At 38.8% G+C, this 115,343-nt stretch carries 89 protein-coding genes, 2 tRNA genes, 1 other RNA gene and 1 pseudogene (1 of these 93 running past the window's edge); 52 read left to right on the top strand and 41 right to left on the bottom strand.

Translation table 11 applies throughout. The features are described 5' to 3' along the window. Together PVV64_RS01280 and PVV64_RS01285 are read right to left on the bottom strand one after the other, a co-directional pair. Positions 1-2,667, bottom strand: a 2,667-nt coding sequence (locus tag PVV64_RS01280; protein ID WP_273759282.1) for an autotransporter outer membrane beta-barrel domain-containing protein, incomplete at its 3' end; no start/stop codon positions are given. Between the two features lie 734 nt (positions 2,668-3,401). Continuing rightward, positions 3,402-3,478: transfer RNA gene (locus tag PVV64_RS01285), tRNA-Met, on the bottom strand. Between the two features lie 167 nt (positions 3,479-3,645). On the opposite strand from PVV64_RS01285, the gene PVV64_RS01290 reads away from it, so the two are divergent. Then, positions 3,646-4,602, top strand: a complete 957-nt coding sequence (locus PVV64_RS01290) for a Gfo/Idh/MocA family protein (RefSeq protein ID WP_273759283.1) — start codon at positions 3,646-3,648, stop codon at positions 4,600-4,602. Between the two features lie 49 nt (positions 4,603-4,651). Further along, positions 4,652-5,770 (top strand): DegT/DnrJ/EryC1/StrS aminotransferase family protein, encoded by a 1,119-nt coding sequence (locus tag PVV64_RS01295; RefSeq protein WP_273759284.1) that lies wholly within the window; start codon positions 4,652-4,654, stop codon positions 5,768-5,770. 235 nt (positions 5,771-6,005) lie between these two features. On the opposite strand, the gene PVV64_RS01300 is transcribed toward PVV64_RS01295, so the two are convergent. Together PVV64_RS01300 and PVV64_RS01305 are read right to left on the bottom strand one after the other, a co-directional pair. After that, entirely contained in the window at positions 6,006-6,656 is a 651-nt protein-coding gene (locus tag PVV64_RS01300; protein ID WP_273759285.1) for a hypothetical protein, read from the bottom strand. Between the two features lie 25 nt (positions 6,657-6,681). Further along, positions 6,682-7,278, bottom strand: a complete 597-nt coding sequence (locus tag PVV64_RS01305; RefSeq protein ID WP_273759286.1) for a DUF1134 domain-containing protein — start codon at positions 7,276-7,278, stop codon at positions 6,682-6,684. 216 nt (positions 7,279-7,494) lie between these two features. On the opposite strand from PVV64_RS01305, the gene chpT reads away from it, so the two are divergent. Next, the gene (gene chpT, locus PVV64_RS01310) at positions 7,495-8,133 is read left to right on the top strand and encodes a histidine phosphotransferase ChpT (protein WP_273759287.1); all 639 of its coding nucleotides are present in this window, start codon (positions 7,495-7,497) and stop codon (positions 8,131-8,133) included. A gap of 225 nt (positions 8,134-8,358) precedes the next feature. On the opposite strand, the gene ctrA is transcribed toward chpT, so the two are convergent. Continuing rightward, entirely contained in the window at positions 8,359-9,060 is a 702-nt protein-coding gene (ctrA, locus tag PVV64_RS01315; protein ID WP_273719772.1) for a response regulator transcription factor CtrA, read from the bottom strand. A gap of 566 nt (positions 9,061-9,626) precedes the next feature. Here ctrA and PVV64_RS01320 point away from each other — a divergent pair. Further along, positions 9,627-10,013: a flagellar export protein FliJ gene (locus PVV64_RS01320; RefSeq protein ID WP_273759288.1), complete on the top strand. Its 387-nt coding sequence runs from the start codon at positions 9,627-9,629 to the stop codon at positions 10,011-10,013. A gap of 129 nt (positions 10,014-10,142) precedes the next feature. Here PVV64_RS01320 and PVV64_RS01325 read toward each other — a convergent pair whose 3' ends face one another. Then, positions 10,143-10,418, bottom strand: coding sequence for a DUF1153 domain-containing protein (locus tag PVV64_RS01325; RefSeq protein ID WP_273719775.1), 276 nt, complete (start codon positions 10,416-10,418; stop codon positions 10,143-10,145). 365 nt (positions 10,419-10,783) lie between these two features. Here PVV64_RS01325 and mnmA point away from each other — a divergent pair, with 365 nt between their 5' ends. Further along, positions 10,784-12,013: a tRNA 2-thiouridine(34) synthase MnmA gene (mnmA, locus tag PVV64_RS01330; RefSeq protein ID WP_273759289.1), complete on the top strand. Its 1,230-nt coding sequence runs from the start codon at positions 10,784-10,786 to the stop codon at positions 12,011-12,013. Positions 12,014-12,060: 47 nt separating this feature from the next. Here the strand turns inward: mnmA and PVV64_RS01335 are convergent, their stop codons facing one another. After that, positions 12,061-12,876, bottom strand: a complete 816-nt coding sequence (locus PVV64_RS01335) for an RNA methyltransferase (RefSeq protein ID WP_273759290.1) — start codon at positions 12,874-12,876, stop codon at positions 12,061-12,063. A 789-nt stretch (positions 12,877-13,665) separates the two neighbouring features. Here PVV64_RS01335 and PVV64_RS01340 point away from each other — a divergent pair. Continuing rightward, positions 13,666-14,574, top strand: a complete 909-nt coding sequence (locus tag PVV64_RS01340) for a cation diffusion facilitator family transporter (RefSeq protein ID WP_273759440.1) — start codon at positions 13,666-13,668, stop codon at positions 14,572-14,574. A gap of 346 nt (positions 14,575-14,920) precedes the next feature. Here PVV64_RS01340 and PVV64_RS01345 read toward each other — a convergent pair whose 3' ends face one another. The 5 genes from PVV64_RS01345 to PVV64_RS01365 all read right to left on the bottom strand — a co-directional run bounded on the left by PVV64_RS01345 (position 14,921) and on the right by PVV64_RS01365 (position 22,939). Then, positions 14,921-15,817, bottom strand: coding sequence for a metallophosphoesterase (locus tag PVV64_RS01345; RefSeq protein WP_273759291.1), 897 nt, complete (start codon positions 15,815-15,817; stop codon positions 14,921-14,923). Positions 15,818-16,108: 291 nt separating this feature from the next. Beyond that, complete coding sequence (locus PVV64_RS01350) at positions 16,109-18,205, bottom strand: glutamine amidotransferase (RefSeq protein ID WP_273759292.1); 2,097 nt, start codon at positions 18,203-18,205, stop codon at positions 16,109-16,111. Next, a complete protein-coding gene (locus PVV64_RS01355; protein WP_273759293.1) occupies positions 18,202-20,997 on the bottom strand; it encodes a DUF4159 domain-containing protein in 2,796 nt (931 codons plus the stop codon). Before PVV64_RS01355 ends, PVV64_RS01350 begins: the two co-directional genes overlap by 4 nt. Continuing rightward, a complete protein-coding gene (locus tag PVV64_RS01360) occupies positions 20,994-21,905 on the bottom strand; it encodes a DUF58 domain-containing protein (RefSeq protein WP_273759294.1) in 912 nt (303 codons plus the stop codon). The genes PVV64_RS01355 and PVV64_RS01360 overlap by 4 nt, the downstream gene beginning before the upstream one ends. Before the next feature lie 2 nt (positions 21,906-21,907). After that, positions 21,908-22,939, bottom strand: coding sequence for a MoxR family ATPase (locus PVV64_RS01365; protein WP_273759295.1), 1,032 nt, complete (start codon positions 22,937-22,939; stop codon positions 21,908-21,910). 242 nt (positions 22,940-23,181) lie between these two features. On the opposite strand from PVV64_RS01365, the gene PVV64_RS01370 reads away from it, so the two are divergent. After that, entirely contained in the window at positions 23,182-24,435 is a 1,254-nt protein-coding gene (locus PVV64_RS01370; protein WP_273759296.1) for a CCA tRNA nucleotidyltransferase, read from the top strand. Positions 24,436-24,907: 472 nt separating this feature from the next. Here PVV64_RS01370 and PVV64_RS01375 read toward each other — a convergent pair whose 3' ends face one another. Continuing rightward, entirely contained in the window at positions 24,908-25,381 is a 474-nt protein-coding gene (locus PVV64_RS01375) for a tRNA (cytidine(34)-2'-O)-methyltransferase (RefSeq protein ID WP_273759297.1), read from the bottom strand. 45 nt (positions 25,382-25,426) lie between these two features. Between PVV64_RS01375 and PVV64_RS01380 the strand changes: the two genes are divergently transcribed. The 5 genes from PVV64_RS01380 (at position 25,427) to PVV64_RS01400 (ending at position 29,224) form a co-directional block, all read left to right on the top strand. Continuing rightward, positions 25,427-25,618, top strand: coding sequence for a hypothetical protein (locus PVV64_RS01380; RefSeq protein WP_273759298.1), 192 nt, complete (start codon positions 25,427-25,429; stop codon positions 25,616-25,618). A 368-nt stretch (positions 25,619-25,986) separates the two neighbouring features. After that, the gene (petA, locus tag PVV64_RS01385) at positions 25,987-26,535 is read left to right on the top strand and encodes a ubiquinol-cytochrome c reductase iron-sulfur subunit (RefSeq protein ID WP_273759299.1); all 549 of its coding nucleotides are present in this window, start codon (positions 25,987-25,989) and stop codon (positions 26,533-26,535) included. A 4-nt stretch (positions 26,536-26,539) separates the two neighbouring features. Continuing rightward, the gene (locus PVV64_RS01390) at positions 26,540-27,796 is read left to right on the top strand and encodes a cytochrome b N-terminal domain-containing protein (RefSeq protein ID WP_273759300.1); all 1,257 of its coding nucleotides are present in this window, start codon (positions 26,540-26,542) and stop codon (positions 27,794-27,796) included. Next, positions 27,790-28,665, top strand: a complete 876-nt coding sequence (locus tag PVV64_RS01395) for a cytochrome c1 (protein WP_273759301.1) — start codon at positions 27,790-27,792, stop codon at positions 28,663-28,665. Before PVV64_RS01390 ends, PVV64_RS01395 begins: the two co-directional genes overlap by 7 nt. 118 nt (positions 28,666-28,783) lie before the next feature. Then, positions 28,784-29,224 (top strand): PRC-barrel domain-containing protein, encoded by a 441-nt coding sequence (locus PVV64_RS01400; protein ID WP_273759303.1) that lies wholly within the window; start codon positions 28,784-28,786, stop codon positions 29,222-29,224. Positions 29,225-29,650: 426 nt separating this feature from the next. Here the strand turns inward: PVV64_RS01400 and ychF are convergent, their stop codons facing one another. Then, positions 29,651-30,754: a redox-regulated ATPase YchF gene (gene ychF, locus PVV64_RS01405; protein ID WP_273759305.1), complete on the bottom strand. Its 1,104-nt coding sequence runs from the start codon at positions 30,752-30,754 to the stop codon at positions 29,651-29,653. 262 nt (positions 30,755-31,016) lie between these two features. On the opposite strand from ychF, the gene PVV64_RS01410 reads away from it, so the two are divergent. Continuing rightward, positions 31,017-31,757, top strand: coding sequence for a L,D-transpeptidase (locus PVV64_RS01410; RefSeq protein WP_273759307.1), 741 nt, complete (start codon positions 31,017-31,019; stop codon positions 31,755-31,757). A gap of 329 nt (positions 31,758-32,086) precedes the next feature. On the opposite strand, the gene pth is transcribed toward PVV64_RS01410, so the two are convergent. Then, complete coding sequence (pth, locus tag PVV64_RS01415) at positions 32,087-32,668, bottom strand: aminoacyl-tRNA hydrolase (RefSeq protein WP_273759308.1); 582 nt, start codon at positions 32,666-32,668, stop codon at positions 32,087-32,089. Between the two features lie 92 nt (positions 32,669-32,760). After that, a complete protein-coding gene (locus PVV64_RS01420; RefSeq protein ID WP_273759309.1) occupies positions 32,761-33,387 on the bottom strand; it encodes a 50S ribosomal protein L25/general stress protein Ctc in 627 nt (208 codons plus the stop codon). Between the two features lie 280 nt (positions 33,388-33,667). Between PVV64_RS01420 and PVV64_RS01425 the strand changes: the two genes are divergently transcribed. After that, a complete protein-coding gene (locus PVV64_RS01425) occupies positions 33,668-35,167 on the top strand; it encodes an ATP-binding protein (RefSeq protein ID WP_273759310.1) in 1,500 nt (499 codons plus the stop codon). Here PVV64_RS01425 and PVV64_RS01430 read toward each other — a convergent pair. The 4 genes from PVV64_RS01430 to lgt all read right to left on the bottom strand — a co-directional run bounded on the left by PVV64_RS01430 (position 35,164) and on the right by lgt (position 39,362). Next, positions 35,164-36,096, bottom strand: coding sequence for a ribose-phosphate pyrophosphokinase (locus PVV64_RS01430; RefSeq protein WP_273719795.1), 933 nt, complete (start codon positions 36,094-36,096; stop codon positions 35,164-35,166). The two genes, PVV64_RS01425 and PVV64_RS01430, sit on opposite strands and share 4 nt — an antisense overlap. Positions 36,097-36,564: 468 nt before the next feature. Beyond that, the gene (gene pgeF / locus PVV64_RS01435; protein WP_273759311.1) at positions 36,565-37,350 is read right to left on the bottom strand and encodes a peptidoglycan editing factor PgeF; all 786 of its coding nucleotides are present in this window, start codon (positions 37,348-37,350) and stop codon (positions 36,565-36,567) included. 79 nt (positions 37,351-37,429) lie between these two features. Beyond that, a complete protein-coding gene (locus PVV64_RS01440; protein ID WP_273759312.1) occupies positions 37,430-38,509 on the bottom strand; it encodes a class I SAM-dependent methyltransferase in 1,080 nt (359 codons plus the stop codon). Then, on the bottom strand, positions 38,484-39,362 hold the full coding sequence (lgt, locus tag PVV64_RS01445) for a prolipoprotein diacylglyceryl transferase (protein ID WP_273759313.1): 879 nt from the start codon (positions 39,360-39,362) through the stop codon (positions 38,484-38,486). Before lgt ends, PVV64_RS01440 begins: the two co-directional genes overlap by 26 nt. A gap of 246 nt (positions 39,363-39,608) precedes the next feature. Here lgt and PVV64_RS01450 point away from each other — a divergent pair, with 246 nt between their 5' ends. Further along, positions 39,609-39,866 (top strand): accessory factor UbiK family protein, encoded by a 258-nt coding sequence (locus PVV64_RS01450; RefSeq protein WP_273759314.1) that lies wholly within the window; start codon positions 39,609-39,611, stop codon positions 39,864-39,866. Positions 39,867-40,236: 370 nt separating this feature from the next. Continuing rightward, positions 40,237-40,737, top strand: a complete 501-nt coding sequence (locus PVV64_RS01455) for a YbjN domain-containing protein (RefSeq protein ID WP_273759315.1) — start codon at positions 40,237-40,239, stop codon at positions 40,735-40,737. Positions 40,738-40,786: 49 nt separating this feature from the next. Here the strand turns inward: PVV64_RS01455 and PVV64_RS01460 are convergent, their stop codons facing one another. Both PVV64_RS01460 and PVV64_RS01465 read right to left on the bottom strand, forming a co-directional pair. Continuing rightward, entirely contained in the window at positions 40,787-42,127 is a 1,341-nt protein-coding gene (locus tag PVV64_RS01460) for an ATP-binding protein (protein WP_273759316.1), read from the bottom strand. A 1-nt stretch (position 42,128) separates the two neighbouring features. Continuing rightward, positions 42,129-42,839, bottom strand: a complete 711-nt coding sequence (locus PVV64_RS01465) for a response regulator (RefSeq protein ID WP_273759317.1) — start codon at positions 42,837-42,839, stop codon at positions 42,129-42,131. Between the two features lie 144 nt (positions 42,840-42,983). Between PVV64_RS01465 and PVV64_RS01470 the strand changes: the two genes are divergently transcribed. After that, a complete protein-coding gene (locus PVV64_RS01470) occupies positions 42,984-43,634 on the top strand; it encodes an MBL fold metallo-hydrolase (protein WP_273759318.1) in 651 nt (216 codons plus the stop codon). A 65-nt stretch (positions 43,635-43,699) separates the two neighbouring features. Here the strand turns inward: PVV64_RS01470 and PVV64_RS01475 are convergent, their stop codons facing one another. From PVV64_RS01475 to PVV64_RS01485, 3 genes are all read right to left on the bottom strand, one after another. Continuing rightward, on the bottom strand, positions 43,700-44,434 hold the full coding sequence (locus PVV64_RS01475) for a BA14K family protein (protein WP_273759319.1): 735 nt from the start codon (positions 44,432-44,434) through the stop codon (positions 43,700-43,702). A gap of 713 nt (positions 44,435-45,147) precedes the next feature. After that, the gene (uvrB, locus tag PVV64_RS01480; RefSeq protein ID WP_273759320.1) at positions 45,148-47,457 is read right to left on the bottom strand and encodes an excinuclease ABC subunit UvrB; all 2,310 of its coding nucleotides are present in this window, start codon (positions 47,455-47,457) and stop codon (positions 45,148-45,150) included. A 259-nt stretch (positions 47,458-47,716) separates the two neighbouring features. Further along, on the bottom strand, positions 47,717-48,031 hold the full coding sequence (locus PVV64_RS01485; RefSeq protein ID WP_273759321.1) for an SH3 domain-containing protein: 315 nt from the start codon (positions 48,029-48,031) through the stop codon (positions 47,717-47,719). A 322-nt stretch (positions 48,032-48,353) separates the two neighbouring features. Between PVV64_RS01485 and greA the strand changes: the two genes are divergently transcribed. Both greA and PVV64_RS01495 read left to right on the top strand, forming a co-directional pair. After that, complete coding sequence (gene greA / locus PVV64_RS01490) at positions 48,354-48,827, top strand: transcription elongation factor GreA (protein ID WP_208440456.1); 474 nt, start codon at positions 48,354-48,356, stop codon at positions 48,825-48,827. 6 nt (positions 48,828-48,833) lie between these two features. Continuing rightward, positions 48,834-49,892 (top strand): annotated as a pseudogene (locus PVV64_RS01495) (glycosyltransferase family 4 protein). Between the two features lie 1,154 nt (positions 49,893-51,046). Here the strand turns inward: PVV64_RS01495 and PVV64_RS01505 are convergent. Next, positions 51,047-52,441 (bottom strand): TrkH family potassium uptake protein, encoded by a 1,395-nt coding sequence (locus tag PVV64_RS01505; RefSeq protein WP_273759322.1) that lies wholly within the window; start codon positions 52,439-52,441, stop codon positions 51,047-51,049. Positions 52,442-52,751: 310 nt separating this feature from the next. On the opposite strand from PVV64_RS01505, the gene trxB reads away from it, so the two are divergent. Next, complete coding sequence (gene trxB / locus PVV64_RS01510; protein ID WP_273759323.1) at positions 52,752-53,705, top strand: thioredoxin-disulfide reductase; 954 nt, start codon at positions 52,752-52,754, stop codon at positions 53,703-53,705. A 36-nt stretch (positions 53,706-53,741) separates the two neighbouring features. Continuing rightward, positions 53,742-54,647, top strand: a complete 906-nt coding sequence (locus tag PVV64_RS01515) for a LysR family transcriptional regulator (protein WP_273759324.1) — start codon at positions 53,742-53,744, stop codon at positions 54,645-54,647. 760 nt (positions 54,648-55,407) lie between these two features. Here the strand turns inward: PVV64_RS01515 and PVV64_RS01520 are convergent. The 9 genes from PVV64_RS01520 to PVV64_RS01560 all read right to left on the bottom strand — a co-directional run bounded on the left by PVV64_RS01520 (position 55,408) and on the right by PVV64_RS01560 (position 71,510). Beyond that, positions 55,408-56,610: a pyridoxal phosphate-dependent aminotransferase gene (locus PVV64_RS01520; protein WP_273759325.1), complete on the bottom strand. Its 1,203-nt coding sequence runs from the start codon at positions 56,608-56,610 to the stop codon at positions 55,408-55,410. 1,148 nt (positions 56,611-57,758) lie between these two features. After that, the gene (locus PVV64_RS01525) at positions 57,759-57,968 is read right to left on the bottom strand and encodes a cold-shock protein (RefSeq protein WP_005864850.1); all 210 of its coding nucleotides are present in this window, start codon (positions 57,966-57,968) and stop codon (positions 57,759-57,761) included. Between the two features lie 624 nt (positions 57,969-58,592). Then, entirely contained in the window at positions 58,593-62,078 is a 3,486-nt protein-coding gene (gene carB / locus PVV64_RS01530; protein WP_273759326.1) for a carbamoyl-phosphate synthase large subunit, read from the bottom strand. Between the two features lie 595 nt (positions 62,079-62,673). After that, positions 62,674-63,525, bottom strand: a complete 852-nt coding sequence (locus PVV64_RS01535; RefSeq protein ID WP_273759327.1) for a DUF1460 domain-containing protein — start codon at positions 63,523-63,525, stop codon at positions 62,674-62,676. A gap of 289 nt (positions 63,526-63,814) precedes the next feature. Beyond that, the gene (gene carA, locus PVV64_RS01540; protein WP_273759328.1) at positions 63,815-65,011 is read right to left on the bottom strand and encodes a glutamine-hydrolyzing carbamoyl-phosphate synthase small subunit; all 1,197 of its coding nucleotides are present in this window, start codon (positions 65,009-65,011) and stop codon (positions 63,815-63,817) included. Between the two features lie 1,289 nt (positions 65,012-66,300). Beyond that, on the bottom strand, positions 66,301-66,816 hold the full coding sequence (gene ubiC / locus PVV64_RS01545; RefSeq protein WP_273759329.1) for a chorismate lyase: 516 nt from the start codon (positions 66,814-66,816) through the stop codon (positions 66,301-66,303). A gap of 817 nt (positions 66,817-67,633) precedes the next feature. After that, positions 67,634-67,885, bottom strand: coding sequence for a GlsB/YeaQ/YmgE family stress response membrane protein (locus tag PVV64_RS01550; RefSeq protein WP_273759331.1), 252 nt, complete (start codon positions 67,883-67,885; stop codon positions 67,634-67,636). 640 nt (positions 67,886-68,525) lie between these two features. Then, positions 68,526-70,223 carry a Na/Pi cotransporter family protein gene (locus PVV64_RS01555; RefSeq protein WP_273759332.1) on the bottom strand — a complete coding sequence of 566 codons (1,698 nt, stop codon included), beginning with the start codon at positions 70,221-70,223 and terminating at the stop codon, positions 68,526-68,528. Positions 70,224-70,292: 69 nt separating this feature from the next. Continuing rightward, positions 70,293-71,510: a mechanosensitive ion channel family protein gene (locus PVV64_RS01560; protein WP_273759333.1), complete on the bottom strand. Its 1,218-nt coding sequence runs from the start codon at positions 71,508-71,510 to the stop codon at positions 70,293-70,295. Positions 71,511-71,641: 131 nt separating this feature from the next. Between PVV64_RS01560 and dnaG the strand changes: the two genes are divergently transcribed. The 3 genes from dnaG (at position 71,642) to PVV64_RS01575 (ending at position 76,965) form a co-directional block, all read left to right on the top strand. Then, positions 71,642-73,579 (top strand): DNA primase, encoded by a 1,938-nt coding sequence (dnaG, locus tag PVV64_RS01565; protein ID WP_273759334.1) that lies wholly within the window; start codon positions 71,642-71,644, stop codon positions 73,577-73,579. Between the two features lie 349 nt (positions 73,580-73,928). Beyond that, positions 73,929-75,938, top strand: coding sequence for an RNA polymerase sigma factor RpoD (gene rpoD, locus PVV64_RS01570; RefSeq protein WP_273759441.1), 2,010 nt, complete (start codon positions 73,929-73,931; stop codon positions 75,936-75,938). Positions 75,939-76,503: 565 nt separating this feature from the next. Further along, positions 76,504-76,965, top strand: coding sequence for a YcgN family cysteine cluster protein (locus PVV64_RS01575; RefSeq protein WP_273759335.1), 462 nt, complete (start codon positions 76,504-76,506; stop codon positions 76,963-76,965). Positions 76,966-77,003: 38 nt separating this feature from the next. Here PVV64_RS01575 and PVV64_RS01580 read toward each other — a convergent pair whose 3' ends face one another. After that, a complete protein-coding gene (locus PVV64_RS01580; protein WP_273759336.1) occupies positions 77,004-77,741 on the bottom strand; it encodes an SIMPL domain-containing protein in 738 nt (245 codons plus the stop codon). Positions 77,742-77,910: 169 nt separating this feature from the next. Here PVV64_RS01580 and PVV64_RS01585 point away from each other — a divergent pair. Beyond that, positions 77,911-77,987 (top strand) — tRNA-Ile (locus PVV64_RS01585). Positions 77,988-79,075: 1,088 nt separating this feature from the next. Next, positions 79,076-79,258 (top strand): hypothetical protein, encoded by a 183-nt coding sequence (locus PVV64_RS01590; RefSeq protein ID WP_273759337.1) that lies wholly within the window; start codon positions 79,076-79,078, stop codon positions 79,256-79,258. Here the strand turns inward: PVV64_RS01590 and PVV64_RS01595 are convergent. After that, positions 79,182-79,496 carry a helix-turn-helix domain-containing protein gene (locus PVV64_RS01595; RefSeq protein WP_273759338.1) on the bottom strand — a complete coding sequence of 105 codons (315 nt, stop codon included), beginning with the start codon at positions 79,494-79,496 and terminating at the stop codon, positions 79,182-79,184. The two genes, PVV64_RS01590 and PVV64_RS01595, sit on opposite strands and share 77 nt — an antisense overlap. A gap of 1,333 nt (positions 79,497-80,829) precedes the next feature. Between PVV64_RS01595 and PVV64_RS01600 the strand changes: the two genes are divergently transcribed. Next, a complete protein-coding gene (locus tag PVV64_RS01600) occupies positions 80,830-81,144 on the top strand; it encodes a hypothetical protein (protein WP_273759339.1) in 315 nt (104 codons plus the stop codon). A 697-nt stretch (positions 81,145-81,841) separates the two neighbouring features. Here the strand turns inward: PVV64_RS01600 and PVV64_RS01605 are convergent. Next, the gene (locus PVV64_RS01605) at positions 81,842-82,021 is read right to left on the bottom strand and encodes a DUF1508 domain-containing protein (protein WP_273759340.1); all 180 of its coding nucleotides are present in this window, start codon (positions 82,019-82,021) and stop codon (positions 81,842-81,844) included. Positions 82,022-82,434: 413 nt separating this feature from the next. Next, positions 82,435-82,974, bottom strand: a complete 540-nt coding sequence (locus tag PVV64_RS01610) for a helix-turn-helix transcriptional regulator (RefSeq protein ID WP_273759341.1) — start codon at positions 82,972-82,974, stop codon at positions 82,435-82,437. 345 nt (positions 82,975-83,319) lie between these two features. Here PVV64_RS01610 and PVV64_RS01615 point away from each other — a divergent pair, with 345 nt between their 5' ends. Then, positions 83,320-84,363 carry a DUF475 domain-containing protein gene (locus PVV64_RS01615; RefSeq protein ID WP_273759342.1) on the top strand — a complete coding sequence of 348 codons (1,044 nt, stop codon included), beginning with the start codon at positions 83,320-83,322 and terminating at the stop codon, positions 84,361-84,363. 53 nt (positions 84,364-84,416) lie between these two features. On the opposite strand, the gene pncA is transcribed toward PVV64_RS01615, so the two are convergent. Then, positions 84,417-85,025, bottom strand: coding sequence for a bifunctional nicotinamidase/pyrazinamidase (gene pncA, locus PVV64_RS01620; protein ID WP_273759343.1), 609 nt, complete (start codon positions 85,023-85,025; stop codon positions 84,417-84,419). Between the two features lie 48 nt (positions 85,026-85,073). Then, a complete protein-coding gene (locus PVV64_RS01625; RefSeq protein WP_273759344.1) occupies positions 85,074-85,610 on the bottom strand; it encodes a hypothetical protein in 537 nt (178 codons plus the stop codon). A gap of 161 nt (positions 85,611-85,771) precedes the next feature. On the opposite strand from PVV64_RS01625, the gene ettA reads away from it, so the two are divergent. From ettA to ligA, 24 genes are all read left to right on the top strand, one after another. Then, a complete protein-coding gene (gene ettA, locus PVV64_RS01630; RefSeq protein WP_273759345.1) occupies positions 85,772-87,421 on the top strand; it encodes an energy-dependent translational throttle protein EttA in 1,650 nt (549 codons plus the stop codon). Between the two features lie 425 nt (positions 87,422-87,846). After that, positions 87,847-88,785, top strand: a complete 939-nt coding sequence (locus PVV64_RS01635; protein WP_273759346.1) for a methyltransferase domain-containing protein — start codon at positions 87,847-87,849, stop codon at positions 88,783-88,785. 1,552 nt (positions 88,786-90,337) lie between these two features. After that, complete coding sequence (locus tag PVV64_RS01640; protein ID WP_273759347.1) at positions 90,338-90,712, top strand: hypothetical protein; 375 nt, start codon at positions 90,338-90,340, stop codon at positions 90,710-90,712. An 837-nt stretch (positions 90,713-91,549) separates the two neighbouring features. Further along, positions 91,550-92,059 (top strand): lytic transglycosylase domain-containing protein, encoded by a 510-nt coding sequence (locus PVV64_RS01645; RefSeq protein ID WP_273759348.1) that lies wholly within the window; start codon positions 91,550-91,552, stop codon positions 92,057-92,059. Between the two features lie 86 nt (positions 92,060-92,145). Further along, positions 92,146-92,536: RNase P RNA component class A (gene rnpB, locus PVV64_RS01650), an RNA gene on the top strand. 281 nt (positions 92,537-92,817) lie between these two features. Continuing rightward, entirely contained in the window at positions 92,818-93,816 is a 999-nt protein-coding gene (gene rsmH, locus PVV64_RS01655; protein WP_273759349.1) for a 16S rRNA (cytosine(1402)-N(4))-methyltransferase RsmH, read from the top strand. Continuing rightward, positions 93,813-94,217, top strand: coding sequence for a hypothetical protein (locus tag PVV64_RS01660; RefSeq protein WP_273759350.1), 405 nt, complete (start codon positions 93,813-93,815; stop codon positions 94,215-94,217). The genes rsmH and PVV64_RS01660 overlap by 4 nt, the downstream gene beginning before the upstream one ends. After that, entirely contained in the window at positions 94,217-95,962 is a 1,746-nt protein-coding gene (locus tag PVV64_RS01665; RefSeq protein ID WP_273759351.1) for a penicillin-binding protein 2, read from the top strand. Before PVV64_RS01660 ends, PVV64_RS01665 begins: the two co-directional genes overlap by 1 nt. A gap of 23 nt (positions 95,963-95,985) precedes the next feature. After that, positions 95,986-97,437 (top strand): UDP-N-acetylmuramoyl-L-alanyl-D-glutamate--2,6-diaminopimelate ligase, encoded by a 1,452-nt coding sequence (locus PVV64_RS01670; RefSeq protein WP_273759352.1) that lies wholly within the window; start codon positions 95,986-95,988, stop codon positions 97,435-97,437. Further along, a complete protein-coding gene (locus tag PVV64_RS01675) occupies positions 97,434-98,864 on the top strand; it encodes a UDP-N-acetylmuramoylalanyl-D-glutamyl-2,6-diaminopimelate--D-alanyl-D-alanine ligase (protein ID WP_273759354.1) in 1,431 nt (476 codons plus the stop codon). Before PVV64_RS01670 ends, PVV64_RS01675 begins: the two co-directional genes overlap by 4 nt. A gap of 12 nt (positions 98,865-98,876) precedes the next feature. Further along, positions 98,877-99,947: a phospho-N-acetylmuramoyl-pentapeptide-transferase gene (gene mraY, locus PVV64_RS01680; protein WP_273759355.1), complete on the top strand. Its 1,071-nt coding sequence runs from the start codon at positions 98,877-98,879 to the stop codon at positions 99,945-99,947. Positions 99,948-99,951: 4 nt separating this feature from the next. Further along, complete coding sequence (murD, locus tag PVV64_RS01685; RefSeq protein ID WP_273759356.1) at positions 99,952-101,352, top strand: UDP-N-acetylmuramoyl-L-alanine--D-glutamate ligase; 1,401 nt, start codon at positions 99,952-99,954, stop codon at positions 101,350-101,352. Between the two features lie 132 nt (positions 101,353-101,484). Beyond that, positions 101,485-102,639: an FtsW/RodA/SpoVE family cell cycle protein gene (locus PVV64_RS01690; RefSeq protein ID WP_273759442.1), complete on the top strand. Its 1,155-nt coding sequence runs from the start codon at positions 101,485-101,487 to the stop codon at positions 102,637-102,639. Next, entirely contained in the window at positions 102,632-103,768 is a 1,137-nt protein-coding gene (gene murG / locus PVV64_RS01695; protein ID WP_273759357.1) for an undecaprenyldiphospho-muramoylpentapeptide beta-N-acetylglucosaminyltransferase, read from the top strand. The genes PVV64_RS01690 and murG overlap by 8 nt, the downstream gene beginning before the upstream one ends. Further along, a complete protein-coding gene (murC, locus tag PVV64_RS01700) occupies positions 103,752-105,179 on the top strand; it encodes a UDP-N-acetylmuramate--L-alanine ligase (RefSeq protein ID WP_273759358.1) in 1,428 nt (475 codons plus the stop codon). The genes murG and murC overlap by 17 nt, the downstream gene beginning before the upstream one ends. Continuing rightward, positions 105,157-106,134 carry a UDP-N-acetylmuramate dehydrogenase gene (murB, locus tag PVV64_RS01705; protein WP_273759443.1) on the top strand — a complete coding sequence of 326 codons (978 nt, stop codon included), beginning with the start codon at positions 105,157-105,159 and terminating at the stop codon, positions 106,132-106,134. Before murC ends, murB begins: the two co-directional genes overlap by 23 nt. 241 nt (positions 106,135-106,375) lie before the next feature. Further along, positions 106,376-107,296 carry a D-alanine--D-alanine ligase gene (locus PVV64_RS01710; protein WP_273759359.1) on the top strand — a complete coding sequence of 307 codons (921 nt, stop codon included), beginning with the start codon at positions 106,376-106,378 and terminating at the stop codon, positions 107,294-107,296. Continuing rightward, a complete protein-coding gene (locus PVV64_RS01715; protein ID WP_273759360.1) occupies positions 107,284-108,195 on the top strand; it encodes a cell division protein FtsQ/DivIB in 912 nt (303 codons plus the stop codon). Before PVV64_RS01710 ends, PVV64_RS01715 begins: the two co-directional genes overlap by 13 nt. Further along, positions 108,192-109,493 (top strand): cell division protein FtsA, encoded by a 1,302-nt coding sequence (ftsA, locus tag PVV64_RS01720; protein ID WP_273759361.1) that lies wholly within the window; start codon positions 108,192-108,194, stop codon positions 109,491-109,493. The genes PVV64_RS01715 and ftsA overlap by 4 nt, the downstream gene beginning before the upstream one ends. 70 nt (positions 109,494-109,563) lie before the next feature. Continuing rightward, entirely contained in the window at positions 109,564-111,333 is a 1,770-nt protein-coding gene (ftsZ, locus tag PVV64_RS01725) for a cell division protein FtsZ (RefSeq protein ID WP_273759363.1), read from the top strand. Between the two features lie 222 nt (positions 111,334-111,555). Then, positions 111,556-112,428, top strand: a complete 873-nt coding sequence (lpxC, locus tag PVV64_RS01730; protein ID WP_273759364.1) for a UDP-3-O-acyl-N-acetylglucosamine deacetylase — start codon at positions 111,556-111,558, stop codon at positions 112,426-112,428. 169 nt (positions 112,429-112,597) lie between these two features. Continuing rightward, positions 112,598-113,491: an outer membrane protein assembly factor BamD gene (locus PVV64_RS01735; protein WP_273759365.1), complete on the top strand. Its 894-nt coding sequence runs from the start codon at positions 112,598-112,600 to the stop codon at positions 113,489-113,491. Positions 113,492-113,497: 6 nt separating this feature from the next. Continuing rightward, positions 113,498-115,159 (top strand): DNA repair protein RecN, encoded by a 1,662-nt coding sequence (recN, locus tag PVV64_RS01740; RefSeq protein WP_273759366.1) that lies wholly within the window; start codon positions 113,498-113,500, stop codon positions 115,157-115,159. Between the two features lie 125 nt (positions 115,160-115,284). Next, positions 115,285-115,343: the beginning of an NAD-dependent DNA ligase LigA gene (ligA, locus tag PVV64_RS01745; RefSeq protein WP_273759368.1), read on the top strand. Its footprint extends 2,092 nt past the window's final position; only the first 59 of its 2,151 coding nucleotides appear in the window; the start codon lies at positions 115,285-115,287; its stop codon lies off the right edge, out of view.

Raw genomic sequence — 115,343 nt, forward strand, 5'->3', positions numbered from 1 at the left:
GCCTCCTTGTAGAGCGGCATAGCGCAGATGTGCACCACTATAACCATATTGGCGAGGAGCGTTTTCAGAGGAGAAGTTTCCTGTCCCACCATAGGTGTATAAGAAGAAACCACTCTGTTTTTCTTGTCGTTTACCTAAGCCAGATGTTCTGATATTGGCTAACAGCGCATTCTGTTTTGCCATATCAGTTAAGCCTGTATAGAAGAGGGCATTTGGCATGAGCAAATAGCTTGCCATTTGAGGTACGACGGCGTGCACATTTTGCTCAGGATTAGGGGTGGAACCAGAACCACCGGGGTTAGAGCCAGGGTTATCTGGGTTAGAGTTAATAAATTCAGGTTGTAGACGAAAATCCCAGAAATTTTCATTTTTTTCATCCAACAGGTTTTGCGCCATATTGGCTTTGCCATGTCTTGAATTTGGTCCATAGGCACGTAGGGTATATTTATTTGGTGACCCATTTCTTGTGGTATAACCATTGATTAGTTTGAAAGAATCTTCTTCGGCTTTTCCAGAAACTTGAATAAGGGAAAGTCCTCGTACATTGGCAGAAGCAGTAGTGTTTTCTTTCACATTATTCTTTCCTGAACGTTTCGTGACATAAATTGATGTTTTGCCTGATACATCACCATTGATTAAAAGCCGATCGGTGTTTTGCTCAAAGATTGGCTTACCATCACTCCACAAAGTATTGAAAGAAATCTGTGCATTGCCTGAGGCATTATAAATTGCTGAGGTGTCTGGTTTTCCTGATCCTATATGCAATGTGTGGTAATAACCATCTTCTGTTGGCTCTTTGAAAATAACAGAGCTGTTTTCGAGATCTAGCACAGAAATATCAGAGCGTGACCTTTGTGCGATATCTAGGAGTTTGCCATTTTTATCTTTTTCTTGTGTGCTGGTCTTTAAGAACCATTGTGTACCATTTTTCAGGTTAAAGCGTACATTTCTCTCTTTTGTAATGTTTGCTCTGCCTTCTAAAGAGGAATGATCTGCATTTAATGTGAAGCTGCCATTGGGTATTGCTTTTGCATTTATAGCTTCCAAAAACTCTTTATCTCCCCAAGTACCGTTGCCTAATAAAACATCCGCATGGATTTCTGAATTTATGAGATTGGCTGTACCAATTGATAGATTGGCAATATTTGTAATGGTATGATCACTGAAAGTTCCAATGAGAATTCCAGTGCCATTATCGACATGAATTTTTGTATTGATTAAATTAATCTCAGCGTTTTGATAATCTTTAAGATCATTTTTTTCATTTGAAATAGTATAAAGAATGGAGGCGAGCTGCAAACCACCGATTTTCCCTGTTGCAGAAACATTTGTGACATCAATATGCCCGCCGTTTGCAGTGTATAAGGCAGCTTCTTTTGCGTTTATTGATCCTCCCATCATGGTGATTTTAGATTGTGGATCGCTTGCATATAATCCACCACCATTAGATGAGGTAATGTGGGCTTCATCTTTGATATCAATGATGCTGCCAGATTCAGCAGACATCCCTACGGTGTTTGCAGAAACGGATCCTCCTAATATTGTTACTTGAGAATGATCATGAGTAGTTATGCCTTGATCTACTTGAGTAATGGTTACATTTTTCAAAGAGAGTTTGCTTTTTTTGATGACATTTACTCCAGAGGATGGTGTTTCATCATCTTTAAGACTTGATATCATCACATCTTCTAGTTTATTTTCGTCATTGTTACTCTCAATATATTGAGCTCCTATGAGAGAAGCTGTAATGGAGCCTCCAGTCATCTTGACCGTGCTACCCTCATGTGTTTCAATTCCATTTAAAACATCTTTAATTGTTGTGTCATGCAGTTCAATTACACTCTCCTTATTTTCTGAGAAAGCACCGGTTCCTGTATGATCTATTGATGTTATAACAACATCTGTAACATCAATATGACCGCCGTTTTGTGCATGCAATGAGCCTAGAGCATACCCGCTTACTGTTCCTCCCGTCATGGTGATTTTTGATTGTGGCCCATCGGAATGTAATCCGCTATAAAGAGATGAGGTAATTTTCGCGTTATCTTTTATATCAATGATACTGCCTTGCTTAGCAGATATTCCATCAAGCTTTCCATTAAATTCCCCTCCCAATATTGTTATCTGAGAATGATCATCTGCTTCTAGAGCACTGAAAGCATGAATGGTTACTCCTTTTAAGGTAAGATTGCTGTTCTCAGTAACTATTCCTAAATATGTTTCTAGGTCATCCTTTGCATTTGTTATGAGTACATTCTCTAGCGTATTTTCTTTGTTCTTACTGTTCAAGAAATGGGCACCAGTGCTGGAAGTTATAATAGAACCTCCAACCATTTTGATTGTGCCGCCATCCTTTGCTTCAAGACCGAAGCTCATTTCAGAATCTTTGTTTTCAATGGTTGAATCATTGAGTAATTCAATTGCACTGTTAGCACCTTCAGCTGTCACAGCATATTCCATGGTACCTATGTTTGAATGTGTTACCGATAAGTGCTTACCGATGATTTTACTGCCGTTTATTGCACGAAGTCCACCATAGGTTTTTTCAGATTCTGTTACTGTTTTTCCATCAGAAACTTCAAGATTCTCAGCATGTGCATGGATTTGCATATTAAATAGCACGATTGCTATTGTCGCCATAGATAATAGAAGAGATTTTTTATACACGAATACTCTCCTTTTAAAGTCCCCAATATTTACTTCCCCGCATTTTTAAAAGGAAGAAAAGAAAATAGATATTGCTTTTCTTTTAGTAATGCACGAACTCTGATATTTATTTTGCTTTTACTTCAAAAGTAAAGTTAAATTTATATTTAAATATGCAATATTTAAGTTTAATTTAATAATGTATTTTAATTAATTGTAATTTTTTATAAGTAATTTCAATCTTAAGTATAATATTATGAGCAATGATTAACGCTTTCAGAAGATTTTTCATTGATGATAAATATTATTGGATGTCAGTTTTAGTTTTTATGACAAAGAGAAGATTCTCAAAAGGGGAGGTACTATTAAAATAGCGGTGTCTGTACTGTTGTATATGCGCTAAGGATAGGTATATTGTGTTATTGCAGAATTCATGAAGAAATAAATTTTTGTAGTATAGTTTCTTATGTTTTTTCCTAAGTGAGAGAAGGAGATATGCGCTAGAAATATGTGATCAACCATTGTCTTTCTCTTTATGGTTGGCAATGGAGATAGCGTTTAATAAGATCTTGAAAGAAAAAATGAAGAAAAGGTTTTTGAAGTCTTTTGAAAAGTGAATTGGTATAAAATTTGCTTATCAGCTACTTTCACTAAAGTTTTCACTTTATACAAAATCCTACTGAAGCTGAATGATAAAAGGTATTCCTAAGCGATATACTCTAAAAAATACTCTTTGATTGATCTTGAAAAGAAAATGGTAGCGGAGGAGGGATTTGAACCCCCGACACAAGGATTATGATTCCTCTGCTCTAACCTACTGAGCTACTCCGCCACATAAAAATACAATTACGTGATTTTATCTTTTGCGGATATAAGAGGTAGAAGAGTGAGATGTCAAGCATCGTTTTTAAGCTTTTCTCTTGTCATTCTATTTTATCATCGATATGGAGTACTAGGAAAATATAATTTTTATATGATGAGGTGAGGGAAGGCATAAAAATGGCGCCACGTGTAGCGGTTTTAGGATGCGGTCATTGGGGTGGGAATCATATACGAACACTCCAAAGTCTTGGGGCTTTAACAGCAGTTTCTGATGTTGATAATGCTCGTGCTGCAAATTTTGCAAATATATATGGCGTTGATGTTATCGCGCCTGATGATCTTTTTACTTATAGAGATGTTGACGCGTTGGTTTTGGCACTCCCTCCGCAGCTGCATACGGAAAATGTTTTGCGTGCTGTAAAAAATGGTAAAGATGTTTTGGTTGAAAAACCAATAGCTTTGAATATTATTGATGCTGAACGCCAAGTAAAAATTGCTCGTCAATACGAACGGATTTTTATGGTGGGCCATATTTTAAGGTTTCATCCTGCTTTTGAAAAAATGTGTGAATTGCTGAAAAGCGGAGAACTGGGGGAGGTGCGTTATATTTATTCTCATCGGTTAGGCTTTGGAAAATTTCATACACAAAGTGATGCCCTATGGGATCTTGCTCCTCATGATCTCTCAATGATTTTGGCTGTCACGGGATGTGAACCTTCTGAAGTTCGCGGTGAGGGAGGCGCTATTATTGAACAGTGTGCTGATTTTGCTCATATTCATATGGTTTTTCCAAATGGTATCCGTAGCCATCTTTTTACTTCACGCTTGAGTTCGTATCGTGAAAGGCGTTTAACGGTTGTGGGTACAAAGGCTATGCTTGTTTTTGATGATATGGAACCATGGAGCCGTAAATTGGCATTGCACCGTTTTGCTGTTTGGAAAGAGAATCAAGAGTGGGCTTTTAGCACTGATGAGGTGAACTATATTGATGTGTGTGAAGGTTTGCCGCTTACTTGTGAATTACAGCATTTCCTTCATTGTATTGAAACGCGTCAAGTCCCTCGCACAAATGGTGATGATGCTCTTGCTGTTTTACGGATTTTAACTGCTGCTCATGTCAACTATCAGAGATAAAAGAGATAAGTAGCGCTTTTGCATTCTTGTGATGATCAATGGAGTTAGTATGCAATTTATCGACCTTGGAGCGCAGCGTGCGCGTATTGAAGACAAAATTAATTCTGCAATTGCGCATGTGATCGCCAGTGGTAAATATATTTTGGGACCAAAAGTGACAGAATTTGAAGAGCGATTGGCCGATTATCTTGGTGTTAAACATGTGATTGCTTGTGCCAATGGAACAGATGCATTGAAGATGCCTCTTATGGCTAGAAATATTGGTCCAGGTGATGCTGTCTTTTGTCCTAGTTTCACGTTTTCTGCAACCGCTGAAGTTGTCGCTTTGGTGGGAGCTGAACCTGTTTTTGTTGATGTTTTGCCTGATACATTCAATATTGATGTTGGAAAACTTTGTGAAGCAATCGAAATGATTAAAAAAGAGGGGCGCCTTAAACCAAAGGCGACTATTGCTGTTGATTTGTTTGGCCTTCCTGCCGATTACGCGCAAATTGCTCACGTGGCGGCAAAAGAAAATCTGTTTGTGATTGAAGATGCCGCACAATCAATGGGGGGACGAAGCGGTAATATTATGTGCGGGGCTTTTGGTGATGTGGCTGCCACAAGTTTTTACCCTGCAAAACCATTGGGTTGTTATGGCGATGGAGGTGCTATGATGACCAATGATGATCATTTGGCAGAACTTCTACGTTCGATCCTTTTTCATGGTAAAGGCAAAACGCAATATGACAATGTGCGTATCGGTATGAATTCACGTCTAGACACGATCCAAGCTGCAATTTTATTAGAGAAGTTTGTTATCTTTGAAGAAGAGATGGAAAAGCGTGTGGCGATTGCTCAATATTATTCCGATCATTTAAGAGATATTGTGACAGTTCCAGAAGCGGGCGAGAATGTTCGTTGTGCCTATGCACAATATACCCTTAAAGTAAAAAACCGTGACGAATTAAAAAACTATTTACAGAAGAATTCTATTCCGACAATGGTTTATTACAAAACTCCTTTGCATCAACAGCCCGCTTATAAGCATTTTCCTTATGTAAAAGGTTCTCTTGAGGTTTCTGAGGCTTTGGGGGATCATGTTTTAAGTTTACCCATGCATCCTTATTTAACGCGAAATGATCAGGATATGATTATTCAGACAATAAAGGATTTTTATCATGCTTGAGAGAATATCTTTCTCTCTAAAGTTCTTTAAAATAGTGGGTTTTATTTTGCTGATCTCTTGGAGATATTTTTTAAACAAAGCCAAATGAGCAGTTGACTGTTAACTGTGTCTCTTATCCTATAAAGAGAGATTTTATGCTTTTTTTATCTCAAGATGATAAGAGCAATATTTATGCTATAAAGATAGGGTTAGCATTATCAATCCAGAAGTTTATTTGAGTTATTTTGAAGGTAACTTATGTAGAGGTGTTTTTTTTAGTGCAGGTTATTTTTTTGCGAATGCGCGATGCGAGATCGTTTGTGTTTTTGGAATTTTTAATCAATGCGCTGATGGGGGATGTAGCTCCTTCCTGTAGCGCTATTTCAGCGGCTAATGTTGCTGCTAATTCTTTTGTTTCTTCACGCAGTGCATTTAAGAGTTGCTGGTTTTGCGTGGTATTGAGCGCATTGATTTGAATTTTTTGTAAACGTTGTTGATAATGTGCGATTTTTTCATGCATAGTTTTCATTTCCCTTATGAAACTATTGGTTGGGACAAGATTTTGTTTGGTTGTGATCGCTTCCTTTGAGGAGGAAGATCTGTTTTGTGTGGGCAAACATGATCGATAAAGTTGTTCTGTTGTTTGGCTAAGTTGTATTTTTTGTTGCGCATATTTTTTTTGCAAAAATTCATATTTTTGTTCATTGCGCGCAAGTTCCACAGCGTGTTGTGCACAGAGAAAATCATAGTTTGCTTGTACTTCAGTGAGTGATAACGGAATTTGTGCAGAAACACTCTTCTGCGCAAAATGAACAGCTTTACGCCAAATAAGAGGGGCCAAAAGCACCAATAACCACGCCGTGGAAGAAACTCCAAGAATAAAAAAAAGAAGCGATTGAATAAGCATAAATCCCCTTTTTACAACACTCCGTTTAAAATGGATTCCATGTTGGTTTGGGTGTTAATTTTAAATATCCTACATTGATGCCAAGGCGTGCACCAATACCTGTCCGAACGGGAACGAGTAAGACATTGTGGCGTTTTAGGACATGAAAACCAACACCTGCAATTAAATAGGCCGAACCTGAAATACCACCATAGCGTCCCCATAAATTATTTATATGATTCAGATCGTAAACTAAGATCATGAGACGAGAACCTTGGCCACCAAAATCCCATCCGACAGAAGGACCTTGCCAAAAAACTTTATGTTGACCGTAGAGTTTTGTAAAAAGTCTTCCCTCACCATAGGTTAGTCCAGCAAAAAAGGCGCCAGAAGCTTCTTCCCCTAAAATGTAGGCATTGGGATAACCGTATTGTGAAAAGATATTTTGAATTGCTGCTGCTATACCGCTTGTTGTTTTTCCAAAAAAAATATGACCAGAATCAATAATTTCTTGCAGAGAATAATGAGGTTCATGTTGTTCTATTGGTTTGACTTGTGCATTTGCAGTGGTGATGATGATGAATAAAAGGAAGATGAGAGATACAATGTTTTTGTACCAGCGTATTAAAAAAGAGAGGGCCATAGAGTTTTTCCCTTTTGTTGGTTACAAACAAGGAGATCATATTAGGATTTTCATTCTATTCAAATAAAAAATAAAAGGTAAGGTTATTTAAATTCTTGAATTTGTTTCTAAAAAAATTAGCGTGATTGTTTAATTTTTCTATATGTATGCATTGGATGTTAAGAGTTTTGCTTTAAAAACACGCTTGTTTTTAAATTTTTGGAGTTCACAATCATTATGACATTAGCTGTTTCTTTGAAGCCTATGGATCTTGCTGCTTTGCTTTGTAGCCGTCTTTGCCATGATTTGATCTCACCTGTTGGTGCTATTCAAAATGCGATGGAGCTTTATGATGAGGGAGGAGCTGAAGAAGATGCTTTGCAATTGGTGCGTTGGTCAGTTGCGAGTGCTTCTGCGCGTCTACAATTTGCACGGTTGGCTTTTGGTTTTGCAGGTGCAAGTGGGGGACAAATAGATACACGTACCGCTGAGCAAGTGGCTCAACAATATATGAAGGAAGAAAAAGCAATTTTAAAATGGCAAATTCCTGCTCTGCTTTTACCCAAAAATGAAGTTAAACTTTTGCTTAATTTGTTATTGATTGCAAATGCAACGGTTTCTCGTGAGGGAGAAATTGTTGTTATGATTATGCAAGAGGAAAGTAAACGTTCTTTTCGCTTTGAGATTTGCGGTAAAAATCTCCGTATTCCTCCTCATTTTATTGCATTGTATAATGGAGAAATTCAGGAAGAGCTTATCGATGCTCATGTGATTCAATTTTATTACACAGTCCTACTTGCTGAAATGACAGATATGAAAATAAAGATCAATGAAACTGAGGGGTGTTTTGTTTTGGAAAGTGTGAAGAGTCTTTGAATAAGATAGAAATATTTAAGCCGTATTTAGAAAAGATGGCTTAGAATATATTCGTGAGCGATGAGAGTATATTTGGAACTGGGAGGGTTGAGGGTCCTAAAGCTTTCAGTATTCTCTCTGAGGAGATTTTTATATGCGAGCCCTTATGTTATGACAGAGAAAAAATCTCGGGAAAAAATCTCGGCCCGCTACACTCCGAGATTTTACAATGTGCATTTTCACTGTTTAAGCGGTTTTACGTACGTTTTCTTCAACGGGATCACGTAACACATAACCACGTCCCCAAACCGTATCAATGTAATTTACGTGAGAAGAAACAGCTTCTAATTTTTTCCGCAGTTTACAGATAAAAACATCGATAATTTTAAGCTCTGGTTCATCCATTCCACCATAGAGATGATTGAGAAACATTTCTTTGGTGAGTGTTGTACCTTTGCGCAGAGAGAGAAGTTCTAGCATTTGATACTCTTTTCCTGTTAAATGAACAGGACGCCCAGAAACTTCGACGGTTTTTGCATCAAGGTTAACAGTGAGATCGCCGGTCACAATAACTGATTGCGCATGCCCTTTCGAACGGCGAACAACCGCATGAATACGCGCAATAAGCTCATCCTTATGGAAGGGTTTTGTCATATAATCATCTGCACCAAAGCCAAAACCACGCACCTTATCTTCAATGGCATTCATACCAGAAAGAATGAGGACAGGGGTTTTTATTTTTGCTAATCTGAGGGTCCGCAGGACATCATAGCCTGACATATCAGGCAGATTGAGATCAAGCAAAATGATATCATAATCATAAAGCTTTCCTAAATCGACACCTTCTTCACCTAGATCAGTGATATAAACATTAAAATTTGCTGACTTGAGCATGAGCTCAATGCTCTGTGTCATTGCTTTATCATCTTCAATTAATAATACGCGCATTTTAATCCCTCACTTTGCTCTTTACGAATCAGAAAGAGCACTTTGCATTTTATCAGCAGGTAAAACTACCATTGATAAAAATAACTTATGAAACCAAACACTTAACAATAAAGCGTTTATGAATATTTCAGTAGTACGCGTAACAATCACCACTGAATTCCCCACTATCCATGATAGTGGTTAACAAAATCTTTTTATTTTTAAAAGAGGTTACAAAATTATTTTAGAGAAATAGCATATTTTTGAACTGAATGAAAAAATAAAATGATTTTTCCACGGAAAACTGACTTTAAGAAAATCTTATAAGGGACTACTTTAATTACTTTTTTAAAATTTCGATTTTTGTTTACTGAGCTTTAAATTTCTTTGTTCTATAGTGAAAGAGAAAAGTGAAGAAATGGTTATTTCTTTAAAAAAAATATTGTGTTCGTTAAGGGCTTTAAGGAAAGGCAGGAATTGTCGTTTTAAATTTGAAAATGGACTGTTTTTATCAAAAGTCTAACTAACAGTGTATATTAAGAGTGCGAATAGGAATTTTGAGTTGGCGTAATCAAGGAGTAGTGAGTATGAAGCCACGGGAAAGTATAGTGCGGTTGAGGATGTTTCAAGTGCGTGGGAAGCGTCGTGAAATTGCACAGCTTGAGATGATGATTGCAGAATTTGAGCGAATGGTATTGGAATTAGAAGCGCAAATTATTAACGAAGAACGTAAATCTGGCAACAATGATGTTCACCATTTTGCTTATTCTGCTTTTGCTCGCGCAGCGCGGCAGAGACGCGATAATCTTGTAAATTCGATTCGTGATTTGCAATTGCAGAAAACAAATGCCGAAATGATTCTTCATGAAATCAATGGAGAGCTACAGCGTGCACAGCTTCTTGAGGTACGGGAAAAGAAAGCCTTCACGCATGATGAGGATGTTTTAAGGCGCTCTAACTCAATGACGGGCTGATAAAAACGATCGTTTTAAAATTAATATTTTGCGATGTTTATATATATTGAGACGCGAAAAAACAGCCAAACTTGTAAAAGTTTGGCTGTTTCTCTTTTAAGCTGTTATCGAATCATTCATCTCAGGCGATTAGTGCCTGTAATGTTGGATTTTGGTGGTTCGTAATCCAGCTAAACCGTGTTCATCGATTAAACTTTGCCATGAAAGAAATTCTTCTACGGTCAAAGTATAACGTTGACACGCCTCATCAAGACTTAATAATCCACCTCTGACAGCCGCAACGACTTCAGCTTTGCGACGGATTACCCACCGCCTTGTAGTTTTGGGCGGTAGATCAGCAATGGTAAGCGGACTTCCATCTGGTCCAATAACATATTTCATTTGTGTTTTTATCAGGTTGGTCATTCTATCCTCTACCTTTAGTCAAGGATTTGATTCGTTTGTAAAACATGAAATTTAAAAAAGAGCTAAACGCGTTGAAAAAAAATTAATAAAGGTAGCAAGACAATAAAAAATGCTTCAAAGTGAAGCGCGAAAAATAATTTTTTGTAATATTTCTATCGGATTTTTTGGGAGAAGAGAAAAGATTTTTATTGCGCCTTATTTTCATCACTCTTTTTTTGTTTGCAGCCGCTTTTAAGAAAGTGATCCTATTGGTTGTGGAAAGAATAAAAAAACAATATAAAAGGGCAGTGAATAGCATAAAAGCAATGAATAGCGCATATTAGGGCATTAGTATATGGATGTCCATTAAAATAGAGAATGAATACATGTTTTTGAACAGTCTTGATTTACCAGGACGGCCTGAGAATTCCCGTATTGTTGTAGCAATGTCGGGTGGGGTTGATTCATCGGTTGTGGCAGGCCTTTTGAAAAAGGAAGGCTATGATGTCATTGGGATTACCTTGCAACTTTATGATCATGGTGCTGCAACACATCGGGTGGGGGCATGCTGTGCTGGACAAGATATCGAAGATGCGCGCCGCGTAGCAGAGACATTGGGGATACCTCATTATGTTCTTGATTATGAAAAGCGCTTTCGTGAGGCTGTTATTGATCCTTTTGCAGAAAGTTATGCACATGGTGAGACTCCTGTGCCGTGTGTGGCGTGCAATCAGACTGTTAAATTTGCTGATTTGTTGGCAACGGCGCGTCAATTAGGTGCGGATGCTTTGGCAACGGGTCATTATATTCGTTCGCGTTCCCATGGTGCGCATCGGGCACTTTTTCGTCCTCTCGATAATGATCGCGATCAGAGCTACTTCCTCTTTGCAACAACACAAGAGCAGATTGATTATTTGCGTTTTCCACTAGGAGATCTTCCCAAAGCACGGGTTCGTGAAATGGCGGCAGAAATGGGGTTTGTTGTTGCCAATAAGCATGATAGTCAGGATATTTGTTTTGTTCCGCAGGGAAAATATTCTGATGTTATCACAAAATTGCGTCCAGAGGCGGCTAATCCTGGAGTTATTGTGCATATTGATGGACAGGTTTTAGGAAAACATGCGGGAATTGTTCATTATACCGTTGGTCAACGCCGTGGTATTGGTGTTGCAACGGGTGAGGCGCTTTATGTGGTTTATCTCGATGTAGAAAATGCGCGGGTTATTGTTGGTCCACGTGAAATGTTGGAAACACATAAGCTCTTTTTGCGTGATGTGAATTGGCTTGGGGATGAGTCGTTAGATAATTTTCCTTCCGATGGTGTTGAGGTGGCTGTAAAAGTTCGTTCAACCCGTCCTCCGCATCTTGCGCGCTTGCATTATCAAGAAGGTATTTTTTCCGTTGACTTGTTGGAACGTGAGAATGCTGTGGCACCAGGACAAGCTTGTGTTCTCTATGATGGGAACAGTAATGAAGCACGTGTGCTTGGAGGAGGGTTTGTAATCCGTTCAGAACGTGCTGCAGATACTGAAATGATGTTGAAACGCCTTTTGTGCAATCTGGAAACAAAAACGGCTGTTAATTCAGACTTTAAAACAACAGCGTCTTATAAATAAAAAGAATATACTCGTGGAATGTTTTACAATTTATAGTGATATTGCTTTTAGGAGAGTTTCGCAAAATCGCTGAAATGGGCAAGTGCAATACCCGTTGCTGTGGCGACATTAAGGCTGTCAAAACCGTGAGCCATGGGAATGCGTAAAGTTTCTGATTTTTGTAGGATATGGGTTGGTAAGCCGTTGCCTTCTGTTCCCAAAATAAGAGCTGTCTTTTTGGTTGGTTTTACTTGCTTTAGAGTGCGTTGGGCAGAGGGGGAAAGCGCATAGAGATGAAAATTTGCAGCATTTAGCGTTGCCATAATGTCATGAATATCCGTGCCTTGCGTATAGGGTACTTTGAGAGCTGCTCCAGTAGAAACTCTGATGGATTTGCGGTAGAGTGGATCGCATGATGTTTTATCAATAATAATACCATGACTGGCAAAGGCAGCTGCATTGCGAAAAATGGCTCCCATATTATCGTGATTAGAGATACCACATAAAACCAGAATCAAAGCTTTAGGCGGAAGACCTTGTAAAAAATCTTGTAATGATGGGAGTGTCTTGCGTTTACCTATACCAAGTACACCACGATGAACATGAAAGCCGGTAATATCATCCATGATTTTTTGATGGACACAATAAATGGGGCATGTTGGCTGCGTTTTTTCTAAAAGAGGCATAAGTCCAGGAAGGCGTTCACTCACTATAAGCAGTGAGAGAGTAGAAAACTCTTTGGAAGCTAGCAATGCTGATAATATGACTTTACCTTCAGCTATAAATTGATGTCGTCGTCCAACAAGATCTTTTTCACGGATGTTATGATAGTCTCTCAGACGCGGATCATCAGTTTCATGAATTGTTGTGATATTTAAATGCATAGAGAGGATTTAATGTGCTTTTTTTTCAATTGCTAGATGTTTAATATTTGCTTTTTTAAAAGAGAGGGATAAAAAAAGGCCATTATTTTAAAACTTATAATAGAATCATGTTGACAAAATACAACCATAGGTATAATGTCAGAATACCGAGTGCGGTACAATGTAGTTGTTTTCGTATCGGGTGCAGGGTTTTAGGTCCCCGCTATTTCCTAAGCTCTGCATGCCCTTAATCTCTAAGGGAAAAGAATCTGGGTCCCCAATGCTCAGATTCTTTTTTGGGGGGGGGCGTTCTCTTTTTTCGTTCCTGAAGATCGTTTTTGAATTTTTTAGCAGTCATATTTTTTTGCTCCAGTTGAGCTATGAGGTTGCATTAGAAGGTGACGCGATCTTTCTTACTGTGTGCAATGCTGCTGATATATTATGTGTGGTTTTTGGCTCATAGAACAATTGATAAAGAGTGCATAAGAGTGATACGTTTGAGAAAAAACAGGCGCGTTTTCAATGATAGATCTATCAAGTTACTTAAAAGTTTATGAGATGATCAGATAATGTTTTTGATTTTTCTCAAAGGAGATTTTTATTTCTTGTGGGAGTTTCTGCGTTACTTTATTTATGATGTTATATTGTGTAACAGCTTTGGTATTGAAATGACTATGGTGCGCTGCGAGATTCGTTTATCTTGTAGAATTTCTATGAAGTTGCAGGAGTAATGGTAGCATATCAAGAATGTCACAGGGATTAGAGTTTAAAATGCTCTTCCTTATTTTGTAAAGAAGAATGGGCGTGGTGATGGGTGCCAAAATCAATATACAAAACTTAACCCTATACTCTATCTTCGTTGCATGTATCGTTTTCGCTTTGAAATATTGGGCATATCACATCACCGGTTCGGTTGCGCTTTATTCGGATGCATTGGAATCAATCGTCAATATACTTGCATCATTGGCGGCGTGGTGGGCGGTTAAAGTGAGTATGAAGCCGGCTGATCACGATCATCCTTTTGGACACCATAAGGCAGAATATTTTTCTGCGATTCTGGAAGGAATTCTTATCATTATTGCAGCAATTATTATCTTGAGAGAAGCATGGATGGCTCTTTCAACCGTAAAATTATTGCAAAAGCCGGGAATATGGCTCGTTATTCATGTTGTGGCAAGTATTATAAATTGCATGTGGGGTTGGATTCTCATCCATCAGGGAAAAATGCATCGTTCACCGGCTCTTAAAGCTGATGGAATGCATTTCATCACAGATGTTTTTACCTCACTTGCCATTTTAATTGGTTTAGTTGCTGGTTTTTTCAGTGGATGGGGTGTTTTGGACCCAATTTTAGCGATCATTGTTGCCGTTAATATTCTTTTGCAAGGCTGGAAGGTTATTAACAGTGCTGTTCAGGGATTAATGGATGTTGGCGTTGAATTGAATGAGACTATGCGGATTCGTGAGCTTATTTCTGCAAATGCACAGGGTGCACTTGAAGTTCATGATTTGCTTACCCGTGTTGCTGGTAGAGTGACTTTTATAGAGTTTCATTTGGTTGTACCGGCAGCCATGTCGGTAGGAGAAGCACATCGGATTTGCGATAAAATTGAAGGTGTTCTTCAAGAAGAATTTGATAATGTGCGTATTTCTATTCATGTTGAGCCTGAGGAAGAGGCTAAGTTGCCTCCAGGTACAACGGTTGTTCCTTTTCTCTAAAAAGATTTTTCCAATTCTCTATCGTAACATATAGTATTATGTTTTAAGGGAGAATATAAGATATATTTCTATATCCATGGTGTTTTTCTGTAACTGATTTTTTAGCATTGGCTAGATAAAAATAAGGTTGAAGTAAAATTATTAATGACAAGGCTTATCCGACAAAATGGTGGGGTGGAAGCATATAAGTCGTTGGCAGATAAAACTATTTGAGAGAGGACAATCTGCCCTTTATTTTATGGTTAAGAATTTTTGTTTTGCTAAACGGGAAAGAGAATAAATTATTTAACCAAAAAATGTTGTTATTGTTTGCTTGTTTTTACAATTTTTAAGGCTTACAAAATTTTTAAAGATTTATTGTTTCAGTACAGGCGATTTCATTTTTTTGATTGAGAAGGCTGTAGCGTTGCAATTGGCAGCGCCATTGATGATTTTCGGTATCAATGGCAAATAAATTGAATCCTGCAGGTGGTTTTTTATCACCAAAAGCTTGTGATGCAGAGGAAACACCAACAATAGAAATTTTTCCTGTTGTTCCTTGAATGGTCTTCAATGTGGGAAGATGGGTATGGCCATGAAGAACGAGTTCACAGCCGTGATTTCTGATCACATTTAGAAAACGTTCAATACCCCATAATTTCTTATGCCAAAAGGTTGCGTGATGAAAGGGGGGATGATGGATGATGACAACACGAAAAAGCTTGCGCGTTGCAGCTTCATGTAAAAGTTGAGATAAAGCTTGTGCTTGCCTTTTGCCAAAATAACCAAAAGCTTGAAAAGGTGGTGTTGCAATGGCTGAGGAAGCACTTATGATAGCGATATTCTTGCGAGTGCGCATATAAGGAAAAGCTTCTTTTTGAGGGATATCACCTTCGATCCAAGGTTTAAAAAGATTACAAGCTTTTTGGAATGCTCCACGGACATAGGCATCATGATTGCCAAATGTTAAGGAAATATTTTGAGGCTCTCCTTGGTTTAGTAACCAATGACGCGCTTGTTCAAATTCTTTATCAAGAGCAAGATTAACAAGATCACCAGAGATGACAAGATGGTCAGGGTTTGTCTTTTTCAAGCTGTCCATTAAAATTTCTAGGACATTTGTTTCCATTTGGTTCTTACGCTTTTTTTGCCAATTCAGATAGCCCGTTAGACGCTTTCCACAGAGTTCAAAGAGAGAAGGTTGTGGTAAAGGTGCAAGATGCACATCTGATATATGAGCAAGATAAAACATAGACGTTAGCATAGCGTTGGAAATGATTTAGGCAATACAATAGGAAAAAAAAGAGGGGAGGACAAGCTGGTGCATTTTCGAGGTAAAAAAGCTTTGTAAAATGAAAAAACAATTTCTCAAAAAGAGGAAGAAAAGTTTTTGAGAAAGCTATGCTTCATTGTTTTTTACATAATAAAAGATGATTTGAATTCTCAAGGTTTTTAAATGACTCGAGATCATAAGCTGTTTAAGAGTAACAAATAAGTGAATGCTGTGATAAGAATCAGAGGCATTATAAAATTATAACAGGAATTTTTGGACTTTTTAACGGCTTTCACGATACCACATGCTGTTTAACAGGATAAGACAGATAAGCAGTGCAAAGAAACCAGAAAAGATCGACAAATGGAAACTGTTGATTAAACGAGTCTCTGTTGCTTCTTTTAAAACAATTGAATGAGAAGGAGGAGGTGCTATACCGGTTTGTGATTGAATCAGTTTGATAGGAGGAAGATGAATATCTGCTTTTTCTTTGTCGTGTAAACGTGCGGTGTATCCGCCAGTATGTTTAGTGATGGGGGCGAGTTTTTCTGTTGTTGAAATGACATCAAGTGCTTCGAGATTATCCAGTACAGTTACAGAAGAAAGAGTTGTTAAGCCCCCGTTTTTAATGGTAAAAACTCCTGTTTCATCAATATCCATCGTTGCGGTAAAGACCCCTTCTTGCTCTTTTGTAAGGGTTATATTTTCTTTTTTTCCAGAGGGAAAAGTTATTTCGGCTGGCTCTGGATGATCTTTGAGTGTTTGGCGGCGGATAGTTAAGCGATGATGGTTGCTGGTAGCAGTTAATTTTTCTTCTTCAAGTTCGGGCTCTTTCATAAGCCAATGGGCAATTCGGCGATAGAGAGCGGCATAGGGTCCTCCACCTTCGAAACCTCTTGCCCAGAGCCAACTCTCATCAGAAAGCAACATGCCCACACGTCCCTGACCAACATGGGAAAGAAGTAAAAGAGGTTGTTCATCTGCTCCTTGCATTAGAGCAATGCCTTTGTGTGTGTTTTGAATGGCAATTTGTCGTAGCCAGCGTCCCCATTGAGAGGTTGGAAAGTTAAGTGTTGCAAGATCTCTTGTGACAGGATGGCGTTCACCTTCTTTGGTTAACTTTGGGCGAAAAGGTTTTTCAAGAATAGTACCATTGGGTAATGCGGGGAGGATGCTTATTAAAGGTGTTTTCGCAAGCGAGTTTTGTTGCGTAAACTCAGGTCCTGTTACCATCAGCAACGCACCGCCCTGTTGTACATATTGTGCGATATAATCATAATAGATTAACGGGAGAACACTAGAGTGTTGATAGCCATCAAGAATGATGAGATCAAAATTATTGATCTCTTCAACAAAGAGCTTTTTGGTAGGAAAAACAACAAGTGATAATTGGCTTAAGGGTGTATTATCTGCTTTGTTTGGAGGACGTAAAATGGTAAAATGAACAAGATCAATATTGGAGTCTCCTTTTAAAAGATCACGCCATGTTCTCTCACCATTATAAGGTGCACCGGAAATAAGAAGGACACGCAAATTTTCTCTAATTCCTTCAATAATCGCTATGGCGCGGTTGTTTTCAGAGCTTAATTCGTCTTTGTATGCCTCCGTGGTAACTTGGATGATATTTTTTTCAGCATGGGGAAGAGTTATTTCCGTTTGAAAAATATTGCCAGGGGTCACAGAATAATGACCAACTTCTTGTCCATTGACGCTTACAGTAATATCTGCTTGCTTTGGAAGAGATTGTTGGGTTTGTCCCTTATCTTCTACTAAGATAGAGAGCATTTGTGGTTTATTGACAAGGGCAAAGCGAGGAGGAGAAATAATTTTGACTTGGCGGTCAAATTCACTGGATCTTCCTGTTATGAGGGCATTGAGTGGCGCTTGATGGTGAAGATCTGTAATATCAGGAATGTCATGGACTTGTCCATCGGTGATAAAAATTGTTCCTGCATAACGAGATGGTGGGATATTAGATATGGCCTGTGTTAAAGCATGAAACAAATTTGTTGAGGGGGCATATTGGTTATCAGCAAGTTTTCCAGCTTCAATAAAGCGTGGTTCAAATTGCGGGTAATGTGCCAATGCTTTTGTAAGTTGTTTGCGTGCTTCATCAGTGTCGTTTGTACGTGTGCCAAATGTTTGGCTTTTACTGCGATCAATGACAATGCCTATCGTATTTTTTAGTGGTTCGCGTTGCTCTTTTATGATCATGGGATTGAGCAAAGTAAGAAGGAGCACGATCAATGTTATAAGGCGTAATAAAGAGCCTTGACGCTGTTGAATGAGGCCAATAATGACCAAAAGGGTGGATATTCCTCCTAAGAAGAGAATCCAAGAGAGAGGCAAAAAAGGCTGAAAAGTAAAGAATGGGTTCATTGCCTTCTTTCCCTTTTAAAACGTTCTAAAAGAGCTGGAACATGCACTTGATCTGCTTTATAGTTTCCTGTCAGCACATAGAGAACTATATTTAATCCTGCACGAAAAGCCCAGAGACGTTGCATCGGATCATTGGGAACAAGTGGATATTTCCACATGCCTTTTTCGTCTAGTGCCCAAGCACCAGCAAAGTTATTTCCAGTAATCAGGAGAGAACTGACATTGTCACCCAAGCCAAGGGAATTTGCGTTTTTTTGATTGGTTGATGATGATGTTTCAACCCACAAAGGTGAACCACGGTAGAGACCTGGAAAGTCTGGCATAATATAAAAAGAACGAGTAATCACATGATCCGTTGATGCTGGTTCAATGGCTGGGATGTTTAATCCCTTTAAAATGGTTCTTAATTTTTGTGTGGCTGGAGTGGCGGTGTCTTCAAGAGTAAGGCTGGTGGTTATTTGATCGCGTGTGTCAAATAAAATTGTGCCTCCATGTTTCATAAATCGATTTATTTTTTCAAGACTCTTTTGTGTTGGGAGAGGACTGTTGGCATCAAGGGGCCAATAAATGAGAGGATAGAAGGCAAGTTCATCTTTCTCAAGATCAATTGCTACCACAGAGCTTGGTGCGAGCATTGTTCGTTCTGCGATGAATCGACTTAAGGCTTCTAGACCACTTTTACTCGTTGCATCAATTTCATGATTATTTGTGATAATGTAAGCAAGATGTGTTGCTCCTGCTGCTTGTACTATGCTTTCTGTGTTTTGTGCATGAACGGTTGGAGCCTGTGAAAAGAAGATCATAAAACCTATTGCGAAGGGGAGAAAAAGCAACATATTACTTCGTCTGTTGAGAAAAAAAGTACCTCCTATCCATAAAGTTAAAAAATTATCTAAGGCGAAGAGTAATATGGCTAATGCTAAAAGTGGGCCAATAAGATGTCTTTCTTTTATGTCGTAAGATAAAAGATTTTTGCTTAAAGAAGGTGGTGGAGATTGTTTTACCAAGTGTGATGAAGGATTTAATACATTGAGTGCGTAAAAATTATTTTTGACGCCATAGAGTCCGGGGGGAGTACGATAGGAAGGAAGAGGGGGATATTTGGCATTAAGAACCAATGGAACAACATGAGAGGGGGGCGTTTGTACTTGTCCATCAGCAGTGATTGTCCGCCACGGATTTTGTATGGTTGTTTGTGTTGTTCTGTGTTTTGTGTTTGTTTCTGCATAGGCACTCAATGTGATCAATTTTTGCAACATTTGTGCAAAAAAGCCAGAAAGAGGAAGATTGGACCATGTCGGAACAGGGGCAATGTGGATAAGAATGAGTGTTCCTTTACCACGTTCTGACGCCGTAATAAGGGGTGTTCCATCAGAAAGAGCAAGCCATGTTTTGTCAAAAAGATCGGGGCTTGGTTCTGCTAGGATTTGGCGTGAGACCGTAATATCTTCTGGAAAGGGAAGATCAGAGAACAGACTATTTTTTGCAAATGGCGCAAGTTTTTGCGGTTTCGTCCAAGACATAATACTACCAAGCAAACGTTTGCCAGGACGTAAAGTTACTGGCAGGAGGCTATCATAGTGTTCTGCGCTACTCAGATTTTCTCCCGCAAAGCGGATAAGTGTTCCTCCTTTATTGACGAAGTCAGACAGCTTTTTTTCAGCCTCTTTTGACATGTTTATAATATCACCCATAATAAAAACAGAAGGATTTTGTCTCAGTAAGTGATCAATCTCCGTTGAAAGTTCTCTCCCACCAGCTGTTATAAGCTGTGTATGACCTTGGAGTGCTTTAATAATATAGTAAAATGGAGAGAGTAAAGGTTGTGCCATTTCATTGGTATTTGGTGAGAGCAGAGCAATACGGCTCACTCTCTTATGGTTGTCCACGAGGAAGGTCGCAGCAGCATGGGATTGGTGGCTCACTTTTATCCAAGCAATGTCATTGCGCAGTTCAAGTGGTAAACTAAAAGGAACAAGCGTTGTGGTTTTTCCCTCAAGAAAGTTTGCCTTAAATTGGCCAAGCAATTGATTGTTTGAATCGTAAAATTCTAATGTGGTGGGAGTTTCACCGTGTGTCGTTGCACGGATAATGCGTGCGACCATGTTTCCGTTGTCATTTTCTATGGCCGTTATGCCAAATAAATCGGAAATATCGGCTAAATACCATAAGAGTGTTTCAGGTTTTAATTGTTCAATAAGAGCAAAAGTTTGATCGTCTTCCCTTGTTTGTAATCCATCACTAAAGTAAGCAATATCGAGGGGTTTTTCTTTGTTTATTGCAATCAGTTTTTGTAATGCATGGACACGATTGACGGGCCAAGGGCGGGGTTGCAAATGCATTAAATGTTGTTTTACGACTTTTGCAGGAAGGGGACCTCTATTGGAGTCACCATTTTCAGCGGTGGCAAGAAAATAAATGTCTTTTTGCTGTTTTTCTGCTTGTGCAAGGAGATTTTGAGCAAGAGAGATGCGTTTTTTCCATTCTTTTGCAGAGGCCCATCCATTATCGATAATGAGAGCAAGGGGCTGTGATTTTGAGAGTATAATTGGCTTTTGATGCCAAATAGGGCGCGCTAAAGCGATGATAATCAGAGCGGCTATGGTTAGTCGTAGTAACAATAACCACCAAGGTGTGTGGTTCGCCGTTTTCTGCTGATTAATTGGTTTTGGAAGAAAACGTAACGGAGGAAAGAGTTCTTTACGCGGTGAGGGAGGTGTTATGCGTAATAACCACCAAATGATTGGCAGGGATAAAAGTCCAAGTAACAGCAGGGGAGCAGCAAAACTCAAAGCGTCCTCCTGATATGAGAGGGAGAGTTCTCCATTTGATTTGCGAGATGCAAAATAGTTTGTGTGAAGGGTTTGTTTGTTGTACTTACGTGATAGGTCCACCCTTGGCGTGAGCAGAAATTTGCTAATTCTTGTCGTCTTGCTTGATACAGTTTGCGATAGTTTTCACGAAGATTTTCTGCTTTTCCAAAAGTATGCTTTTCTTTTGTTTCGGGATCAAAAAATTCCGTACAACCTCTATAGGGAAAATTTTCCTCTGCGGGATCAGCGACTTCAATGAAATGTGCCGTAACCTGTTTTGTAGATAAAGTGCTTAAATGTTGAATGATCTCTTCAGGATGATCGAGAAAGTCACTTATTATGATGGCGTGGGAAAAACGCGTAATCGTTGAAAAATCTGGCAATGAACTTTCATTTTGATGATTTGTCAAAGTAAGTGCTATGCGTTCTATGACATTGGAAGCTATGGTTGGGGGCATGAGATTGGGGATCGCAATATGTTCGCCACTTTGTGCAAGAAGTAATGCTAATGCAAGGGTCAGAATGATGGCATAATCCCCTTTAGAGATTTTAGAAAGGCGCGAACAATAATGCATAGATGCACTTTGATCAGGCCAAAGCCAAACCGTTTGTGTCATTTGCCATTCGTGTTCACGTAGGTAAGTATGTTCATCACGTGCTGAGCGACGCCAGTCAATGCGTGTAATGGATTCCCCTTCAACATAAGGGCGAAATTGCCAAAAATTTTCTCCCTGACCGCGCCTGCGTTGTCCATGCCATCCCGTCATCAGTGTATTGGCGATCCGCTGTGCCTGTAGAAGAAAAGACGGCATCTTTGCCATATCTTCATGCAGTTTGCTAGCAAGTGACATGGGAGAGGTTTTGGAAACTTTTTTGCCAATGGCCATTTCTAAAGAGCGTCTTTCACGAGATTGTTGATAATATCTTTTACGGTTATATCTTCGGCACGTGCAGAAAAATTGAGTGCCATGCGGTGTTGTAATACGGGATAGGCTAGTGCTTTAACATCATCAAGTGAGGGAGCTAAACGCCCATAATAGAGTGCTCGGGCGCGTACACAAAGAGAAAGTGCCTGTGATGCGCGTGGACCAGGTCCCCACGTAACATAAGTATTTGCAAGGTTGTTATCTTTATGAGGGCGAGCTGAACGAACGATCTTTAAAATGGCTTCTATAACATTTTCTGAAATTGGCATTTTCCGAACGATCTTTTGAATTTTTTGCAGTTTTTGCGTTGACAAAATCGGTTTTACATGCTGATTTTTCTCTCTTGTTGTTTCTAAAATAATACGCCGTTCTGTCATAAGATCAGGATAGTCAATATCAATTTGCATCAAAAAGCGGTCTAGTTGTGCTTCAGGAAGCGGGTAAGTTCCTTCCTGTTCGAGAGGATTTTGGGTTGCAAGAACATGAAAAGGTTGTGGCAAATCATAACGCTGACCTGCAACGGTGACATGATATTCTTGCATGGCTTGTAAAAGAGCCGATTGCGTGCGTGGAGAGGCTCGATTAATTTCATCAGCCATAAGAAGTTGAGTGAAAATAGGTCCTTGAAGGTAGCGGAAAGAACGTTTCCCACTCTTATCGGAATCCATAATTTCAGAGCCTATAATATCCGATGGCATGAGATCAGGGGTGAATTGGATGCGTTTTTCATCAAGCCCTAATACTGTTGCCAAAGTTGCAACAAGACGCGTTTTCGCCAATCCTGGAGCACCGACAAGAAGAGCATGTCCACCAGCAAAAATAGTGATTAAAGCATATTCAATCACATGATTTTGCCCAAAAATAACTTTGTCAATTTCTTGTTGTAGAATATCCAATTCTTTGTGCGCGGTATCAATATCATCAATAACCTCTTGGGCTTCATTGTTGATATTGGCCTTTTTCATAGAACTGGATGATGTATCACGTTGACTCATGTTTCTTCCTTAAGACATTTTTAGCAAAATCGATAATTTTCTCTGCATGATAATGAATATTTTATGATTTGTAGCAGAAAATGCGAAGAAAAGAAGGGTAATATGTTGTTTTTTTATCTTCGTACATATGCAGAGTGACCTCTTTGAAACACACAAACGTGTTGTATAAGCGATCTATGCGAAATAGTATTCTCATGAAAAGATCTGTTTAAAAGAAGACAATTTTTTGAAAGGTTAAAGGGGTGAATATCAGACAAGATTTCAAACAGGTTGGATGGTTACAACATCATGATCTCCAAACACTTCTTCGCATTTTATCTTTGGATGGTGAAGAGGCACGTATTGTGGGGGGGGCAGTGCGCAATCAGCTGTTAGGGCAACCTATTTGTGATATTGATATTGCTACAACTTGTTTGCCGCAGCAGATTATAACACGCGTAGAAAAAGCAGGGTTTAAAGCTGTTCCTACAGGTGTTGCGTTTGGTACAGTGACGGTGGTTTCTCAGTCATGTTCCTATGAGGTAACAACGCTTCGCTCTGATATTGAAACAGATGGTCGTCATGCGAAAGTGGCATTCGGTCGTGATTGGAAAAAAGATGCGGAACGGCGAGATTTTACCATTAACGCGCTTTATTGTGATGCTGCTGGTCGCCTTTATGATGATGTGGGAGGCTTGAATGATATTGCCAGCCAGACAGTGCGCTTTATCGGCGTTGCAGAAAATCGTATTCGCGAAGATTATTTACGTATTTTGCGTTTTTTTCGCTTTTTTGCTTGGTATGGTATGGGGCGACCCGATGTGGAAGGCTTGAAGGCATGTGTTCGTTTGAAAGATGGTTTGCATAAGCTTTCATCGGAGCGTATTTGGGGAGAAATGAAAAAACTGCTCGCTGCTTTAGATCCAACACGTGCTCTTTTATGGATGCGTCAAAGTGGTATTTTGACACGTCTTTTTCCTGAAACAGAAAAGTGGGGCATTGATGCAATTCACCCATTGGTGAAAACAGAACAGGCTCTTGGTTGGAAAGTTGATCCCTTATTACGGCTAGAAAGTCTGCTTCCTCCTGATCCTGTGCGTGTTCATGAAATGGCACAGCGTTTGCGTCTATCTCATAAGGAAACAACGCGGTTAAAAGAATGGGCAGCATTAGAGATGATTGCCCAAAACTGTTCAGAGTTTTTTTTACAAAAACTGCTTTATTTACATGGTCAGCAGCCGGTTTTAGATCAGTTGTCTTTGTCTATTGCTTCATCCTATGTTGATGCTTCGGAAAAAAGCGAAGCTTTACAAAAAGCAGAAGATTATGTCAGGCTTTATCAGCTTGCTCAAAGGTGGCAGATTCCCACTTTTCCTGTGAACGGCAAGGATTTGATCCAGAAAGGTTTTTCTAAAGGTGTCCTTTTAGGAAAAAAGCTCAAAGAGCTTGAAATGATATGGATTGAAAGCGGATTTCTTATGGATCGTAATGCATTATTAGAAAAAATTAATTTATAACATTCATTTTTAAAAATATCCTTTTATTTTTTCTTTTATAATAACTTTGTTATTGATAGCAAAAATGATATGAGGGAGTGTTATTATCGTTTATAAAATATTATCAAGATAGTGATATAAGACGCCTTCATTATGCATTAAAAATACAGTTTTGTTTACTGTTCAGTGGATAGCTAAGTCCTCTCACAGGCGCGATCATTCTTATGACAGATCAGTGCAGATAAGATGCTTTGTTCTTTAGGAGAAAGAGATCGAATGCTCTTCTTAATCATTTGGTTTGATAAATATGATTTATAAAGGTGTTTTTTAACTTATTCCAGAAGCATATTGAAAAATATAAGATTTTACTGGCACTGTAAGATTCTAGAAAGATGGCGTGCTTTTACTTGTTTGATAATCGTTGATCTTGTGTAGAGCATTACTATTTCATCAATATATTGAATCACTTATGGAGGTTTTTGTATTTTCTTTATTAAGTTTTTTCCTTTTCATAATAACCAATTTGGCGAAGTGCTTCTCCTGTTGTTATGGCCACACTTACTGCCAGATTTAAAGAGCGCGCGTGTGGTTGCATGGGAATTTTTAATGTGCAATCAGCGGATTCATGAACATAATCAGGAACGCCTGCCGATTCACGACCAAATAGTAAAACATCATTTTTTTGATAGTTTATCTGTGTGTAGCATGTTTCTGCTTTTGTGCTCAAAAGCAAAAGACGACGCTTAAAGTGTCTCATGGTGTTGACGAAATGTTGCCAATCAATATGGCGTTCCAGCGAGGCATATTCGAGATAATCTAACCCTGCGCGCTTAAGATTGCGATCGGATAGGTTAAAGCCGGCTGGTTCAATGATATGAACGCGTAAACCAAAACAGGCACTAAGGCGCAAAATTGTTCCAGTATTACCAGCAATATCAGGTTGAAAAAGCGCAATATGAAGTGTCATGTTTTATGTAATAGGATTTTTTCTTCGCATTTGTAAAGAAGCTCTATGGCTTCTGCAAAAAATATTATTGCAAAGCAGGTGGTTTTTGGGTTTGGCGGTTATTTTTGGGATTTTAAGGCGGGTGTATCCAACTTTATGATGAGAGGAAGCAAGAATAAACTGAGAGAGAGGATCATTGTTCAAAAAGTTTCAAGGCAATTGTTGTTCTTTATGAGAGCAGATTTTGCTGTTAAGTGAATTGTTGAGGCACTGAAATGGTGGAAGTTAATAAATGAGAGGCTGTACAATAAGTGGGAATGCGAGAGCAGAGACTATGTGGTTGATGATCTTTTCTTGAAGTTGCATTGAAGCGATGAACTGAGAAACTTCAGTATGGGAATATAAGTCGTAGGAGAGATAAATGTGTAGTGAAGAGAGAAGGTAACAGAGAGGAACTATGATTTGTTACCATTGACTTGAGGGAGAAAAGATAAGAAGAAAACAAATTCCACAAATGATAAGAAGTCTTTTCTGAGATGTGTTTTTATGGTTTAAAGAACTGAGAATTGTATCATAAGGGCGGGGATGGGAGAAACTGTTTTAGGGAGTACTCTTTAGTTAAGATAATGAGTGAGCAGACGAGGCGGGATTTCCTGTTTTTATTAACAGGTGTTACAGGAGCAGTTGGGATAGGTGCTGTTATGTGGCCTTTTATCCGTCAGTTGCGTCCAGATGAAGCTGTTTTAGCCTCTTCTTCTATTGAGGTTGACCTTTCTGGTATTGAAGAGGGCATGTCGGTGACGGTTCAATGGCGTGGGCAGCCTGTTGTTATTCGTAACCGAACTGCAAAAGAAATTGCTGAGGCGCGTGCTACCAAATTGAGTCTTCTCAGAGATCGTCAGGCACGCAATCCTAATCTTGAAGGTGGAGAGGAAGCAACGGATTTAGCCCGTTCAGCAGGTGAGGGGCGTGAGAATTGGCTTATTCTCATTAATCTTTGTACGCATCTTGGTTGTGTAACACTTGGCCAATCGGGGCGATTTGGCGGGTGGTTATGTCCTTGTCATGGGTCTGTTTATGATACAGCTGGAAGAGTGCGATCAGGCCCTGCTAACTATAATCTTGCTATCCCACCTTATCGATTTCTTTCTGATACTTTACTGAAAATAGGATAAAGTGATGGCAAAATTTCCTCCCTATTTTCCTAAAACTGCTCTTGCTCGTTGGTTTGATAAGCGTTTGCCTTTCCCTCGCTTTTTTTACAATGCATTTGTTATTTTTCCTGTACCGCGTAATCTTAATTATTTTTATACCTTCGGCGGTATTTTGACCGTTATGCTTTTATCACAGCTTTTGACGGGGCTTGTATTATCGATGCATTATGTACCAGATGTTCATTTGGCTTTTGAAACGGGTGAACGCTTTAGGCGGGAAGGGCAGTTTGGTTGGCTTTTTCGTCCATGGCATAGTGTTGGATCATCGTTCTTTTTTATTGCTGTTTATATCCATGTAGCACGTGGGCTTTATTATGGTTCTTATAAAAATATGCGCGAAATGGTTTGGGTTACGGGCATGTTTATCTATATCACTATGATGGCAATAGCATTTTTTGGTTATGTTCTGGTTTGGGGGATGATGTCTGTTTCTGCTGCTTCAGTGGTTGCTGGCTTTTTCAAAGTCATTCCTTTGGTAGGAACGTGGTTGCATGAGACATTGCTTGGTGGTTATAGCGTGGGACAGGCGGCATTGAATCGCTTTTATGTGCTCCATTATCTTTTGTCCTTTGTGTTACTTTTTTTAGTAGGGCTTCATATTTTTGCAATTCACCAAGTTGGACAGGGTAATCCGACCGGTCTTGTAGTACAATCGGATGAGGAAACTGTTCCTTTTGCACCCTATGCGCTTATCAAAGATATTTTTGCTATTACTGTTTTTCTGATCTTTTTTGCTTGGTTTTTGTTTTATATGCCTGATTATATGGGACAGGCTGAAAATTATGATGTTGCTGACCCTTTAAAGGCGCCTCTTCGTGTGGTACCAGAGTGGTATTTTTTGCCTTTTTATGCTATACTGCGTGCCATAACTTTTAATATTGGAGCTCTTTCATCAACTTTTTTGGGGATTATTCTCTTAACAAGTTCGGTTTTTGTATTAATTTTTGTTCCATGGTTAGATCGCTCTCCAATATGTTCTGCAAGATATCGTCCTATTTATAAAATTTTCTTTTGGGGTTTCATTGCTGATGTTGTCTTTCTTGGCTATCTAGGTTCAAGAGAAATCAGCGAAAGCATCATTCTGTGGACACAATTGGCGACCGCTTATTATTTTATATTCTTTCTAATTGTTTTGCCGATCCTCCCTCTTTTTGAAAAGGGGTGTCCTCTTCCTTCTTCCATTACTGAAGATATGAAAAAGAAAAAAAATAAACTATGGTAAATGCTTTTATCAGATTGATTGTTGTTGCTGTGATAGGCTTTTCTTTTCACAGTTTCGCTGGTACTGTTTCTGATAAAGAGGAGGGATTTGTTTCTTTCCCTTTACATACTCCTAAAAGACAGAAATGGAGTTTTTCAGGACCATTTGGCGTTTATGATCAAGCACAATTGCGGCGTGGATTAAAGGTTTATAAGCAGGTTTGTGCCAGTTGCCATGGGTTAAAATATGTCGCTTTTCGCGATTTAAAGGCTCTAGGCTATGATCAAGAACAGATTAAAGCTTTTGCGGGGCAGTATCAGGTGAGCGATGGTCCTAATAGAGAAGGAAAGTTTTTTAAGCGCGCTGGGGTTATAACAGATCATTTTCCTTCTCCCTTTGCTTATGAAGCAAAAGCAAGGGGGATTCTTCATGGCGCTTATCCTCCGGATTTATCACTGATGGCACGTGCGCGCGCCGTATCTTTGCCGTTTTCGACTTTGATTACTGATATGTTAACGCATTATAATACTGCTGGTCCAGATTATATTACAGCTCTTTTAACAGGATATCAGGAGGCTCCAGAAAAGACAGAAATTGCTGATGGCTCTTGGTATAATCCCTATTTTATTGCCGGTAATTTTTTAGCTATGGCTCCTCCGTTGAGTAATGGTGTTGTTTCTTATGAAGATGGAACTCCAGAAACTGTTGAACATTATGCGCGGGATGTTTCTGCTTTTTTGATGTGGGCTGCTGATCCTCATATGGAAATTCGTAAAAAAACCGGTTTTCGTGTTATTTTATTTTTAATTATTTTTGGGGGGCTTGTTTATATTTTAAAAACTCGTATTTGGCGTGATTTAGAAGAAAAACGGGAGAAAACGAAAAACTGAAAAGAAAAAATATTAGAATTACTAGTCTTAAAAGAGCATAAAGAGTTGAGGGAACAAATCTGATTATGATGCATTGACACTTTATAAAGTAAAAGCAAAGTAAAACGGAGATGTTAAAATGAAAAAAATTGCCTATACTGCTCTTATATCTGCTTTAATGGTTTCTGGTACTTGGGCGCAGTCTTTTGAAGTGCCTTCTCAATCTGAAATGATTTCGTCGATGGGTACTGTACAGGTGGGATCAGATATGTCTGTGCGTTATGTTACACCTTTAGCAACGGATTTTGTTGCTTCGAGTCTTATTGGTGCAGATGTATACAATATAGAAAATGAAAATATTGGTGAAGTCAAAGATATTATTTTGCGTGAAAATAACATTGCAGGGTTTGTTATTGCTGTTGGTGGGTTCCTTGGTATAGGGGAGAGTTATGTGGTCGTTTCTCCAGAAACAATCCAGATGACAAATGATTATGGTAAGTGGAAACTTATCACGAATGCAACAAAGGATTCTTTAAAGGAAGCTCCAACATTTAAATACGAAGGACGTTGGGCACGCTAATTTCATATTTCCATTCTCTACGGTTAGAACAGTTGCTGTCCTAATAGATGATGGCACTGTTTTTTACAGATCGTTTGTCGGGAAGAAAAATTTTAAGCAAAAAGTTATTGCCGTTTCTTAAAGAAATCAGGGGCAAATTGAGATTAAAGCTTAATGATTGTGACGGTGCAGGAAACGAATGCTTTTAATTTTATTTGGAAGAAAAGGACTTCGGAGGTTTAGGACAGCTAAAAATACCTCAAATCGGATAGTTCATTCTTCATACCTTAGAGAAACTATAAGAGAGGGAGGGAAATGAAAAGCTTATCCCTCTCTTTATTTGCCCATTCATCACTTTAAAAAGATTCATAAAACGACGTATTGTTGACCATAAAAGGTTGTTGTTATTTCTTTCGTAGATGTCAAATATTGAGATGAAGCGAATATTTAAGTATTATGTTTAAACAACATAATATCGCCGTCTTGTACAATGTATTCTTTACCTTCATCGCGGGCTTTCCCTGCTTCTTTTGCACTGTTTTCTCCTCCTAAAGCAATATAATCTTCGTAGCTGATGGTTTGAGCGCGGATAAAGCCACGTTCAAAATCTGAGTGGATGACCCCCGCTGCTTGGGGTGCTTTTGTGCCACGTGTGATTGTCCACGCTCGTGTTTCCTTAGGACCACAGGTGAAATAAGTAATGAGGTCAAGCAAAGAGTAACCAGCACGAATGAGGCGGTTTAGGCTTGGTTCAAAGAGCCCTAGGGCATTCAGATATTCTGAAGCCTCTGCATCATTGAGTTGGGTAATTTCAGCTTCAATGGAAGCAGAAATGATAATGCTTTGAGCACTTTGTTCTGTTGCCATTTTTTCGACCGTTTTGGTGAAGCTATTTCCATGAGCGGCATCATTTTCACTTACATTGCATACATAAAGTACGGGTTTGGAAGTGAGAAGATTTAAATTCTCAAGGATGCGGTTTTCCTCGGCAGAGGTATCTTGGCGTAATAACCGGACAGGGTTGCCTTTTTGCAGTAAACTTAATGCTGCTTCCATCATGGGAAGAGTTGTGAGAGCTTCTTTATCTTTTCCAGTTGCACGTTTACGAATTTGTATAATTCGTCTCTCAAGACTTTCAAGATCTGCGAGCATAAGTTCTGTTTCAACGGTTGTGGCATCAGAAACGGGATCAATGCGTCCTTCTACATGGGTAATATCTTCATCTTGGAAACAGCGTAAAACGTGAATAATAGCATCGACTTCACGGATATTGGCTAAAAATTTATTGCCCAAACCTTCTCCTTTTGAAGCGCCACGTACAAGCCCAGCAATATCAACAAAACTGATGCGTGTGGGAATGATTTCTTTTGAACCAGCAATGGCGGCAATTTTTTCCATCCGCAAATCTGGAACAGCAACTTCACCAGTATTAGGTTCAATGGTACAAAAAGGATAATTGGCAGCTTGTGCTGTGGCTGTTTTTGTGAGTGCATTAAAAAGAGTAGATTTCCCAACATTAGGCAATCCCACAATACCGCATTTAAAACCCATGAGTTTGTCTTCTTTTCTGTTGATTTTATGATTAAGATAACGCTTATTTAGTGTTTTTATAGCATATTTTGAGAAGAGTTATAGTCTCTTGTTGCTGTAGATAAGGAAAAAGTCTATGTTGAAAAAACAATTTGTTTTTTTCAACATATTGAAAAACTTTTTCCTTTAATGGGTAAGAGAATTTTGAATTAACGTTAACAATGTGCTAAGTTTTTCATAGTATGCATGTCGACATGAAGAATGAATTGGAGAAAATAGAAGAGTGTTATCGCGTCGTGCCTTTTTAATTGCAGCACCTTTGGCTTTGGTTGGATGTGCTACGCACAAGTCAAATGTGTCGTTTCGTTCTCCTCAACAAATGAGGTACATTCCAGCAGAAATGCAGGCCTTGTATGGTCCTGTAACGAATGAGCCTTACTTATTGCCCGCTGTTGATCTTGCAACAATTGATCCCAAATTTTGGCGTCAAAGGGTCATTTATTATACTTCTTATCCCCCTGGGACACTGGTTATAGATACGCAGGAGTGTTTCCTTTACCTTATTGGTGAAAATGGAAGAGCTTTGCGTTACGGTATTGGAGTTGGAAAAGAGGGCTTAGCATTTGAAGGTGAAGGCGTTGTACAGCGTAAGCGCCGATGGCCAAATTGGACTCCTACGATGGCAATGATGGCTAGGGAACCAGAACGCTATGGTCATTTGGGGCAAGGAATGCCACCAGGACCGGATAATCCATTGGGGGCACGAGCACTTTATCTTTATAAAAATGGGCAGGATACATTGTTCCGCATTCATGGTTCCCACGAATCGTGGTCAATTGGCCATGCTATTTCAAGTGGATGTATTCGCTTGCTTAATCAAGATATTATTGACCTTTATGATCGTGTTCCTGTTGGTTCGCGCGTGGTGGTGTTGCAAAATAATGAGAGACCAAAAGTTTACAGTCAGCAATCCGCAGCTGTCGATCCACTACAGTCAACCATTAATCCGAGTGAATTTTTTTAAGTTTAAAGAATACAAGCCATTTTAATCAATAGGTGGCTTAATCTTTAATGGGGGGCCTTTTTGTGCATCTGTTGTGGTATCGTAAAACAATAAGAGTGCTTTTATAGTTTAAAGCTCACAATCAAGCGTGTATGCTTACTACAGCCTCTTTTTCACACAAGTGAATTTTTGAGAAGATATTTCACTCGCTTCATTTGATAATGTGGGGCGTACTGTTTGCTCTTTTTCTTTTCAAACAGGGGAGACTGCATATAAGAATGATACAAAGCGACTGATTTACAAGGTGATTTTACAAGGCGATATTGGCTTTTATGTCTTAGAGAGAGCTCTTATTGCAGGCTTTTATTTCTCATTATTTGTGCAATCTCATTGATAAAGAGAGATTTATCATCTTTTATGAGGAAGCTGATATTTTTTGCAATTGCCTCTAAGAGAGGAGATAGCCATTCTTGGTCCGATTTTGTGAAATCTCCTAGAACATATTGGTGGACAAGCTCTTTAGAATGAGGGCGTCCAATTCCTAAGCGTACACGGTAATAGTCAAGGCCGCAATGGGCATCAATAGACTTTATACCGTTATGTCCATTATTTCCTCCACCGATTTTAACACGGATCTCCCCTGGTCGTAAATCTAACTCATCATAGATGATGATCAAATTTTTCAAATCAACTTTATAAAACCTTAAAGCTTCACCAATAGCTTGGCCGGAAAGATTCATGAAAGTTTGAGGCTTTAGGAGAAAAGTCTTTTCACCGTTTATGAGACCATTGGTGATTTCAGCTTGAAATTTTTTTGACCATGGAGAAAAAGACAAGGATTGGTAAATCGCATCAATGGCCATGAAACCAATATTATGGCGATTATTTTGGTATTGTAAACCAGGATTTCCAAGACCAGCGATAAGCCACATGTATACCTTCAGTAAAGTGTGAGAGGTTTGTAAATGTCTCTATAGATTAGGGCAGGGGTTAAGGCGGGAAAATTCCCGCCTTGTAAAATTTATCAACTCTTTGCGTTGTCTTCACCATTTTCTTGTTCAGAAGTTTCATCACTAACATCCATGCCAGCAGGAGCTGCGATGGTTGCAATGGTGAAGTCTCGATCTTGAATGACGGGGGTAACGTCTTTTGGGAGTTGCACCGCTGAAATATGGATAGAATCACCAATAGAATAGCTGGAAAGGTCTATCTCAATTGCTTCGGGGATAGCATTTGCTGGAGCAGTACATTCAATTTCGTGACGCACAATATTGAGAACACCTCCTCTTTTAAGCCCAGGAGCTGTATCTTCATTGAGGAAGTGTACAGGGATATTCACTTCCACAACGGATTTCGCTGAAATACGAAGGAAGTCCACATGGAGCGGAAAATCACGCACAGGGTCTAATTGGTAATCTTTGGGGAGAACGGTAATTTTTTCTTTGCCGATTGCAATTGTTGCAACGGTAGTACGAAAACCACCAGCGTGAATTTTATAGAAAATTTCTTTATAGGGTACGCAGATTGCCAAAGGTGGTTGTTTTTCACCATAAATGACAGCAGGAATGAGACCGTTACGGCGAAGTTCACGGGAGGACCCCTTACCAACCCGCTCGCGTATTTCGGCCTTAAGAGTATAGCTTTTGCTCATAATTTAAGTCCTTTTACATGATTGGAGATCCATCAAAAACCAACAACAGTTTTCGTATGAATATGAAGATATGCGCTAGTCAACAGCGATTGCTCCATTCTGCGTTGCCTCCAAGGGTGTCTACGCAGAAGTTTGTTCTATAATTCAAACTCTACACAGATGCAAGAGTTGTGGGAAAAATCGATGATTTCTACCGTTAGAAAAAAGGAAATGTTACAAGCATGGTTTATTTGGAGAAAATGAAGAGCCGATATATTCAAAAGTAAATACTGGAGATGTTATGAAAGTTGAAATCGCCTTGGGTGAGACAGCGGAATGTAATGCTTTGCGTAAATCCGCACCAGCATGTATTGATTTGGAAGAATTATTGGCGACACGTCTTTTGGTACAAGGCAATTCTGGTTCAGGGAAATCACATCTTTTGCGACGCCTTCTTGAACAAAGTGCTGCATGGGTGCAACATTGTGTGATTGATCCAGAGGGCGATTTTGTCACTTTGGCAGATAAATTTGGCCATGTTGTTGTTGAAGCACAGCGCAGCGAATTGGAATTGACGCGTATTGCTCATCGCATTCGCCAACATCGGGTTTCGGTTGTGTTCAACCTTGAAGGCTTGGATACGGAACAACAGATGCGCGCTGTAGGTGCTTTCCTTGGTGCATTGTTTGATGTGGAGCGTAATTATTGGTATCCTATGCTTGTTGTTGTTGATGAAGCACAAGTGTTTGCTCCAGCAGCAGCGGGAGAAGTTTCTGATGAAGCACGTAAAATTTCTCTTAGTGCTATGACAAATCTTATGTGTCGAGGGCGCAAACGTGGCCTTGCGGGTGTTATTGCGACACAGCGTTTGGCTAAGCTTGCTAAAAATGTTGCAGCTGAGGCATCAAATTTTTTAATGGGACGAACTTTCTTAGATATTGATATGGTGCGTGCTGCTGATCTTTTGGGAATGGAACGCCGTCAAGCAGAAATGTTTAGAGATCTTGAGCGAGGGCACTTTATCGCTTTAGGACCTGCTTTATCACGACGTTCTTTACGGATTATCATTGGTTCCGTTGAAACATTGGCACGTTCTTCTAGTCCAAAATTAATGCCACTTCCAACAGAGCGAATGGATGCAAAAGAACTTGTTTTTACTGCTTCGCCAGAGGAAATTTTAATTCCCTTTAGACAATCACGAGAACCAGCGCGTGAAAAATCAATTCATGAAATGTTAGAAGAGGCTGTGCATAAAAAACAAGAATTGTTGGAAGAAAACCCGAGCTTATTTCCTGAACTTTCTGTTGTGGAGCGAGAGAGTCAGATAGAAGGTGTTATTCGGGAAATTCTTGATGACCCTGAGGCATTCTATCGTTCTACAGCCCTACTTTATCAAGATTTCTTGGTTCGTTGCCGTATTCATGGTCTTTCAGGAGATCCTTTAAATCTTTCGCAATTTCGGCGCAAATTGGCTGTTGCCCAAGCTTATGTTGACGAACAAACTGCTGTTAGTGAAAGCTGGAAACGCCTTTTGCAACTATCGGAAAGTTTAGAAGATGATGTTCAAGGTGTTTTTTTGCATGTGGCACAGGCTGCTTTGAGCCGAAAACCCTGTCCATCAGATGCATTTTTAGCACGCCTTTATGGAACCCATTCTTTAAGTCGTGCACGTCGTCTCTTAAGTTATTTTGAAGAACGCGGTTTTATTGTTATCCATACGCATTTTAACGGTCAACGCATTATCGCTTTTCCTGAGTTTGGTGTGGAAACAGCACCAGCTGATCCCAAAGCCCCCCTTTAACCAAATAGGCTTGAGACAGATTGTTCTGCAGCTGTTCTTGCAATTGCTTCGCCAATCAGATCCGCAATTGGTAAAACACGAATATTGTGTGCTTTCTCTATTGCTTCTGTTGGCATAATAGAATCCGTAATAACCAATTCTTTCATCTCTGACTTGGTAATACGCTCAATGGCATTTCCAGAAAGAACACCGTGTGTGATATAAGAGGTCACACTACTTGCACCGTGTTTAAGAAGAGCACTTGCTGCATTGCATAATGTTCCACCTGAATCAACAATATCATCGAGCAAAAGACAATCTTTTCCTGAGACATCTCCAATAATATTCATAACTTCTGATTCACCGGGACGCTCCCGACGTTTATCAACAATAGCCAGCAAACTGTTCAAGCGCTTAGCAAGAGAGCGTGCGCGTACAACCCCCCCAACATCTGGTGAAACAACAATAACATTTTCAAGAGAGTAATGCATTTTAACATCTCGAGAAATAACCGGAACAGCATAGAGATTATCCGTTGGAATATCAAAAAAACCTTGAATTTGTCCGGCATGAAGATCTAATGTTAAAACACGATGGGCTCCTGCTTCGGTAATCAGGTTGGCAACAAGTTTTGCGGAAATGGGGGTGCGTGGTCCAGGTTTACGATCTTGGCGAGCGTAACCAAAATAGGGGATGACAGCGGTAATACGTCGCGCCGAAGAACGGCGAAGCGCATCAATCATGATAAGTAATTCCATCAAATGATCGTTTGCAGGATAGGATGTGGATTGTAAAACAAACACATCTTGTCCACGGACATTTTCATGTAATTCTACGAAAATTTCTTGATCAGCAAAGCGTTTCACGGTTGCTTTACCTAAGGGAATATTTAAGTAATTTGTAACATCTTCAGCAAGACGTGGATTGGAATTGCCACAGAAAAGCTTCATAGTAGGACCTCTGAGTCGTCATGGTAGAGTATGATAGGGTTTTTAACTTCTTATTATCAGATTGCAAGGAAACAATTATAAAAGTGTTACAATTTTATCTCTTATTGTTAAAGAGCTCTGTGTTTTGTTTTTTCTTTTTCCCAAATTTTATTGCTTTTAGAGCAAAGTTTTTTGGCCATAAGGTCAAGAAATAAATTGATTCAATTCTTTTCTCTTATTCTCTAAAACAATATGCGTATTGTTTTCTCCATGAAAGAAATGAAGCAGAATTCAGGTTAAAAGAGTTTGCCTTAAATTTCATTATTAGTAAATCTTGAAAAGAAGAGCACTCAAACGCTTGACATTCTGTACATTAAGAAAGCTTTTTTGATAAAAAGTACAGTATTTGAGAGTATTTTTATTTCATTATAAGAAAAAATTTTGTTTTGCAATTTTGCTATTCTTTTTAAAGGCGCAAAAAGATTCATTTTATCCATTCAACATAATAGCAGAAAACTGTCGTCCATCATCTTGTTCCTTTCGCAGTGTTGCACGCCGATAAGAGAAAAAACGCTGTTCATCTTGGTAGGTGCAAAGCTCTACACAGGAAGCACAAACGCCTGCTTCTTTGAGTTGATTCATAATGAATGCCCATAGATTAAAGTAAAAATGATTGATTTTCTCTGTTTTTACAAAATATTTTTGGAATTTACTCTGGTAGTCGATAAATTGATAGTAAAATTCTTCTGTTACTTCATAGTGGCAAGGACCAATACAAGGGCCAAGAACTGCTGTTATCGATGATCTTTTAGCCCCTTGCTCTTCCATAACGGTAATGGTTCTTTCTATAATTCCCTTTAAACTACCTCGCCAGCCAGCATGTGCTGCGGCGATGACACCAGCTTGTGGATCAGCAAATAAAACTGGTCCACAATCTGCTGTAAGAATGCCGATGACGAGTTTTGGTGTGGTCGTAACAAGAGCATCCGCTTTAGGAGGTTTATCAATAAAAGCTTGATTTACTACGACAATGTCACAAGAGTGTATTTGATTGACAGTAACTAAATTTTCTACTTCAACATCAAAGTAATTGGCGATTAAAATGCGATTTCGTGCGATATATACAGATTGATCATTTGAATTTTGTCCAACATGAAAATTTTGAGAGAGACTTTTTGAAATACCACATTGGCGTGTGAAAAAACCATGTCGTATCCCGTGTGTGTGTAAAGCAGATAGATCTTTTGCAAGGATGGGGTGGGCAACAGGATTCATAAATATTCCTTGTAGACATGGTTGTTATTAAAGAGAGAATGGTGTGTGAGATGTGTGTATTTGTTAAATTTTATGGTCATCAAAATCTCGGAGGTATAGGGATATTTTTATCACTTATATATAAGACTTTAAACAATTTTCCCATTTGATCTAGACCAGCTAATCGCTCGATATCTTGGCGGATTTTGTCTTGCAGTGTAGCATTTTTGCCCGCTCCAAGCTGTCTTGCCCGTTCTAGCAGTCCCATTTTTAAAAGAAAGTCTCTTTGCTCTGAGATTTCAGCAAAACAACCTTCTTCAAGAGCTATTTTTTTTAAAAAGGAAAAGCCAACATGGGATGTTAAATCATGTTGACCTGGAGCCTCAAAAATATCACGAAATTTATGTTTTGAGAGTGCTTGAAGTGTATCGCCAAAGGCAAGATCTCGAGCACCATAATCGATGAGTAAAGCAGAACCTTGTACTTGGACTAAACGTTTGCTGATTTGTTGCATCAATTGATGGCGTGAGGGCGCATGTTCAAAAATTGTGCCATCAGGCATTTCAGAACAATAAAATTGTAAGCAAGAAGAGGGCAGTTTATGTGGGGCAGCAATAAAGATGAAATCCCCTTTTTTATTGACTGTAATGCGGCGTTCTCTCCACTCTCCGCCGACTTTAATATATTGATTGATGGGGAGAGTGTCTAAAAACTCATTCGCAATTAAAAAAAGTGGTTTTGAGGGAATTTGGTCAAAACTTTTAATGCTATGGATTTTTTTTTGATAAGGTGCAAGACATTTCTTTTGTTCTTTTGTCAGTTTTTTACTTACTTCAATAAGAAAGACTTCAGCTGTATTAAATGCGGTTGAAGATAATTTTTGCATGGTACGCAAAATGTCACTCATTAAAGTTCCACGTCCTGGACCTATTTCAGCAACAATAAAGGGGTGAGGGCAACCATGAGCTTTCCAGCTAGCAAGAAGCCAAATACCAATCATTTCTCCAAATAATTGGCTTATTTCAGGAGCTGTTATGAAATCACCCGTACGCCCAAAGGGTGTTTGTGTTTGATAATAGCCAAATTGAGGGTCTGTGAGCGCTAACGTCATATATTGACTGACAGGGATGGGGCCATGAAGGGCAATGATTTTCTTAATTTTTTCTTTCAGGGTGGCCATTTTCTTTAGGTTTCTCTTTGAAAGCTTGAAAAAGAAGATATCCCCCTAAAAGGAGCATTGGAAGAGACAAAGCCATACCATAGGTGAAGCCAGCAGAATGAAAAAGGCTGGAAAACCATTCTGGATCTTCTTGGGGAGCACGGTAAACTTCTGAAACACTTCGTGCTATTGCATAACCGATAATGAATATTCCTGATACAGCGCCAGAGCGTTTTAATGCTTTGAAAGCAAAAATTACAATGGATAAGATGATGAAGAGAAGGAATCCTTCCATGAAGGCTTCATAAAGTTGGCTTGGATGACGTGGTAAATAATGAGGATCCAAGGGAAAACAAACGGCCCAAGGCTGGGCGGTAACATTGCCCCATAATTCTTGGTTAATGAAGTTGCATATCCGTACAATGCCGATACCAATGGGGGCACCGGCAGCAATGATATCAAACATTGCGCGTATCTTGATGTTATTTTTACGGGCAAACCAAATCATTGCAATGATAATGCCAATGAGTCCGCCATGAAAAGACATCCCTCCATCCCATACTGCGATGATAGCACTTGGATGACTAAAATAATAAATGGGATCCCATACAATCACTTGTCCTAAGCGGCCACCAACAACAACACTGATCGCAGACCAAGCAACAAAATCCCCTATCTTTTCCTTATCTATAGGAGGTCGATGAGCGGACCATAGAGATTGTTTTTCTAATAACTTTTGCCCATACCACCAAGCAAAAAGAATACCCACCACATAACCAAGCCCGTACCAATGGAGAGATAAGGGACCTAAACGGACAATTACCGGATTGAGAAAATCTGGAAAAGCAATGGCTGGACAGACAAGATGGTTCATGAATTAAGCATTTTCTCTTTGATTACACGATGGTCAGGAATGACAGATGAATGTATAATGGTCAAGCGGGGAGAGTGGTAGATTTCCACTGGTTTCTTCTGCTAAAATTTTATGATGGTAAAAAGAGTGTAAAAGACTTAAAACAAAATCTAGATGGTAGGGTAAAAGGAACAAATACAGTATCTAAATGTTATAAAAAAACGCTATAATGCGTGCGTCAATAATTTAAATTTAAGGAAAAACATTATGCGTAATGGATCAAACCGTATTCTTGATGAATTGGCAAAATTAGCAACAGATGCTGCTGATATTGTGCAAGGTATACGACATGAAGCTGGAATGGCTTTTCGTTTGCAGGCTGAAAAAATAGCAAATAAACTTGATCTTGTTCCACGCGAAGAATTTGAAACCTTTAAGGAAATGGTTCTAAAAGCCAGTGCCGAAAATGCGGATGTAAAAAAACGTCTTGATGATCTGGAAAAAAACACAGACCAAAAGAAGTAAAATAATTTTTATAAGAAAGTTTTAGAAAAAATATCCCCAATTTTTCAATAAAGTTCCTAAAACCAAAAAATGCTTAATCTTGAGTCTGTTAGAGGAGATTATCCATTTATTTCTTGTAAAAAAAAATATTTTTTAGATCAGGGGACTGGCGCTGTAAAATTGTATCAATACACTGAAAAAGCCTGATGATTCGTTTTATAGTTATCAAGTGCGTTGGGGAAGTGTTATTGTGTTGCGGGTGCTTGTGTACTGTCAATTATTTTTAATGTGTATTTGCTTGGTGTAAAGGCTTTGGTTGTAACAAAATGTTGTTACATTTGGGGTGGTTTGTATTCTGTTGAAAATGTTTTTAATATGATTGAGGATTATAATGAGGCTTGCATTTTGCGCCACAGAAAGAGAAGAGCATCCTGTTGACTTTATTGAACAGATTGCTTGTAAATATGATTGGTCGTTTGAGCGGGATGCACAAGATGAAATTCGTGTTTGTGTAGAAGGAAAACGGGCAAATTATCGCATTGCTTTTTCATGGATGGAAGAACAAGAAGCACTTCATTTGGCTTGTGCATTTGATCTTTCTATTGAAAATGCTCAGACGGCAGAAATCCATCGCTTATTGTTAGCAATTAATGAAAAATTGTTACTGGGACATTTTGATTATTGGCGAAGTAATAATTCGGTTATTTATCGGCAAGGGCTTTTATTGGCTGGAGGGGTCCATCCATCTCATATACAAGTTGAGACATTGTTGATACACGCACTCAAAGTCTGTGAAAGTCATTATGTGGCATTTCAGATGGTTGCTTGGCGTGGCGAAAGTGCCTACAAGGCGTTGCAATATACTTTGTTTGAAACTGTAGGGAATGCCTAAATGACGACAGTTTGTTGAGCGTTTTCGTAAAACGATTGTGAAGTTTTGTTTATAGGGGGATATCAATAATAGCACGTAAGCCCCCTAGAGGGCTATCTTCTAGTTGAATGTTTCCTCCATGGCTACGGGCTATATCTTGAGCAATAGAAAGGCCTAGTCCCGTTCCACTTGCATCTTGATTCCTTGCTTTGTCGAGTCTAAAGAATGGTTTAAAGACTTCTGCACGCATATTTTTATGAATTCCAGGTCCATCATCGTCAATCATTAATATAAAGGATTCTTGGTAAGATATAGCGGTCAGTTTGATGGTGTTGGCGTAGTAAAATGCATTTGAGACAAGATTGCTCACGAGGCGCGTGAAGGCACGGGGACGTACTTGTATTTGTGTAGGACCTTCAATGGTGTAGGAAAATTGACGTTTGTGAAGATGTGCATCGGTGGAAAATTTTTGCATGAGAGTGTTTAAATCAAAGGTTTTAACGCTTTCATTTCCTTCACCACGGGCAAAAGCAAGATAATCTTCTAACATGTTTTGCATGTCGCTTACATCTTGCTCAAGGGGTTTCATATCAAAGTCAGTATTTGCTAAGGCGAGCTGAAGTTTAAAACGTGTGAGAATCGTTCTTAAATCATGGCTTACACCTGAAAGCATCATGGTACGTTGTTCAATTTGGCGTTCAATACGTTCACGCATGCGTAAAAAAGCAATGCCGGCACGACGAACTTCATCTGCTCCTTGTGGTTGAAATCCCTCAGGTAAAGGGCGACCACGTCCAAAACTTTCTGCTGCTTCAGCCAATTGTTGAATTGGCTTGATTTGGTTGCGCAGAAAATAAATCGCTATCAGTAATAAAAAAAGCGCTGTTCCTACCATCCAGCTTAAAAAAATAGCGGTATTGGAAGCATAGGCTTGGCTACGTGGTGCAAATACGCGTAAGATAGCGTGATCAAGGTGGATGCGGATTTCGACAAGATCAGAATCGCCTACGGTATCAATCCAGAAGGGACGATTAATTTGACGGGTGATTTCTTCACTGAGAAAATAATCAAGAATTGCAAAAAATGGTTTCGGTCCTGCTGGAGGAAGAGGGGAAGCAGGCAGGAGTGCTATATTTAATCCCATACGTTGTTGTGCAATACGTTTAATGTCTTCGTAGTTATCTTGTTGCGGATATGTTTCAATGATATCGATAATAGCTGAAATATCGTGGACAACAGCGGTAGAAAGGCGCTCAGTCACCATTTGCCAGTGACGTTCCATAAAAACATAAGCAATCACTGTTTGTAGGAGGACCATGGGAGCAATAATGATGATCAAAGAGCGTGCATAAAGCCGTTTTGGCATCTTCTTTGTCAGCCAGAGGATAAGTTTTCTTGCAGGTGTGATCATACTATGCTTGTTCAACTGAAAGTTTATAACCTATTCCTCGTACGGTTTGGAGCCAGATTGGGAGTGCTGGATTTTCTTCGATCTTACGGCGAAGGCGGTTGATTTGTACATCAATTGCACGTTCGCCAATATTTTTATCATCCATTGCAAATTTATGGCGTGGAATGATATCTCCTGCATTTTCGGCAAAAATAACCATCATTTTTTGTTCGTTATCTGTCAATTTAATAATTTCTCTTCCTTTCTTGAGTTCGCGCCGTGCAATGGAAAAGATATAGGGTCCAAAAACAATTTGCTCGATTTTAGGCTGTTGTAGTGGAAAACCACGTCGTAAAATGGCATGAATGCGAAGGAGAAGTTCACGAGGGTCAAATGGCTTGGCAAGATAGTCATCTGCGCCTGCTTCTAGTCCATCGATGCGATTGTCTATTTCTGACAAAGCTGTGAGCATGAGGATAGGAACGTCTCTTGTTTGACGAAGTGAGATGGTGAAATCAATGCCGTTTTGTCCAGGCATCATGACGTCAACTATAAGAAGATCAAAATCTAAGCTTGCAAGTTGCCGTTTTGCTTCATCAGCATTTGCTGAAACTGAAACACGAAATCCATTTTTCATGAGAAATTGCAATAAAAGATTACGAATGCGGGTGTCGTCATCAATCACAAGAAGGTGAGGAGCATCATCACACAAAACTTGGACGTGATCGGTCATTTCTCAAAACCTTAACAAAATGGTGTTTTTATAAAGTTCAAGTTTACATAAGTTGCATAAAACTGTCGAGCAAGCTATTTTACTCTATACAGAAGAAAATTCTCTCTCATAAAGTTGAAAAAAATTTACTTTGAAAAGGATATGATGAGCAATTTTAGTACACATATTATTCCGGTTACGCCTTTTCAACAAAATTGCACTTTGCTTTTTGATAATGAAAAAAAAGTGGGGGTTTTAGTGGATCCTGGTGGTGATTGGCTTCAAATTCAAGAAGTCATCCAAAAGATGGGCGTTGTCGTTGAAGCTATTTGGATAACACACGGGCATTTTGATCATGTGGGAGCGGCAATGCAAGCAAAAGAAGCTCTTGGTGTTAAAATTATTGGTTCACATCAGGGTGATAAACCTGTGATGGATGCTGCGTTTGAGAGTGCAAAAAGCTATGGCATTACTGATGCACGCAATTGTGTTCCTGATCAATGGTTGGAAGATGGCGATACTCTTCGTTTTGCTGAACATGTGTTCACTGTTTTTCACACACCGGGACATTCCCCTGGTCATGTCATTTATTTCAATGAAAAACAACGATTTGCTCTCTTGGGCGATGTGCTTTTTCGTGGTTCTATTGGACGGACGGATTTTCCTTTCTGTTCTCATGAAGCGTTGATGAAATCACTTCGAGATAAAGTTTTGCCTTTAGGCGATGATGTTCGTTTCATCTGTGGGCATGGACCAAGTAGTTACTTAGGCTATGAGCGCCAGTGGAATCCTTTTCTTCAAGAGTTCGCCCAATAACCAAAAAAACACTCTCAAGTGTTTTTTTGGTTGCTTAAAACTTCTTTAGTAGCGTGTCATAGAAGCTAATTTACTGGAGCATAACAAAAGTGCTCTCGGCCGTCACTACCTCGAAAAGTTCCTTTTTGGGGATTAAACGAACGGTATTTTTTCTTGCAATATTGAAGCCAATCATGCGTGTCTGATTGCTGGAGGGGGTGATATGTTGTTGTCTGAACTTCATAAATAACTTGAGGGGGCTCTTGATAAATTACTTGGGGGTGTTGTGGGGTTTGATAAATGATTTGTGTTTGTGGACGTTCTGGCTCTTTGAAAATATTGCTAAGAATCGCACCTGCAGCAAGACCAAGAATACCTGCTGCTAAAGCATCTCCTGATTTTTTGCGAGATCCATAATGTTTGTGGGTATGATGATGATGTGTTGTCGTGTTGCGTTCACTATAATGATATGTTCTATGCTCAAAATGACGATGATGATGTTCGGCTCCTGTATAGGCTACACGTTGGACATTATGACGATGAGAAGAAGGAAAAGAATGAGAAGAGAAGTGAGAATCAATTTCTCTCTTCATACTATTCATATGATCATCTATTTCTTTATTTACACTCCTCATATGGTTATCAATTTCTCTCTCTACACCCTTCATATGATCATCTATTTTTTTTTCTATACCCTTCATCGTCTTCGTGATAGTTTCTTCTTCATAACTCCATGTATCTGCAAGCGTTGTGCTTAGTGGCATAAAAACAGTTACATTTGTCATTGCTGATAATACCGCTAATTTGATTATTTTTTTCATAGCGATGCTCCTTATTATGTAAATTCGCATTTTTTCATATTCTATACGTGTCAAACTGAACACAATCTGAACGGTTTTTGATTTATTTTGACAAAACGAATAAAAATCCTTTGGATGTATATCAACACAAAATCATGACAAAAGTTTGCTTTAAAGAAATATACTTGGCGTATTTTCATTTATAACATTGTATTGATTGGTATTAACTTTGACGGTGTTAATAAAATTTTATGTAAAATCGTCTTTTTATCTTTCTTTTATTTTTAAAACTTAAAAATAAGCGGAAGAAACGTGAAAGTGAGAGCACTCTTTCTATTATGAGATTATATTATCATGCCTATAAATTTTATTTAATTATGTGTTTCATAAGCATGTTCTCTTGTTTGATGGTTTTTTAAGAAGCGGATTATAAAAATTGGGTTTATATCTATATTATGCTATATGGGGTGTTTGGGGGATATGGAAAAGATATTTTTTGATTGGTTGTTCCTGCTTTAAAGTTTAAAAATATTTTAGGGAGGTATTTGATCTTCTTATGAAAAGATTATTATGAGAAATGTTTTCTTACAGCATTTCTTTGTTAGGTTTCTTGCTCAATTGGAACAGCATTGATATTAAGATTACTCATTTATGGAATGTTGTTGTTTATTAATGATATCTTCTTAAGATTTTAGCGAAAAAAGATTTATTTTGAATAGCTTGACAGTTTTAGGTTATTGATTGGTCCGATTTTTTCGTGTTGTTTTGTTAAGAGTATTTTTTGAGGACTTTTTTGCTTTTCGACTTTCCAAAATACCAGTATCTATTGTTGTCCCCATGTGATCAAGATCTGGCTTTGTAAAAAGATTTGCTTGTATCATGGGTTCGTGGATAGATTGTTCACTATGATGTGTTAAAGGATCGTCAGCTATTGCGAGTTCTATTTTCTGTAGTTGTTTTATTTCATCACGAAGTCGTGCTGCTTCTTCAAAGTTTAGATCAGCAGCTGCTTTACGCATTGATTTTTCGAGATATTGAATATGGGTTGTTAAATTATTGCCAACCATATTATTCTGCCTAATAAAATCAGGAAGTTTTCTAGGAGTATGGTGGGTTTCTCCTCCTGAATTGAGAATATCGTCGATATTTTTTTTGATACTGGTGGGGGTAATATGATGTTCTTCATTATAGGCTATCTGTTTTTGTCGACGTCGTTGTGTTTCTTGTAATGCTCTCTCGATAGAGCCAGTCATGGTATCAGCATAAAGAATAACGCGCCCGTCTACGTTTCGTGCAGCGCGTCCGATTGTTTGCACAAGTGATGTTTCGGAGCGTAAAAAACCTTCTTTGTCGGCATCTAGAATGGCAACAAAACCGCATTCTGGAATATCCAGACCTTCTCGAAGCAGGTTGATGCCAATCAGAACATCAAAAGTACCAAGCCTGAGATCACGAAGAATTTCAATACGCTCTAATGTATCAATGTCAGAATGCATATAGCGTACCCGAATAGCTTGTTCGTGGAGATATTCTGTCAAATCTTCAGCCATACGTTTGGTTAATACAGTGACTAAGGTACGGTAGCCTTTTTGAATTGTTTTACGAATTTCATTGATAACATCATCGACTTGGTTAGAGGCAGGCCGTACTTCTGTTGGTGGATCAACAAGTCCTGTTGGGCGAATAATCTGCTCAGCAAAAATGCCGTGAGATTGTTCCATTTCCCAGCGACCAGGTGTTGCGGAGACAGCAATGGTTTGTGGGCGCATAGCATCCCATTCTTCAAAGCGCAAAGGGCGATTATCCATACAGGAGGGAAGCCGGAATCCATATTCTGCTAAGGTTGCTTTTCTGCGAAAGTCACCTCGGTACATACCACCAATTTGAGGAATCGTGACATGGCTTTCATCGATAAAAACAAGAGCGTTGTTGGGAATATATTCGAACAAGGTTGGTGGTGGTTCTCCAGGTTGTCGTCCTGTTAAATAGCGTGAATAATTTTCAATTCCGGCGCATGAGCCGGTTGTTTCTAACATTTCTAAATCAAACATTGTGCGCTGTTCTAAACGTTGCGCTTCTAAAAGCCGTCCTGCTTTGTTCAATTCATCAAGACGTTGAATAAGCTCCATTTTAATGGCTTTCATAGCTTGATTGAGTGTTGGCCGCGGTATGACGTAGTGTGAATTGGCATAAATTTTAATGGATTGAAGCTCAGCTGTTTTTTGTCCGGTGAGAGGATCAAATTCAGTGATTGTTTCTACTTCATTACCAAACAGCGAAAGTCGCCAAGCACGGTCTTCAAGATGGGCAGGAAAAATTTCGATTGTGTCTCCTCGGACACGAAAAGAACCACGAATGAAATTTATGTCTTGTCGGTAATACTGTTGAGAAACTAAATCAGCTAAGAGTTTTCGCTGATTGAGTTTGTCTCCTTTTTGTATTTGCAAAGTCATGGCTGTATAGGTTTCTACCGAGCCAATCCCGTAGATACAGGACACAGATGCCACAATAATGACGTCATCACGCTCTAAGACAGCGCGTGTTGCAGCATGCCTCATCCGGTCGATTTGTTCATTCGTAGAGGATTCTTTTTCAATATAAGTGTCAGAGCGTGCAACATAGGCTTCGGGTTGATAATAGTCGTAATAAGAAACAAAATATTCAACAGCATTGTGAGGAAAAAAACTTTTAAATTCTCCGTAAAGTTGTGCCGCTAGAGTTTTATTTGGTGCTAAAATGAGAGCTGGACGCTGGGTTTTCTCAATAATTTTGGCCATTGTATAGGTTTTGCCTGATCCGGTAACTCCTAAAAGCACTTGGGTCCGTTCATCCTTTTCAATGCCCTCAACCAGTGTTTTTATGGCTTGAGGTTGATCACCTGCTGCTTCAAAGGGTGTTTCAAGTTGAAAGGGAATACCGCCTTCAGATTTTTCAGGACGTACAGGACGATGTGGTGTCCATAATACACCATTCTTTAAAAGAGGATTTCCTGATGCAATCAGAGCAGAAAGCGCTTCCACTGTTGCTGTGACACCATTTTTCATTGTTGCATCCTTTGATAGCGAAGTGTTCATAATTTTAAAGGAAATAGCAAATTTTACAACTTAATCGCGATAACGGAAAAACGTTCCTGAGCAATTTTATTTGAGCGCCTTGAGTCTTCATAGGATATTCGTTGTGTTTTGAATGTGAAAGGCGCTCTTTCGATATTTGGTGTGTGATGACATTTATGGCTTTTCATGTCCATTATTTTTCTTGCACTATGATGTTGTTTTGTGGAGTTTTGCTTCTTCCCATGGGATGTTATGGAGTGTGCACTTTTTGTTTTGTGACTGAAAACACTGTGTATGTGTGATAGAGATCATTGCCATCTTTAAATGAAAGGTAACGAGATGATACCCAACCTGTTTGGGCGTTATATTTAATATGGCACCAATTTCCTTTACAAGTTTGCACAAATACCAATTCTCCGGCACGGATTAAATCACAAAGTGCGTGTTTTGTACTTGGTCCTGTTCTCAAATTAAGGTTTCTTGTGACAAAAGCATCCGCGGCTCCGGATACGGTTGTGGCTAAAAAGAGAGAGATAAACACAAAGAAAATTACGAACGTCTTCATTTTTCTGCAGAGGATTCCTTTAGAGATTTCCTTTTCTTCTCTCTTTATACAAGTTAAATTACGATAAAACAGCAAGAAATACAATTATTACTTCTTAAGGATTTTGAATGGTGAGGGCAAAATTTGATCTTTGAGATGCCCAAATATGCAATGGTTTTAATATAAGTGGTGAATGCTTTATTCTCTTTTTTATTTTTATATGGAAAATAGGGATGCTGTACTATATAATAAGATAGATTGTGGTTTTCGGATTCCAAAAGTCATTTTGGAAGCCGTTTTTTGTATTTTATTGAACCTTCCGTGTAACAGAAAGGGACGGATTATGGAAAAAGTTCCGATGACTACAGCTGGTTTTGAAAGTCTTAAAGAAGAGTTACGTTGGCGTCAACAACAGGAACGTCCACGCATTATTGAAGCAATTTCTGAGGCACGTGCCCATGGTGATTTGTCAGAAAATGCCGAATATCATGCCGCTAAAGAAGCACAAAGTCATAATGAGGGGCGTATCAATGAGCTTGAGGATTATATTGCGCGGGCAGAAGTGATTAATGTTTCCCGTCTTTCCGGCGACAAAATTAAATTTGGAGCCACTATCAAGCTTTTGGATGAAGATACTGAAGAGAAGAAGGTTTATCAGATCGTTGGTGATCAAGAAGCTGATGTGAAGACTGGTAAAATCTCTATTTCCTCGCCTATTGCACGTGCACTTATTGGTAAGCAAGAAGGTGATGTCATTGAAGTAAATGCACCAGGTGGTGCACATAACTATGAAATTATTGAGGTTCAATACATCTAAATTGTTATGCGGGTATCCTTGCAAGAAACGGAGATTATTGCTCCTCACTTTAAAAAACGTCTATCAGGAGTGACGTCTACAGTTATTCAACTTATTCCTTTGCAACGGGAATAAGGTATACGTATTTCTACTTTTGGATTTGGATTACCCAAAAATTTACCGTCTCTTGCCTTTAAGGATCTTTTCGGGCTTTGGAAAAACCCGATGGGTAGTCCATTTCGTATTTGGCATGCTTGGCGCAATATTGAGATGCTTTGTGGCATTTTTTGCGCGATGTGTTGCGAATGAAACTTAAACTCGTCTTTACATCGACTTCTCAGCGTCATCATAAGTCTTTCACAAAATGGTTGATTCGGCAGATGGATAGGGTGATTGCTACCAGTGTGCGTACCGGAGCCTATCTAGAAGTACCGCACACAGTTATTATGCATGGGGTGGATATTCAACGTTTTTCTCCACCTAAAATTCTTGATGATGACTTTGCTTCGTCAGGACTTCCTGGAAAATATGCGGTGGGATGTTTTGGGCGTCTGCGCCACTCAAAGGGCACTGATTTGTTTGTGGAGGCAATGATCGCTTTATTACCGCGCTATCCTGAGTGGACAGCACTTATTGCTGGTCGAACGACAGAACAACATTATAACTTTGAGAAAAAAATACGCCAAAAAATTGCTGAAGCGGGTTTGGATCATCGTATTGTTTTTCTTGGTGAGCTACTCAATACACCTTTGTGGTACCGTCGTTTGTCGCTATATGTTGCACCTTCGCGTACAGAAGGGGTTGGTTTAACCCCTTTGGAGGCAATGGCATCACAGACAGCTGTTGTAGCGAGTGATGCAGGAGTTTATGAAGAATTGGTGGTGGAAGGAACAGGAACAGTTGTTCAAGCAGGGGATGGAGATGCTTTAACGGCAGCAATTGAACCTTATTTGGCTGATTTACAAAAAAACAATGATAGCGGGAGAAAAAGCTTTAGCGCATGTGCGTACCCACTTTCCTTTGGAAAAGGAGGCTGCAGCCATTGGGAGCGTTTATGCGGAAATATTTGCGGAAAAAACACTTTAAATATATGGAATCTTAACTTGAGTCGTGAAATGGATGCATGATCTTGAAAAGTTTTTTCTCATTATCCAAACCAATAACAGTCATCAATATTATTTCGCAAAATGCATGGTATTTTTGTGTATTATAATTGTAAAAGGTCAAGTTTTTGATAAAAGACTTGGAAATTTATGACTTCTTGAGGCGCGTGAAGGTATCATAAAATTACAGAAGTGCATTGGTGTCATAGGGCTTGTGTTGGTGCTTAATGGTCAAAACACTCCTCATGAAGAACAAAGCGCTATTGTTGTTGCCAATTCACGGGCTTTTTTAAAAGACACCTCTCAATGCTCCTAAGCTCATTTCATGGTGCTACCTATGGATGGTATAACGATAAAGCCATTGAACATCACGATCTTTACGCTTATGAAGGAGCAAGCTAGCACCATATCATTCACTTTGCTAACCTTCCAGTGTTGCGACAGCTTTGCATTGAGAGAATTCATAAAAAGCATTTTTAATTCGTTCTTATACAATTTTTACTCACACGCCAGCCCCACTTGTGATGTGCAAGCGAATGATTTTAATTGATTCAACATGAACAGATTTGAAATGAGAGAATCTTATGCTATTCGGGTTTCTCATTCAATATGAATGACGCTAAATTATATTTATAAATCAATTTGTTGTCTCTTTTAGGGTACCGGCTTTGTGAAAAGAAACTTTCTTTGAGAAGTTTATGCGCTACTCTTTTCGGAGTAGAAGGTTTTTGAAGCTGTTTGTGTTCTCTTAGGGGAGAGGGGTAGTCATGTATTCTTCAATAATAAAATTGATAGCAGGGGACTGGTGATAAAAAGTTATTGGTAAAATATATTGACGTTATGTGTGAAAGAGTTCCCTTTTTGATTAAGAAGAGTTAATAAATAAGAATGTTATGAGACCATAATGTGCTTTAAAAGTTTTTGAATGATATTTGAGAATTCAGCTTTTTTAAAAATGGCTTGTACATTAGGAAAGATGATTTAGAAGTCTCATTTGTATGCGTGTTATACTGCTTGTGTGACTTACGTGTTTGACGCTCTTTAAAAATTCTTTTATTGATTCAAGAAGGGCTTCGTTTTATAAAGTTAATGACTTGTTTTCTCAATCTGTATTCATGTTCCGATTGATGCTGTACATTAAAATTGTTCACGCCAAAAAGCGGGAATAAAAAGTACGAATATCGTTATTATTTCAAGACGTCCAGCCAGCATGAGAAAACTCAAAATCCATAAAGCACTATCATTGATTGTAGAAAAATTGCCAACAGGACCGATAATATTTCCAAAACCTGGACCAATATTGGAAAGAGCGGTGAGGACTCCTGTAAAGGCAGACGTAAAGTCAAGTCCTGTTGTAAGCAAAAGTGCAGTGCCAATAAGAAGACAAAACATGTAAAGACAGACAAAAAATAATACTGCTTTAGCAACATCACTCGAAATGTTTAAATGATCGTAGCGCGCTTTTACAATGACATTGGGAAAAAGGAGCTTTTCTATATTTGTTTGTGTAATACGCCAAAGGATTATGAGGCGATTGATTTTCATTCCACCAGAGGTAGAACCTGCACATCCACCTGTAAAAGAAACAAGGAAAAAAATACCAAGCGCAAAAGGACCCCAAAGTTGATAATCTTCAGCGCTATAACCAGTAGTACTGATGATGGATGTGATATGAAAAATGACATCAAGAAAAACTAAATAAAAAGCGCGATGATCATGAAATTTTAGCCATGCTGCTAAAGCAAAGCTGAAAAGAAAAACAATATAGAGAAAGACAATAACTTGTGAATCAATGAAACGTTTTGAGCGGCCAGGAAGCACTAATTTAACATAAAGCACGAAAGGCAGCGCGGAGAGCAACATAAAAATCGTTGAAGTGATTAAGATGGCTGGTTTGTCAGAAAAATAGCCAAAAGAGGCATCGTGGGTTGAAAAACCAGCTGTGGCTATCGTGCTCATTGCATGGTTAATCGCATCAAATAGACTCATGCCAGAAGCAAAGTAGGAGAGCATACAAGCCAACGTTAGGCCAACATAGGCTATGATAATTCCGTTAGCAATTTGGTTGATGCGAGGCAATATTTTTTCAGATTTATCAGATGATTCCATATGAAAAAGTTGTACTCCACCAACACGCAGTGAAGGCAAAAGCAATAAGGCTAAGCCGATAAAACCAATGCCGCCAATCCAGCATATGAGAGAGCGCCATAACAAAATACTGCGTGATAAATTATCAAGACCGTTAAGTACTGTGGAGCCTGTGGTGGTAATTCCAGAGACGGATTCAAAAATTGCTCCTGCTAGGGAAATGGGAAGAGGAGAAAGGTAAAGAGGGAGGGCACCTACAACGCTCCCTGTGAGCCAAAGACAAACGGTGAGCAAAAAACCAAGCCGTGCTGAAAAACGACAAGTTGCACCTCTCGTTGCTAAAAGAATCAGTGTCGCTAACATGGTCGTTATGGCGCAAGAATAGAGAAAGGTTATCCAATTATGGTTATTGTCGTGCAAATCGATAAAAATTGGCAGAAGCATTGCTCCTCCCATGATTAAGGCAAAACGTGCACAAACATTGATAATAAATTGAAAAATGATCGTTCCCTATCTTTGTATCATTTTCGTTACGGTTTTATGCCCATAATAACTTACGTTTTTCTCTATTATATGATAAAGATCAACTTCTATATTAAGTATGCCTTGATACATTGGCAATCAAGTCCTTTTCATTAAACTTGAAAAGAGATACATATACACCATAATTTAGGCTGTTGAAATTTTTTTTAAAAGGCTGCATTTCATTATAATTTATAGAATAATTAAATAAGAAAAAATGTAAGGGGATTCTATGGTTCAATCGCATATTCGCCTGCTTATTATTGGCTCGGGGCCAGCTGGTTATACAGCGGCGATCTATGCGGCAAGAGCAATGCTCAAGCCCGTTTTAGTTACTGGTTTGCAGCAGGGGGGGCAGTTGATGATTACAACCGATGTGGAAAACTATCCAGGTTTTGCTGATCCGATTCAAGGATCATGGTTAATGGAACAAATGGCAAAACAAGCTGAAAATATGGGGACAAGAATTGTCTATGATAGTATTACAAAGGCTGATTTATTGAAGCATCCTTTTACCTTATATGGAGATTCTGGAACGCAATATTGTTGTGATGCCCTCATTATCGCAACGGGGGCGCAAGCGCGCTGGCTTGGTCTGGAAAGTGAACAGACTTTTATGGGAGGAGGCGTTTCTGCTTGTGCTACATGTGATGGTTTTTTTTATCGTGGTAAAGATGTCATTGTTGTAGGAGGGGGAAATACAGCTGTTGAAGAAGCTCTTTATTTATCGCATTTGGCCAAAAGTGTCAGTGTAGTTCATCGGCGCGGTTATTTGAAGGCAGAAAAAATTTTGCAAGATAGATTGTTCGCTCGCGATAATGTACGTGTTCTTTGGGATCATGTCGTAGAGGAAATTGTTGGTTTGCCAGCTCAAGATTCAAAGGGGGCGGTTGTAACAGGTGCACGTCTTAAAAATATTAAAACGGGTCAAGAAATGAAGGTGAATGCAGAGGGAGTGTTTATTGCCATTGGGCATGATCCCGCTGTTTCTTTGTTTGAAGGACAATTAAAACAAAAAAGAGGAGGTTACTTGTGGACAGAACCAGATTCAACCGCAACAAGTATTGCTGGGGTTTTTGCTGCTGGTGATGTTACAGATGAAATATTCCGCCAAGCTATAACGGCAGCGGGAAGGGGGTGTATGGCGGCATTGGAAGCAGAACGTTTTTTAGATCTCAAAGCATGACATTTATTGAAAAAGTAAAAAATAAGAGGTGAAATTGTGGTGTCACCATTGGATTGGGATAAGTTGAGGGTTTTTCATGCTGCCGCAGAAGCTGGTTCTTTTACCCATGCTGCTCAAAAGCTTCATTTATCTCAATCAGCGGTTTCACGACAAGTTTCAGCTTTAGAACAAGAGGTGGGGGTGCCCCTGTTTCAGCGTCATGCACGTGGTTTGATTCTCACCGAGCAGGGTGAAATTCTTTATAGAACAACTCATGATGTTTTGATGAAGCTTGAAAATGTTCGATCGCAATTAAGTGAAAGTTGTGAAAAACCAACCGGACACTTGCGGGTTACATCGACTTTCGGAATGGGAGCGGGGTGGATTGCAGAGCGGATGCCAGAATTCTTAAGTCTTTATCCTGATATGCGAATTCAGCTTTTGCTTTCTGATGAAGAGCTTGATTTAACAATGCGTCATGCAGATTGTGCTGTTCGTCTCCATCAACCTCAGCAGCCTGATCTTATTCAAAGAAAACTTTTTACAATTCATATGCATGTTTATGCTTCGGAAAACTATCTTGCAAATTATGGTAAACCAGAAAAGTTATCTGAACTTGATGCACATCGTATTATTTCATTTGGTGAACCTGTTCCGCATTATTTGTCTGGTTTAAATTGGCTGGAAAAGGCTGGTAGAAGTGATGGGTCTTTGCGTTCTTCAGTTCTGCGAATCAACAATATTATTTCAATTAAGAATGCGCTTATGCGTGATCTTGGTATTGCGGTGCTTCCTGATTATATCGTCAATAATGATGAGCGTCTTGTGCGTCTTTTCCCTGATATGGTGGATATTCCTTCTTTTGATACCTTTTTTTGTTATCCTTATGCTTTAAAGAATTTGGCAAAGCTGAATGCTTTTCGAGATTATATTTTTTTAAAAGCACGTCAGTGGTCTTTTTAATAAAGTACTTTTGAAGAGCTATGTGTTTAATGCATAGCAGGTGCGCGTAAGTCTTTATTGTACTTTTTCTTATAAAATGACATAGAAGGTTATCTCTTGATTATGTTGCCTCCCATTGCATTTTCTTGAGTGTTCCCTTACGAAGATCTGTCAGATTGATTTTATCTCTGGGGATTTTCTAAATTTGCCGGACGTTTGTCCGGCCTTTTTTTTAGTTTTTTGCTTCTATATCTCACAACGTAGATGTCTTCAAAGATGATAAAAAGCTCAAAAAGTTTAGCACATTGTATGATGAAGAAATATTGGGATTATTATGGTCCTTTCTAAAGAGAAAAGGTTGGCTTGAACGGCGTGGTATTTGTAAGTGCGCAATTTTGTTTAATGTTATGATTTTCGTTGAAGATGTATACTTTACAAGCATGTAAAAGCATTATGGTAGTTATTGAAAATAACTGTAGAATCGAATAAGAGTTATTTCTTGCTTATAGTTAAAATAACCAACAGTATAAGTTTTCATGAGGGTGAAAAAAGATAGATATATACTTGATAAGAATATCATTTTTTAATGATGTGTCTTTCTATCTTTTACGTATGAAGAGGCTGTTCCTTTTTGTTCTATTCTTGGCATAGGTTACTGTGCGGTTTTCTCCATAGATATTTTCTGTAGAAACTATTTGTTTTCACTATACGTCTAAAAGCCAAAAATCTTTCAGAGAGGTGAGAGGGTCAGAAAATTGTAACGATAGACAAGCTGCGTATTTTAAAGCAAACTATTACAAAAGCGTTGAATACGTGAGCAAGCTTCTGCAAGTAATTCTTCTGATGTTGCATAAGAAATACGAAAAGCAGGTCCAAGTCCAAAAGCAGAACCATGGACTACAGCGATTGATTCTGCCTCCAAAAGTGCTATGACGAAATCTTCATCATTCGTGATAACTTTACCTTCAGATGTTTTTTTTCCGATAAGCTCTGCACAGGAAGGATAAACATAAAAGGCTCCTTCTGGTGTTGGACAGTTAATACCGGGAGTTTGGTTTAACATGGAAACGACAAGATCACGACGTGTTTGGAAAATGCTTTTATTTTGAGTGATAAAATCTTGCGGACCATTGAGTGCTTCAACGGCTGCCCATTGAGAAATAGCACTGGTACCAGATGTTTGTTGACCTTGAATGGTATCCATGGCTTTAATTAATTCTTGAGGTCCGCCTGCATAACCAATCCGCCAACCCGTCATGGCATAGGCTTTAGAAACACCGTTCATTGTGAGTGTACGCTCATAAAGTTTTGGTTCTACCTCTGCTGGTGTGACAAAAACAAAACCTTCATATGTGAGATGTTCATAAATATCATCGCTGAGGATATAAACATGTGGGTATTTTACGAGAACATCCGTTAGCTTTTTTAATTCATCATGCGTATAGGCGGCACCGGATGGATTTGAAGGTGAGTTAAAGATGAACCACTTCGTTTTTGGGGTAATGGCTGCTTCTAGCTCTTGCGGTTGAAGTTTATAAGAAAATTCGGCTTTTGTTTCTATAAAAACAGCTTTACCATTGTTGAGAGTAACCATTTCTGGGTAACTGACCCAATAAGGGGATGGGATGATGACTTCATCGCCTTTATTTAAAGTTGCCATCAAGGCATTAAAAAGGATTTGTTTGCCACCGGTAGCAACAATAATTTGCTCTGGTTGGTAAATGAGATTGTTTTCTCTTTTAAATTTTGCTGCAATTGCTTGGCGCAATTCTGGAATACCGGCTATGGGGGTATATTTTGTTTCCCCACGTCGAATAGCTTCAATAGCAGCATTTTTGATATTATCGGGTGTATCAAAATCTGGTTCTCCAGCACTTAATGCAATAACATCACGCCCTAATGCTTTCAAATTACGTGCTTTTTGAGAAACAGCAATTGTTGCAGAAGGTTTGATACGGGAGAGCCGATCGGCAATGAAAGCCATAATTCTAATCCTTATATGATATCAGCAAATGATTGTTCATTTGAAAGCATTCTATAAGAGATTGCTTGCTATGCAATAAAAAATTGCAGGAAAGTTGTGAGGCTTTGTATAGCTTAAGTAAAATTTGAGACAAAGACGGATAAATAATAATATTATCTTTATAGAAAATGAATATTATCAGAGAAAAACTTATATGAAGAGTAGAAATTGGCAAGAGATATATGATTTATTGTGAAAACTTTTCTGTTTGGTGTACAGGTAGAAATCTTTTGCATCGTTTTATGGAAGGTATTTATTTTAAAAATGAGAAGTTAATCGTGAGATTTTCTTCTTTCCGTAGGCTTATTATCCGGAAATATTATGTATTTTGATATCAGACAAAGCAGCTAGCATCAAGGTTTTAGAAGAATTTACCAAGAGCTATTAGTGTAAATTGTTTATGGGTGATGCTTTTTATCTGTGCTCATCTCAGCCCTTCTTTCTTGTTTAAATTACAAAATTTCGTAGAGCGATGATGAAGATTTTTACAAGAATAAAGGGGATTTTGCATGGTTTCCATGTTGTCAACAATCTTTGTCTTTGAGAGCGTTCATCAGGAGAATTTTTTCTGCTTTTTTCCTCATTTTATTCATACGCCAACTCTTCTGGTGATGGCAAGGAAATGGCTTTGATTGTTTCAAGATAAGTGCGTTTTAATCAAGCAAATTTTATGATCTTTAGAGTTTTTATTCATTCTGCAAAGATATAGTTATGATTATAAATCAATAGGTTATCATATAGAATGGATATTCTGTTGAACGCTTTTTAAATAAAATCAATCATTCAGATGTCTTTTTTTGTGATTCAAAAACTGCTTCTTTTACGGGATTTTTGTATCATCTTTTTATTTTCTTTTGGTTTAAGAATTCAGCTAGAGTTTGAGAAATTTCATTTTAAGTACAAAAACTGTGATGTCTGTAAAGATTTTGTAAAAAAGTCGTTCGTGATGATTCTGAAAGATTTAAAGGGAAGAACAAGACTAGCTTAGATTATTATGCAACGTCAAAAGCCAGTACTTTTTATAAAAATCGATTGTGCTTTTGCAAAAAATAAAAAACTCGCCCTTAAAGGGCGAGGATTTTGTATTGCTATGTAGCAGAATTTAAAAATTAAAGCGCTGCAAGGTTGCCAGCGGCAAATTTCCCAGAACGACGATCTTGAAGAACATCATAAGAAACTTTTTGTCCTTCATTAAGATTGTTTAAACCAGAACGTTCAACAGCGGAAATATGTACAAAGACATCTGCACTTCCATCACTCGGCTGAATGAAACCAAAGCCTTTTGTTGTATTAAACCACTTAACTGTTCCTGTAGACATAGGAAACTCCTTAGAATATATAATTGTATTATGTATTGAAGTCACAAAGTGCTTCAATACGGTTTTAGATCGAAATTAGGTGGGAGAAGTTTCGCCGAAAGTGCAGAATGCACAGGAAAGAAAGTCACATAACCGAAAGTTCGATGAAGCTCAATATAAAAGTCTTTAGGATAAAAAGCAAGCGTTAATCGGTCTTTTATACAAATAAAGGCTGCAAGAAAATATAAAAGGACTGTTCACATGTTTGTTTAAAGGGTTCTTAAGCTATCTAAGCTCATTTTATGATGGTCGCTGCGAAGGGGATGATGGTAAAATCATATCACCATCTTTACCTTTATGAAGGGGCAAAACGACGCCACCATATTCTTTATCAGCTGCCAATGTTACAGGACATCTTCGGCAGTTGAGGTGATTTATGCGAGGTATTTTTATCTTTCTCTTTAAACGTTTTGGTTTATACGCTCATGCGTCTTGTGATGTGCATACAAGTGATGTTCATTTATTCAACATATACAGATTTAAAATGGAACCATTCGATGGTATCAGGTCTCTCATTCAAGTTGAAAATAATGAATGATCATTATCAATCAATGCATTGCTTATGTTCTCCCATAGTAAAAAAAATCAAGAGAAATAACTTTGCAGTGAGCGCACTTCAAGGCTGCTGTTTTTAAGTGCTTTGATAGCCTCTACTGCAGCTTGTGCTCCAGCTATTGTTGTATAATAGGGGACTTTTTGCATGAGTGCGGCATGGCGTAATGATTTGGAGTCTGAGATGGCACTGGGTGTGCTGGTTGTATTGAAAATTAATTGAATTTGTCGATTGCGAATGGCATCCTCAATATGAGGATGTCCTTCTAGGACTTTGTTAATTTTTTCTGCTTCAACATGATGTTCGGTCAGGAATTTTTGTGTTCCACTTGTTGCTAAAACAGAAAAGCCAAGTTGCGTTAAAAGTTTTACGGGCTTTACGATGTGTTCTTTATCTTCATCTCTTACGGAAACGAACAAAGTTCCCTCCTTTGGGAGTTCAACACCGGCTCCAAGTTGGGCTTTAGCAAAAGCAAGGGCAAATTCATAATCAAGTCCCATAACCTCACCAGTTGAACGCATTTCTGGCCCAAGAAGCGTATCAACACCTGAAAAACGTGCAAAAGGAAAAACAGCTTCTTTGACAGCAATATGTGGCTTTTTTTGAGGAGAAGGTAAGCTACCATACGCTTGAAGAGCTTTTTGAAGTGTTTCTCCTGCCATAATACGCGCTGCTATTTTAGCAATAGGGCGACCAATTGTCTTTGCGACGAATGGAACAGTACGTGAGGCACGGGGATTAACTTCTAAGACGTAAATTATGCCATTTTTAATGGCATATTGTACATTCATTAAGCCACGAACATGAAGTGCTTGTGCTAATGCTTTGGTTTGACGCTCCAATTCAACGACAATTTTATTGGGAAGCGTATGTACCGGTAGAGAACACGCCGAATCACCAGAATGGATACCGGCTTCTTCAATATGTTCCATAATGCCAACAACCAGTGTTTCTTTCCCATCGGATAGGCAATCGACATCAACTTCAATGGCGTCAGTTAGATAAGTATCAAATAAAAGTGGATTCTTATCAAGTAAAGTATTGATCTGTTCCGTTTTATCGTTGGCATAACGGGCTTTGATATCCTCTGGAATCAATTCAGTTACATTTTCAAGCAAATATTTTTGCAAACTACGCTCATCACGGATTATTTGCATAGCACGCCCTCCTAAAACATAAGAAGGACGTACAACTAATGGAAAGTCTAGTTCATGGGCGATGAGGTATGCTTGTTCGATTGAATGCGCTATACCGTTTTTAGGCTGTGTTAAGTGAAGCTTGAATAATAATTTTTGGAAGCGATCTCTATCTTCAGCTAAATCAATGGCGTCAGGGGAAGTCCCTAAGATGGGGATATTATATTTTTCTAGAGCGCTTGCTAATTTCAGAGGCGTTTGTCCTCCAAATTGAACGATAACTCCCACCAATTCACCTTTTTTTTGTTCTGTTTCTAAAATAGCGATAACATCTTCCGTTGTTAAAGATTCAAAATAAAGACGATCGGAGGTGTCGTAGTCTGTCGAGACGGTTTCAGGATTGCAATTAATCATAATCGCTTCAAAGCCTGCCTCACGGAGCGCAAACGCAGCATGACAGCAACAATAATCAAATTCAATGCCTTGTCCGATACGGTTTGGTCCACCACCTAAAATGGCAATTTTTTTGCGTTCAGAAACCTGTGCTTCTGAGTGCTCTACACCTGCAAAGGGAGATTCATATGTTGAATACATATAGGCTGTGGGGGAAGAAAATTCAGCTGCACACGTATCAATCCGTTTGAAAACATGCTTAACATTGAGGGATTGGCGCAAAGCGGCAATATCATCGGCTGCTTGTCCTGTAAGGGTGGCTAAACGCGCATCCGAAAAGCCCATGGCTTTTAACATGCGTAGATTATCTGCGTCTTGAGGCAGTCCATAGGTGCGGATGCGCTGTTCCATTTCAATAATGGAAGCTATTTGCCTTAAAAACCATGGATCAACTTTGCTGATTTGATGAATTTCATTTAAGGGTAAGCCCGCGCGCATTGCTTGGGCAATGTAGCGCAAACGATCAGGACTGGGTATTGCAATAGCAGAGCGTATGGAACTTTTTTCATCACCTTCAGCGTGCTCTGGGATGGCAATTTCATCAAGACCGGTAAGACCCGTCTCAAGCCCACGGAGCGCTTTTTGCAGAGATTCCTGAAAAGTGCGTCCAATTGCCATCACTTCTCCTACAGACTTCATCGCAGTTGTTAAGACAGGTGATGAACCAGGAAATTTTTCGAAGGCAAAACGAGGAATCTTCGTAACAATATAGTCAATAGAAGGTTCAAAGGATGCTGGTGTTGCTCCACCCGTAATATCATTTTTTAATTCATCAAGTGTGTAGCCAACGGCGAGTTTCGCCGCTACCTTGGCAATGGGAAAACCTGTTGCTTTTGAAGCAAGCGCTGAAGAGCGGGAAACACGAGGGTTCATTTCAATAACAATAAGGCGGCCATTTTCAGGATTAACAGCAAACTGTACATTGGACCCACCCGTTTCAACACCAATTTCACGTAGAACGGCAATTGAAGCATTGCGCATAGTTTGATATTCTTTATCCGTTAAGGTGAGGGCAGGGGCTACAGTAATCGAATCACCGGTATGAACTCCCATGGGATCGATGTTTTCAATGGAACAAACAATAATACAGTTGTCGTTCTTATCGCGAACGACTTCCATCTCATATTCTTTCCATCCTAAAACACTTTCTTCAATTAAGACTTCTGTTGTGGGCGAAGCTTCAAGTCCACGTTCAATGATTTCATAAAATTCAGAGCGATTGTAAGCAATACCACCGCCGGTACCGCCAAGGGTGAAGGAGGGACGAATAATCGCTGGAAGACCAACAATATCAAGAGCTTGAACTGCCTTTGCTGTTGCATGGGCGATATAGTGTTGTTTACGATCAGCCTCTGTTTGTCGCCAATCACGCTCAAGTTCTTCCAGTGCTTGGTCAAGCGCATCACCAGACAATTTTGCTTTAAGTTCATCGCGCGCTTTTGCGTGCAGTTGGCGATTTTCTTCTTTAAGTTCTGTTGCATTGGCTAACATAGAACGTGGCGTTTCTAAACCAATTTTTTCCATCGCTTGGCGGAATAAAGCACGATCTTCCGCTTTATCAATCGCATCGGCGTTTGCACCGATCATTTCAACATGATAGCGGTCTAGGACACCCATACGCTTTAATGATAATGCAGTATTGAGAGCCGTTTGCCCTCCCATAGTTGGCAAAAGGGCATCGGGACGTTCAAGAGCAATAATTTGTGCAACAATTTCAGGAGTAATGGGCTCAATATAAGTTGCATCAGCTAAATCTGGATCTGTCATAATGGTGGCAGGATTAGAGTTAACCAAAATAATTCGGTAACCTTCTTCTTTTAATGCCTTACAAGCTTGTGTACCTGAATAGTCAAATTCACATGCCTGCCCAATAACAATAGGTCCTGCTCCAATGATAAGAATAGATTTTATATCTGTGCGTTTTGGCATGGTTTCTCCCTATGACAAACATCCGTATGTGATTGCGGCAGACAGTTAAATGTTAAGGCTAAAATAGTTTTATAGGTGAAGTGGCAAAGAAAGTAAGCACTAAAATGCCTTTTCCATGTTTTTTTTTATAGAGTTCGATATCAATGTCTTCTTTACGGGGGAGAAACTTTATATGCATATAAAAGCATGATTTTTACTCAAAATAATAATATATAGAAAATATTGAAGCTAAATTTGTAATGAAATAGAATTTATTATTATTTACAATAATAGAATTTATTTTTATAAAAATTTTATCTTTTAGAAAATAACTAAATATTACTTAATTTATTATTTTTAGTACAAAAACTTATCTTTAATGAGTTATTATTTATAATTGTAATAAAACTATATGTATAATTTTAAAATTTATGTCTGTAAATAGATAATATAATAAATTTTTTATAAAGTATAACTCTTTTATTAATGTAAAAATAACTTTAAAATAATTTGTTCTGTTATTAAAAAGATGTTGTTTCTGTATAAATTACATGTATTTGATAATACTTCTTAATAATTTCCGACAGTTCTTGACAATATGGGGGCTTTTTACGGATTATTGGAGAGCTCTTAAAACAATAATTCCTGGTGTTTTTGTGACGTAATCCATAAAAGGAGAGTCGACGACCTTTTTATTCTCTTTTCGTGAGGAAGCATTCCGGAACACAGGTCCATGTTTTGTCATGATAAAGAAGCCCACATGGGTTACATCTAATCCAGCAAGTTTGGTATAAATACCAATGAAATCACCAGTTTGTAAACGGCTTATCATCTCTTCATCAATAAAGTTACTTGGGATATAGGTTATATTACGTTTAACAACGGGTAGTCCGAGAAGGTAGTTTCCACCATCAGCTTTTTTATTGAGATATTTTTCAGTGTTTACTGCATGAGGGCTTATTTGGGTGGTGATGTCAGTGGCAAGTTTGTATTCTCTATAAGCCCAGTCAGTAAAAAAATGTTTCCGATTTAAAAAACTAACATTACCATTAACATAACGTGTTCGTATGACATTCTTAATGAATTCTGTTTGTGATGTTGATTTCTGTAACGCTTCAACATAGTCTAAATAAGTGAAGCAATCTAAACCTCTAAAGTCAATAATCAGTTTTTCCTGTGTATTTTTTGAACCATGTAACATGTTTGCTTGGTATGGTGTACCTAAAAAAGCTTCAGAAAGTAAGCCAATCATTTCACCTGTTTTATGGTGGTTTGCTTGTGAGCGTTTTTTGAGAAGATCATTTAGTTTCTTTAAAGTATACGAGTCTAGCTTTACTCTGGTTGTTTGTTGTGTCTCCATATTATTTTTTGCAATATTTTTCTTCGTATGAGAAGCACAAACACCATATCCTGTAGCAAAAACTAAGATTAAAACTAATGGGAATATTTTTCGTATTCTATACATCATTTTTATATGTTTCTTTTTTGAGGAATTTTGTGCGCTTGTTTTTACAACGATAATTTTTTGCTTTGTGGATACACTCATTTGTTAGAATTCTCGTTGGTAAAAACATTTTCTAAGGTAATGTAAAAGATAGATCATACTGTCTTCAATGGATTTTACACTTTTTTGCTTTTTATCAAAGTGATTTGAGGCAGCTTAAATTGGCTATTTATTGCACTAAAAAGAGGCCTGTTTGTGGCTAGAGAGAGGATTTTATTTAAAGAAGAGAGTCTCAACGGATTAAGCATTTTCATTAAGCTATTTTTTTATAGTCCATAATAAGATCACAGAAGTGTTGAAAGAGATAGTGACTGTCTTGAGGACCAGGAGAAGCTTCAGGATGGTATTGAACAGAAAAAACTGGCTTTCCAATGATCCGTATACCACAGTTTGAACCATCAAAAAGGGAAATATGTGTTTCTTGAACATGTTGTGGTAAAGATGTCGCGTCTACAGCAAAACCATGGTTCATTGAGACAATTTCGACTTTTCCAGTGTTAAGATCTTTAACAGGGTGATTAGCACCATGGTGTCCTTGGTGCATTTTTACAGTTTTTGCGCCAACTGTGAGAGCAAGAAGCTGATGTCCAAGACATATACCGAAAAGCGGTAGATTGTGATCAATCAATGTTTTAATTGTTGGAATGGCGTATTGCGCTGTAGCAGCTGGGTCACCTGGTCCATTGGAAAGAAAGATACCATCAGGTTTCATTGCTAGAATTTCTTCTGCACTTGTGTGGGCGGGTACAACGGTAACGCGTGCATTTTGTGTCGCCATAAGGCGAAGAATATTACGCTTAATGCCATAATCAATGGCAATAATGTGAAGATTGTGCTCAGTATTTGTACTATATCCTTTATTCCATTCCCATGGCTTTTCATCCCATTGTCTTGATGATAGAGATGTCACTCCTTTTGTAAGATCGAGATTGACAAGACCGGACCATTTCTGCGCCCGCTTGTGTAAAGAAGGAATATCGAAACTCCCTTCAGGATTATGTGCTATGACAGCATTCTGCGCACCTCTTTCACGGATAAGAATGGTTAGTGCGCGTGTATCAATACCACAAAGTGCAATAATTTTACGTGCTTTGAGCCATTGATTAAAGTTTTCATTGGCACGGTAGTTAGAGGGATGGGTAATATCTGCCTTAAAAATAGCGCCAATTGCACCATGACAGTTGGGAGGAGTGAGATCTTCAATATCTTCACTATTTGTCCCTACATTTCCTATATGAGGGAAGGTGAAATTAATGATTTGTTGCGTATAGGATGGATCTGTAAGGATTTCCTCATAGCCTGTTATGGCAGTGTTAAAACACACTTCACCCTCAGCAATACCCGTAGCACCTGCTCCTTTCCCTTCAATAACTGTTCCATCGGCTAAGATTAAGAGGGCTGTAGGTTTGTTTATACTCCAAGGATCAAGAGATGTGATGGTTTGTGTCATAGTATGCGTCCACAATTTATTCTTTGAAAGGTATAATGATCAACGTTACATAAAAGGCACAACCATAACAACTGTTGTGTATATTGTCTTTATAAGGGTTCATCTAAGAACAACAAGTATAAGTGTCTTCTATGAAGAGGTAAAGTCCTGTTTTGGATTTTCCAAGGTTTGGATGTTCATTATTTTTTGTGCATTGTTAAGACATATAAAATTGGCGAAGGGATGCTGTTTAGTATGAACCACACTGGATGATAAATTTCTGTTGGGTAACAAGATTGTATAACCTCAAAATATTTTGGAGCTCTTTGATGATGTGTATTTTACGACCCTTGTTTCATGTCTGCTGTGGTGAAAAATTATGATGTTCGTTATCGTGATAAAGAAATCTTATGCTTCAAATTGGAAGAGGAAAATACGTGCAAATGGAAGTTGTATGCACGTTCTTTCTTATGAGTTTGAAGAAAGGAAATTCCATAAGTGAGGTATAGAGCTTTGTTATAAGTAATGGCCGAAAGACTCTGAGTTATCAGTAGAATTATGGCATGATTCTAAAAATGTTATGAGGGGCAAATGATTTTTTTTAAATTTTATATAAAGTGTTGTAAAAAATGAAGATAAATCTTATCAATTTATAAAGGATATTGGTGAGAGTTGTTTATTACGAGCAATCTTTTCAGTAAAGAAAAAGCGTAAAGAATGTTTTGATACGCAATACTTGTGTCATAAAAGTTATCACGAAAAACTATTTTAAAATAAGTAAGTTTGTGTTTTTTCTACTGATAGCAAAAGTGCCTTTTTCTATGTAGATTCTGCTTTTCTTCATAGTGTTTATATTTTCACAAGGCTGTATTTTCATTTTTCTACAAAAGTTTTTAGAGCAAATAAAGCTTTTAGACCAAATCTTCCGTATATGTATTTAGTTTTTGGGAGGAGATGTGTTGTTGCCTTTTTGAATGCTTTGAAACGTTTTTCGTTAAGAGCTAGGGCATTTGCAAAGGAAAAGATTCTTTCACCTGTTATTGAAATGCAAAGGCTCTATTCATAGCTGATTAAGGGTAAATTTGTTGATGTTTTGGTGAGTATGCTGAGGTAGGAAATTTTTGAAAACATTTATTTTTTAACGAGCACTATTTGGGTGTGGAGCTGGTTCAAAAAGCATGGCAAAAGTGAAGACATTATTGGTAGTATAGTGTTCAAAAAAGTTAAACAACGCACTTCCTTTTTTCAACAAGGCTTATAAAATCAATAAGTTGAGTATGGTAAAGGAGGGGAATATTCTTCATTTATATTTAGGCGGGATTTGTTGTGTACAATGGCGAAGCCGTTAAAAACAGTTCGGTGAGTAATAATGGTTTGCTTGTTAATCGCAAACGGGAGCGGCGTGCCCAGAGTGTTCCTTGTTGGCCGATGTGAATGTAGTCGCGGCTCAATTTGCCACTGTTAAATAAATAATGCCCTAATGGCGTTGTGCCCAAATGCATCAGTTCTTGATTTTGTTCGAGGAGGGTTTCTTGGGGGATGACCGTGCGTCCAAGAAGCCAAGGTTGATTATCTCCCATCAGTATGATTTCACGTAGCCAGTAACGTGCACTCTGAGGTAAATGCTCTGCTTCGTCTTGCAATTGATCCCGCGTGATAAAACATTCACGCTGTGGTTCAATACGTATGTTGGCACAGTGTTTTTTTAATCGAAGCGTCATGGAGCCCGATTCCATGAGCCAATCACGGATGTTTTCTGGCACAAAAGAGACTTGATCAGAAAGCCATTCTAGAGGCGGTATGATGGAATCTCTAAGATCAGACATTACTTCACTCCACATCTAAAATTGTATTTCGTATGTTATTATGCTAGGGTGATATAAATAGATATTTCTCATTCTAGTGCGGAAATGTTGAGGCAGCAAGATTTTAAACAAGAAGAGAGAAGAAAAATTTCAGCAAGGGATAAAGGTAATTTATGGAAGGATGTTGGAGATGGAAGTTTAATATCTTTTATGAGTAGAACGTAAAACACAATGAAAGAAAAAGGAGAAAGATATCATCTTTTACTCTCTTTTCTTTTCATTGAGAGGGGGAAAATTCTCTTTATTATTTATAATAATTCAAAAGGGTTATTTCAGTCTTTTGGTAAGGTAATTGCGTTAGTAGAATGTAGAGAAGTTAAATGTTATGTGATAGAATTTTAAAGCATCATAATATTATTTTATAATAATATGGAGTATTTGTTTCGCCTTACAGTAAGATAAGAAAGCTTTAATGGTGGGGGGTCTATTGACTGAGAAAAATTTAAAGCGTTCGTAAGGTGTTGAAGCAATCAGATATTAAAACAAGAAATATTAACAACAATGATGTGTGCATTGTAAATGCAATTATGCCAGCATTATAGTAAAATCCAGCATTGTATAAATGTCATTGTGGCTCATGCTATAAATGGGTTGTCGTATATTGGTTAGAGATGGTGTGTTGTAAAACTGTGTTGTCCTTTAATAATATCATGATGGTGATGCAAAAGGATTGCGGCTTAAGCATCTCACCATCATTTCTTTTCGGGGCAACTTTTTAAATTATTGCGGAAACATTTTAACTGTTTTCCTCAGCACAAAAAGGTGCTAAACAAACGCTCTATGATCGGATTTTACGTCCTATCCATATCAAAATACAGGCTCCTATAAAACCTGAAATAAGATAGCCAAACCAACCAGCAAAGCTTACTCCTAAAAGACCAAAAAGAAAACTCGCTAATGCGGCTCCAATAACTCCTAAAATAATATTTAGCAACACTCCTGTTTGGCTTTTCATAAGATACTGTGCAGCTAATCCTGCAAGTCCCCCGATGATAATAGCTGCAATCCAGCCGATATTTGCGTCTTCCATTATACCCTCCTTTGTCTAAGTCTAGACTGTTAGTTTTAGCTAGAGTAAGCTTTGCAAAGGTCAAGGCTCCCTTTTTGCTCGATGAAAGGATATTTTGCGGGAAATTTTGTTACACTTTTCCTTTGCTCTCTTTCAATTTACCTGAATATCTTATGCATACAAAGATTATAGCTATAATATAATAAATAGAGACCATCTCTCTTATAATACTAAAAAGTGCTAATATGAGCAATTATTTTACGTACAATAATATCTACGAAAGTATTGTTATCATAATAAATTGTATATTTATGAGGATATTTATTACAAATTTTGTTACAAGTTTTGAAAAAATAAGAATAACCTAACTTAAGGGACAAATAAAATAGATATTCAGAAAACTTACTTTTATAATAGCAGTAACATTTGAATAATTAAAGATATTTTTATTTTATTCTTACAAAATCTTGTATAGGTTGAAATTCTTAGAATATTGATATTACCATTGCAATTTTAGAGATATTTGCATTTCTGATGGTAGGCTTTTTTTGATGATCATACAATGAAGGGCCGTACTTTTTACAAAAGCCTTTGATTTGGTTTCAGACATTTGAATGTTCACAATTCATGATGCTGTGGTCCATGTATCGTTCAAAGATTTTTAAAATGAAGGTTTTCTTGTTTGTTGGTCAGTAGGATTACGCAGGCGAGAACTTTGAAGAAGCCCTTTTGCTTCTAAAATTGGGTAGATCATTGAGGTCAAAAGGGAGTTGATTTGTTTGAGATCACGTACCGTGTCAAGATGAAGACTGGATGATTCTACATTTTTAAGATCCCCTTCACGAAGGCGTTTAAAATGCTTTAAACTCATCTCTTTTTCTAAATCTCGCAGTTGGTCTTTTTTCTGTACCAGCAAATGTGCGGTGTGGGTGTCACGCGAGACAAGAACATTAAATGCAATATGCGCATTGGCGAGAACAATGGCATGGAAACGAAGAAGGTCATTCCATCCTTCGCTACTGAATTGGAGACCTTTTTGTTGTTTCTTTTTAACGAGCATAAGCATATTATGAATAATAATATCTCCAGCTTGATCCAATTTTATACAAGCACCTAGAAGTTCTTGTGTTTGAAGGGCTTCTTCATCAGACAATTTTTGTCCAGCTAATCGTGCAAGATAAAGTTTGATTGCAATATGTTTTTTGTCCAATATGATGTTCAATTGGTTGAGTTCACGGATGATGTCGGGATCAGGTTTTTCATAAAGTCCCATGATTTTTTCTAACATAATATCCACGAGATCACAAATATGGATGACTTCACGCATGACATTTGAAAGTGCTAAAGTTGGACGTTCAAGAACGCTCTCATCAAGAGCTGTTTGATGAGAGAGATCAAATGTTTTATCCGTTTGCGTTTTTTGCGTACTTAAATGGACAATTTTTGTGGTTAGTTTTAAAACCCATTTCGAGAGGGGTATTCCAGCAAAGAGAATGAAAATATTGAAGATGATATGGGCATTGATCACTTGAGAAGCTGCATCGTGACCAAGCCATGTGATGGGTGGTTGAAAAGAGAGAAATAAGATGAGAACAAGGATTGAACCCGCTCCACGCATGAGTAAATTTCCCAAGGGAACGAGACGGGTGTTAGGAGAGGCGCTACGTGTTAAAAGTGGTGCTATAAGAGAAGAACCAAAGTTAACACCAAGGACCATGATCACACAGAGTTGAGCGTGAATAAGATCATAGTTAGCAAAATTGATGAGCAAAATAATTCCTGCAATGGATGAATGCAAAAGATAAGTCAATATGGCTGCTAGTAAGAAAGAAGAAAGGGGATCGGTTGAGAGATAACGAATGATGCTAGGTAAAATTTCGCTCTCACGTAAGGGCTCTGTGGCTGTGCTTATCATTTGTAAAGATAAAATTAAAAGACCAATACCGATAACAATACGTCCTATTTGACGCCAATGACGTTTTTCAGTAGTCATGAAGATACAAGTACCAATTAAAAGACATAAGGGGACAACGATTGTGAGATCATAGGAGAGAATTTTGACAACGAATGCTGAGCCTAATTCTCCTCCACGTACTGCCATAAGCCCTGCTAATCCAGAGACAAAACCAGATTCAACAAAAGAACCAACAAGCAGCGTTATTGCTGTAGAACTTTGTAAAAGCATTGCAGAAAAAAGTCCAAAACTTATAGCAAAGAATGGTTTGGAAATGACATGGCGCATTTTATATTTGAGCTTGTCTCCATAGGCTCGTTCAATACCTGTGCGGACCATGCGTGTAGCCCAAAGAAGTAAAGAAACAGAACCTGCAAGATGAAGGAGTACCAAGGAGCTATTCATGATACTTTTTCTTTCTCTGTTGTTATAAATACGGTTGATCTAAAAAATTAATGAATGATGTTTATCGGTTTAGGTGTTTTTTGTTTCTAATACATGACGAAAATCATAGCCACTTGGATTTTGAAAAATCTTTAGACCAAAACTGGGAAGAATGGAGTAAAGGTGATCAAAAATATCAGCTTGAATTTGTTCGTATTTGAGCCAAATCGTTGTGTTGGTAAAGCAATAGATTTCTAAGGGTAAACCATTTGGTGTAGGGGGTAATTGCCGTGCCATTAGTGTCATGTTCTGTTCAATATGAGGATGTTTTTTAAGATAAGCAACAACGTAAGCACGGAAAGTTCCAATATTGGTTAAACGGCGGGTATTGGCTAAAACATCATGATTTTTATCTAATTGCGTGTTCCATTCAGTGATTTCCGGTATTTTTTGTGTGAAATAATTTTCTAACAAATTAAATCGAGCAAGATATTCTTGTTCTTCTTCTGTATGAAAACGAATACTTGACTGATCAATGAAGAGGGATCGTTTAATGCGCCGTCCACCGGCTTCTTCCATGCCACGCCAATTCTTAAAAGGATCCGTTACCAGTTTACGAATAGGCACGGTGGTGATCGTTTTATCAAAATTTTGCACTTTAACAGTGTGAAGTGCGATTTCCATGACATCTCCATCGACATCAAGGCTGGGGATTTCAATCCAATCACCCACGCGGACCATATCGGTGGAGGAAATTTGGATACCTGCAATGAGAGAAAGCAAAGTATCTTGGAAAATCAACATGAGGACAGCGGCCATTGCGCCAAGACCGGATAAAAGAATAAGAGGGGAGCGGTCAATTAATGTGGCTACCATCAAAATTGCAGCTACAGTAAAAAGCGCAATTTTAGCGATTTGAATATAACCTTTTATTGGTTTTAGCCGCGCTGTTGGTTGTTGTTCATAAAGAATGTTAATAACGTTCAGAAAAGAAGAAATAGCCAAGACAACAACAAAAATAATGAAGGCGTTCGCAACATTGCCTATAATAGTGCTGAGTGTTGGGGGAAGGGTTGGAATGAAGTTAATACCGATGGAGAGAGTAAAAGCTGCAACAATATTTGCTATGTAATGAATGGTGTTTTCAATATCAACGGTTGTCTTTTTGGGAAGAAAAGAAGAAAGCCGCTTTGCTCCGTGAAAAAGGAGGTTTCGTGCTAAAAAATTGACTAAAAGCGCAATGATGATAAGAATAATAAGCCAAGCAGTAGATTCTAGCAGTGGATATTGAACAAGAAATTTGATCACTTTTTCATTCTCCATTTCTGAAAAATAGGTGGTTGGAGCTTAATCTTTTAACCGCTTAAGAGGAAGTCTTGGAATTATGCTCTAAAGTCGTTAAATATGCAAAAAAGAAATTTCAAACTCTGTGAGAGATAATGCGCTTTTCGCCCGATTTCCTTGATGAGCTCCGAGCAAGATTACCAATTTCAACAGTTATTGGACAAAGGGTGGTGTTTGATCCCCAAAAAAGCAAGCCTTCGCGAGGAGATTTTTGGTGTTGTTGCCCATTTCATGGTGAAAAGACTCCCAGTTTTCATTGTGATGATCGTAAAGGCCGCTATTATTGCTTTGGCTGTGGTGTCAGTGGTGATATTTTTACTTTTCTTTGTGAACTTGATGGATTGCACTTTTCAGAAAGTGTAGAGCGTTTGGCTGATTTTGCAGGAATAAAACTCCCTGTGTTTGATCAAAAAAGTCACAAAAATCATAGGGAAAAAGCTGATCTTTATGATGTTATGAGAATAGCTACGGATTTTTTTCAACAGAGCTTACATGATAAAGAAGGTGTACAGGCGCGTCGTTATCTTGATGCGCGTGGTGTCACGCCAAAGCTTGTAGAGCGTTTTCGAATTGGTTTTGCTCCAATAAAGCGTACAGCTTTAAAAGAAGCTTTAAGCGCGCGTGGTATTTCTATTAAACAAATGGAAGAGTGTGGGCTTCTCAAATTGGCTGAGGATAATACGGCTTCTTATGATCGATTTAGAAATCGTATTATGTTTCCTATTGAAGATTTACGCGGACGTGTGGTGGCCTTTGGAGGGCGTGCATTAGAAAAAGATACGCCGGCGAAATATCTCAATAGTCCTGAAACAGTGCTGTTTCATAAGGGAAATATGCTTTACAATGCAGCCTCTGCTCGTAAAAATAGCCGTTTTGTTGGTGATGAAAAAGTCCGTTCCATTCTTGTGGTTGAAGGTTATATGGATGTTATTGCACTGACTAAAGCTGGTTTTGAAGGAGTCGTAGCACCTTTGGGGACAGCATTAACAGAAGCGCAAATTGGACTTTTATGGCAAATGGATTCTGATCCCATTTTGTGTTTTGATGGCGATGATGCTGGTTTAAAAGCGGCTTTTCGTGTTGCTGATCGCGTGTTGCCTCTTTTAAAGGCGGGGGTGTCGGTACGCTTTGTTTTATTGCCACAAGGTAAAGATCCTGATGAAATTATTTCTGCTGGTGCAGCACAACTTTTTTCTTCTTTTCTACAAAAAGCAATTCCATTGATTGAGCTGTTGTGGTGGCGTTCTACTTACGGAAAAAACTTTGAAACTCCAGAAGCACGAGCAGCGCTAGAAAAACAACTGAAACAGCAAGTTTTTACCATTAAGGATGAAGATATACGTCGCTATTATTTACAGGATATCAAAAAACGGCTTTTTGATTTCTTTCGTCCCTTTTTTTCGAAAAAAAAATCCACAGGACGGTATCATCAGTCTGCCCAAAATAGAGTATTGAAAGATCAATCTTTTTCTTTTTTAGCAAATTCGGGCATCGTGCGTCACTCTTCGCAATCTATTCCTCTGCGTGAGGCTGTTATTTTATTGCTGTTAGCTTACTATCCTGAGTTGTGGTATGAAAATTTTGAAGTTTTGGCTGAGTTAGAATTACAAAATACGCAATTGGTATGTTTTCATCAGTCTATGTTAGAAATTCTCGGCAATCAACAGCTTCATGATAAGGAGACAATGGTTGCACTTTTAGAAGGAAGAGGACACAAAGCACTCTTGGAACGTATGAAACATCTTGTGCAAAATATTGGTATGCGTACGGTCTTTATGGGGGCGCCCATTGAAGACGCTCGTGCTATATTAAAACAGGCTGTCTACTTGCATCTTCAAGAATACCACCTACATAAGAGACTACAAGATATTGAAGAGCAACTGGTAGAAAGTCCTAACAGTGAGGTTTTTGATTTGCTTCGTGAAATAAAAAGTGAGTTAGAGCAAATGCAGGCGACAGAAGCGTTAATTGAAGGATTTGGAAGTTGGTTGGATGAAAAAATAGACGGGAATAAGCAAGATACAATAAAATGATTCGCTTTTTTAATGCGAATCAGTCACCTAAGGCTTAGTATGAAGAAGTTATATAAAGCGGCATTTTTATATTTTTATAAAGAATGACGACTGAATTTTAGGAAAAGCGGGAAATTGGTTCTTACTATAGGGTACAGAGATTATCTCAGAAAGGCTGAGAGGTGTCGGGGAAACTTCTAGAGTTTTCCCGCGTTTTTGTGTGAATGACAAGGTGTATACGATATGTAGTCTTTCAAATGGTAATCTTTTTTAAGAGGGGGTATATTATAGGAAACTGTTCGTACGCTTAAATGAGAACGCAAAAAGTTGGTCACATGGAAGCTGTGGAGTGATCAAGTGGAGTTATGGTATGGCAACAAAGGTTAAACAGAAAGATAATGTAGAAGTAACAAGCCAAGCAAGTTTGGATAGTCCTCTTCTTGATTTTTCTGATGATGCCATCAAGAAAATGGTTAAACTTGCCAAAAAAAATGGTTATGTGACGATGGATGAACTCAATGCAGTTCTTCCTTCTGATGAGGTTACATCTGAACAAATTGAAGATATCTTGGCGATGTTCTCCGAGATGGGGATTAATGTTGTAGACGATGAAGATGAAGTCGATTCTGAACATTATGATGAAGTAACGGTGGAGGGAGGCGATTTAGTAGAAGCCTCTAGTCACGCAATTGCAACGACAACGAATAAGCGTGAGGTCACAGATCGTACTGATGATCCGGTACGTATGTATCTGCGGGAAATGGGAGCTGTTGAGCTGCTTTCGCGGGAAGGCGAAATTGCCATTGCTAAGCGTATTGAAGCAGGACGTGAGACAATGATTGCAGGACTTTGTGAGAGTCCTTTGACTTTTCAGGCCCTCATTATCTGGCGTGAAGAATTGAAAGAGCAGCGTATTCTTCTTCGTGAAATTATTGATCTTGAAACAACTTATGCGGGACCAGAAGCTAAGCAAGCCCCATTCGTTGAACGAAGTGAAGTTGATAAGATAAAAGAGGAGAAGACATCTGTTGGTACGCGTAATATGGAGGGAATCGTTGGAGATAGAGGCATTGAGGATGATGAGGAAGACGAGGACGATGTTAACTTGTCGCTTGCTGCAATGGAGAATGAACTTTGTCCTCAAGTCATGGAAACATTGGATTTTATCGCTCAGACCTATGTTAAATTGCGAAAATTACAAGATCAGCATGTTGAGAGCAGTTTAGCAGAGCGTAAAGAAGGTGCACTTTCACCTTCTCAGAAGAAAAAATACATTCAATTAAAGAATGAGTTGATCCAAGCAGTGAAATCTCTCTCTTTGAATCAAAATCGTATCGAATCTTTGGTTGAGCAGCTTTATGATATCAATAAAAGATTGATTCATAATGAAGGGAAGTTGAAACGAATTGCTAACAGTTATGGCATTGGTCATGAGGACTTTTTAAAAGAATACCAAGGCCGTGAATTGGATGCAGATTGGACCAATTATATTGCAACTTTGCCAGGAATAGGATGGCAGGAGTTTTCTATGCGTGAAGCAAAAGAAATTCAAAGGTTGCGTAGCGAAATACAGAATCTTGCCCAAGAGACGGCCATTTCTATCAGCGAATTTCGTCGGATTGTTACACAGGTACAAAAAGGTGAACGCGAGTCAACCATTGCTAAAAAAGAAATGGTGGAAGCTAATTTGCGCCTCGTGATTTCGATTGCAAAAAAATACACTAATCGTGGTTTACAGTTTCTTGATCTTATCCAAGAAGGCAATATCGGTTTGATGAAAGCCGTAGATAAATTTGAATATCGGCGGGGCTATAAGTTTTCAACCTATGCAACATGGTGGATTCGTCAAGCAATTACCCGCTCAATTGCTGATCAGGCACGCACTATCCGTATTCCTGTTCATATGATTGAAACCATTAACAAAATTGTACGTACATCGCGCCAGATTTTGCATGAAATTGGTCGTGAACCTACACCAGAAGAATTGTCTAGCAAACTTTCTATGCCATTAGAAAAGGTGCGAAAAGTTCTTAAAATTGCAAAAGAGCCTATTTCCCTTGAAACCCCTGTTGGTGATGAAGATGATTCTCATTTGGGTGATTTTATTGAGGATAGGAATGCATTATTGCCTATAGATGCGGCTATTCAGGCGAATTTGCGAGATACGACAACGCGCGTCCTTGCTTCTCTCACACCTCGTGAAGAACGTGTGTTGCGGATGCGTTTTGGTATCGGGATGAATACCGATCATACGTTGGAAGAAGTTGGTCAACAATTTTCGGTGACAAGAGAGCGTATTCGTCAAATTGAGGCAAAGGCGCTTCGTAAATTGAAACATCCTAGCCGTTCACGCAAATTGCGGAGTTTCCTCGATTCTTGAACAAAGGAACTTGTGTATTTTCAAAAATCTCTCCTTAGGCATATCATACTGTTGAAATGCCTTTTTGAGAAGCGAAGAGGTCTTTTGTTATGCAGAATTTGCGGTATCTAACGTTTTGTGTGGTTGTAGTCTTTGTATGACTGTTTACAAAATCAACGGAAGCTGCGTATAAATTGTAGGGTGATTTCTTAAAAGAATGAATGATATCTAAGTATTTTTCTCCATGTAGAGGTAAATTGATTGAGAGATATGGTATTGTAAAATGACTGATGTTGGAAGGCATTAACTTTTGATGCTTACGGTCCTTTATACTGCAAAAGCATTCATAAACGCGATTTATGTGAATAAGTGAGAGTTTAGAAATTCCATTCAGACCCTCTAACTTTTGATTGTGTGTTGTGTTTTATAAGAGATATTTTAATGCTTTATTTTTTGTATATGAAATCTTTTCTCAAAATAGTATCTATTTTTGATTGAATTTATTTTAAAAGTTTGTCTTAAGGCTATGCCGTGAATTTATTTTGTTGCTTTTTGATCGTTTTTTCCCAAAAGATGTGGTCGATTTATGCGTAAAGAAAATCCCTTTTGGAAAGTCAAAAAATTAGAAGAACTTTCACTTCTTGAGTGGGAAAGTCTTTGTGATGGGTGTGGATGTTGTTGTTTGCACAAAGTAGAAGATGATGATACGGGTGATATTTATGCAACCAGTGTGGCTTGTTGTCTTTTAGAGAGAGAAACTTGTCGGTGTCAGAATTATGTTCATCGTCACTCAATTGTCCCAAATTGCATAGCGTTGGATGTTGCGACGGTTAAAACAGCCCGTTGGCTACCAGAAAGTTGTGCTTATCGGTTGATTCATGAGGGAAAAGATCTTCCATGGTGGCATCCGCTTGTATCAGGAGATTGTCAGACGGTGCATCAAACACAATTTTCTGCACGTGGGCAGATAGAAGTTTACGAAAATGAATTATCTTCTGAAGAAGCTTATCTCTATCATATCACTGGTCTTCTTTGTGAAGGCCAGTGATAAATTTCTGTACATGGTGATTGATGATATTACATGATTTAGTCTATAGAAAATACTATGGTAACATTGACGTTATAGTCCAATTCGCCCCCTGAAAAATTTGTGTCTGCATAGCTTGTATCCGCTGCTCGGCTCATAAGACGTGGCTTTGGATAATAGGGGTCATTATTTTCATTGATTGCAAGGATTTTTCCTAATTTTACATCTGCTGCTTGTGCTATTGTTTTTGCTTTTTCAATGGCTTCAGCAATAGCTTTTTTACGTGCTTCTTGATAAAATGGTTTTGGATCGGCATTGGTAAAGGTAATGCCGTTAACCGAATTAACACCAAGCCCCATTGCTTGATCAAATATTTTACCAGCATTGGCAAGATCACGAATACGCACTGTTAAAGAATTTGAAACATGATACAGTTTTCCATTGTTCTGTTTTTCGTGATGTTTGTCGGGGGTATATTGATAAATTGATAAGCCTGATGTTTGTAAATCATTTGCTTGGATACCATTGTTTTTAAAAGCGTTTACAATATCATTCATAGACTTATTATTGGCGGCTAGCGCTTGTTGAGCAGTTTTGTCATCTGTTACAACAGCTAAACTGATAATTGCCATGTCCGGTGCTGCTTGGCTTTCGCCCGTTGCTGTAACTCTAATTGTTGCGTTTTTCATTTTGCTTTCTTCAGCATGGAGAGAGAGTGAACTGATGAGCAGAGTGAGTGCCATCATCGCTATTTTGATTCTGTAGAGATTTACCGAATGGAAAACTGTTTTTGTCATATCTATTCCTTTATATTTCTCATTGACTATTTTCTCATTTCTGAGAGTTCTTGTAAAGAAATTAGAGTATTGAAAAAAAAACCAAGAGAAAAGAGAAAAAGATGGGTTATAATTGAGCTAGGCTCTTGTGTCATAGGGCATTTTAGTTTAGAGAAAAGCAACCTGTGTGGGGCCTGTAGCTCAATTGGTTAGAGCCAGCGGCTCATAACCGCTTGGTTGGGGGTTCGAGTCCCTCCGGGCCCACCATCATAAGACGAAAAAATTCTATAGAATTTTTTGATTCTCTTGTTCTTCTAGTTTATTTTTTTGTCTATCCTGAATTTTTCTTATCTTTAATTGTTTCCTTGTGAGTTTTTTCTTTACAGTTTTGCTCTAGAGCGGTGCTATGCTCTTTTTTACTTTAACCAAAAACCTTTTATCTAGTGGCATTACTGCATCTACGTTAATCAATTATCTTGTATGCTGTTTTAAAATGTCTGCTACATTATCTTCTGCATGGGAGAGGGTAAAACTGTCATTGATGTTTTATGACCGCTTTTCTCTGCTTCTTAATAAATGACATTATCTATGAGGTCTTTTTGAGTAATCAAAGCTGTATCATTACGATTCAAGTTTGTGCAAAAAAACAGAATTCACAATATTTATGTATAGCATGTGATCCATGACAGTAACATTTGTTGCTGTTTTCTTTTTCAAGTGAAGAATCCATTCTTCTTTTGGTAAATGCTTGTGCAATATATATGCAGGTATCATTCGGTCTTGACCCATTATCTCTTTTTAAGTATTGCCATTTTTGTTCATGATAGATCTCGATGTCATATTTTCAGTGGACTTCATAGAGGACAATAGCCTTTTGTGGAAAGCATGTCATAGAGTTGTAGGCAGCGCTGCTGTTCATAGAACTGTACATATCGCATTGCTCTATTTTTGCATTGCGATATCGTTTAAAAAATATAGAGAGTGCTGTGTAGAATAAAACTGTGATATATTCTTTTTTAAAAATAAGCTTTTTTATATTTTTTCACAGAGAAACTAGCAACGTTTTCAGAGATATCTTTACATTGATGCGTTATTGGTGCGAATCGCAAAATTTGCATAACTTTATTAACGTTGTTGATAAAAGTCATAATATCGGCTTTTTCATAAAAAGATCTGGACCGTGTGATGTTTTCTGTTTCACCATGGTACATAACCAACAGAATTCCATCTCATTTTATAAAACCAGTTTGTATACAACTGCTTCCATACTGCTTATTGCAAATATTTTTTCTAAGGTATGGGATATGTGCAAACGTTTTAGCGTTATATATAGTTTGACTACATGGAGTATAACTATGAAGAATGACGAAAAATTTGAGGCAGCTTTATCTGATATTATCGTGAAATGGGAGGCTTTGTCTGCAACTCAAAAACAAGAGATCTTGAAAATAGTAGAAAGTTCTACAAATTCTGCTCAGTCAACAGAACACTTAAAGCTTCAATCTTCTTTTTATCTCCAGAGGAAATCAAAGCGATAAGTTTTAAATCTTCATCGGAGATGTTAAAACCAGTTATTACATATATGGCGCTAGCATTTCCGAGCGTGTTAAGAATAGCCATAAGCTTGTCTACAGAGGGTCTTTTTCCTCCCTTTATCATTTGTTGTACGTAGTTTTGTCCACAGCCTGCTGCTTTACTTATTTGAATCATGGTGCGTCCGTCACTTTCTATTAATTCAATTAAGCGTTGGAACCAATCTTTTTCAGTCTTTTTCATTTTTAGACCTTTACACATTTACGCTATAGCGTTAATATTACACTGCGAATCCAGAATATATGAGATAAGGAGCGTGAAAATACCCATGCGTAGCTTTTCGCTTATGAAGGATACAGAGTTGTTTTTAACTAATAACAAAATGTCCCCATACACTTTCAGATTCGAATCAATAAAAAATGGTTGCTTAGTTTCACGATTGTGACAGGGTAGGCGCGTATGACCAGAAATGGAAATACACTTGGTGTGTTCATGAAATATTACTGATAGTATACGTAGCGTCATTATAAATCAAGATATCCCATAACATTGGCATTTATAAGAAATTTCTGCATTTGGTGTGTGGATATAGTGGATTTCTATGCTTTGAAGGAAAAAGGTCATGGCTGTAGAACGTACAAACATCATGGATGTGGGACACTGGTTTTTCTTTTCTTTTAAGAGATTCAGTTACTGTTAGAGATGGTATATCGCATGTGTGCGTTAAGAGAGTTTAAAAACATCCCAAAAAGTAATCTTGATCATTTCATAGAGCATGAAGGGATTCTCAATTACGAAGGTGATTGTTGGGGACAATATCATATTAATGGTAGAGGTTTTATCGAAAATGGGCGTGTTTGGGCTGATGTCATAGTTTGTGTGATGCTTCTTTTAGCGTGGACATTTGTGCTTATGATAGCACGCAGATATATTGTATGTTGCCTGTCTTTAGCATTGTTCATGGGTATAATCATACACAAATATATAGTCTTGGAGTGGGGGAGTAGGCTGTATGTTTGCAATAAGATAAAGATTTATTGTCGTTTGAAGGTGAGTGGCAATGCACATGTTGATGGCTATGCTCTTGTTTATAACTGAGTAGAGATTCTCAAAAATTCTAAAATTTATATCAATGTTTTTGTTTGCTCTTATACAAAGGTTCGTAAGAAAGAAAAAGTTTACGGTTATCTTGAAGTTTGTCACTATGAAGATTTTCGCAATGAAAAAGAGATTTGCCTAGGGGGGTGCATTCTCCATGATGTAAAAAAGGTAAGCAAAAACAATACAAAAGAGGTATTTTCGAGCGTGTCGGGCTGGTTGTATTGTTTGAAATCATTTGTGGCTTTGTATTTTGTATCAATCAATATGATATAGGGAATTGCTATAAGGAAATGGATTTAGGCAGCTTTATGGGACTGTCCTGTATCATTTGTTAGCGTGTTTTGATGGAGTGAATAAGGAAACCGAGCGTGATTTTTTGCACTTGGTGGATAGTCTTTTGCATTCTTTTTTTGATGGAGGGCGAAACAAAAAAGTTGGTCGAGATGACAATTAATGGCAATTAAAGGAAATCAAAATGAGCGTAAATGAAATTTTATTAGGCGTGTTGATTGTTGTGTTGTTTTTTAGTGGAGTGGTATTTCGGTTTGCTCTTTATTATCGCGATCAGGTTAAAGATCTTAAAGAACAGGTACGAAAGATAAAGCATGAGTTCTTAAGAGATTCTATGAAGATGACTGAAGAGCGGGATAGGGCAATTAGAGAGCAAAATATGGTGATTAAAAGACGCGATCAAGCAATTGAAAAACTGAAAAAACAAGTTAAGCAGTACGATGAAATGATCAAACAATATCAGGAAGTTGTTCCATCTGAAGAGGATGCAAGAAAATAATTGTATGCACATTCTTTATTGGAGCTCGTGTAAGATAAGATTTTTAGAGCGTTAAGAAAGTCATAAAAAATTAAGGGTAGCCGGAAATCTTTATCATAAGAGTGAATATTGAATTGGTGATGAGATTATATTTTAAATCATGTTCAAATTTACTCTCATGCTATATTTTATAAAAATACTCAATTATATGGGAATATAATTGTTGGTGGTGATGTAAAAGTTTATGATGATACATTGATTTATAGGCATTGAAGCTGTTATCAGAATGCAATGTGCAATCTCGTAACTGTATTGAAGAAATAACTGTTTTGTGGCGTATCTGTTGCTGAAAGCAATGGGGGGTGGGGTATCTGTTTAGGAATAAAATGCCTTATGAAGGAGTAAGTTAATACCATCATACCCTTCGTCAACCCTCAATATTGCACAGCCCTTAGATTTAAAAGCTTTCATAAGAGGGCTTCAATCCGTTCTTGTACGGTTTTTGTCCATTGCCTGCTCCTTCTGATGTGCAGGTGAATCGTTTTGATTGCCTCAATATAAATTAAGTTCAGAATAGGGGAATTTAAAGGTGTTTAGCATCCTCATGCCGCATGAAAACAACGAATTACCATTCTAAGTTAATATGTACCCATCATCAAATTGTGAAGCAGAGGTTGAAATAACAAAGTCAAAATTTTTATTCTAAGGATAATGCATGTCAAGACTGCAGCTCTCTAATGAGAGCTTTATGTGTAATCTCTTTTATCTGCTCAATATTTATTAGTATATCCTGTTTTGTTGGATAACCTTTACTAGAAAAAGCGATTTTTTGTTTATCTCCTGAGATTAAACGCCAATACCACTGATTGTGAACTCCTTGAAACACCTCAAAATACATGCTTCTCACCTCATAAAATAGCCAATAATTTGCAGGATAAATATTCAAACAGTCTGACTATAGATAATAAGGTATGTCTCTATAATAAGTCGTCAATATATTCCCCTTAAATTTTTTGCTCTTAAACAAATAATTTCTATGAGGGTTATAATTTTGTAATAAGAAAACATTTCTTGTCAATAACAAGAAAATGGGTCTTTTATACTATAAAACTGATTTTTGAAACTTTAATTATGTTATATTTCTCCTTACAGCAGAAGTTTCCTTTCATTGTTATTGGGCAAGGCTGTCCCATATTTCTACGATCAAAACAAAATTTGTACTGACACTTAACCCGATCAGCATGGAAAAACACTTCTTTCCGTGCTGATTAAAGCTTACATCGATTTTTGTATCCTTTGTGATCAGGATATTTATTGATTAGCTGTAATTTCTTTTTGAGATACGCTTCGAATGAGTAAATCAATGAACAAGCTAAGGGTATAGGAATTCGCCATTTTGGCTTTCATATCAATCAGAGAGGTTGCAGCTTTTGGGTTAAGGCTATTCGATAAGCCTTGCTTTGACAAATATTGTTGCAATTTCTCGTAAGAACGATCGATTTTTTCCTGATTTGGTTTTTCACTTCGATCACTAGTGGCAAGAATTTCCTCGAGTCCTTCGATTTTTTTTATAAAATAATTCCAGTCAAAGTCACCTTTAGTATATTCGGTATCAAACATTTTTCCCTGTCCGGTTAAAAGCCAATTGATATTGACACCGTATAACGTACGGTATGTTTGTAAAACACTAAGATTAGGTTCTCTTTCGCCACGTTCATAAAAAGCGATAGAGTTTTTTGTCATGCTAAAATTTTTAGCCAAGGTTTCACGTGATGGATCTCCTAAAGCGAGACGCACATAACGTAAACGTTTTCCAAATATAGTTTTCGATTCAGTTTCAGGACGTGCCACGAATTATCTCCCTCAGTAAATCATCATGGTATAGACTTGTGATAAATAAAGCCACACTATGTATTAATATCTCATGATGTAATGTCAATATTTATAGCTTTATTTTTCTTTATTTTTTGAATTTTAGTGGATAGAAAGTCATTTTTAACTGACTAGTTTGTATATTAACTTAAAATGAGCACTCATTATTTTTAGGAAGATAAGAGAATCACTTATTTTTCTCTTGTTTTTTCCAAAGGGCGTTCCCATATAAGCACGCCATGTAGATTGTAGTTATTTTACAAATACCATTATTCGATGTGATTCTACAGATAAATGAAAGAAATAGATTTTTGAGGAATGATCATGGCCTTATTAGGCTATTTTAAGTGGGCTTTTTTTTCCACAGTTGTTGGTGTTTTGCTGGGAGGTGTTCTTGGTTGGCTAGAAACAGGAAGTGTGACCGGTTTTCTTAAATATTTTTTTATTTGCTGTGTTCTGGGAATTTTAGAAATCTCTTTATCTTTTGATAATTCTATTATCAATGCCCGTGTTCTTGAAAAAATGGACCCTGTATGGCGCCGTCGTTTTTTGGTATGGGGCATTTTAGTAGCTGTATTTGGGATGCGGATTGTTTTTCCATTACTTGTGGTAGCTGTTGCTGTTGGGATTAATCCAATGGCGGCAGTAGAATTAGCAATATGGGAACCACATCAATATGCAGCAATCTTAACGGATGCGCATGTGGGGATTTCCGCTTTTGGAGGAACTTTCCTCATGATGGTCGGTTTGAAATATTTTTTTGATTCGCAAAAAGAGGTGCATTGGCTTGCTTTTATAGAGAAACCTGCTCAAAAACTGGGGGCGCTTGTTGGTGTTGATGTTGCAATTGTTTTGATTTTAATATTATTGTTTTCAACACAGATTGTCATAGAAGATAAAATGACTTTCTTACTTGCTGCGCTTTATGGACTTTTGACTTTTATCGGAATCGAAGCAGTGAGTTCACTTTTGGATGCTCCTAAAACGACTCTTACCACTGTTACAAAAGGGGGAGCAGGTGCCTTTCTTTATCTCGAAATTCTAGATGCTAGTTTTTCTTTTGATGGGGTGGTTGGTGCTTTTGCTTTTTCACACAATCTTTTTATTATTGCAATTGGTCTTGGTATAGGGGCGTTCTATGTTCGTTCTATGACGATTATGTTAGTTGAATCAGGGATATTATTGCATTATCGTTATTTAGAGCATGGTGCTTTTTATGCTATTTTGGTGCTTGCAATCATTATGTATCTGCAGACGACTATATCGGTTCCTGAAGTATTAACAGGACTTGTGGGCGTTTGTATTATTGGAATGGCATTTTATTCTTCTCTTCGTTTTAAGCGTCATCAGCTCAATAAGCATATTTAACTTAAGTAAATTAAAAATTTTTTATATATGACAATGGTAAAAAAGAAGGGATTTTAGGAGGCCATTAAGAGTTCTATACCGGCTTCGTTCATAAGTTTAAGCATTGTATTGAGAGAACCGTTTACATCAATGCCAGCGCAGGCATTTAATGAAACGCTGACTTTAAAGCCACATTGTATGGCGTGAAGCGCAGAAAATCCTACACAAAAATCCGTTGCCAAACCACACATAGCAAGTTTAGTGAAGCTGTGTTCTTTGAGATAAACTTGTAAGCCTGTTGGTGTTTTGTGGTCATTTTCAAAAAAAGCGGAATAGCTATCAATTTTGGGGTTATAGCCTTTTCGAAGGATAAGTTGCGCCTTCTCAACTTTGAGAGATGTATGAAAGTCTGCTCCTTTTGTTCCTTGCACACAATGATCGGGCCAAAGTATTTGGGGGCCATAGTCAAGATCAACGGTATCATAAGGCTTTTTATCAGGATAGGAAGATGCAAAACTACAATGGTTTTGAGGATGCCAGTCTTGCGTTAAAATGACATGATCAAAATGGTCTATAAGATTATTAACAGCCGGTAAAATGATATCACCTTGTGGTACTGCAAGTGCTCCGCCTGGTAGAAAGTCATTTTGAACATCAATGACGATTAAGGCTTTTTTTTCCATAAATATATTCCTGTAGGAGACTTAAAATTTTGTGATACCTTTAAAAGATCATATTTTATTTTGAAGTTTTGAGATAATTTGGCGGATATTGGTATTACTTTTACAATTATCAAGCCAAAAAAGAGGTGTGGATAAGTTTTTACAGTTCGTTTTATAGTTTTTTACGAACTGTAACCATTTTTCGATGGGGAGTGTACTATAGTCACTTTTTGCTACATGTTGGTGTAAAGCTTTCATGATCATAAGGCTTGGGACATCAGATCCCATAAGACGGCGATCGTTTTGTAAACGCAGCTTAAGTCCCATCAAGGAAAGAGGTGAAGTCCATTGTTTCCCGTAACACAAAATTAATGAAAAAAGAGAGGGTTTTTTTACTGCATAGTGTAAAGCCCATAAAGCAAAAAAAGAAGGGGCATAGAGAATGAGTTTTTTATGGGGGATCATATTACATTGATAAGTTGGTTTAATACGATAAAAACACAATGTTGTATCTGGCATGGAGAAGAGAGGTGATGTTTGATAGCATGTTTCAGGTACAGCTAAAAACAGATGTTCTCTATTTTTTGATGGGGCGTTTTTTTGCATGCAGAACCGTAGTAGGGCTTGTGAGATTAGAAAAAATGTATCAATATAGAGTGAGAAGCTTTTGATACAAGGAAAGCACTCTTTACTGCGTAGTTGAAAAAAGTGAAAGCACTTTTTTCAAGGTTCTGATTTTTAATACCGAAAATATCAAAGAGAAATTTATGGCACGTCAATTTATCTATCACATGGCTGGGCTTAACAAGGCTTATGGCAATAAAAAAATTTTAGAAAATATTCATTTGTCTTTTTATCCAGATGCAAAGATTGGTATTTTAGGACCCAATGGTGCAGGTAAATCAACAATTTTGCGTATTATGGCGGGGCTCGATAAGGAATATACGGGGGAAGCATGGCTTGCTGAAGGGGCACGTTGTGGCTATTTGCCGCAAGAACCTATTCTTGATACAAGCAAAGATGTGCGTGGCAATGTGATGGAAGGTGTTGCAGATAAGCAGGCAATTATCGAGCGTTATAACGAATTGATGATGAATTATAGCGAAGAAACGGCTGATGAAAGTGCTAAGCTGCAAGATATTATTGATAGCCAGAATCTTTGGGATTTAGAAAGTCAAGTGGAAATGGCTATGGCTGCTCTTGGTTGTCCGCCTGCCAACGAGAGTGTGATAAAGCTGTCAGGAGGTGAAAAACGGCGCGTGGCTCTGTGTAAATTGCTTTTGTCAAAACCTGATTTATTGCTTTTGGATGAGCCGACAAACCATTTGGATGCCGAAACAACCGCTTGGCTTGAAAGGCATTTACGCGAATATCCCGGCGCGGTACTTTTGGTGACCCATGATCGTTATTTTCTCGACAATGTCACAGGTTGGATTTTAGAAGTAGATCGCGGTAAAGGTATTCCTTATGAGGGAAATTATTCTGCTTATTTGGCGGCAAAAGCCAAACGTTTGGCTCAGGAAGGTCGTGAAGAGGCTGCGCGTCAGCGTGCATTGTCACGTGAGCAAGAGTGGATAGCTTCTAGCCCAAAAGGGCGCCAAGCAAAATCAAAGGCTCGGATTAAAGCCTATGATGAATTGGTGCAGGCAGCACGGGAGCGTCGTCCTGGAGAAGCGCAAATCATTATTCCTATTGGAGAGAGATTGGGGCAGGTTGTCATTGAAGTTGATCATCTTTCTAAAGCATATGGCGAGCGTGTGTTAATTGATAACCTCTCTTTTAAGCTTCCTGCTGGAGGGATTGTTGGAGTCATTGGGGCTAATGGGATGGGAAAATCTACTTTGTTTAAAATGCTGACGGGCCAAGAACAGCCAGATTCAGGACAAATACGTATTGGGGAAACAGCTTACATGAGTTACGTTGATCAGAGTCGTGATGCATTGGCAGGCGATAAAACCGTTTGGGAAGAAATTTCTGGTGGAAATGATATTATTAAATTAGGCAAATATGAAATGAATAGTCGCGCTTATTGCGGTGCATTTAATTTTAAGGGGGCAGATCAACAGCAAAAGGTGGCAAATTTATCAGGGGGGCAGCGTAATCGCGTCCATTTGGCTAAGCTTTTAAAAGAGGGAGGCAATGTTCTTCTCCTTGACGAACCAACAAATGATCTTGACACGGAAACATTAGCTGCATTGGAAGATGCATTAGAAAACTTTGCTGGTTGTGCGGTTATCATATCGCATGATCGTATGTTTCTTGATCGATTGGCAACGCATATTTTGGCTTTTGAAGGTGAGGGCCATGTGGAATGGTTCGAAGGTAATTTTGCTGAATATGAGGCGGATAAGATTCGCCGTTTTGGTGCAGAGGCTCTCAATGTTAAGCGTGTCGCTTATAAGCCGCTTACGCGCTAAAATTTCTTATCTTGTTTAAGCTTGATTTGAGAAAATGATGGTTGTATGCTGGTGTTTTCTTCGTGTTCAAAACAGTATGCCAGAGGGTGAATTTTGTTTTTCGCTTCTGAGATAACAAAGAAAGCTGCTATTCTTATTATATTCTTTACAGAATATTTTATCATATTTAAAAGACTGATAATGCATAATAACATATGTAAACTTTTCTTACTTGTTACATTATCGTGGAAGGTTATAAGTTTTACAGAGAGTTTTATGATTGCTCTATAAGGTGTGTACTATTATTTTGAGGTAATAGCACTGGGAGGAACTATTCATTTTTCATATTATCATAAAAACAATTCGCACAGTTTTATGCAACCTTATGCTTTTTGCTTGATTTTCTATTCGTCAGAACAAATGTTTATCTGAGCTAAGGAATATTGATGAACAAAACAGTAAGTTTGGATGCAATGATTGAGTTTCTGCAAGCGATGGCAGAAGTCAATCGTTTGCGTATTTTGGCGCTGTTGTGTCAAGAAGATTTAACAATTTCTGATCTTACTTTTATCTTGGGCCAGCCCCAATCGCATATCTTACGGCATCTCCATTTATTACGTAAGGCGCGGTTGATGACATGCTATCAGAAGGGGGGGGAGAATTATTTTAAGTTTTGTCATCATGATTTAAGCAAAGACATTGTGATGGCTGTTATTTCAGCGTTGCCAAAGCATGACGGAATATTAGCGCGTGATTTAGAATGTTTAGTGGAGGTCAGAAAACAGCGCCAAAGAGTGGGGAAAGAGCATTTTTTACGAAAACAAGCAGAGTGGAAAGCTTTACGGTTGTCCTATATTGCCGATCAGGTAGTGGAAAGTGCTTTACTTGAAATTATTGGCAATAAACCATTTGAGACTATGCTCACTGTTGGTATGGAAACAGATGCTGTCTCAAAATTATTTTCAGATCTTTATAGGCATAATTTTGAAGTGAAGCTTGAAAGCAATGTTTTGCATCTTTCTGTTGGGGATAAAACTTTTGATGTGGTTTTTCTTCATTGGGCTCTTTATTTTCTTGATAACCCTGAGATGGCTTTTCATCAGGTTGCACGTGTTTTGCGCCCTCATGGGCGTTTGTTGATTGTCGATTTTGTTGGAAAAAAAGTTTCTTCTTCACATGTTTGCCATTCCCATATGTACCGTGGATTCTCAGAAGCACAAATAGAACAGTGGCTTGAAAATGCAGGGCTTATTCTAGAACACAGGCTTTGTCTTGCTCCTATGCAAAATGAAAATAATGACGGGCTTATGCCTACAGTTTGGCTTGCCCGTGATCCACGTTTACTCATAGATGATATCAGAGATAAAAGAGTAGATTTTGCATAAATTACCTTTCTTTAACGTGTTTTATTCTCTGTTTTTTAATAAAAGCAGGAAAGGTGGGGCTTTGGTAAGTTTTTTTAAGGGGTATCGTTTTTTGCACGGGATTTACTGGTATTTAAAGAGGTAAGTATGGGGGATAACTCAAGACACTCTGACAGAGATGAGGCTTTTTGAGGACGTCATTTTGTGTGTTGATACAGTACGTGATTGATTAATATATTGAATTTATAAGTGATGCTTCATTGTTTTACACCTTGAGTGAAAATTGTGAATATAGGGATGTTTTCTCGTTTCAAACCTTTTGATATACAGGTTAAAGAAAGCTTAGTCAGTCCCTCATAAGGGGGTAATGTATGCGTGCAACTGTTAAAGAAAGTAGTAAGATATGCTTTTTGAAGCGTTATTTTAATGCAAAAGCAAATTCACTGTTGAGGGACGATAAGTGTAATAATGTTTCTGCTTTGTCGCTTCACTTTCTGGTGAGGTGCAGGTCTTAATAGGCCTTGTATTGTCTCTTTCACAAATAAAGCTAAAAAATGAGTTTGATAGCGAAGTAAAATATCTCTCTTTAGGTAAGTAGGTCAGTGAGCAGTATCATCAGGTCAATTTTTATGAGAGGTGTGATTCTATAAAACATGAGCAGTAAAAAGTTATTGGCTCATCCTCTTCATAAAGAAAAAATACAGCGATTTTCGGCTATAGAATGACTATTGCATCATTTTGTAAGAGAGCAAATACAAGCAGCGGTGAAGAAACATATCTCTATTCATCATTGTCTTTTATGATAAGGCATGGGATTTTTTTAGTTGTAAAGTAACTTTTAACCACTCTAGATAGCAATGGTGAGTGATTCGGTATAAATGATATTTGGAAGCTTCATTTTTGTACCATCTTAAAGGGCTAAAAAGTTTATATTTTGATTGTGGTGGTAAAGGCTATTGAGCAAGTGTTTGCTGTTTTAATAGGTTTTATCTGTGCCATAGGTAAAGTGCAAAAAAATCTGCTTACACTTTAAAACTTTTTATAATCACGGAAATTTCTAAAAGATATTGAAAATTATAATGATTGTAGATTCTTATTTCATTCTTCTTGAAATAAAATTGCTTCAAATTGGATCATTTCAAATGTTTTTTGCCTAATTTTTTTCATTTTTAAACGATTTATAATTTTTTTATGTTTTTTTGTATGGAAGGTGATAAGAATTTCTTGTTGTTTAAAACATTTTATTCCATAGCAAGAATATTGCATCGGTCACTGAGTGGTTGATGCGAGAAGACGATCGGGGAACCTCCTCCCCCCCCCCCCGCGTGGATCCCCTTGATTGTCTTGCCTGGCTGAGGAAATCCTCAGCCAGGCTTTTAAGGGAGTAGTATTGATGTTTTGTAGAATATAGAGGGGTAGTAGTGCTGTGTAGCGTTTGAGAGGGAGAAGTTAGAAATTGTTTAGCTGGTACTGTTCTTTTTATCGATAATAAGGAGCTTGTTTTTTCTTGAAAGCCAATAGATATGAGGGGGACGATTTTGCTTTGTGTGTTATGATCTTTAGGTAAAAGATAATGAGGTCTTGCGGAAATCGTATCGTTTTTATTTTTTTTGTGTTTTCGGTTTTTGTTGCCAGCCTTTTCGTTTCTCGGAATGTTACGGCTTATCGCTTTTTGTCCGATCGCTCTTTTTCTTCTTCTCAAGTTAATATCACAGAGGAACAGCTTTTAGAAAAATTTGCAGTATCTTTTCCCGATGTTATTATGCAACTCTCTAAGCTGAAGCCGGAGCAACAAAAAAAACTGATTGAACAAGTGCGCCATGACATGATTGCTTTTGCTTCTGCAAGTGGTCAAAGCAGTGAACAGGCTCAGAAATTAGGTGGAATTGTTGCAGTTATTCTATCAAAAGCGATTTCTCATCCTTCCATTGTAGATACTTACTTTTAGTCATTTCTTTCACATTATATATTTACAATTAACTTCATAAAGTTTTCTCACATTTTTTGTGTTTTTTGAAAAGCATGCGAACGTGTGGTCTGTTTGGTATGTTTCCTGAAGGTAGGGGTAAGTATTAGAGATAAACGGATTATAATATACGCTTGAGATATTGAGAGAGGGATAGACGTTATAAATTTTTATTCAGAGGATATTGAGATTCTTTGTGCTGTTTCTTTATAGAATAAAAAACAGAAAAAAATGATTACGAAGCTGTGTTATAGGCTCAAAAGTGGGTGTGTTGGTAGTACTCAGGTAAATTCCATTAGAATGATCGATTTTTCTTACTGGCTTTTTTAGCATAAGTTTTCTGCCGTGGGTGTTTAGCGGTTTGTAGGGCAAGTGGGTAACGGTTTTTCTCTCTCATGAAATATTTTGCAATATTAAGAGATGCTCAGTGAAAGATTTTTGTGCTGTGTCGCTTTTTGTAATGAGCAATTGATTTTAATGAAAGCTTTTAGAAATCTTTTATAAGAACAAGCAGCGGTATTTTAAATGCTGTTTTTTTATTAAAAGTAAGTCTTATGTTAGATGAATAAAAAAGGGTAATCTCTATCATATTTTTAGTATATTTAAATCTCTGATAGGGTTTCTTTGTATTTTTATATTTTATAAAATAAAGGAATATAGCTTATTTGTTAAGAGATTTTCTTTTATTAGGAAAAAATATCTTGAAATTGTCTTAATATTTTCATTTTCAAGCCGCTCTTTAGCTTTTTTTTTCTGTAAAGTACATCGGCAAAGTCATTATGGCTAGGATTTAAGAATGTCTTAATAAAGAGAAAGAAGATGCAATTTTTGAAAGTCTTTTTAAATGCAGCATTTGCTGTATTTTTTGTATTCGATGTCAGTTTTTCTCATACGGTCTTCAATGTTGCAGGATCAAGTGAAAACTCAGTGAATATTGCTCCTAAGATTTCTGTGCGTCCTTATGAGTCCCTTATTCAGAAATTTGCAAATAAGCATAATGTTCCTGTTAATTTGGCACATGCTGTTGTAAGAGTTGAAAGTAATTATAAGGCCCGTACAAAGGGGGCAGCTGGTGAAATAGGCTTGATGCAAATTAAACCTTCTACTGCGCGAGGGTTGGGTTTTAATGGTTCTGTACAAGATCTTTACGATCCTGCGACTAATCTTGAATATGGGATGCGTTATTTGGCACGGGCATATAAACTCAGTGGTGGAAATACCTGTGGTACGATCTTGAAATATAATGCAGGTCATGGGGCAAAGAAAATGAACGCCATTTCAGCAAAATATTGCTCAAAAGTAAAAACTTATCTGGCTTCATTAAAATAAAAAGAATCTTGAAAGTGATGCATTTGCTCTAAAATCTCTTGGAGATACTATTTTCACTTCATGAAAAATGTTTTATAAGTACCATGTCAGTCGGCTGGGCAGCCGCGCTTGTCTAATACTTAAAGGCGACAGGTGAGGAAAGTCCGGGCTCCACGGAAAAACGGTGCCGGGTAACACCCGGCGGGGGCGACCCTAGGGAAAGTGCCACAGAAAGTAAACCGCCTATTTTTATAGGTAAGGGTGAAAGGGTGGGGTAAGAGCCCACCGCGCATTCAGTAATGAATGTGGCAAGGTAAACCCCACCGGGAGCAAGACCAAATAGAAATGACGCGCAAGACTTAACTTGCAGCTGGTTTCCAAGCGAGTCATTCGGGTAGGTTGCACGAGGCGGATGGTAACATCCGTCCCAGATGAATGGTTGCCATATAGAGTGTAAGCTTTATGATACAGAACCCGGCTTATAGGCCGACTGATCTTTTTTGACTGAATGCGTTTTATCTCATTGATTATTGGACAAAATTTACGTGGTACGAAAACTTATTCTGTCGCAATCCATGGGTGCTTTTAGAGTGTATACTTTAAAAAGAGCCTTTTAAAAAATCATAACATTTCTTTAAGTATAATGCGTTAGGATATGTGCTGGACTAACTTTGGCTTTATGTTCTTTCATTATGAAAGTTGAAGTTCTGGTTATTCTAATATCAGTTTCCATGAAAGAGCTGTTTATTGTAAATAAGCATAAATCAAGACGGATTATTTTGACAAAACAAGGTCACAGAGCTGAACGCCATATTCCAGTGTTGTTACAGCCAGTTTTAGCTGGGCTTGCGCCATTGGATGGGGCAAGAGTGATTGATGGCACCTTTGGTGCTGGTGGTTATACGCGTGCTTTGTTAACTGCAGGTGCACAGGTTATTGCTCTTGATCGTGATCCTTATGCTATTGCTGCAGGACAATCACTGGTTGATGAATTTTTTCCACGGCTTCATTTAGTGCAGATGGAATTTTCAAGGTTGGAGAATGTTGTTGAAGAGAAGGTGGATGCTGTTATTTTGGATATTGGTGTTTCTTCAATGCAGCTTGATGAGGCTGAGAGAGGTTTTTCTTTTCAAAAAGATGGTCCATTAGATATGCGAATGGCTCAGACGGGTTTTACTGCTTGTGATGTTGTCAATCGTTTAAAAAGTAATGAATTAGCGCGCATTTTTAAAATATTAGGAGAAGAACGTTATGCGGGGCGAATTGCACGAATGATTGAAAAACGTCGCTCTATCCAGCCTTTTTTGCGTACTGGTGACCTTGCCCATGCCATTGAAGCGTTGGTGGGGTGCAAAAGTGGAGAGCGCATTCATCCTGCAACACGTGTATTTCAGGCTCTTCGCATTTATGTGAACGATGAAATTGGTGAACTCGCGCGTGGTTTATTTGCTGCTGAACGCGTTTTGAAACCAGGAGGACGTTTGGGTGTTGTGAGTTTTCATTCTCTTGAAGATCGTATGGTCAAAAGATTTTTTTCTGCGCGTTCAGGAGAGAGGGTGAGATCACGCTATCTTCCTGAAATAGAGACAGTTCCAGCAACATTTTTTCCTTTGTTTAAAGGTGTGATTACTGCAAGTGAAGAAGAGCTTCAAAAAAATCCTCGTTCACGTTCTGCAAAGTTGCGTATTGGTGTACGTACACAGGCGGAGAGTCTTGCAACTGACATGAAATTATTTGGTTTTGCAGAAATTGCCAGTTTTGAGGGTGGCAAGAAATGACAGTTTTTCGCACATTTGATATGATTTTAGTGATCATTATGATTTGTATGGCAGGTCTTACTTATAAGGTAAAATATGATGTCCAAAGGCGAATGAGCGAAATCCGCTATCTTGAACATGAAATTGCTGCAGCAAAAAATACGGTGAGTTTGTTGCGTGCTGAGTGGGCTGTAATGATAGAGCCTTCACGTATGGGAAAACTTGCAAAACGTTATCAAAAAGAGCTTGGTTTAGAGATTATACAGCCTCGCCAAATCGTAGAGTTTAAAGATATTCCAATGCGTGTACATGATCCCATTGAAGAAGTGATTAAACAAAATATTTTGGAGGAAAGGCGAGATATTTGGGCGAATAATCGGACTTCTGAGGCCAATAACGTTGTGCAAAAAGGCATGCGGTGATGAAATTATATTTTCCATTCTCGCAAAAGAAAAAGCGCTTAAATAATCACCAGTTCAATCTTGATCGTTTTCCTGTTTATCGTTCGTATTCTGGTCGTCCACGCTTGCTTTTTTCTTTGTTCTGTTTTCTGACTTTGTATAGTATTATAGGGGCTTGTCTTATTTCTTATGGGCTTGAAGGTGGGCAGATTGAAGAAGCAAAAGGGCCAACGGCTGTTCAACCCACTGCTCGACCTGATATTGTGGATCGTAATAACCGTTTATTGGCAACGGATATTAAGACTTATTCGCTTTTTGCTGAACCGCGACGTATTATTGATGTAGATGAAACCATTGAATTGCTCTCAACAGTTTTGCCCAATCTCAATTGGCAGGAGACTTATAAACGTCTCAAAAAAAAGTCCAGCTTTTCTTGGATTCAGCGTGGATTAACGCCAATGCAAAAGACAAGGATTATGGCTCTTGGTATTCCAGGGATTGGTTTTCGTACGGAAATTCGTCGTTTTTATCCAAGTGGATCTATGGTTTCGCATATTCTCGGCATGGTGAATGTTGATAACCAAGGTATAGCGGGTATGGAAAAATATATTGATGATGCTGGCTTGAGTGCTTTGCGTGCTGCTGGTCTTGCAACGGAAGAATCATTAAACCCAGTTCAACTTTCAATTGATGTGCGACTTCAGGCCATTGTGCATGATGAACTTGTTAAGGCCATGAAGCGTTATAAAGCGATTGCTGCAGGAGCTGTTATTTTAAATATCCACACAGGAGAAGTTTTGGCTTTGGCATCACTGCCAGATTTTGACCCTGGAAATCCTGCGGATGCTCTGAAAAGTGATCGTTTTAATAGAATGACAGCTGGGACTTTTGAAATGGGATCTATTATTAAAAGTTTTACAACCGCAATGGCACTTGATTCAGGACTTTTTCATTTGAATAGTGTTATTGATGCTTCAAAGCCTATTCAAGCAAGTAAAAATTACTTCATTCGTGATTTTCATGGAAAAAATCGTCCTTTAACAGTTTGGGAAGTTTTTATTTATTCCTCCAATATTGGTTCTGCTAAGGAGGCTTTGGCGGTAGGAATTGACGGACATCGTGATTTTTTGAAACGACTTGGTTTACTTGACCGATTGACAATAGAATTGCCTGAGGTTGCTCATCCTGTCGTGCCACATCATTGGAAGGATATCCATTCTATGACGATTTCTTTTGGGCATGGTATGGCAACAACGCCTTTGCAAACAGCTGTAGGTGCTGCTGCTCTTATGAATGATGGTTGGTGGATTGACCCTACTTTTTTAAAACGCACAAAAGAACAAGCTTTGCAACATGCGAAAAAGGTTTTACAGGTCAAAACGAGTCAAAATATGCGTTATCTCTATAAATTAAATAGCAATATGGGTTCTGGACGTAATGCAAAAGTAGAAGGGTACCGCGTTGGTGGTAAAACAGGAACAGCTGAAAAAGTTGAAAATGGAAAATATTCTAAAACAAAAAATTTTAATAGTTTCCTTTCTGCCTTTCCTATAGAAAATCCTTCTTATGTTGTTTTAACTATTATTGATGAGCCTCAACCTGAAGAGGGGCAGCGTTCAGCAACAGCAGCAATGAATGCAGGGCCAATGCTTGCTAATATCATCCGCCGTTCCGCAAGTTTTTTAGGAATAAAACCAGATTTCGAAAAAGAATACGAGCCTCTTTTGAGCACAAAGAACAATTCGAAATTTGTTAAGCAACGATAAAATGAAGATAAAGGGACGTTATCATGTTGTTTGGAACAGTTTTTTCAGAATGTCTTAAAGATGAAAAGCTTTCTTCAATGGAAATAACAGGAATCACTGCAGATTCTCGGCAAGTTTTGCCGGGCTATGTTTTTGTAGCGATTCAAGGAAATCAAGCTGATGGCAAACACTATATCAATGATGCGCTAAAACGTGGTGCACGAGCAATCGTTACAGATTCTCATGTTGTCTATAAGGATTTATCTGTCCCCCTTTTACGTGTTGATAATGTTCGTCATAGTTTAGCGATAGCAGCGGCACGTTTTTATGGTTCTCAACCTGAAACGGTTGTTGCTGTGACAGGGACAAGTGGTAAGACATCCGTTGTCTCTTTCATTCGGCAGATTTGGACTCATGTTGGATTATGTGCCGCAAGTATAGGAACGGTAGGTGTTGTTTCTCCTCATCGGAATGATTACGGTTCTCTTACAACACCCGATCCGGTTATTTTACAACGTCTTCTTTTTGAAATTGCTCATGAGGGTGTTACGCATGCCGCCCTTGAAGCATCTTCGCATGGAATTGATCAAAATCGACTTGATGGGGTCCATTTAACTGCTGGCGCCTTTACTAATTTAGGGCGTGATCATATGGATTATCACACATGCGTAGAGGATTATTTACGTGCTAAAATGAGGCTGTTTGATACACTTTTGCCGGAAGATGCTCCTGCTTTAATTTTTGCCGATGATCTTTATTCGCAAAAGGTTATTGAGACCGTCAAAAAAGCACGCCGTCGTGTTTTAACAGTGGGGCGTAAAGGGCAATTTATCACCATTAATCGTGTTGAGCATCAACGTTCAAAACAGTGTGTTGAATGTCGTGTGGAAAACGATATCTATACATTTGATTTGCCTTTAGCGGGAGATTTTCAGGTGACCAATGCGCTTATGGCGGCGGGACTGGCAATTGCAACAGGTGTTTCGCCTAGTAAGGTGTTTTATTCTTTGGAAAGTTTGCAGGGAGCACCTGGGCGCTTAGAGTTGGTTGGAAAGACAGAAAATAATGCTCCTGTTTATATCGATTATGCGCATAAACCAGAAGCTTTAGAACAGGTATTACTTTCTGTTCGTCCCTTTACGCAAGGACGATTGATCCTTGTTTTTGGTTGCGGTGGTGATCGTGATCAAGGAAAAAGACCCTTGATGGGAAAAATTGCAGAAAATAAAGCTGATATTGTCATTGTAACGGATGATAATCCTCGCACAGAAATACCAGAAAAAATTCGTCAAGGTATTTTACAAGCAGCGCCCAAAGCCATCGAAATAGCAGATCGTGGTGAGGCTATTGCTTATGCAATTGGGTTATTAAAAGCAGGGGATACATTAATCATTGCTGGAAAAGGTCATGAGAATGGTCAAATTATAGGGCAAAAAACATATCCTTTTTCAGATCGCTTGAAAGTGATTGAGGCTTTACAGGAACGGATTAAATGACAGCTTTATGGAATAAACAAGCACTTATTGCTGCAATCGGTGGTTTTGTCGTGGGGCGTTTGCCAGAAACTTTTTCTGGAGTTTCTATTGATACTCGTACTTTAGAAAAAGGTGAGATTTTTTTCTGTATTAAAGGGCATCATCTTGATGGTCATGATTTTGCCTTGCAAGCTTATGAGCGAGGTGCTGGTGTTCTTATTGTTGCGGAAAATCGTTTGGCGGATATGGAAAAAATATCTGCTCCACTCATTGTTGTTCCTGATGTTTTACAAGCCTTAGAAAAACTTGGAAAAGCTGCGCGCGAGCGTTCAAAGGCTAAAATCATTGCGGTAACAGGATCCGTGGGGAAAACAACAACAAAAGAAGCTCTCAAACAAGTGTTGACAACTGTTGGGAGGGTCCACGCTAATCCTGCTTCTTTGAATAATCACTGGGGAGTACCACTTACCTTGGCGCGAATGCCTGAGGAGAGTGATTATGGTATCTTTGAAATTGGTATGAATCATAAGGGTGAAATTCGCCCTCTGGTTCAGTTGGTCCGTCCCCATGTTGTTCTCATTACACATATTTCTGCGGCGCATATGGGTTTCTTTAAAAACCTTGAGGAAATTGCTGATGCAAAAGCTGAAATTTTTGAAGGATTGGATAAGGAGGGGATTGCTGTTTTAAATGCAGATAGTGATTTTTTTTCTTATTTAGTCCAAAAAGCAAAGCAATGTGGTGTGAAAAAAATCTTAAGCTTTGGTGAGACTCAAAACGCTGAGTATCAGGCTCGAGAGATACGTCTTCTCACAGAGAATTCCTCTGTGACTGTCCGTATTTTTGGGCAAGAGAGAGAAATTCAAATCGGAGCTCCTGGACGGCATATTGTACAAAATAGTTTGGCTGTTATTGCTGTTTGTGATGCCCTTGGTGTTGATTTGGAAGCTATTTTGCTTTCTTTAAGCGGTTTTTCTCTTCAAAAGGGGCGTGGTGTTCGTTATCGATTGGCGTTGCCAAGTGGGGGTGAATTTTCTTTCATTGATGAGAGTTATAATGCGAATCCTGCATCTATGCGTGCGGCTCTTGATTTGCTTGCTATAGGGCCGATAGGGAGCTGTGGTCGGCGAATTGCTATTTTGGGTGATATGCTGGAGTTGGGTGCTTATAGTGAAAAATTCCATCGTGATTTAGTCAAGCCAGTCTCTCTGTCTGGTGCTAATCCCGTTTTTTTATTTGGTGAGGCAATGAAGTTTTTGGCCTCTGATCTGTCTGCATCTGTGAAGGTTCACTATGCTGAAAATGCTGAAAAAATTTTACCGCTTATTTTTGCAGAAATTTCCCATGGAGATCTGCTTATGATCAAGTCATCCAATAGTCTTTATTCATCGGATATTGTGAGGGCATTGCTTGATCGCTATAAGGTGGTTTCTCTCTCGTTGAAATAGGTTTTTGATATCATGATGCTGTTTTTATCTTTGCTTAGTGATTGGCTTCCTGGAGTCAATGTTTTTCGTTATATTACTTTTCGCACTATAGCAGCTATGCTTACATCGGGGCTTATTGTGTTTTTGTTTGGTCCTAGCATTATTGCCTCTCTTAAATTGCGGCAGGGAAAAGGGCAGCCCATTCGCGCTGATGGGCCTCAAACGCACTTTAAAAAGGCAGGAACACCTACTATGGGTGGGTTGATGATTTTAACGGGCATTGTGGTATCTGCGCTTTTGTGGTGTAATTTATCAAATATTTATTTTTGGGTATCGCTGTTTGTTATGCTTTGTTTTGGAGCAATCGGCTTTTATGATGATTATCTTAAGGTTACAAAACAAACACATAAAGGATTTTCTGGTAAGTCACGGTTAAGTTTGGAATTTCTTGTTGCGGCAATCGCTGCTTTTACACTCTTACAAGTTGGCTCGTCGGGATTAGCTTTGCCCTTTTTGAAAGAATATTTCATCAATTTAGGATGGTTTTTTATTCCTTTTTCTGCTGTCGTTGTTGTTGCAACGGGTAATGCGGTTAATTTGACGGATGGTCTTGATGGACTTGCTATCGTTCCTGTTATGGTTGCTGCTTTATCTTTTGCTCTGATTGCTTACCTTTCTGGTAATATTAATTTTGCTGATTATTTACAAATTCATTATGTCGCTGGAACAGGTGAATTGGCTGTTTTATTGGGTGCGGTTGTTGGTGCAGGTCTTGGCTTTTTATGGTTTAATGCACCACCTGCGGCTATTTTTATGGGAGATACTGGTTCGTTGGCTCTTGGTGGGCTATTGGGCAGTGTTGCCGTAGCCACCAAGCATGAAATTGTTTTGGCTCTGATTGGTGGACTTTTTGTTCTGGAAGGTTTTTCGGTTGTTATTCAGGTTGGATATTTTAAATTAACCAAGAAGCGTGTGTTTCTCATGGCTCCTATACACCATCATTTTGAGAAAAAAGGATGGACGGAAAGCCAAGTGGTGATACGTTTTTGGATTATTTCGATCGTGCTCGCACTGATTGGTCTTTCAACACTAAAATTGCGGTAAAGCTTTGATTTCTGTTACATGTTATAAGGGAAAAAAAGTTGCTCTGTTTGGATTAGGGCAATCAGGATTAGCCGCGGCACAAGCGTTGATGCGTGGTGGTGCGCAAGTCGTTGCTTGGGATGATAATCTTTCCAGCATACAACAGGCTTTCCAAAAAAATATTCCAACAAGAGATCTTCGTCATGAAGATTGGTCAGAGTTTAGTGCATTGATTTTGGCACCTGGGGTTCCTTTAACGTATCCTAAACCTCATTGGGTTGTGGAAAAAGCACGTCAAGCAGATATAGAAATTATTGGCGATATTGAATTATTTGTGCGTGCACGTCATCGTTTTTTACAGCATTATGGTTTTTGTGATGGGGATGTTCCGTTTATTGCTATTACTGGCACAAATGGAAAGTCGACAACCACGGCCTTGCTTGCGCATTTGTTAGAACAAATGGGTTATGATGTGCAGATGGGTGGAAATATTGGAACAGCAATATTGATGCTTAAGCCATTTGTAAAAAAACGCATTTATGTGATTGAATGTTCATCGTTTCAAATTGATCTTACTCCTTCTCTTCAACCAACCATTGGGCTTTTATTAAATTTAACACCTGATCATATCGATCGCCATGGTAGTTTTGCACATTATGTGCAAACCAAAAGACGTCTTGTTGCTAGAGCATCTCGTGCTTTTATTTCAGTAGATGATGCACCTTGTCAGGCTTTGTATCAACAATTGCTTGATGAAGGTCATCATATTGAAGCCGTTTCCAAGGAACTATTGCTAGAAAATGGTTTTTATGCGGATGAAACTAAGCTCTTTTCTGTTCGTCAAGGGCAGCCTCAGATGTTGGCAGATCTCGCATCTATGACGGCATTGCGCGGTCGTCATAATGCGCAAAATGCTCTTATGGCATTAGCGACATTACAGGCTTTAAAAATAACTGATCCACATATAAATCAGTATTTAGCAAGTTATCAAGGGTTGCCTCATCGTATGCAGCAGGTGCGTCAAATGGGATCAGTTCTCTTTATCAATGATAGCAAGGCAACCAATGCCGATGCAACTGCTCCTGCACTTTCTGCTTTTCATGATATTTTTTGGATTGTTGGGGGACTGCCGAAAGAAGGTGGAATTGATTCTCTTAGAGGATTTTTTCATAAAATTCACAAAGCTTATTTAATTGGCAGTGCAGCAGAAGAATTTGTTGGTGTTATTGGATGTTCTTTTCCTGTTTCAATGAGCTTAACTTTGGAACATGCGGTGCGTGAAGCTGCTGCTGATGCAAGGCTCTGTAAGGCGAAAGAGGTTGTGGTCCTCTTTTCACCGGCTTGTGCAAGTTATGATCAATTTAAAAATTATGAAGAGCGTGGGGACGCATTTGTTTCTTTTGTTATGCAGTTAAAAGAAACATGAATTTTAAAAAAGCCTTTTCACGTTAATACTCCGGAATCTTTTTTTGTGTAATTTAGTTTTTGAAGTGTATGTTACAGGGAGTGGGAACCATATCGCTTTGAAGAGAATTATGACAAAGATAAGGTAGATATGATGGTTACGCGTGCTGATAGAGACCCAATTGCTAATTGGTGGTGGACGATTGATCGCTCTATCTTTGCTGCTTGTTTGATTCTCATGGGAATTGGAATCATGCTCTCTTTTGCTGCAAGTCCCACTATCGCAAAAAAAATCGGTATAGCTGATAGTTTTTATTTTGTACGCTGGCATATCATTTTTAGTATTCCAGCGTTTTTTACAATGATTACGGTTTCTTTTTTCTCGCTTCGTAATATTCGCCGTTTATGTGCTGTTTTGCTTGTTGTAACGCTTGTTCTTATGATTGCAACCTTATTCTTTGGTCCAGAATTAAAGGGAGCGCGGCGTTGGATTCCTCTGTTTGGTTTTTCTGTACAAGCTTCAGAGTTTATGAAGCCGGCTTTTGTGGTGATGTCTGCTTGGCTTTTTTCAGAACAGATACGGCGTAGAGGCCTTCCTGGCTATACCCTTGCTACTGTACTTTATGCTTTTTGTTGTGTGCTTCTTATTTTACAGCCTGATATTGGTCAAACAGTTTTAATCAGTGCAACATGGGGCGGTCTGTTTTTTGTGGCTGGTGTGCCTCTTAGTGTTATTTTTCTTTTTGTCATTTTAGGACTGTTAGGAATTGTTTTTGCCTATTTTTCTCTGCATCATGTACGTGAACGTATCAATGGTTTTTTGACAGGTGAAGGAGATACCTTTCAGGTGGATGTCGGACGTGAGGCTATTTTGAATGGTGGTTGGTTTGGGCAAGGACCAGGAGAGGGAACAGTAAAAAGGATCATTCCTGATAGCCATACAGATTTTGTGTTTTCGGTTGCTGCTGAAGAATACGGTATTATCCTTTGTCTTTTCATTATGATGCTTTTTGGCTTTATCGTTATGCGTTCGCTATATATAGCAATGAATACGCGTGATTCATTTATACGTCTTGGTATTACGGGCATAGCGATGATGATTGGCTTTCAATCAGCGATTAATATGGCTGTTAATCTTCATTTAATACCTCCCAAAGGTATGACATTGCCGTTTATTTCTTATGGTGGTTCCTCTATGGTGGCGATTGCCTTTTCAATGGGGATTTTGCTCAGTTTAACACGTCGTTGGCCAGAAGCACGCCTTTCAGCTTTTTCTTCTCCTTCTATTTTGGATACTGCTTATGAGTGATAAAAAAGTTGTTATTTTGGTGGCTGGTGGTACAGGAGGACATCTTTTCCCTGCCGAAGCTCTTGCTGTTGAATTAAGACAGCGTGGATATGATGTTCATTTGGCAACAGATGGAAGGGCTCAAGGTTTTGTACGCTGCTTTGATGAAGAGCACACACATATTATTTCATCGGCAACATTTACACGACGCCATCCTTTTGCATTGATAAAAACATTTTGGACTTTGTTACGGGGAATGGGGCAATCTTTGCTGCTTTTTTATAAACTGCGTCCTGTTCTTGTCGGTGGATTTGGAGGCTATCCTAGTTTTCCTCCTGTTGTTGTTGCTGCTTTCATGCGGCGGGTCACATTTATTCATGAACAGAATGCCGTTATGGGACGTGCTAATCGGGCGTTGGCACGTTTTGTGCGTGCAATAGCTGGTGGTTTGTTATCGCAAAATAATACTTACGCTCATAAAACATTTTTGACGGGGAACCCCGTGCGTGAGGCTGTTCTTAAAGCAGCAGAAGTCCCTTATCATCCTTCTGCAAATGAAGACCCTTTTCATTTATTGGTTTTTGGTGGAAGCCAAGGAGCTTCTGCTTTTTCACGAATTGTTCCTGAAGCAATTGCTTTGTTGGAGGAGGGGATACGTAAACGCTTACGCATTGTTCAGCAAGTTCGAGGTGAAGCTGAAGAATTAATAAAAACCTATCATGAGATGGGTGTACAAGCAGAAGTTGCACCTTTTTTTGATGATATGGCTGAGCGTATGGCACGGTCTCATTTCATTTTATCACGTGCTGGTGCTTCATCTGTTTGTGAAATAGCTGTTATTGGTCGGCCTGCTTTGCTTATTCCCTATCCCCATGCTTTAGATCATGATCAGGCGGCAAATGCAGCTTTGCTTGCGCGTGTGGGGGGGGCTCAAATTGTATCAGAAAAAGATTTGAACGCACAAAGACTTGCTGCTCTCTTAACGGAAGCCTGTTGTACGCCGTATTTATTAGAAAAGCAGGCGCTTGCTGCAAAAAAAGTTGGACAACCTCGTGCAACTATTCGCCTTGCTGATATAGCTGAAGCATTGATTGCAGGGCGATCAGTATCAGATATAAAAGAGGAGTTTTTTGATGAAAATGCCGCTTAATATAGGTGTGATCCATTTTGTTGGAATCGGTGGTATTGGCATGAGTGGAATTGCGGAGGTTTTTCATAATTTTGGCTATCAAGTTCAAGGATCAGATCAGGTTGATAGCGCAAATGTAGAGCGTTTACGGAAAAAAGGAATTACTATTCATATCGGTCATCATCCTAAAAATTTAGGGAATGCAGAGGTTGTTGTATTTTCTACAGCCATTAAAAAAACAAATCCTGAATATATTGCTGCGAAAGAACGGCATTTACCACTGGTGAGGCGTGCAGAAATGCTCGCGGAGCTGATGCGTTTTCGTCGGGCAATTGCTGTTGGAGGTACACATGGTAAAACGACAACCACATCCATGATAGCAGCGCTTCTTGATGCTGGTCGTTTTGATCCAGTCGTCATTAATGGTGGTATTATTAATGCTTATGGCACCAATGCTCGTATGGGGGAGGGTGATTGGATGGTTGTTGAGGCGGATGAGAGTGACGGTACATTTTTAAAATTGCCTGCTGATATTGCGGTTATTACCAATATTGATGCTGAGCATTTGGATCATTATGGAAATTTTGCGGCTCTGCGTCAGGCTTTCCGGAAGTTTATAGAAAATGTTCCTTTTTATGGCTTTGCTGTTTTATGCCTTGACCATCCAGAGGTTCAATCGTTGGCTAGCCGTATTGATGATCGTTGGGTGATTACTTATGGCGCAAATCCACAAGCAGATGTCCGTTTTTTTAATCTTTCGATGGATGGTCAAAAAACGCATTTTGATGTTCTTATTCGTTCACGCAAGACAGGGAAAAAGACTGAGTTGAAAAATTTGACTTTGCCTATGTCTGGGCAGCATAATGTTTCTAATGCAACGGCGGCAATTGCTATTGCTCATGAACTTGGTATTGCAAATGAAGCTATAAAAAAAGGACTCGCAGAGTTTGCTGGAGTAAAACGGCGTTTTACGCAAACAGGAAGTTGGCATGGCGTTGAAATATTTGATGATTATGGGCATCATCCTGTTGAAATAAAGGCTGTTTTACGTGCTGCGCGTGAGAGTGCAAAAGGGCGCGTGGTTGCCATTGCACAACCTCATCGTTATTCACGTTTGTCTCATTTATTTGATGATTTTGCTGCTTGTTTTAATGATGCAGATACAGTGCTCATTGCACCCGTGTATGCAGCTGGTGAAGAGCCAATTGCTGGTTTTGGTGCTAGAGAATTGGTAGAACATATTAAAATGGCTGGTCATCGTGATGTGCGTTTGATTCACGGTCTGGAAGATGTTGTTTCTTTTGTCTCTACATTTGCACAGTCTGGGGATTATGTTGTTTTTCTTGGTGCTGGCAATATCACACAATGGGCTTGTGCGTTGCCTCATCAGTTGGCGGTACTTGATGGAAATGATGAACTTTCAACAGATTGATGGTGAAGCGCTGTTCGCGCGATTGCAACCGCTGCTTTGCGGAGTCAAAGGAAAAATTACGCCTAATATGGATATGCGTAAGGTGACGTGGTTTCGCACAGGTGGTCTGGCAGAGCTTTTTTATCAGCCTGCTGACGAAGCAGATTTAGCCTTTTTCTTGCAAAATTTGCCTGAATCTATTCCTGTAACAATTGTAGGGATTGGTTCTAATCTTTTGGTGCGTGATGGAGGGATTCCTGGCGTTGTTATTCGTCTTTCAGCCAAAGGTTTCGGGCAAATACGACAAGTTTCTGCAAAGCGTTTTTTTGTTGGTGCTGCTAGCGCGGATAAACATTTAGCAGTAGCAGCACTAGAAGCTGAGGTTGCGGGTTTTCATTTTTATTATGGTATTCCTGGTGGTCTTGGAGGGGCGCTCAAAATGAATGCAGGAGCGAATGGTGTGGAAACCGCTGCTCGTGTTGTCGAAGTCTATGCATTCGATCGGAGAGGACAGCGTCATATTTTAAGTCTCAAGGATATGCACTATTCTTATCGTCATTGTATCGTTCCTGAAGATCTGATTTTTACCGCTGCTTTGTTGGAAGGTGAACTAGGAAAGCACGATAATATTCGAGCTGCTATGGATGAAGTTGTACTGCATCGAGAAACAGTACAGCCCGTTCGCGAAAAAACCGGTGGTTCAACTTTTAGAAATCCTGAAAATACATCTGCATGGCGTGTTATTGATCAAGCAGGATGCCGTGGTTTGCAGATCGGTGGAGCTCAGATGAGTGAAATGCACTGTAATTTTATGATCAATACTGGGCAAGCAACAGGTTATGATCTTGAAGCTTTAGGAGAGACAGTGCGTGCTCGTGTTTTTGCTCATTCAGCCCACCTTTTACAGTGGGAAATACAACGTATTGGTCAATTTGAACAAGGACGTATTGTTCCCTCTTTTGACCCGTTTCATTAATTGATTCAGTGTATAAAAAAATTGGTCATAAAAAATTGAGTCATTTCAAAGAGATAATGAAAAAAATCCATTAAGAATCAATAAATTAACAAAGAAACTCTTGCGTCATGCGCCTCAGTCTGATTCATTATGAAAAATGCTAGGCTATTGATTCGCAAGGATAAATCTTAGCATTTCCCGTATATGGTGTTAGTGGTTTTTATGTAGTCTATATCTAGTAGACATAAGAGGGCGAGTTGTTATGAAAGATGAGCATATAGCTGTATTAATGGGGGGGATTTCTTCTGAACGGTCTGTAAGCTTATCTTCAGGTAATGCTTGCGCTGATGTTCTTGAAGCACAAGGGTATCGCGTGAGTCGGGTGGATGTCGATAGCCATATCGCTTCTATTCTTGAACAATTGCAACCTGATATCGCTTTCAATGCATTACATGGTTTATTTGGTGAAGATGGTTGCATTCAGGGAATTCTTGAATATTTAAAAATTCCCTATACGCATTCTGGAGTGATGGCATCTGCATTGGCGATGGATAAGGGGCGTGCAAAAATTATTGCTGCAAGCGTTGGGATTTCGGTTGCACCTTCTGTTGTTATGAATCGTTTTGCTATTGGGGGAGCACATCCTATGGAACCTCCTTATGTGGTTAAGCCGGTATGTGAAGGGTCGAGTTTTGGGGTTGTGATTGTAAAGGAAAATGAGCCTTCACCACCACGGCATGTTGTAACGACTGAGTGGAATTATGCAGATGAGGTGATGGTTGAAAAATATATTCCTGGTCGTGAACTTGCTTGTGCTGTTTTGGGAAATGAAGTGCTGGATGTTTGTGAAATTCTTCCTGATCCGCATTTTCAATTCTATAATTATGAATCAAAATATAAGATTGGTGGTTCTCTTCATATTTGTCCTGCACAACTTTCATCAAATATTTACCAAAATGTGCAAAGAATGTCTTTAGCAGCACATCAGGCGATAGGTTGTCGAGGCGTTAGTCGTTCTGATTTTCGTTTTAATGAGGAAACGGGAGAATTGGTTTGGCTTGAAATTAATACTCAGCCCGGTATGACATGTACTTCTCTTGTTCCTGATATTGCAAAAGCAAGTGGTCGTACTTACGGCGATATTGTTCAGTGGATGGTGGAGGACGCGTCATGTATGCGTTGAATGTTAATAAAATAAATGTTCCGATGGAGGTGCCGTTAGTGCCAGCTTTGCCACGACTATATCGTCGCTTTCTTCGGTTTATGTTTGAGTTTTTCTTTATTAATATTCATGTTCCACGCCATTTTGGCTCTTTTGCTGTTGTCTTATTTTTCTTTGTTACGGTGCTTTATGGGCTTTCATCAAGTGGTCAGATGGGAATGGTGATGAAGGCAGCTGTGTCGGATGTTGGTTTCGTGGTTACCGATGTCGATATCAGTGGTAATAAACGTTTAGAAAAACAGGAAATTTTAAAAATTTTAGAACTTGAAGCTGCGCAATCTATCTTCGCTCTTAATGTTGATAGAGCGCGTTCTCTTTTAGAAAAACAGCCTTGGATTCAATCTGCGAATATTCAGAAGATTTATCCTAATCGCGTGCGTATTTCTCTCGTGGAGCGTGAACCTTATGCCATTTGGCAGCATGATGGCATGATGGATGTTGTTGATAGTACAGGCCGCGTTATTGTGCCCTTTCAAGGGGGAAATGTTCGGGATTTGCCTCTCGTCGTTGGTCAGGGGGCGCAAAATTCTGCTAAAATGTTTCTTCAAGCACTGTCCGTATATCCGGAAGTTTACAATCGTGTTCGTGCTTTTGTGCGGGTGGGTGATCGGCGTTGGGATCTTGTCTTGGATAATGGAGTACGTGTTATGTTGCCTGAAAAGGGCGCACTTGAACGACTTTCTTCTTTGATGAAGACAGGTGCAGTGCAAGATCTTTTTTCTCGTGATGTTCTCAGGATTGATCTGCGTCTTTTTGACCGTGTTACAGTTTCTTTGTCAGACGAAGCGTTGGAGCGTCGTCGTGCTGCTGTGGCAGAAGAAGAGCGTATTTTAAAAGCACGAAAGACAGGGAGCCTATGATGTTACTCAGGTCACACCATCTGGGGGGACGTAAAACACGTTTTTTAACGGTTCTTGATGTTGGCTCAAGTAAGATTGTTTGTCTTATTGCTTGTTTGCGTCCTTTGAAGCATGCGCATTATTTACATGGTCGTACACACTCTATGGAAATTTTAGGCTTTGGAGTGCAACGTTCGCGCGGTATCAAATCCGGTGTTGTAATGGATATGTTTGCAGCAGAGCAATCTATAAGATTAGCAGTTGATGCAGCAGAAAAAATGGCTGGTTTGGTGGTGGATTCGGTGATTGTCAATTTTTCTTCAAGCCGGTTACAAAGTGCTCTTATCAACGGTATGGTACGTTTAAATGGCCGTGAAGTAACGCAGCGTGATGTGCGTGTGGCGTTTTCAGATGTTTCACGCAAGGCTTTTGATGCTGAGCGTCATATTATGCATTCAGTTCCGGTTTCTTATGTTTTGGATGGAGATAAAGGCATTTCTGATCCTGTTGGAATGACGGGGGAAACATTTGGTGTGGATGTGCATGTGGTGACAGCAGAAACTGCGCCTTTGCGTAATTTAGAAACTTGCATTAATCGCGCGCATTTGAGTGTCGAAGCAATGGTTGCAACGCCCTTTGCAAGTGGTCTTGCTGTGTTGATGAATGAGGAGGCGCATTTAGGGGCGGCATGTATTGATTTTGGTGGTGGAACAACAACATTTTCAGTGTTTTTCGAGGGAAAGTTTGTTCATGCGGATGCTTTAGCCGTTGGTGGAAATCATGTGACTCTTGATGTCGCGCGTGGATTCTCTATGTCTCTTACAGAGGCAGAACGTTTAAAAGTTGTCTATGGTTCAGCGCTTCCGTCAAGTGCTGATGAGCAACATATGATTAATGTGGCGGAGATAGGGAGCGAACAGCGTGAAACGCAATATCCTCGTGCTGTTCTTGGTCGTATCATTCGTGCACGTGTTGAAGAAATCTTAGAGATGGTACGTGATTGTTTAAATCGTTCTGGTTTTGCTCACATTATTGGTAAGCGTGTCATTTTAACTGGCGGTGCAAGCCAATTAACAGGATTGCCAGAGATGGCACGTACTATTTTGGGAAGAAATGTTCGTATTGGGCGGCCTTTGGGTATTTCGAGGCTTCCTTCCCTTGCAAAAGGGGCGGCGTTTACATCTGCTGTTGGATTGTTAATTTATCCACAATTGGTGGGCTTTGAAGAAAAAACAATGAAGACTGCAGTGAATCATTTATCGGTGGGCACGCGTGGGTATTTACAGCGTGTTGGTCAGTGGTTGCGTGAGAGTTTTTAGTTAAGTTTGTTGTATAGGAAGTTAAATTTCATCGCTTGGGCTGGCGATGTCTTATGGGAAGGAAAAGGAAATGACGATTAATCTGCATCGGCCAGATATCGCGGAATTAAAGCCACGTATTACCGTTTTTGGTGTTGGCGGTGGTGGCGGGAATGCCGTGAATAATATGATTAATGCTGGTCTTCAGGGAGTTGATTTTGTTGTTGCGAATACAGATGCGCAGGCTTTGGCTATGTCAAAGGCGGAACGCGTTATCCAACTTGGTGCGGCAGTCACAGAAGGATTAGGGGCTGGTGCTTTGCCAGAAGTGGGGCAAGCGGCTGCAGAAGAATGTATTGATGAAATTATCGATCATCTGGCAGATTCCCATATGGTTTTTATTACTGCTGGTATGGGTGGAGGTACCGGAACAGGGGCGGCGCCTGTTGTGGCTCGCGCTGCGCGTGAAAAAGGTATTTTAACTGTTGGTGTGGTGACAAAGCCATTTCAGTTTGAAGGTGCACGCCGTATGAAAACGGCAGAGGCTGGTATTGAAGAATTACAAAAGTCTGTTGATACATTAATTGTTATTCCTAATCAGAACCTTTTCCGTATCGCCGATGAAAAGACAACCTTTGCTGATGCTTTTGCTATGGCTGATCAAGTGCTTTATTCTGGTGTTGCTTCCATTACAGATCTCATGATTAAAGAGGGACTTATTAATCTTGATTTTGCGGATGTTCGTTCTGTTATGCACGAAATGGGTCGAGCGATGATGGGAACTGGTGAGGCGTCTGGTGAAGGTCGTGCTTTGAATGCTGCTGAAGCGGCTATTGCAAACCCACTGTTGGATGATACTTCTATGCGTGGTGCTCGTGGCTTGCTCATTTCTATTACGGGTGGTCGTGATATGACGCTCTTTGAAGTTGATGAGGCTGCTAATCGTATTCGCGAAGAAGTGGATGCGGATGCAAATGTTATCTTTGGTGCTATTGACGATGAGTCCTTAGAGGGTGTTATTCGTGTATCCGTGGTTGCAACGGGTATTGATCGTGAGATGAGTGATGTGATTCAATCTTCTCATCCTCAAAGTCACAGACCAGCAGCTCCAATTCGCAAAAGTGATCCCAGCATGGCGCAGAGTTCTTTTCATGTTCCGTCACCTCCATTGCGTTCTGAGTCAATGGTAGAGGTGATCGAAGCACTTGAAATAGAAAAAGGTAAATCGACAGGGGAACAGTTTCGTCCTAAAAGTCAGATTTTTGCACAACCTGCAGATGCTGTTGCTGTACGGAATGCAAGCGCTGCTTCCTATGGATCGAGTTCTGTACATGGGCAGATGGCAAATGCGCCACGTATGCAAGTAAGCCGTGGTTCTCAGCAGTCTGTGGTTGCTCCAGTGAGTATGGAGGCTACAGCACATGTCCTTGATGAGATGGCAGATGTTGTACAGCAGAAAGAGAAGCAAGTGCAACAAAGACAAGCACAACAGATGCAAGCACGTCCACCTATGCGTATGCCTGAATTAAAGGATTTTCCTCCTGTTGCGCATAGTCAACAGGGGAGCGCAGCAGCTAGCGAACAGGGGCCTCGCAATCTTTGGCAGCGTTTGAAACAAAGTTTAACACATCGTGAGGAAGCTGAACCAGAAGCTCGATTGGAGCCTGCTGTAAATTCTTCTCAGCAGCAAGAAACGCAGGTTTATAATAAAAATTCTCGGGCGCTTTCTCAAGATGCTTCTGTTTATGTTCCACGTCGTTCTGGTGCGTTGCATCCCCATGTGCCGGAAGATCAGCGTAATTTTATCAATGAAGAGGATCAGTTGGAAATACCAGCGTTTTTACGTCGTCAGGTCAATTAATGGGCTAAAAGTGAAGAAAAGAGTTTTTTCACCTCTTCTGTAAAAGCGGAAAAGTAAAGTATAAAAGCTTTGGGGGGTAAAATATACTAGACTTTTGAAAAAATGTTCTGTTTTTTATGAACCCGCTTAGTAATAAGTGGGTTCATAATTTGCTATGAATATCATTTTTATCGTTTTATAAATATTTTTTACGTTTCTAAACAATATTTATAAAGTGCTATCATGATGTTGGTACAAAAATATCAGTCTACTCTTAAAAAAGCTGTGACATTTAAGGGATATGGTGTTCATAGTGGGTGTTTATCTGTGGTGAAAGTTTGTCCGGCTCATGTGGGAAATGGTATTGTTTTTAAGCGTTGTGGATTAGATGGAAAAGAACAGATATTTCAAGCACATGCATCGCAAATAGGAGCGACTGAATTATCAACAGTGCTTGGGCATGGAGAGTTTAGAATTGAAACGATTGAACATTTGATGGCTGCAATCGTTGCTTACAATTTGGATAATCTCATTATTGAAGTGTCGAGTTATGAGATCCCTATTTTGGATGGAGCTGCTTGGCAATATTGTCAAGCTTTTGAAGAAGTTGGCATTGTACAGCAAAATGCTTTGCGTTGTTATTTCATTATAAAAAAGCCACTGCGGATTGAAGGAGCTCATGGTATGGCAGAGTTTTTGCCATTTGATGGGCGTCGTTTCGATATAACAATCTCTTTTCCTTCTTCTGTTATTGGAAATCAACATTTCAATTTTGATCTTACCACAAAAGGGTTTCGAGATGAGTTGTCACGTGCCCGTACTTTTGGTTTTGTCAAAGACGTGGAAAAATTATGGAGTTCTGGAAAGGGGTTAGGCGCTTCGTTAGAAAATTCTCTTATCATCGATCTTGATGATAAAATCATGAATTCAGATGGTCCTTATTGGCAAGATGAATGTGTACGGCACAAAATGCTTGATGCGATTGGTGATACGGCTTTACTTGGCGCGCCTTTTATTGGATTATTTCGTTCCTATTGTAGTGGACATAGGATGAATTCGCAATTGGTGAAGGCTGTTTTAGCAGACGAATCATGCTATGAAGAAAGCTACTTATAGGGTGGGACAAAAAAATTGAAAAGATTTCCTTAAAGTCTGTTTGATTTTTAAGGGGATGATCCGTTTTAAGCTGCTAAATTGGTTAGTGGATTCTCAAGTGATATGGTATAAGAACTTCTCATAAACAATTTTTGCTACAAGGTGATATTCTCTGGAGGCCGGAAGAACTATGATAAAATCTTATGTATGTATTGAAAATATGGCATATAGGAAATCTAACATTGTATGCAAGGTATTGGGGGTGATGCTTTTGGGGAGCACCTGCATGTTAGCGGGTTGTTTATTTAAAGAGAAAAATACCCTTGATCCATCTGCGTATGTTTTAAAAATGGATCCACCAGATGTTCTCTATAATCAGGCACTCGCAAGCCTTGAGAATGGAAAACTTAGCGATGCGTCGAAAAAGTTTCTTACCATTGAAAAGCAGTATGCTTATACGGATTTTGGGCGTAAAGCCTTAGTGATGGGTGCTTTTACAAATTATCGACTCGGCAAATATGATGATTCAATTAGTATGGCTCAGCGCTATATTACGCTTTACCCAGGGTCAGATGATTCTGCTTATGCTTATTATATTATAGGTCTTTCTTCTTTCCGTCGGATTCCTGATGTTACACGAGATCAGCGCGATACAAAACGTGCTATTGCTGCTATGCAGCTTCTCATAGAGCGTTATCCAAATTCTGAATATGTCAAGGATGCTCAAGACAAAATACGTTTTGGGCGAGAACAGTTGGCTGGTAAAGAGATGCAGGTTGGTCGTTATTATGAAGAAGGACGGCGTTATCTTGCAGCAAGTAGGAGATTTCGTACAGTTGTTGAGGAGTATTCCGATACAAATCAGGTTGAAGAGGCACTTTTTCGCTTAACAGAAGTGAATCTTGCTCTTGGTTTGACAACAGAAGCACAGACAGCAGCGGCTATTTTAGGACGTAATTATCCAAAAAGTGAGTGGTATAAATTTGCTTATAATTTGTTGCACAAGAATAGCATATCGCCACAGGAGCATAAATCTTCTTGGATCTCACGTGCTTTAGGTGGTGAGAAGAATAGGGTACGTTGATTCTCTATGCTGGTACAGCTTTCGGTTCATAATATTGTTTTGATCGAAACGCTTGATGTTCATTTTACAGCCGGTTTGTCTGTTTTAACTGGAGAAACGGGTGCTGGAAAGTCTATTTTACTAGATGCTTTATCGTTAGCTCTGGGCGGACGTGGTGATGCCTCTCTGGTGCGTCATGGTGCTGCTCACGGGCAGGTGACGGCTGTCTTTGATGTCCCTGTTTTGCATCCTGTGCGTCAGTTGATTCGTGAAAATGGTTTTGATGATGAAGGCGATATTATTTTACGGCGTGTGCAATCGAGTGATGGTCGTAGTCGTGGCTTTATCAATGATCAGATAGCCAGTGTTGCTTTGATGCGTAATATTGGACGTCAGTTGGTTGAAATCCATGGTCAGCATGATGATCGCGCGCTTGTTGATGTTGCCACACATCGTCAATTATTAGATGCCTTTGGTGGGCTTGAGGATGAGACAGAAAATGTGCGGCAATGTTATAGGGTATGGCATGAATGTGAAGAGCGTTTGCAGCAACAGCGTCTTAAAATAGAAAATGCAATGCGCGAGGCTGAATATCTTCGCTCTTGTGTGGAAGAACTTGAAAAGCTTGATTTTCAAGTTGGTGAAGAGGAATCTCTCTCTCTTCGGCGCGCAGATATGCTTAAATTGGAAAAAATAGCCACGGATATTAAGGAAGCTGATGATCTTTTAAGTGGTCAAAAATCACCAATTCCTGTCCTTTCCAATTTGGTGAGGCGTTTGGAACGCAAAATTCATGAGGCAGAAGAACTTATTGCTCCTGTGGTAAAATCTCTTGATGAGGCATTGTGTGCACTTGCAACAGCACAAGAAGGAATCGAGGCGGCAGTGCGGGCATTGGATTTTGAACCAGATGAATTGGAACGGATAGAAGAACGTCTTTTTGCCCTTCGTGGTTTTGCTCGCAAATATCAGGTTTCTGCCGATGAATTGGTGCAGTTGCGCGATAAAATGAATGCTGAACTTGCTGATTTTGAAGAGGCGCAAATCACATTAGCACGTTTTGAAGATGAGGCGGGGCAAGCAAAAAAAAATTATGATACATTCGCACAAGCCTTATCAATAAAGCGTCGAGAAGTGGCAAAGCACTTGTCTGCAAGTGTTATGGCAGAGCTGCCAGCATTGAAATTAGAAAAGGCAGAATTTATTGTTGAAATGCAAAGTGATGTTGAAAGACGAAGTGCAGAAGGGATAGACCGTATTGAATATTTTGTTCGGACCAATCCTGGAACACGTGCTGGGCCAATGTTGAGTGTTGCTTCTGGTGGTGAGTTATCTCGTTTTTTATTGGCATTAAAAGTTGTGTTATCCGATCGTGGGTCGGCTCCTACACTGATTTTTGATGAAATTGATACAGGTGTGGGGGGAGCTGTTGCCGCAGCTATTGGGCAACGGTTGCAACGTTTATCGGAAAGAATTCAGGTTTTTGCTATTACACATGCACCCCAAGTCGCATCAAAAGCGCATAGTCATTTTCTTATCTCGAAGATGGAAAATGATGATAAAGGCTGTTTTGTGACAGCTATTCATAAAATGGAAGAGCATGAACGTGCAGAAGAAATTGCTCGTATGTTGGCAGGAGAACAGATTACTGAAGAAGCGCGTGCAGCTGCTCAAAAGCTTCTCGCATAAAGACTTGAGTCATAAAAGATTGCTTATCCATGAACTCATGAGAAAGCACGTGCTTATGGGGATTCTGTATGTGACAAAGAATTAAGTTTCTTATGGTTATAGTTCATCATTTGGAATAGATTTTTATGAATAAAGATGAAATTAAAAATCTCACTGCTGTTGAAGCGGAAAGTGAGTTGGAGTG

Source organism: Bartonella sp. ML70XJBT.G (genome assembly GCF_028618575.1).
Lineage (GTDB): Bacteria > Pseudomonadota > Alphaproteobacteria > Rhizobiales > Rhizobiaceae > Bartonella.

Excerpts from the sequence above, each read along its gene's own strand:
- PVV64_RS01710 (WP_273759359.1), top strand. The coding sequence starts at position 106,376 with ATGAAAGATGAGCATATAGCTGTATTAATGGGGGGGATTTCTTCTGAA.
- PVV64_RS01615 (WP_273759342.1), top strand. The coding sequence starts at position 83,320 with ATGGCCTTATTAGGCTATTTTAAGTGGGCTTTTTTTTCCACAGTTGTT.
- recN (WP_273759366.1), top strand. The coding sequence starts at position 113,498 with ATGCTGGTACAGCTTTCGGTTCATAATATTGTTTTGATCGAAACGCTT.
- PVV64_RS01380 (WP_273759298.1), top strand. The coding sequence starts at position 25,427 with ATGGCTTCTGCAAAAAATATTATTGCAAAGCAGGTGGTTTTTGGGTTT.
- trxB (WP_273759323.1), top strand. The coding sequence starts at position 52,752 with ATGGTTCAATCGCATATTCGCCTGCTTATTATTGGCTCGGGGCCAGCT.
- PVV64_RS01520 (WP_273759325.1), bottom strand. The coding sequence starts at position 56,610 with ATGGCTTTCATTGCCGATCGGCTCTCCCGTATCAAACCTTCTGCAACA.
- carA (WP_273759328.1), bottom strand. The coding sequence starts at position 65,011 with ATGACACAAACCATCACATCTCTTGATCCTTGGAGTATAAACAAACCT.
- PVV64_RS01365 (WP_273759295.1), bottom strand. The coding sequence starts at position 22,939 with ATGAGTCAACGTGATACATCATCCAGTTCTATGAAAAAGGCCAATATC.
- murB (WP_273759443.1), top strand. The coding sequence starts at position 105,157 with ATGATGAACTTTCAACAGATTGATGGTGAAGCGCTGTTCGCGCGATTG.
- PVV64_RS01450 (WP_273759314.1), top strand. The coding sequence starts at position 39,609 with ATGCGTAATGGATCAAACCGTATTCTTGATGAATTGGCAAAATTAGCA.
- mnmA (WP_273759289.1), top strand. The coding sequence starts at position 10,784 with ATGTTTTTGAACAGTCTTGATTTACCAGGACGGCCTGAGAATTCCCGT.
- petA (WP_273759299.1), top strand. The coding sequence starts at position 25,987 with ATGAGTGAGCAGACGAGGCGGGATTTCCTGTTTTTATTAACAGGTGTT.
- PVV64_RS01665 (WP_273759351.1), top strand. The coding sequence starts at position 94,217 with ATGAAATTATATTTTCCATTCTCGCAAAAGAAAAAGCGCTTAAATAAT.
- PVV64_RS01535 (WP_273759327.1), bottom strand. The coding sequence starts at position 63,525 with ATGATGTATAGAATACGAAAAATATTCCCATTAGTTTTAATCTTAGTT.
- PVV64_RS01625 (WP_273759344.1), bottom strand. The coding sequence starts at position 85,610 with ATGCAAAAAAACGCCCCATCAAAAAATAGAGAACATCTGTTTTTAGCT.
- PVV64_RS01635 (WP_273759346.1), top strand. The coding sequence starts at position 87,847 with ATGAACAAAACAGTAAGTTTGGATGCAATGATTGAGTTTCTGCAAGCG.
- PVV64_RS01690 (WP_273759442.1), top strand. The coding sequence starts at position 101,485 with ATGGTTACGCGTGCTGATAGAGACCCAATTGCTAATTGGTGGTGGACG.
- PVV64_RS01555 (WP_273759332.1), bottom strand. The coding sequence starts at position 70,223 with ATGAATAGCTCCTTGGTACTCCTTCATCTTGCAGGTTCTGTTTCTTTA.
- ubiC (WP_273759329.1), bottom strand. The coding sequence starts at position 66,816 with ATGTCTGATCTTAGAGATTCCATCATACCGCCTCTAGAATGGCTTTCT.
- uvrB (WP_273759320.1), bottom strand. The coding sequence starts at position 47,457 with ATGAAAAATGGTGTCACAGCAACAGTGGAAGCGCTTTCTGCTCTGATT.
- ftsA (WP_273759361.1), top strand. The coding sequence starts at position 108,192 with ATGATGTTACTCAGGTCACACCATCTGGGGGGACGTAAAACACGTTTT.
- PVV64_RS01640 (WP_273759347.1), top strand. The coding sequence starts at position 90,338 with ATGAGGTCTTGCGGAAATCGTATCGTTTTTATTTTTTTTGTGTTTTCG.
- PVV64_RS01340 (WP_273759440.1), top strand. The coding sequence starts at position 13,666 with ATGGGTGCCAAAATCAATATACAAAACTTAACCCTATACTCTATCTTC.
- PVV64_RS01325 (WP_273719775.1), bottom strand. The coding sequence starts at position 10,418 with ATGACCAACCTGATAAAAACACAAATGAAATATGTTATTGGACCAGAT.
- PVV64_RS01420 (WP_273759309.1), bottom strand. The coding sequence starts at position 33,387 with ATGAGCAAAAGCTATACTCTTAAGGCCGAAATACGCGAGCGGGTTGGT.
- PVV64_RS01290 (WP_273759283.1), top strand. The coding sequence starts at position 3,646 with ATGGCGCCACGTGTAGCGGTTTTAGGATGCGGTCATTGGGGTGGGAAT.
- PVV64_RS01395 (WP_273759301.1), top strand. The coding sequence starts at position 27,790 with ATGGTAAATGCTTTTATCAGATTGATTGTTGTTGCTGTGATAGGCTTT.
- PVV64_RS01400 (WP_273759303.1), top strand. The coding sequence starts at position 28,784 with ATGAAAAAAATTGCCTATACTGCTCTTATATCTGCTTTAATGGTTTCT.
- PVV64_RS01575 (WP_273759335.1), top strand. The coding sequence starts at position 76,504 with ATGCGTAAAGAAAATCCCTTTTGGAAAGTCAAAAAATTAGAAGAACTT.
- lpxC (WP_273759364.1), top strand. The coding sequence starts at position 111,556 with ATGATGTTGGTACAAAAATATCAGTCTACTCTTAAAAAAGCTGTGACA.
- PVV64_RS01460 (WP_273759316.1), bottom strand. The coding sequence starts at position 42,127 with ATGATCACACCTGCAAGAAAACTTATCCTCTGGCTGACAAAGAAGATG.
- ychF (WP_273759305.1), bottom strand. The coding sequence starts at position 30,754 with ATGGGTTTTAAATGCGGTATTGTGGGATTGCCTAATGTTGGGAAATCT.
- PVV64_RS01605 (WP_273759340.1), bottom strand. The coding sequence starts at position 82,021 with ATGTATTTTGAGGTGTTTCAAGGAGTTCACAATCAGTGGTATTGGCGT.
- PVV64_RS01305 (WP_273759286.1), bottom strand. The coding sequence starts at position 7,278 with ATGGCCCTCTCTTTTTTAATACGCTGGTACAAAAACATTGTATCTCTC.
- dnaG (WP_273759334.1), top strand. The coding sequence starts at position 71,642 with ATGCGCTTTTCGCCCGATTTCCTTGATGAGCTCCGAGCAAGATTACCA.
- PVV64_RS01300 (WP_273759285.1), bottom strand. The coding sequence starts at position 6,656 with ATGCTTATTCAATCGCTTCTTTTTTTTATTCTTGGAGTTTCTTCCACG.
- PVV64_RS01600 (WP_273759339.1), top strand. The coding sequence starts at position 80,830 with ATGAGCGTAAATGAAATTTTATTAGGCGTGTTGATTGTTGTGTTGTTT.
- rpoD (WP_273759441.1), top strand. The coding sequence starts at position 73,929 with ATGGCAACAAAGGTTAAACAGAAAGATAATGTAGAAGTAACAAGCCAA.
- PVV64_RS01645 (WP_273759348.1), top strand. The coding sequence starts at position 91,550 with ATGCAATTTTTGAAAGTCTTTTTAAATGCAGCATTTGCTGTATTTTTT.
- lgt (WP_273759313.1), bottom strand. The coding sequence starts at position 39,362 with ATGAACCATCTTGTCTGTCCAGCCATTGCTTTTCCAGATTTTCTCAAT.
- PVV64_RS01595 (WP_273759338.1), bottom strand. The coding sequence starts at position 79,496 with ATGAAAAAGACTGAAAAAGATTGGTTCCAACGCTTAATTGAATTAATA.
- mraY (WP_273759355.1), top strand. The coding sequence starts at position 98,877 with ATGATGCTGTTTTTATCTTTGCTTAGTGATTGGCTTCCTGGAGTCAAT.
- PVV64_RS01580 (WP_273759336.1), bottom strand. The coding sequence starts at position 77,741 with ATGACAAAAACAGTTTTCCATTCGGTAAATCTCTACAGAATCAAAATA.
- PVV64_RS01550 (WP_273759331.1), bottom strand. The coding sequence starts at position 67,885 with ATGGAAGACGCAAATATCGGCTGGATTGCAGCTATTATCATCGGGGGA.
- PVV64_RS01345 (WP_273759291.1), bottom strand. The coding sequence starts at position 15,817 with ATGCTAACGTCTATGTTTTATCTTGCTCATATATCAGATGTGCATCTT.
- PVV64_RS01425 (WP_273759310.1), top strand. The coding sequence starts at position 33,668 with ATGAAAGTTGAAATCGCCTTGGGTGAGACAGCGGAATGTAATGCTTTG.
- ftsZ (WP_273759363.1), top strand. The coding sequence starts at position 109,564 with ATGACGATTAATCTGCATCGGCCAGATATCGCGGAATTAAAGCCACGT.
- PVV64_RS01735 (WP_273759365.1), top strand. The coding sequence starts at position 112,598 with ATGATAAAATCTTATGTATGTATTGAAAATATGGCATATAGGAAATCT.
- PVV64_RS01430 (WP_273719795.1), bottom strand. The coding sequence starts at position 36,096 with ATGAAGCTTTTCTGTGGCAATTCCAATCCACGTCTTGCTGAAGATGTT.
- pth (WP_273759308.1), bottom strand. The coding sequence starts at position 32,668 with ATGTGGCTTATCGCTGGTCTTGGAAATCCTGGTTTACAATACCAAAAT.
- PVV64_RS01485 (WP_273759321.1), bottom strand. The coding sequence starts at position 48,031 with ATGAAGACGTTCGTAATTTTCTTTGTGTTTATCTCTCTCTTTTTAGCC.
- ctrA (WP_273719772.1), bottom strand. The coding sequence starts at position 9,060 with ATGCGCGTATTATTAATTGAAGATGATAAAGCAATGACACAGAGCATT.
- PVV64_RS01440 (WP_273759312.1), bottom strand. The coding sequence starts at position 38,509 with ATGGCCACCCTGAAAGAAAAAATTAAGAAAATCATTGCCCTTCATGGC.
- PVV64_RS01670 (WP_273759352.1), top strand. The coding sequence starts at position 95,986 with ATGTTGTTTGGAACAGTTTTTTCAGAATGTCTTAAAGATGAAAAGCTT.
- pncA (WP_273759343.1), bottom strand. The coding sequence starts at position 85,025 with ATGGAAAAAAAAGCCTTAATCGTCATTGATGTTCAAAATGACTTTCTA.
- PVV64_RS01360 (WP_273759294.1), bottom strand. The coding sequence starts at position 21,905 with ATGGCCATTGGCAAAAAAGTTTCCAAAACCTCTCCCATGTCACTTGCT.
- PVV64_RS01505 (WP_273759322.1), bottom strand. The coding sequence starts at position 52,441 with ATGCTTCTGCCAATTTTTATCGATTTGCACGACAATAACCATAATTGG.
- PVV64_RS01470 (WP_273759318.1), top strand. The coding sequence starts at position 42,984 with ATGAGCAATTTTAGTACACATATTATTCCGGTTACGCCTTTTCAACAA.
- PVV64_RS01295 (WP_273759284.1), top strand. The coding sequence starts at position 4,652 with ATGCAATTTATCGACCTTGGAGCGCAGCGTGCGCGTATTGAAGACAAA.
- greA (WP_208440456.1), top strand. The coding sequence starts at position 48,354 with ATGGAAAAAGTTCCGATGACTACAGCTGGTTTTGAAAGTCTTAAAGAA.
- PVV64_RS01335 (WP_273759290.1), bottom strand. The coding sequence starts at position 12,876 with ATGCATTTAAATATCACAACAATTCATGAAACTGATGATCCGCGTCTG.
- PVV64_RS01390 (WP_273759300.1), top strand. The coding sequence starts at position 26,540 with ATGGCAAAATTTCCTCCCTATTTTCCTAAAACTGCTCTTGCTCGTTGG.
- PVV64_RS01465 (WP_273759317.1), bottom strand. The coding sequence starts at position 42,839 with ATGACCGATCACGTCCAAGTTTTGTGTGATGATGCTCCTCACCTTCTT.
- murG (WP_273759357.1), top strand. The coding sequence starts at position 102,632 with ATGAGTGATAAAAAAGTTGTTATTTTGGTGGCTGGTGGTACAGGAGGA.
- murC (WP_273759358.1), top strand. The coding sequence starts at position 103,752 with ATGAAAATGCCGCTTAATATAGGTGTGATCCATTTTGTTGGAATCGGT.
- PVV64_RS01320 (WP_273759288.1), top strand. The coding sequence starts at position 9,627 with ATGAAGCCACGGGAAAGTATAGTGCGGTTGAGGATGTTTCAAGTGCGT.
- pgeF (WP_273759311.1), bottom strand. The coding sequence starts at position 37,350 with ATGAATCCTGTTGCCCACCCCATCCTTGCAAAAGATCTATCTGCTTTA.
- PVV64_RS01715 (WP_273759360.1), top strand. The coding sequence starts at position 107,284 with ATGTATGCGTTGAATGTTAATAAAATAAATGTTCCGATGGAGGTGCCG.
- PVV64_RS01375 (WP_273759297.1), bottom strand. The coding sequence starts at position 25,381 with ATGACACTTCATATTGCGCTTTTTCAACCTGATATTGCTGGTAATACT.
- PVV64_RS01350 (WP_273759292.1), bottom strand. The coding sequence starts at position 18,205 with ATGAACCCATTCTTTACTTTTCAGCCTTTTTTGCCTCTCTCTTGGATT.
- PVV64_RS01590 (WP_273759337.1), top strand. The coding sequence starts at position 79,076 with ATGAAGAATGACGAAAAATTTGAGGCAGCTTTATCTGATATTATCGTG.
- PVV64_RS01455 (WP_273759315.1), top strand. The coding sequence starts at position 40,237 with ATGAGGCTTGCATTTTGCGCCACAGAAAGAGAAGAGCATCCTGTTGAC.
- PVV64_RS01660 (WP_273759350.1), top strand. The coding sequence starts at position 93,813 with ATGACAGTTTTTCGCACATTTGATATGATTTTAGTGATCATTATGATT.
- PVV64_RS01675 (WP_273759354.1), top strand. The coding sequence starts at position 97,434 with ATGACAGCTTTATGGAATAAACAAGCACTTATTGCTGCAATCGGTGGT.
- chpT (WP_273759287.1), top strand. The coding sequence starts at position 7,495 with ATGACATTAGCTGTTTCTTTGAAGCCTATGGATCTTGCTGCTTTGCTT.
- PVV64_RS01475 (WP_273759319.1), bottom strand. The coding sequence starts at position 44,434 with ATGAAAAAAATAATCAAATTAGCGGTATTATCAGCAATGACAAATGTA.
- carB (WP_273759326.1), bottom strand. The coding sequence starts at position 62,078 with ATGCCAAAACGCACAGATATAAAATCTATTCTTATCATTGGAGCAGGA.
- PVV64_RS01525 (WP_005864850.1), bottom strand. The coding sequence starts at position 57,968 with ATGTCTACAGGAACAGTTAAGTGGTTTAATACAACAAAAGGCTTTGGT.
- ettA (WP_273759345.1), top strand. The coding sequence starts at position 85,772 with ATGGCACGTCAATTTATCTATCACATGGCTGGGCTTAACAAGGCTTAT.